The 115,343-nt window shown below is 64.1% G+C and carries 94 protein-coding genes and 1 riboswitch (2 of these 95 cut by a window edge); of the genes, 44 read left to right on the forward strand and 50 right to left on the reverse strand.

Annotation, left to right across the window (positions count from 1 at the left end; translation table 11 throughout):
- From CAY82_RS13560 to CAY82_RS13585, 6 genes are all read left to right on the forward strand, one after another.
- Positions 1 to 137: the final stretch of an Ig-like domain-containing protein gene (locus CAY82_RS13560; RefSeq protein ID WP_087501657.1), read on the forward strand. The gene continues 2,095 nt to the left of window position 1, outside the view; only the last 137 of its 2,232 coding nucleotides appear in the window; its start codon lies beyond the left edge, outside the window; it ends in the stop codon at positions 135 to 137.
- A gap of 15 nt (positions 138 to 152) precedes the next feature.
- A complete protein-coding gene (locus CAY82_RS13565) occupies positions 153 to 626 on the forward strand; it encodes a curlin (protein WP_087501658.1) in 474 nt (157 codons plus the stop codon).
- 16 nt (positions 627 to 642) lie between these two features.
- Complete coding sequence (locus tag CAY82_RS13570; protein WP_087501659.1) at positions 643 to 2,088, forward strand: curlin; 1,446 nt, start codon at positions 643 to 645, stop codon at positions 2,086 to 2,088.
- Between the two features lie 275 nt (positions 2,089 to 2,363).
- Positions 2,364 to 3,011, forward strand: coding sequence for a DNA oxidative demethylase AlkB (gene alkB, locus CAY82_RS13575; protein ID WP_087501849.1), 648 nt, complete (start codon positions 2,364 to 2,366; stop codon positions 3,009 to 3,011).
- 169 nt (positions 3,012 to 3,180) lie between these two features.
- Positions 3,181 to 3,468 carry a hypothetical protein gene (locus CAY82_RS13580; protein WP_063914184.1) on the forward strand — a complete coding sequence of 96 codons (288 nt, stop codon included), beginning with the start codon at positions 3,181 to 3,183 and terminating at the stop codon, positions 3,466 to 3,468.
- Positions 3,469 to 3,554: 86 nt separating this feature from the next.
- On the forward strand, positions 3,555 to 4,169 hold the full coding sequence (locus tag CAY82_RS13585; RefSeq protein WP_087501660.1) for a Yip1 family protein: 615 nt from the start codon (positions 3,555 to 3,557) through the stop codon (positions 4,167 to 4,169).
- Positions 4,170 to 4,188: 19 nt separating this feature from the next.
- On the opposite strand, the gene CAY82_RS13590 is transcribed toward CAY82_RS13585, so the two are convergent.
- From CAY82_RS13590 to CAY82_RS13610, 5 genes are all read right to left on the reverse strand, one after another.
- Positions 4,189 to 4,449, reverse strand: a complete 261-nt coding sequence (locus CAY82_RS13590; protein WP_087501661.1) for a DUF1652 domain-containing protein — start codon at positions 4,447 to 4,449, stop codon at positions 4,189 to 4,191.
- Positions 4,450 to 4,633: 184 nt separating this feature from the next.
- Complete coding sequence (locus tag CAY82_RS13595) at positions 4,634 to 5,563, reverse strand: DNA-3-methyladenine glycosylase (RefSeq protein WP_087501662.1); 930 nt, start codon at positions 5,561 to 5,563, stop codon at positions 4,634 to 4,636.
- 351 nt (positions 5,564 to 5,914) lie between these two features.
- Complete coding sequence (locus CAY82_RS13600; RefSeq protein WP_087501663.1) at positions 5,915 to 6,802, reverse strand: pirin family protein; 888 nt, start codon at positions 6,800 to 6,802, stop codon at positions 5,915 to 5,917.
- Between the two features lie 96 nt (positions 6,803 to 6,898).
- Entirely contained in the window at positions 6,899 to 7,771 is an 873-nt protein-coding gene (locus tag CAY82_RS13605; protein ID WP_087501664.1) for an alpha/beta fold hydrolase, read from the reverse strand.
- Between the two features lie 21 nt (positions 7,772 to 7,792).
- A complete protein-coding gene (locus CAY82_RS13610) occupies positions 7,793 to 8,413 on the reverse strand; it encodes a LysE family translocator (RefSeq protein ID WP_087501665.1) in 621 nt (206 codons plus the stop codon).
- A gap of 134 nt (positions 8,414 to 8,547) precedes the next feature.
- Here CAY82_RS13610 and CAY82_RS13615 point away from each other — a divergent pair, with 134 nt between their 5' ends.
- The 8 genes from CAY82_RS13615 to CAY82_RS13650 all read left to right on the forward strand — a co-directional run bounded on the left by CAY82_RS13615 (position 8,548) and on the right by CAY82_RS13650 (position 16,242).
- Complete coding sequence (locus CAY82_RS13615; protein ID WP_087501666.1) at positions 8,548 to 9,027, forward strand: GNAT family N-acetyltransferase; 480 nt, start codon at positions 8,548 to 8,550, stop codon at positions 9,025 to 9,027.
- Positions 9,028 to 9,437: 410 nt separating this feature from the next.
- A riboswitch (cobalamin riboswitch) is annotated at positions 9,438 to 9,662 on the forward strand.
- A gap of 92 nt (positions 9,663 to 9,754) precedes the next feature.
- A complete protein-coding gene (locus CAY82_RS13620; RefSeq protein ID WP_025339304.1) occupies positions 9,755 to 9,943 on the forward strand; it encodes a CbtB domain-containing protein in 189 nt (62 codons plus the stop codon).
- Between the two features lie 9 nt (positions 9,944 to 9,952).
- Positions 9,953 to 10,639 (forward strand): CbtA family protein, encoded by a 687-nt coding sequence (locus tag CAY82_RS13625; RefSeq protein WP_087501667.1) that lies wholly within the window; start codon positions 9,953 to 9,955, stop codon positions 10,637 to 10,639.
- A complete protein-coding gene (locus tag CAY82_RS13630; protein ID WP_087501668.1) occupies positions 10,639 to 11,025 on the forward strand; it encodes a cobalamin biosynthesis protein in 387 nt (128 codons plus the stop codon). The genes CAY82_RS13625 and CAY82_RS13630 overlap by 1 nt, the downstream gene beginning before the upstream one ends.
- Positions 11,026 to 11,058: 33 nt before the next feature.
- A complete protein-coding gene (gene cobM, locus CAY82_RS13635) occupies positions 11,059 to 11,811 on the forward strand; it encodes a precorrin-4 C(11)-methyltransferase (protein ID WP_087501669.1) in 753 nt (250 codons plus the stop codon).
- Positions 11,812 to 11,877: 66 nt separating this feature from the next.
- Positions 11,878 to 12,120: a DUF1272 domain-containing protein gene (locus CAY82_RS13640; protein ID WP_087501670.1), complete on the forward strand. Its 243-nt coding sequence runs from the start codon at positions 11,878 to 11,880 to the stop codon at positions 12,118 to 12,120.
- A 221-nt stretch (positions 12,121 to 12,341) separates the two neighbouring features.
- The gene (locus tag CAY82_RS13645) at positions 12,342 to 12,956 is read left to right on the forward strand and encodes a response regulator transcription factor (protein WP_087501671.1); all 615 of its coding nucleotides are present in this window, start codon (positions 12,342 to 12,344) and stop codon (positions 12,954 to 12,956) included.
- Positions 12,957 to 12,969: 13 nt separating this feature from the next.
- A complete protein-coding gene (locus tag CAY82_RS13650; protein ID WP_087501672.1) occupies positions 12,970 to 16,242 on the forward strand; it encodes a transporter substrate-binding domain-containing protein in 3,273 nt (1,090 codons plus the stop codon).
- Positions 16,243 to 16,346: 104 nt separating this feature from the next.
- On the opposite strand, the gene CAY82_RS13655 is transcribed toward CAY82_RS13650, so the two are convergent.
- Positions 16,347 to 17,366, reverse strand: coding sequence for a LacI family DNA-binding transcriptional regulator (locus CAY82_RS13655; RefSeq protein WP_025339312.1), 1,020 nt, complete (start codon positions 17,364 to 17,366; stop codon positions 16,347 to 16,349).
- 206 nt (positions 17,367 to 17,572) lie between these two features.
- Here CAY82_RS13655 and CAY82_RS13660 point away from each other — a divergent pair, with 206 nt between their 5' ends.
- From CAY82_RS13660 to CAY82_RS13670, 3 genes are all read left to right on the forward strand, one after another.
- Entirely contained in the window at positions 17,573 to 18,112 is a 540-nt protein-coding gene (locus CAY82_RS13660; protein ID WP_087501673.1) for a gluconokinase, read from the forward strand.
- 113 nt (positions 18,113 to 18,225) lie between these two features.
- Entirely contained in the window at positions 18,226 to 19,578 is a 1,353-nt protein-coding gene (locus CAY82_RS13665) for a GntP family permease (protein WP_087501674.1), read from the forward strand.
- A gap of 84 nt (positions 19,579 to 19,662) precedes the next feature.
- Positions 19,663 to 19,956, forward strand: coding sequence for a hypothetical protein (locus tag CAY82_RS13670; protein WP_087501675.1), 294 nt, complete (start codon positions 19,663 to 19,665; stop codon positions 19,954 to 19,956).
- Positions 19,957 to 20,142: 186 nt separating this feature from the next.
- Here CAY82_RS13670 and CAY82_RS13675 read toward each other — a convergent pair whose 3' ends face one another.
- The 4 genes from CAY82_RS13675 to CAY82_RS13690 form a co-directional block, all read right to left on the reverse strand.
- Positions 20,143 to 21,570: a sigma-54 dependent transcriptional regulator gene (locus tag CAY82_RS13675; protein WP_087501676.1), complete on the reverse strand. Its 1,428-nt coding sequence runs from the start codon at positions 21,568 to 21,570 to the stop codon at positions 20,143 to 20,145.
- Positions 21,539 to 23,032, reverse strand: coding sequence for a HAMP domain-containing sensor histidine kinase (locus CAY82_RS13680; RefSeq protein ID WP_087501677.1), 1,494 nt, complete (start codon positions 23,030 to 23,032; stop codon positions 21,539 to 21,541). The genes CAY82_RS13675 and CAY82_RS13680 overlap by 32 nt, the downstream gene beginning before the upstream one ends.
- A 294-nt stretch (positions 23,033 to 23,326) precedes the next feature.
- Positions 23,327 to 24,787, reverse strand: coding sequence for a HAMP domain-containing sensor histidine kinase (locus tag CAY82_RS13685; protein WP_087501678.1), 1,461 nt, complete (start codon positions 24,785 to 24,787; stop codon positions 23,327 to 23,329).
- Positions 24,788 to 24,957: 170 nt separating this feature from the next.
- Positions 24,958 to 25,542, reverse strand: a complete 585-nt coding sequence (locus CAY82_RS13690) for a lytic transglycosylase domain-containing protein (RefSeq protein WP_087501679.1) — start codon at positions 25,540 to 25,542, stop codon at positions 24,958 to 24,960.
- 184 nt (positions 25,543 to 25,726) lie between these two features.
- Between CAY82_RS13690 and gspG the strand changes: the two genes are divergently transcribed.
- Together gspG and CAY82_RS13700 are read left to right on the forward strand one after the other, a co-directional pair.
- Positions 25,727 to 26,152 (forward strand): type II secretion system major pseudopilin GspG, encoded by a 426-nt coding sequence (gene gspG / locus CAY82_RS13695; protein WP_087501680.1) that lies wholly within the window; start codon positions 25,727 to 25,729, stop codon positions 26,150 to 26,152.
- 11 nt (positions 26,153 to 26,163) lie between these two features.
- On the forward strand, positions 26,164 to 27,354 hold the full coding sequence (locus CAY82_RS13700; RefSeq protein WP_087501681.1) for a type II secretion system F family protein: 1,191 nt from the start codon (positions 26,164 to 26,166) through the stop codon (positions 27,352 to 27,354).
- Between the two features lie 53 nt (positions 27,355 to 27,407).
- Here CAY82_RS13700 and CAY82_RS13705 read toward each other — a convergent pair whose 3' ends face one another.
- A complete protein-coding gene (locus tag CAY82_RS13705) occupies positions 27,408 to 28,784 on the reverse strand; it encodes a PLP-dependent aminotransferase family protein (RefSeq protein WP_256576274.1) in 1,377 nt (458 codons plus the stop codon).
- Between the two features lie 189 nt (positions 28,785 to 28,973).
- Here CAY82_RS13705 and CAY82_RS13710 point away from each other — a divergent pair, with 189 nt between their 5' ends.
- The 7 genes from CAY82_RS13710 to CAY82_RS13740 all read left to right on the forward strand — a co-directional run bounded on the left by CAY82_RS13710 (position 28,974) and on the right by CAY82_RS13740 (position 39,374).
- The gene (locus tag CAY82_RS13710; protein WP_087501683.1) at positions 28,974 to 29,543 is read left to right on the forward strand and encodes a DJ-1/PfpI family protein; all 570 of its coding nucleotides are present in this window, start codon (positions 28,974 to 28,976) and stop codon (positions 29,541 to 29,543) included.
- Between the two features lie 138 nt (positions 29,544 to 29,681).
- A complete protein-coding gene (locus CAY82_RS13715) occupies positions 29,682 to 30,257 on the forward strand; it encodes a DinB family protein (protein ID WP_087501684.1) in 576 nt (191 codons plus the stop codon).
- Between the two features lie 254 nt (positions 30,258 to 30,511).
- Positions 30,512 to 31,753, forward strand: coding sequence for a multidrug efflux RND transporter periplasmic adaptor subunit MexE (gene mexE, locus CAY82_RS13720; RefSeq protein WP_087501685.1), 1,242 nt, complete (start codon positions 30,512 to 30,514; stop codon positions 31,751 to 31,753).
- Between the two features lie 12 nt (positions 31,754 to 31,765).
- Complete coding sequence (locus tag CAY82_RS13725) at positions 31,766 to 34,945, forward strand: efflux RND transporter permease subunit (protein ID WP_087501686.1); 3,180 nt, start codon at positions 31,766 to 31,768, stop codon at positions 34,943 to 34,945.
- Positions 34,942 to 36,357: an efflux transporter outer membrane subunit gene (locus tag CAY82_RS13730; RefSeq protein ID WP_087501687.1), complete on the forward strand. Its 1,416-nt coding sequence runs from the start codon at positions 34,942 to 34,944 to the stop codon at positions 36,355 to 36,357. Before CAY82_RS13725 ends, CAY82_RS13730 begins: the two co-directional genes overlap by 4 nt.
- 264 nt (positions 36,358 to 36,621) lie before the next feature.
- On the forward strand, positions 36,622 to 37,677 hold the full coding sequence (locus CAY82_RS13735) for a tetratricopeptide repeat protein (protein WP_087501688.1): 1,056 nt from the start codon (positions 36,622 to 36,624) through the stop codon (positions 37,675 to 37,677).
- Between the two features lie 80 nt (positions 37,678 to 37,757).
- The gene (locus CAY82_RS13740; protein WP_087501689.1) at positions 37,758 to 39,374 is read left to right on the forward strand and encodes a response regulator; all 1,617 of its coding nucleotides are present in this window, start codon (positions 37,758 to 37,760) and stop codon (positions 39,372 to 39,374) included.
- Between the two features lie 6 nt (positions 39,375 to 39,380).
- On the opposite strand, the gene CAY82_RS13745 is transcribed toward CAY82_RS13740, so the two are convergent.
- The gene (locus CAY82_RS13745; RefSeq protein ID WP_087501690.1) at positions 39,381 to 41,447 is read right to left on the reverse strand and encodes a PAS domain-containing sensor histidine kinase; all 2,067 of its coding nucleotides are present in this window, start codon (positions 41,445 to 41,447) and stop codon (positions 39,381 to 39,383) included.
- A 175-nt stretch (positions 41,448 to 41,622) separates the two neighbouring features.
- Here CAY82_RS13745 and CAY82_RS13750 point away from each other — a divergent pair, with 175 nt between their 5' ends.
- The gene (locus CAY82_RS13750; protein ID WP_087501691.1) at positions 41,623 to 42,309 is read left to right on the forward strand and encodes a type 1 glutamine amidotransferase domain-containing protein; all 687 of its coding nucleotides are present in this window, start codon (positions 41,623 to 41,625) and stop codon (positions 42,307 to 42,309) included.
- 134 nt (positions 42,310 to 42,443) lie between these two features.
- Positions 42,444 to 43,250: a CSS-motif domain-containing protein gene (locus CAY82_RS13755; protein WP_087501692.1), complete on the forward strand. Its 807-nt coding sequence runs from the start codon at positions 42,444 to 42,446 to the stop codon at positions 43,248 to 43,250.
- 23 nt (positions 43,251 to 43,273) lie between these two features.
- Here CAY82_RS13755 and hppD read toward each other — a convergent pair whose 3' ends face one another.
- Complete coding sequence (hppD, locus tag CAY82_RS13760) at positions 43,274 to 44,350, reverse strand: 4-hydroxyphenylpyruvate dioxygenase (RefSeq protein WP_025339331.1); 1,077 nt, start codon at positions 44,348 to 44,350, stop codon at positions 43,274 to 43,276.
- A 299-nt stretch (positions 44,351 to 44,649) separates the two neighbouring features.
- On the opposite strand from hppD, the gene CAY82_RS13765 reads away from it, so the two are divergent.
- Together CAY82_RS13765 and rarD are read left to right on the forward strand one after the other, a co-directional pair.
- Positions 44,650 to 46,236 carry an EAL domain-containing protein gene (locus tag CAY82_RS13765; protein ID WP_087501693.1) on the forward strand — a complete coding sequence of 529 codons (1,587 nt, stop codon included), beginning with the start codon at positions 44,650 to 44,652 and terminating at the stop codon, positions 46,234 to 46,236.
- Between the two features lie 32 nt (positions 46,237 to 46,268).
- Positions 46,269 to 47,156, forward strand: a complete 888-nt coding sequence (gene rarD / locus CAY82_RS13770) for an EamA family transporter RarD (protein ID WP_087501694.1) — start codon at positions 46,269 to 46,271, stop codon at positions 47,154 to 47,156.
- On the opposite strand, the gene CAY82_RS13775 is transcribed toward rarD, so the two are convergent.
- Complete coding sequence (locus tag CAY82_RS13775; RefSeq protein ID WP_087501695.1) at positions 47,119 to 48,690, reverse strand: TerC family protein; 1,572 nt, start codon at positions 48,688 to 48,690, stop codon at positions 47,119 to 47,121. The genes rarD and CAY82_RS13775 overlap by 38 nt on opposite strands.
- 490 nt (positions 48,691 to 49,180) lie before the next feature.
- On the opposite strand from CAY82_RS13775, the gene CAY82_RS13780 reads away from it, so the two are divergent.
- A complete protein-coding gene (locus CAY82_RS13780) occupies positions 49,181 to 49,762 on the forward strand; it encodes a LysE family translocator (protein WP_087501696.1) in 582 nt (193 codons plus the stop codon).
- Positions 49,763 to 49,801: 39 nt separating this feature from the next.
- Here the strand turns inward: CAY82_RS13780 and CAY82_RS13785 are convergent, their stop codons facing one another.
- From CAY82_RS13785 to CAY82_RS13795, 3 genes are all read right to left on the reverse strand, one after another.
- On the reverse strand, positions 49,802 to 50,584 hold the full coding sequence (locus CAY82_RS13785) for an AraC family transcriptional regulator (RefSeq protein ID WP_087501697.1): 783 nt from the start codon (positions 50,582 to 50,584) through the stop codon (positions 49,802 to 49,804).
- 44 nt (positions 50,585 to 50,628) lie between these two features.
- Positions 50,629 to 51,747, reverse strand: a complete 1,119-nt coding sequence (locus CAY82_RS13790; RefSeq protein ID WP_087501698.1) for a glycosyltransferase 61 family protein — start codon at positions 51,745 to 51,747, stop codon at positions 50,629 to 50,631.
- Positions 51,748 to 51,820: 73 nt separating this feature from the next.
- Positions 51,821 to 52,975: a hypothetical protein gene (locus CAY82_RS13795; protein ID WP_087501699.1), complete on the reverse strand. Its 1,155-nt coding sequence runs from the start codon at positions 52,973 to 52,975 to the stop codon at positions 51,821 to 51,823.
- A gap of 340 nt (positions 52,976 to 53,315) precedes the next feature.
- On the opposite strand from CAY82_RS13795, the gene CAY82_RS13800 reads away from it, so the two are divergent.
- The 4 genes from CAY82_RS13800 (at position 53,316) to CAY82_RS13815 (ending at position 60,734) form a co-directional block, all read left to right on the forward strand.
- The gene (locus CAY82_RS13800; RefSeq protein ID WP_087501700.1) at positions 53,316 to 57,143 is read left to right on the forward strand and encodes a DUF6543 domain-containing protein; all 3,828 of its coding nucleotides are present in this window, start codon (positions 53,316 to 53,318) and stop codon (positions 57,141 to 57,143) included.
- Between the two features lie 148 nt (positions 57,144 to 57,291).
- Entirely contained in the window at positions 57,292 to 58,911 is a 1,620-nt protein-coding gene (locus tag CAY82_RS13805) for an NADP-dependent glyceraldehyde-3-phosphate dehydrogenase (RefSeq protein ID WP_087501701.1), read from the forward strand.
- A gap of 110 nt (positions 58,912 to 59,021) precedes the next feature.
- A complete protein-coding gene (locus CAY82_RS13810; RefSeq protein WP_087501702.1) occupies positions 59,022 to 59,489 on the forward strand; it encodes a VOC family protein in 468 nt (155 codons plus the stop codon).
- Positions 59,490 to 59,552: 63 nt separating this feature from the next.
- Positions 59,553 to 60,734 (forward strand): hypothetical protein, encoded by a 1,182-nt coding sequence (locus CAY82_RS13815; protein ID WP_087501703.1) that lies wholly within the window; start codon positions 59,553 to 59,555, stop codon positions 60,732 to 60,734.
- 179 nt (positions 60,735 to 60,913) lie between these two features.
- On the opposite strand, the gene ilvA is transcribed toward CAY82_RS13815, so the two are convergent.
- Positions 60,914 to 62,473 (reverse strand): threonine ammonia-lyase, biosynthetic, encoded by a 1,560-nt coding sequence (gene ilvA / locus CAY82_RS13820; protein ID WP_087501704.1) that lies wholly within the window; start codon positions 62,471 to 62,473, stop codon positions 60,914 to 60,916.
- Between the two features lie 181 nt (positions 62,474 to 62,654).
- Positions 62,655 to 63,086, reverse strand: coding sequence for a PACE efflux transporter (locus CAY82_RS13825; RefSeq protein ID WP_003259966.1), 432 nt, complete (start codon positions 63,084 to 63,086; stop codon positions 62,655 to 62,657).
- Positions 63,087 to 63,279: 193 nt separating this feature from the next.
- Between CAY82_RS13825 and nrfB the strand changes: the two genes are divergently transcribed.
- From nrfB to CAY82_RS13845, 4 genes are all read left to right on the forward strand, one after another.
- Positions 63,280 to 65,454, forward strand: coding sequence for a cyclic di-3',5'-guanylate-activated glycosyltransferase NrfB (gene nrfB, locus CAY82_RS13830; protein ID WP_087501705.1), 2,175 nt, complete (start codon positions 63,280 to 63,282; stop codon positions 65,452 to 65,454).
- Complete coding sequence (locus CAY82_RS13835) at positions 65,451 to 68,456, forward strand: phage receptor (RefSeq protein WP_087501706.1); 3,006 nt, start codon at positions 65,451 to 65,453, stop codon at positions 68,454 to 68,456. Before nrfB ends, CAY82_RS13835 begins: the two co-directional genes overlap by 4 nt.
- Positions 68,456 to 69,295: a DUF4434 family protein gene (locus CAY82_RS13840; protein ID WP_087501707.1), complete on the forward strand. Its 840-nt coding sequence runs from the start codon at positions 68,456 to 68,458 to the stop codon at positions 69,293 to 69,295. Before CAY82_RS13835 ends, CAY82_RS13840 begins: the two co-directional genes overlap by 1 nt.
- Positions 69,296 to 69,436: 141 nt before the next feature.
- Complete coding sequence (locus CAY82_RS13845) at positions 69,437 to 70,528, forward strand: diguanylate cyclase (protein WP_087501708.1); 1,092 nt, start codon at positions 69,437 to 69,439, stop codon at positions 70,526 to 70,528.
- Positions 70,529 to 70,650: 122 nt separating this feature from the next.
- On the opposite strand, the gene CAY82_RS13850 is transcribed toward CAY82_RS13845, so the two are convergent.
- Both CAY82_RS13850 and CAY82_RS13855 read right to left on the reverse strand, forming a co-directional pair.
- Positions 70,651 to 71,949: an ATP-binding protein gene (locus CAY82_RS13850; RefSeq protein ID WP_087501709.1), complete on the reverse strand. Its 1,299-nt coding sequence runs from the start codon at positions 71,947 to 71,949 to the stop codon at positions 70,651 to 70,653.
- A 6-nt stretch (positions 71,950 to 71,955) separates the two neighbouring features.
- On the reverse strand, positions 71,956 to 72,657 hold the full coding sequence (locus CAY82_RS13855; protein WP_087501710.1) for a response regulator transcription factor: 702 nt from the start codon (positions 72,655 to 72,657) through the stop codon (positions 71,956 to 71,958).
- A gap of 272 nt (positions 72,658 to 72,929) precedes the next feature.
- Here CAY82_RS13855 and CAY82_RS13860 point away from each other — a divergent pair, with 272 nt between their 5' ends.
- The 3 genes from CAY82_RS13860 (at position 72,930) to mobA (ending at position 77,882) form a co-directional block, all read left to right on the forward strand.
- Positions 72,930 to 74,105 carry an efflux RND transporter periplasmic adaptor subunit gene (locus tag CAY82_RS13860; protein ID WP_087501711.1) on the forward strand — a complete coding sequence of 392 codons (1,176 nt, stop codon included), beginning with the start codon at positions 72,930 to 72,932 and terminating at the stop codon, positions 74,103 to 74,105.
- Positions 74,106 to 74,116: 11 nt separating this feature from the next.
- A complete protein-coding gene (locus CAY82_RS13865) occupies positions 74,117 to 77,245 on the forward strand; it encodes an efflux RND transporter permease subunit (RefSeq protein WP_087501712.1) in 3,129 nt (1,042 codons plus the stop codon).
- A 61-nt stretch (positions 77,246 to 77,306) separates the two neighbouring features.
- Positions 77,307 to 77,882, forward strand: coding sequence for a molybdenum cofactor guanylyltransferase MobA (mobA, locus tag CAY82_RS13870; RefSeq protein WP_087501713.1), 576 nt, complete (start codon positions 77,307 to 77,309; stop codon positions 77,880 to 77,882).
- 129 nt (positions 77,883 to 78,011) lie between these two features.
- Here mobA and CAY82_RS13875 read toward each other — a convergent pair whose 3' ends face one another.
- The 5 genes from CAY82_RS13875 to peaA all read right to left on the reverse strand — a co-directional run bounded on the left by CAY82_RS13875 (position 78,012) and on the right by peaA (position 84,349).
- Entirely contained in the window at positions 78,012 to 79,685 is a 1,674-nt protein-coding gene (locus tag CAY82_RS13875; RefSeq protein ID WP_087501714.1) for a fatty acid CoA ligase family protein, read from the reverse strand.
- A 139-nt stretch (positions 79,686 to 79,824) separates the two neighbouring features.
- Complete coding sequence (gene peaD, locus CAY82_RS13880; RefSeq protein ID WP_015270567.1) at positions 79,825 to 80,946, reverse strand: quinohemoprotein amine dehydrogenase subunit beta; 1,122 nt, start codon at positions 80,944 to 80,946, stop codon at positions 79,825 to 79,827.
- A 32-nt stretch (positions 80,947 to 80,978) separates the two neighbouring features.
- Positions 80,979 to 81,302 carry a quinohemoprotein amine dehydrogenase subunit gamma gene (gene qhpC / locus CAY82_RS13885; RefSeq protein ID WP_004375838.1) on the reverse strand — a complete coding sequence of 108 codons (324 nt, stop codon included), beginning with the start codon at positions 81,300 to 81,302 and terminating at the stop codon, positions 80,979 to 80,981.
- A 1-nt stretch (position 81,303) separates the two neighbouring features.
- Positions 81,304 to 82,734, reverse strand: a complete 1,431-nt coding sequence (gene peaB, locus CAY82_RS13890; RefSeq protein WP_087501715.1) for a quinohemoprotein amine dehydrogenase maturation protein — start codon at positions 82,732 to 82,734, stop codon at positions 81,304 to 81,306.
- Positions 82,735 to 82,783: 49 nt separating this feature from the next.
- A complete protein-coding gene (peaA, locus tag CAY82_RS13895; RefSeq protein WP_087501716.1) occupies positions 82,784 to 84,349 on the reverse strand; it encodes a quinohemoprotein amine dehydrogenase subunit alpha in 1,566 nt (521 codons plus the stop codon).
- 494 nt (positions 84,350 to 84,843) lie between these two features.
- Between peaA and CAY82_RS13900 the strand changes: the two genes are divergently transcribed.
- Entirely contained in the window at positions 84,844 to 86,337 is a 1,494-nt protein-coding gene (locus tag CAY82_RS13900) for an aldehyde dehydrogenase (protein ID WP_087501717.1), read from the forward strand.
- A 150-nt stretch (positions 86,338 to 86,487) separates the two neighbouring features.
- Positions 86,488 to 87,801, forward strand: a complete 1,314-nt coding sequence (locus CAY82_RS13905) for a hypothetical protein (protein ID WP_087501718.1) — start codon at positions 86,488 to 86,490, stop codon at positions 87,799 to 87,801.
- A 138-nt stretch (positions 87,802 to 87,939) separates the two neighbouring features.
- Here the strand turns inward: CAY82_RS13905 and CAY82_RS13910 are convergent, their stop codons facing one another.
- From CAY82_RS13910 to mnxG, 24 genes are all read right to left on the reverse strand, one after another.
- Entirely contained in the window at positions 87,940 to 89,232 is a 1,293-nt protein-coding gene (locus tag CAY82_RS13910) for an NAD(P)/FAD-dependent oxidoreductase (RefSeq protein ID WP_087501850.1), read from the reverse strand.
- The gene (locus CAY82_RS13915; protein ID WP_087501719.1) at positions 89,225 to 89,902 is read right to left on the reverse strand and encodes a peptidase S8 and S53 subtilisin kexin sedolisin; all 678 of its coding nucleotides are present in this window, start codon (positions 89,900 to 89,902) and stop codon (positions 89,225 to 89,227) included. The genes CAY82_RS13910 and CAY82_RS13915 overlap by 8 nt, the downstream gene beginning before the upstream one ends.
- Entirely contained in the window at positions 89,892 to 91,625 is a 1,734-nt protein-coding gene (locus CAY82_RS13920) for an ABC transporter ATP-binding protein (RefSeq protein ID WP_087501720.1), read from the reverse strand. The genes CAY82_RS13915 and CAY82_RS13920 overlap by 11 nt, the downstream gene beginning before the upstream one ends.
- A gap of 1 nt (position 91,626) precedes the next feature.
- The gene (locus tag CAY82_RS13925; RefSeq protein WP_087501721.1) at positions 91,627 to 93,537 is read right to left on the reverse strand and encodes a sigma-54-dependent Fis family transcriptional regulator; all 1,911 of its coding nucleotides are present in this window, start codon (positions 93,535 to 93,537) and stop codon (positions 91,627 to 91,629) included.
- A gap of 470 nt (positions 93,538 to 94,007) precedes the next feature.
- Positions 94,008 to 94,238, reverse strand: coding sequence for a hypothetical protein (locus CAY82_RS13930; RefSeq protein ID WP_087501722.1), 231 nt, complete (start codon positions 94,236 to 94,238; stop codon positions 94,008 to 94,010).
- 622 nt (positions 94,239 to 94,860) lie between these two features.
- Positions 94,861 to 95,709, reverse strand: coding sequence for a CsgG/HfaB family protein (locus CAY82_RS13935; protein ID WP_087501723.1), 849 nt, complete (start codon positions 95,707 to 95,709; stop codon positions 94,861 to 94,863).
- A gap of 33 nt (positions 95,710 to 95,742) precedes the next feature.
- Positions 95,743 to 96,156: a curli assembly protein CsgF gene (locus CAY82_RS13940; protein ID WP_087501724.1), complete on the reverse strand. Its 414-nt coding sequence runs from the start codon at positions 96,154 to 96,156 to the stop codon at positions 95,743 to 95,745.
- A complete protein-coding gene (csgE, locus tag CAY82_RS13945; RefSeq protein ID WP_087501725.1) occupies positions 96,153 to 96,554 on the reverse strand; it encodes a curli production assembly/transport protein CsgE in 402 nt (133 codons plus the stop codon). Before csgE ends, CAY82_RS13940 begins: the two co-directional genes overlap by 4 nt.
- A complete protein-coding gene (locus tag CAY82_RS13950) occupies positions 96,551 to 97,078 on the reverse strand; it encodes a type II secretion system protein (protein ID WP_087501726.1) in 528 nt (175 codons plus the stop codon). The genes csgE and CAY82_RS13950 overlap by 4 nt, the downstream gene beginning before the upstream one ends.
- A complete protein-coding gene (locus CAY82_RS13955; RefSeq protein WP_087501727.1) occupies positions 97,053 to 97,427 on the reverse strand; it encodes a type II secretion system protein in 375 nt (124 codons plus the stop codon). The genes CAY82_RS13950 and CAY82_RS13955 overlap by 26 nt, the downstream gene beginning before the upstream one ends.
- A 5-nt stretch (positions 97,428 to 97,432) precedes the next feature.
- Entirely contained in the window at positions 97,433 to 97,915 is a 483-nt protein-coding gene (locus CAY82_RS13960; RefSeq protein ID WP_087501728.1) for a type II secretion system protein, read from the reverse strand.
- A complete protein-coding gene (locus CAY82_RS13965; RefSeq protein WP_087501729.1) occupies positions 97,912 to 99,777 on the reverse strand; it encodes a secretin N-terminal domain-containing protein in 1,866 nt (621 codons plus the stop codon). Before CAY82_RS13965 ends, CAY82_RS13960 begins: the two co-directional genes overlap by 4 nt.
- Positions 99,774 to 100,283: a hypothetical protein gene (locus CAY82_RS13970; protein ID WP_087501730.1), complete on the reverse strand. Its 510-nt coding sequence runs from the start codon at positions 100,281 to 100,283 to the stop codon at positions 99,774 to 99,776. The genes CAY82_RS13965 and CAY82_RS13970 overlap by 4 nt, the downstream gene beginning before the upstream one ends.
- A complete protein-coding gene (gene pilO, locus CAY82_RS13975) occupies positions 100,283 to 100,846 on the reverse strand; it encodes a type 4a pilus biogenesis protein PilO (protein ID WP_087501731.1) in 564 nt (187 codons plus the stop codon). Before pilO ends, CAY82_RS13970 begins: the two co-directional genes overlap by 1 nt.
- Positions 100,833 to 101,375 carry a pilus assembly protein gene (locus CAY82_RS13980; RefSeq protein WP_087501732.1) on the reverse strand — a complete coding sequence of 181 codons (543 nt, stop codon included), beginning with the start codon at positions 101,373 to 101,375 and terminating at the stop codon, positions 100,833 to 100,835. The genes pilO and CAY82_RS13980 overlap by 14 nt, the downstream gene beginning before the upstream one ends.
- Position 101,376: 1 nt before the next feature.
- Entirely contained in the window at positions 101,377 to 102,198 is an 822-nt protein-coding gene (locus CAY82_RS13985; RefSeq protein WP_087501733.1) for a hypothetical protein, read from the reverse strand.
- Positions 102,152 to 103,825, reverse strand: a complete 1,674-nt coding sequence (locus CAY82_RS13990; protein WP_087501734.1) for a GspE/PulE family protein — start codon at positions 103,823 to 103,825, stop codon at positions 102,152 to 102,154. The genes CAY82_RS13985 and CAY82_RS13990 overlap by 47 nt, the downstream gene beginning before the upstream one ends.
- Before the next feature lie 183 nt (positions 103,826 to 104,008).
- A complete protein-coding gene (locus tag CAY82_RS13995; RefSeq protein WP_063914269.1) occupies positions 104,009 to 104,542 on the reverse strand; it encodes a response regulator in 534 nt (177 codons plus the stop codon).
- A gap of 248 nt (positions 104,543 to 104,790) precedes the next feature.
- The gene (locus CAY82_RS14000) at positions 104,791 to 105,429 is read right to left on the reverse strand and encodes a SurA N-terminal domain-containing protein (RefSeq protein ID WP_087501735.1); all 639 of its coding nucleotides are present in this window, start codon (positions 105,427 to 105,429) and stop codon (positions 104,791 to 104,793) included.
- A 12-nt stretch (positions 105,430 to 105,441) separates the two neighbouring features.
- Positions 105,442 to 106,932: an ABC transporter substrate-binding protein gene (locus tag CAY82_RS14005; RefSeq protein ID WP_170931077.1), complete on the reverse strand. Its 1,491-nt coding sequence runs from the start codon at positions 106,930 to 106,932 to the stop codon at positions 105,442 to 105,444.
- A gap of 239 nt (positions 106,933 to 107,171) precedes the next feature.
- Positions 107,172 to 107,837 carry an SCO family protein gene (locus CAY82_RS14010; protein ID WP_087501737.1) on the reverse strand — a complete coding sequence of 222 codons (666 nt, stop codon included), beginning with the start codon at positions 107,835 to 107,837 and terminating at the stop codon, positions 107,172 to 107,174.
- Positions 107,834 to 108,490, reverse strand: coding sequence for an SCO family protein (locus tag CAY82_RS14015; protein WP_087501738.1), 657 nt, complete (start codon positions 108,488 to 108,490; stop codon positions 107,834 to 107,836). Before CAY82_RS14015 ends, CAY82_RS14010 begins: the two co-directional genes overlap by 4 nt.
- Positions 108,487 to 110,463: a cytochrome D1 domain-containing protein gene (locus CAY82_RS14020; protein ID WP_087501739.1), complete on the reverse strand. Its 1,977-nt coding sequence runs from the start codon at positions 110,461 to 110,463 to the stop codon at positions 108,487 to 108,489. The genes CAY82_RS14015 and CAY82_RS14020 overlap by 4 nt, the downstream gene beginning before the upstream one ends.
- Before the next feature lie 18 nt (positions 110,464 to 110,481).
- Positions 110,482 to 115,343 carry the 3' portion of a manganese-oxidizing multicopper oxidase MnxG gene (mnxG, locus tag CAY82_RS14025; RefSeq protein ID WP_087501740.1) on the reverse strand. Its footprint extends 985 nt past the window's final position, so the window shows 4,862 of its 5,847 coding nt (coding positions 986–5,847); its start codon lies off the right edge, out of view; it ends in the stop codon at positions 110,482 to 110,484.

Raw genomic sequence — 115,343 nt, forward strand, 5'->3', positions numbered from 1 at the left:
CCGCCACGGTAGCGCTGACCGGCCGCTGGCGCCTGGCCGTGAGCAACAGCACCACAATCATCCCGACCGCAGCACCGACGGCAACGATCACCACCAGCCAGGGCACCACGCGCACTGTCAATGTTGTCGTGCAGTAAAGGCCGGAGGTTGCAATGAAACACCTGTCCCCCCTGCTGCTCAGCCTGGCCCTGGCGGGTCAGGCCAGTTGGGCCGAGGACCTGATGGACAATGCCGACCTCGCGCCCGGCAATGACCTCGGCGAACCGGTGATCATCCGCCTGCTGCCGGCCGGCGCCGGCCAGGCTGCGGTGATCGAGCAGCAAGGCTCGGGTAACCGCGCTGCCCTCGACCAGAATGGCCAGGCCCTGCTGGGCCGCATCGTCCAGGCCGGTGGCGCGCAGGAAGCGTACATCCTGCAGGAAGGCAGCGACCTGATGGCCATCATCAATCAGCAGGGAAACGGCAACAGCGCGTCGATCCGCCAGCGCGGCAGCAGCAACAGCGCGGCCATCGACCAGATTGGCAACGACAACAGCGCCACCATCGTGCAGGCCGGCACTGGCCTCAACAGCTCCGTGACCCAGGCCGGCACTGGCCAGCATGTTCAGATCACCCAATACCGATAGACCTGGAGGCACCACCATGTACAAGCTCGCTCCGTTAAGTGCCGCTATCGTCCTGGCCCTTGCAGGTCAGGCCATGGCTGCTGACAGCACTTCCTCCCAGACCCAGGACGGCAAGGAAAACATCGCCGAAGTCAGCCAGACCCTGGCGCCATTCGCCTCGGCCACCCAGACCCAGACCGGCAAGGGCCACAACCACCTGGCGGTGCAAACCGAGAGCACCAGCGATATCCAGCAGAGCGCCACCGGCCAGTACAACGCCGGCTACGCCGAGCAACTGTTCGAAAACGGCAGCCAGATCACCCAGCACGCCGGCGGCAGCTACAACGATGCCTTCGCCAGCCAGTCGCTGGGCCTGGGCAACGAATCGCTGCAAACCCAGCAAGGTGCCGAAAACACCTCGACCGTGTGGCAGGACAGCCAGGAAGGCAGCAAGGCCACCACCTTGCAATCCGGCCAGCGCAACGAAGCCTTCATCGAACAGACCTTTGGTGGCAGCAACAACCGCAGCAGCATTAACCAGGCCGGCCAGGACAACTATGCCGCCGCCGAGCACTTGAACCACGTCGGTGGCGATATCCAGATCTACCAGGATGGCCAGGGCAACTGGGCGTATGGCGATCAGCGTGACGGCACCGGCGGCACCATCGGCATTGGCCAGTACGGTGGCGGCAACTCGGTGGAAGTGTGGCAGGACACCCAGACCGGCAACCAGGCATCCGTGACCCAGTCAGGCCAGATGAACGAAGGCTATATCGACCAGAGCTTCGGCATGAACAACAAGGTCAGCCTGTCGCAACAGGGTACAGCCAACGCCAGCTGGTCGGACCAGTTCGAGACCAACAACTCGACCACCACCATCACCCAGACCGGTAGCAACAACCTGCATTTCACCTACCAGAACGGTGAAAACCACAACCTGACCATCAACACCAAGGGCAATGGCAACAGCATCACCGCCAGCAACTGGAAAGGCGCCAAGATGGGCGGCCAGTTCGGCACCAACCACAACGCCACCATCAACCAGAACGGCAATGGCAACGGCGTAAACCTGACCCAGAACGGTGACAACCAGCTGGCCACCCTGAGCCAGAAAGGCACCGGCAACCAGATGGAGACCAAGCAGTCCGACATGAACAACGAGCTGTACTTCGAGCAGAACGGCACTGACAACATCCTGATCGCCGACCAGCGTGGCACCGACAACTATGCCTACGGCAACAGCCAGGGCAACGGCAACGTCATCAACCTGGACCAGTCCGGCTACAGCAACCAGAGCTACACCAACCAGCTGTACGGTGGCGGCAACGAAGCCACCATCAAGCAGGCTGACAGCATCAACAGCGCCTACGTGACCCAGGGAGGCCAGGGCAACAAGGCGTACGTTGACCAGAGCGGTGTCGCTCAAACCGCAACCATCAGCCAGCTGGGCAGCGCGAACCTGGCCACTGTGACCCAGCAGTAAATCGCTCCCCCCTTGAACCGCGGTGCTCCTCTCCCTGGTGCCGCGGTTCCTTTTTATTTCTGTCACAACTCCTTTTTTATTGATTTAGCGAGGGCCTTGTAGGAGCAGCCTTGTGCTGCGAAGGGGCCGGCAATGACCATACATATCTGTTGCCTGCACCGGCCTCTTCGCAGCACAAGGCTGCTCCTACAAAGCGGGGTGCCTTGTCCACCCGGGCATAGGTCAGACCTGCCAAGCGCATTACAATGGTCCATCCCAAGCCGATGCCCAATCCCATGATCCAGTCAGACCTCGACCTGTTCGGCCCCCAGCCGCAACGCCTGGCCAGCCACACCGTGCTGCTGCCCGGCTTCGCCCTGGCCGAAATCGAGGCGCTGCTCGACGCCCTGCGCCCGGTGCTGCGTGCCGCGCCGTTCCGGCACATGTACACCCCGGGTGGCCTGCGCATGGCGGTCGGTCTGACCAACTGCGGCACCCTGGGCTGGGTCAGTGATGAACACGGCTACCGCTACAGCCCCTGCGACCCGCTCAGCGGCAAACCATGGCCCGCGCTGCCCCCAGTGTTGCTCGACCTGGCCGCCCGTGCTGCGGCCATGGCCGGGTTCGACGATTTCGTGCCGGATGCCTGCCTGGTCAACCATTACCTGCCGGGTACCCGCCTGAGCCTGCACCAGGATCGCGACGAGCAGGACTTCGGCCAGCCGATCGTGTCGGTGTCACTGGGCTTGCCGGCGGTGTTCCTGTTCGGAGGCTTGCAGCGGGCCGACAAGACCCAGCGCATCCCACTGAACCATGGTGATGTGCTGGTCTGGGGGGGCGCAGACCGCTTGCGTTTTCACGGCGTGCTGCCAATCAAGCCCGGCGTGCATCCGCGCCTGGGTGAACGGCGGATCAACCTGACCTTGCGCAAGGCCGGTGGCTGAATCGGATCTGCGGCCCGTCACCCGGTGCAAACAGGACGAACGCACATGAAACACGTTGAACATCTTGGCCAGGCAAGCTTCAAACGATAAACCACGCCCTCTTCAGCCTGGAGCCTGCCATGCCCTGTCAGCCCTGTTCCCCGATCCTTCGCAGTGGAGCCGCGCACCCATGAAAATGCCCTGCCGCGCGCCCAATGCCTCACTGCAACTCGATTACGTACGCGACACCCTGTTCGGCCCGGTGGCGCAAAGCGTGGAATGCCAATGCCAGCTCGCCGCCCTCAACCTGCAAGGCCGTCCGGGCCTGCGCCTGCACATCTGCCCACCACTGCCCGACAAGGTCGACCGTGCCCACAGCGTGGCCTTTGTCTGGGACGGGCGCAGCTACCATGGTGTGGTCCGCGACCAGGGCAAGTGTGGTGATGGCGGCCTGAACCTGCTGCTGGAACTGCAGTAACACGATCAACGGCTACCAACCCGGCTGAACCCACCAGGCGTGGCGCGTCTCCATAGCAAAAGGACCTACGCCTACCGGAGAACGCCATGAACAGTCCATTGCTCAAGCTCTTCACCCACCCCGCCGACGCCTGGCTGGATATCCGCCGGGCCGAGGAAGACCACCCGCAGCAATATCTGCCACGCCTGCTGGCCTTGGCCTTGATTCCCGCCGTGTGCCTGTTCATCGGCACCACCACCTTCGGCTGGAGCCTGGCAGCCGAGGAACGGGTGCGCCTGAGCATGGGCAGTGCCGCGCAACTGGCGGGCTTGCTCTACACCACCACGGTGGCCGGGGTGATGCTGATGGGCACGATGATCCGCTGGATGTCGCGCGGTTTCGATGCTCAGCCCAGTCTCAACCAGTGCATCGGCTTTGCCGCGTACTGCGCCACGCCATGGTTCTTTGCCGGGGTGGCCGGCCTGCTGCCGATCCGCTGGCTGGCGCTGGTAGCACTGCTGGCAGCCTCGGTGTATGCCAGTGTGTTGCTGTATGGCGGGTTGCAGACCTTCCTGCGACTGAAGAAGGAACAGGCCATGCTGTTCGCGACCTGCGTGTGGGGGGTGGGTTTACTGCTGCTGGTGACCATCCTGGTGGCCATGATCCTGTTCTGGTTCAACGGCCTGATGCCGGAATATGTGCGCCCGGCCAGCCTGGGCTGACCAGGGCGCAGTGGCGCGCTCAGGCAATTGCCTTGAGCGGCGTCGGGTGGCTGTCACGCAGCGCGTGCAGCTGCCCCACCAGGTTGACCAGGTCACGGCAACTGTTGAGGCTTTGCAGCGGGACCCCGCTCAGGGTCACGCCATCATCGAGGCTCTGGCCCTGACCCAGGCGGATGGTCAAGTTGGCGCCGTCCGGGCAGCTGACTTCACAACGGTCGGGCAGACAGGCCTGCTCGATCATCTGCCGCATTTCTAGCATCGAAACTCCTATCAACGACATGGTACGACCCTCTCTGTGGGATGGCCTGTTGTGTGAGTACGCCTTTGTCAGGCGAGGTGCCAATTGATATTGCGCATGCCGCGACAGGCATCCATGCGCCAAGGCAATGATCATGCGGGGAATCCTCTAGCACCTTAGTGGAAGATTGCTTGCACAGGCCGAGTGTTCGAACGCAATGGCAGACTTAACGACGAGCGGTCCCGGCAGGCCCTAGTGATGCCCACAGGTGCTGGGCCGCATAGGCCCGCCACGGTCGCCAGGCCAGGGCTCGTAGCGCCAGTTGAGCGTCCTCGCCTTCGAGCAAGCGCAACGCCTTGACCAGCGCCACGTCGCCCAGCGGCAAGGCATCGGCCGCGCCAGCCTGGCGCAACGCCAGGTAGTGCGCGCTCCAGGGGCCGATACCCTTGAGTTGGCACAGGTTGCGCAGCAGTTCATCCAGCACTTGCCCGCGGCGTAGCAGCCCGGGCTCGGCCAGCAAGGCACTGGCCAGCGTGCCCAGGGTGGCGGCGCGCGCCCGCGGCATGCCCATGCCATCGAACTGCGCAGCCGCCAGAACCGGCAGCGTCGGGAACACGTGGCTCAGGCCCGGAGCAGGCCAACGCAAGGGCACGCCATGGCGGTGCACCAGGCGGCCGGCCAGGGTCATGGCCCCGGCCACACTGACCTGCTGGCCCAGCACGGTGCGCATGGCCTGCTCGCAGGCATCCCAGCCTTGTGGCACGCGCAGGCCTGGGCGTTCCTGTAGCAAACGGGCCATCAGCGGATCGCGGGACAGCTCGGCATTGATGCGCGCTGGGTCGGCATCGAGGTCGAAGACCCGCCTCAACCTGACGATCAGGCCGGGTAATGCATGGGCCGGGACGCCTTCAAGGCGGACCCGCAGGTACTGGCTACCCGAAGGGGTAGCGTGCAAAACGGCGTGGTGGCCGGCAACCACCAAGGTGCGGCGGTAGGTGCCATCGCGGCAGGCCTCGATGCCGGGGATGCAGCGGGCAGCGAGGAAGGACAAGGTCGAGGGCCAGTGGTAAGGGGCACGGTAACGCAGCCACAGGGTGTGGTGGCCTTGGGTGGGCAATGATCGGCGCACGGCGTGCAGGGCGGTGAGCTTGGGCATGGCTGTATCATGCCAGCAAATGTAATACCTGTACTGGCCCTATCGCCGGCAAGCCAGCTCCCACAGGTACAGCGACAATCTCGAGAGCAACGCTGTACCTGTGGGAGATCGCCCAGCCCTTTTGGGCTGCGCTGTCGCGCAGAAAACAAATATCGCTCGTTTGACGCGTCCTTTGTAGGAGCAGCCTTGTGCTGCGAAGAGGCCGGTACAAGCACTAGATAGGCTTCGTCAGTACCGGCCTCTTCGCAGCACAAGGCTGCTCCTACAGAATCTCAAACCAATGAGTTATGTGTTGTTCCATGAGAACTGGCTTGCCGGCGATAGGGCCGGACAAGCTTCAATCAACCAGGATCAATGCGCCGCACCGTCCCGCGCATCCTGCATCTGCCCGAACCGCCCGGCATGGAAGTCATCGAACGACTCGGCAATCTCTGCCTGGCTGTTCATCACGAACGGGCCATAACCCACGATGGGCTCGTCGATCGGCTCACCGCTGAGCAGCAGCAGGCTGGCACCTTCCAGCGCTTCAACAGCAACATCCTCCCCCCCGCGGTCAAGCAGCACCAGGCTGGATGGGCCGGCTTCGCGCTCGCCGTTGATCCGCACATTGCCGCGCAACACCACCAGTGCCGCATTGCGCCCGGCGGCCACCGGCAACAGCAAGGCTGCACCGGCATTCAGGCGCAGATCCCAGACATCCATGGCGGTAAAGGTCCGCGCCGGCCCCGAATGCCCACGGTAGTCACCTGCAATCACTCGCAGGCTGCCGCCCTCGCCATCCAGCGCCACCACCGGGATGTCCTCGGCCAGCAGCGTCTGGTAACCAGCCGCTGCGCGCTTGTCCCGCGCCGGCAGGTTGACCCACAGCTGCACCATCTCCAGCGTTCCGCCAGTGCGGGCGAAGCCTGGGGAATGGAACTCTTCATGGATGATGCCGTTGGCAGCAGTCATCCACTGCACGTCACCGGGGCCGATCAAGCCGCCAGCGCCGGTGGAATCACGGTGCTCCAGTTCGCCCTGGTAAACGATGGTCACGGTCTCGAAGCCCCGGTGCGGATGCTGGCCAACGCCACGCCGCGCACTGGTCGGGGTGAAGTCATGAGGGCCGGCATAATCCAGCAGCAGGAACGGGCTGATCTTGCTGGCCAGGGTGTCGTAGGTGAACAGGCTGCGCACCGGGAAGCCATCACCTACCCAATGGGCGTGAGGGCTGCGGTGAATACCCAGAATCTTTTTCATGAGAAGGCTCCTCTCTTGGTTGAGATAACCTTATCAATGACGCCAATAGGACGGTAGCCGGCTTGCGTGGCATTCATTGTTCCATCAGTGGAACAGTCAGCCTTGCAAGAAACCGAGCACCTGTTCAGCAGCCATGTTCGGGTCTTCCTGCATGAAGCAATGCCCGCCGGCAACCTGCCGCGCGGTCACATTGTGGTTTAGTGCAACCAGGCGGTTCACTGAATGGGGCACGAAGGGATAGGTGTGCTCGCCATACAGCACCCGCGTGGGCGTGCGAATCGCCGCCAGGCTGGCCCACATGCGCTTGGGGAACGAACTGAAGATTTCCATTTCGCGGCTGGGCCGGCACTTGAGTACCACCGCTTCACCACAGTCGCCGATGGCGTGCTCGACATAGGCCCGCAGCGCCGCATCGGTCCACCCCTTGAAGATACCCCGCCCATGCAGCGAAGCCAGGGCTGCCTCGCGGTCGGGCCAGTGGCTGCGACGGCTGGCGGCCTTGCGCGCCAAGGTATGACGCTGGTGCAAGCCGACCAGGGCTGCAACCCCCATTACACTCAGCATGCGCCGGCTGAAAAGTACCGGGTCAAGCAGCACGGCACGCGTGAACAATTGCGGTTCAGTGGCCAGGATCAGGCCGGTGAGCACGCCTCCGAAACTGTGCCCCACGGCAAAGCGCGGCACATCGCCATACTCGCCTCGCCCGGCTGCGAAAGCGTCCACCGCCAGCGCAGCAGTACGGTTCCAGCCACGAAACACGCCGCCATGGTCACTGTCACCATGCCCCTGGACATCGCTGAGCCACAGGTCGAAATGCTCGCCCAGGCGCATCAGCAATGGCTGGTAGGCCAGGCAGCAGAAGCCGTTGCCGTGCAGAAAATGCAGCAGCGGCTTGCCACTGGCCGGGGTTCGCCAGCCACGCAGGGTGAAGCCTTCGGCGCATTCGTGGGACCAGGGAATCAACTGCATCGGCTTGCTGTACTCGCGGGGTCAGGAAAATGCCGATTCTACAAACAGCAGCGGGTACAGTGAAATCACCAGCAACAAGGCCATCAGGACATTGAACAGCACCAACCAGCGCGGGTTCTGCAACAAGTTGCGCAGGGCGCTGCCGAACATCACCCACACCCCCACGCTGGGCAGGTTGACCAGGGCGAACAAGGCGGCAATGACAATGACATTCGTCACATAGCCTTGCGCCGGCGTGTAGGTGGTGATTGCCCCCACTGCCATCACCCAGGCCTTGGGGTTGACCCACTGGAATGCCGCCGCGCCCCAGAAGCCCAGTGGTTTGGGGGCACTGGAAGAGGCTGTGCCGACCGGCCCGGAGGTGGCAATCTTCCAGGCCAGGTACAGCAGGTACGCAGCGCCGGTGTAGCGCAATACCGTGTATAGCGGCGGCCAGGCCTTGAAGACCTCGCCCAGGCCCAGGCCAACGGCCAGCACCATCACCATGAAACCGACGCTGATACCCAGGGCGTGGGGGATCGAGCGACGCACACCGAAGTTCACCCCCGAGGCAAGCAGCATGGTGTTGTTGGGGCCAGGCGTGATGGAAGAAACGAAGGCAAACAGCACGAAGGCGGTCAACAGGTCGGCAGAGGCAAGCATGGCAGGCGTTCCATTTTCTTTATGGGTGCTGCCACACTAACCGAGTCGCCCTTCTCAACGACCGGTACAGTTTTATTCAATTGTGTAGGCACACATCGCTGTACCGCTACCACCAGATCAAGGAAACCGTCACCATGAGCGTCACCATTCGCCCTGCCGTTCGCACCGATGCCGAGCAGATCCTGGCCTTCATCACCGAGCTGGCCGAGTACGAACGCGCCCGCCACGAGGTGATCGCGAGCGTTGCCGATATCGAACACAGCCTGTTTGGCGAGGGCAGCACCGTACACAGCCTGATTTGCGAGCGTGATGGCCAGGCCATCGGCTTTGCCGTGTACTTCTATAGCTACTCGACCTGGCTCGGGCGCAACGGCATTTACCTGGAGGACCTGTACATAACACCCGAACAGCGTGGCGACGGTGCCGGGCGGCAATTGCTGCAGCACATTGCCCGCGAGGCGGTGGCGAATAATTGCGGGCGACTGGAATGGAGCGTGCTGGACTGGAACGAGCCGGCGATCGGCTTTTACCAGAAGCTGGGGGCCGAGGCGCAGGATGAGTGGGTGCGCTACCGGCTGGATGGGGACAAGCTGGCGGCGTTTGCCCGCGGCTGAGTGGGTGGATGCTCACGGCATAGACCACTACAGGCAGAACCAGCTTGCATGAGGGCTTGAGTGCGCATGCCTTGAGCTTTTCAGCGCCTGTGGGATCGAGCGCCGCCCGCGCGGCGCTTCGCGGCACAAGGCCGCTCCCACATCTGTTTCGGCCCAGTTACTCCTGTGAATTCACCTCTGTCCGTCTTGTTTGTTCCATTCGATATCGAGGGGCGCACGACTGCTCCTCACCAATCTTCAGCCAGGCACCAAGGCTGCAACCCACCTGGCACAGGAATAATTGGCCCGAAACAGATGTGGGAGCGGCCTTGTGCCGCGAAGCGCCGCGCGGGCGGCGCTCGATCCCACAGGCGCTGCAAAACCAAAGCCCTACCATCAGGGCAATTGACGCCAGCCCCGCCCCATGGTCTCCTTATGCCTCGCGTTCAGGTGCCCCCGATGGGGGTGAAACGGGAAACCGGTGCGTCACAGGCCCTCCAGCAGGGCCGGACAAGGCCGGTGCTGCCCCCGCAACGGTAAGCGAGCGAAGCGTCTGTACCACTGTGCCTGATCACCCGGCATGGGAAGGTGACGCCTTCCAGGAGCCAGGCTCCTCCTCGCAAGCCCGGAGACCGGCCTGGCGTTCATGAACACCCCGCGGTGGGCGGGCGCTGTTGCATTCCCCTGGGCTGCCACGCTCGGGGCTGCCGCGCTTGCCCGTTGCCCACAAAAAGCAGAGGAACGCGTCATGCCCGTCACCAGCGCCAAGCAACACAGCATCACTACCCCCGTCACCCTCAGCCAGCGTGTCGTCATCGCCGTCGGCGCCAGCCTGCTGGGCCTGTGCCTGGTGTACTTCGCCGGCTTCTCGCACATCGAGGCCGTGCACAACGCCGCCCACGACACCCGCCACAGCGCCGCCTTCCCCTGCCACTGAGTACGCCCGATGATCACACGCATTGCCCGTACCGCGGGCTTCAGCGGGCTACTGGCAGCCTTGCTGCTGACCGTGCTGCAAAGCTTCTGGGTCGCCCCGCTGATTCTCGAGGCAGAAACCTACGAGTCTGCCGCCCCGGCCACCCAGCACGAGCATGCTGGCGAAGTGGCCGCCCATGAACACAGCGCCGAAGCCTGGTCGCCGGAAGACGGCTGGCAGCGGGTGCTGTCCACTACCGGAGGCAACCTGGTGGTCGCGGTCGGCTTCGCCCTGATCCTCACCGCCCTTTACAGCCTGCGCGAACCAAAGCGTGCCGGCACCGGCGCGCTGTGGGGCCTGGCCGGCTTCGCTGTGTTCTGCCTGGCCCCGACCCTGGGCCTGCCGCCGGAACTGCCAGGTACCGCAGCCGCCGACCTAGGGCAACGCCAGACCTGGTGGGTCGGCACCGCCAGCGCCACCGCGCTGGGCCTGGCCTTGCTGGTGTTCGCCCGCCACTGGTTGCTGAAGGCGCTGGGCGCCGTGCTGCTGGTCATTCCCCATGTGATCGGTGCACCGCAACCCGAGGTACACGAGAGCCTGGCCCCCGCAGCATTGGAAACCCAGTTCAAAGTGGCCTCCTGGCTGACCAACGCTGCCTTCTGGCTGGCCCTGGGCCTGCTCAGCGCCTGGCTGTTCCGACGCTCCAGCCAAGCCTGATGCCAGCCTTTTACGCCGGCTTCGGCTGCCGCCGGGGTTGCCCGGCGGATACGCTGGAAACCTTGCTACACCAGGCCCTGGACAGCCAGGGCCTGGCGTTGGCCGACCTGCACGGCATCGCCAGCACCAGCCTGAAGGCCGACGAACCCGGCTTGCAGCAACTGGCCGAACGCCTCGACGTGCCCTTGGTGTTGTACGATACCGCGCAGCTGCAACCCTACGAACTCCAGCTCAGCCACCGCTCCGCCGCCGCCCATGCCCACAGCGGCTGCTGGGGCGTAGCAGAGAGTGCGGCACTGGCCTTGGCCAGCCAACAGCTTGGCACGGCCAGGTTGCTGCTCACGCGCCAGGTAATGGGCCCGGCCACCCTCGCCCTGGCCTGTTGAACGTTCTCCCCCTCTTTCTTGCAAGGATTTTCCATGACGGTCTACTTCATCGGTGCCGGCCCCGGCGACCCGGAACTGATCACGGTCAAGGGCCAACGGCTGATCCGCCAGTGCCCGGTGATCATCTATGCCGGTTCACTGGTGCCGGCCGCCGTGCTCGAGGGCCACCAGGCCGAGACCGTGATCAACAGTGCCGAACTGCATCTGGAACAAATCATTGCCGCCATGCGCAGCGCGCATGAGCGAGGCCAGGATGTGGCCCGCATACACAGTGGCGACCCCAGTCTGTATGGTGCCATCGGGGAGCAGATCCGCCACCTGCAGACGCTGGGCATCGATTATCAGATCATCCCCGGGGTCACTGCCACGGCGGCCAGCGCCGCCCTGCTCGGCTGCGAACTGACCCTGCCACGAGTGGCGCAGACCGTCATCCTCACCCGCTACGGCGACAGCTCGCCAATGCCCCCGGGCGAACAGCTGGGCGACCTGGCGCGCCACGGCAGCACCTTGGCGATTCACCTGGGGGTCAAGCACCTGTCGCGTATCGTCGATGAGCTGCTGCCGCACTACGGTGCGCACTGCCCGGTGGCGGTGGTACATCGCGCCACCTGGCCGGACCAGGACTGGGCGCGCGGCACCCTCGGCGATATCGTCGAACGCGTCGCGGCCAAGGGCTTCCGCCGCACGGCGCTGATCCTGGTGGGCCATGTGCTGGGCGACACACCGTTTGCCGAGTCGGCCTTGTACCGCGCGGGGCACGCCCACCTGTATCGCCCTGGCGACTGAGCATTGCCAGGCTCGCCACGGGCGTAGCAGACTCCAGGTTCCCACCTGTAAACAGGAGTCATGCCCATGCTGGACCTACGCCCCAACTGTGAGTGCTGCAATACCGACCTGCCGGGTGACAGCCCCGACGCGCTGATCTGCTCATTCGAATGCACCTTCTGCCGCACCTGCGCCGAAACCCGGTTCCAGGGCCGCTGCCCGAACTGCACCGGCCAGTTGGTGGCACGCCCGACCCGTATCGGCCAGGCGCTGGTAAACAACCCCGCCTCGACCCAGCGTGTGACCAAAACGCACTCCGCCTGCGCTTGACCGACCTGAAAAAACAGACATTGCCGCTTTGGTAGGGTGATGTCTTTCCCGTTTTTTGTAGGACTTTTCAACAACAAGGGCGAGGACTTTCAACACTTCTATACTCGCCATTACCAAATTTCGGGAATGGTCGTATCGTGCAGCGCTTCTGATTAACCCACTTGCAGACGTATTCCTGAGTGATCCAGGAAACGGGCCACATCCTGACAGGAGTTTTCCTCATGACAACCGTGCTGATCGTCGACGACCACCCCATCGTCCGGCTGTCCTTGCGTCTACTGCTCGAGCGCGAGCGCTTCCATGTAGTCGGCGAGGTCGGCAATGGCAGCGAGGTGGCGCAGGTGGCCCGCGAACTGCGCCCGGACGTGGTCATTCTCGACATCGGACTGCCAGGCCTGGACGGCATGGAAGTAATCAAGCGTCTGCAGTCTCTGGTGCCGGTTCCCAAGATCATGGTGCTGACTGGCCAGGCCACCGACCTGTATGTGCGGCGCTGCCTGGATGCAGGCATCGGCGCTTTCGTCACCAAGGAAGAAGACCACGAGGCATTGCTGTTTGCCCTCAAGGCCCTGGTCAAGGGCTACTCGACCTTCCCGCAGATGTCGGTCAACAGCAACTCGCTGGGAAGCGAGCCGGTGCGCCTGGCCAGCCTGTCCAACCGGGAAATGGAAGTGCTGCGGCGCCTGGCGCGCGGTGAAAACAACAAGAATATCGGCACCTGCATGAACCTCAGTGCCAAGACCATCAGCACCTACCGGGGGCGCATCATGGAAAAGCTCAAGACTGAATCGCTGGTTGAAATGGTCGACCTGGCCAAGCGCAACAGCGTCTACTGAGCGCTTGACGGCAATGAAGCGCCTGCTGGCAAGCGCCCTCCTGGCAATCGGCCTGGCCGGTTCCGGTGCGGTGCTGGCCAATAGCGAACCCCGCCAGTTGCTGGCCCGCTCGGTCAGCGCCGCCGTCCCGCTCGCGCTGTCCAACGAAGAGCGGCAATGGCTACAGCAACGCCAGCATCTGGTGCTAGGCAGTTCGCGGCCCGACTACCCACCGCTCGAAATCAATGTCAGCCAGCGCGACTACGAAGGCCTCAGCGCCGATTACGCAGGCATCATCGCTGAACAGCTAGGCATCACCATCGAAGTGCGACGCTACGACAGCCGCCACGAAGCCATTGCCGCACTACGCGAGGGCAGTATCGACCTGCTGGGCAGCTCAAACGCCTTCGAGGCGGCGGATGCCCAGCTCAGCCTCAGTGCGCCCTATGCCGACGACCTGCCAGTCATCGTTACCCGCGAGGGGCGCAGCTTGAAGAACACGCCCGACCTCGCCGGCCTGCGCCTGGCCATGGTCGATCATTACCTTCCGGCCAGTAGCGTCCGCACCCTGTACCCCAAGGCACAATTGAGCCTGTATCGCTCGACCCTGTCCGGGCTGGCCGCCGTAGAACTGGGAGAGGCCGACGCCTACCTGGGCGATGCCATCAGTACCGACTTCGCGATTGGCAAGAGTTACCAGGGCACGCTGAAGATCGACCATTTCTGCCGGGTTGCCCCCGGGGCGTTTGCCTTTGCCCTGGCCAATGACAACCCACGCCTGCACCGGCTGGTCAACAAGGCGCTGGCGCGCATCAGCGAAAGCGAACGCCTGAACATCCTGCGCCGCTGGAGCAGTGGCAACACCAGCCTGCTGCTGCAGCGCCACCTCACCGCCCTGACCGCCGAAGAAGAAGCCTGGATCGCCGCCAACCCCAGCATCAGCGTACTGGTCAACACATCGCTGGCGCCGCTGACCTTCAACGACGCCCAGCACCGTCCCAGCGGCATTACCCTCGACCTGCTCAAGCAGATCTCGCTGCGCACGGGGCTGCATTTCAAGCCGGTCGAAAGCCCTTCGGCACAGGCAATGGTCGAACGCCTGGCGCGCGGCGATGCGCAGATGATCGGCGCATTGGGCTACAGCACGGACCGTTCGAAGCAACTGCGCTATACCCGCCCCTACCTGGTTAGCCCGCGAGTACTGGTCACCCGCGGCAACAATGCATCACCGGCGCAGGCCAAGACCCTGGATGGCCAGCGCATCGCCCTGGTCCGCGGCTCGCCACAACGGACCGTGCTGCAACAACGCTACCCGCAGGCCAGGATGATCGAAGTGGACAACCCGCTCGGCGTGATGGAAGCCGTGGCCAACGGTGCCGCTGACGTCGCCCTGAGCAGCCATATCAACGCTGCCTACTACATCAGCCATGTATTCAAGGACCGCTTGCGTATCGCCAGTGTGCTCGACGACGACCCAGCCATCGCCGCCTTTGCGGTGGCTGCGGACCATCCCCAGTTGCAGGCAATCCTGGACAAGGCGCTGCTGAGCATTCCCCCCGAAGAACTGGACCAGTTGATCAACCGCTGGCGCACCAGCACCCTGGTCAGTGACAGCCCCTGGCGCGACTACCGTACCCTGGCTCTGCAGGTGCTGGTGCTGTCGGCCTTGCTGTTGGCCGGGGTGGTATTCTGGAACAGCTACCTGCGCAAACTGATCAACCAGCGCACCGAGGCCCAGCATGCCCTGCAAGCACAACTGGCGCTGAGCCGCGGCCTGCTCGAACAGCTGCGCCAGGCCAAGGACGACGCCGAACAGGCTAGCCAGACCAAAAGTACCTTCCTGGCCACCATGAGCCATGAAATCCGTACCCCGATGAATGCCGTGATCGGCCTGCTGGAGTTGGCCCTGGAAGACAGCCGCGGCGGCCGCTGCGACACCCAGACCCTGCAGACCGCCCATGATTCGGCCATCGGCTTGCTTGAGCTAATTGGCGATATTCTCGACATTTCCCGTATCGAGTCCGGGCATATTACCCTGCAGCCGGTGCCCACCAACCTGGTCGAACTGGTACGTGCCACCCTGCGGGTGTTCGAAGGCAATGCACGGACCAAAGGCCTGCGTTTGCATAGCGAACTGCCCGCTACGCCGGTCTGGGTGCTGGCTGATCCGCTGCGGCTCAAGCAGGTCTTGTCCAACCTGATCAGCAACGCCATCAAGTTCACCGACCGCGGCGAAGTGCAGGCCAGCCTGCTGCTACCCTTGCCCTCCGACAACGATCATCTGGCAGTGGAACTGAATGTTCGAGACACCGGCATCGGCATCAGCCCCGCCGACCAGGCCAGGCTGTTCAATGCCTTCGTCCAGGCCGAGGGCCCGCGGGCACGCCAGGGCGCCGGCCTGGGGCTGGTCATCAGCCGTACCTTGGTCGAATTGATGGGCGGCACCTTGAGCCTGCAGAGCGTCGAAGGCGTTGGCACCAAGGTGCAGGTCAACCTGCAATTGCCCGTCTGCGCAGAACCGGTGCAGACCGAACAGTACGCTCCGGCACTGGAAAGCAGCAGTGGCCCGCTGAACATACTGGTGGTCGACGACTACCCCGCCAACCTGCTGCTGCTGGAGCGGCAACTGCATAACCTGGGGCACCGCGTGACCTTGGCGGAAAACGGTGAAATCGCACTGGCACGCTGGCAGGCAGCATACTTCGAGCTGGTGATCACCGATTGCAGCATGCCGGTCATGGACGGCCACGAACTCACCCGTCGCATTCGCAGCCTCGAGGGCGAGCGTGGCCTGGCCCCATGCCGGATTCTCGGCGTGACCGCCAACGCCCAGGCCGAGGAGCGTGCCCGCTGCCTGGCCAGCGGCATGGACGAATGCCTGTTCAAACCGATTGGCCTGGGCACACTCAAGACCCACCTGCCCCAGGCCCGCCACAGGCAACAGCCGCCGGCGCGCCCCGGCAGCGGGTTCAACCTGGGCGAACTGCGCCACCTGACACAAGACGACGAACAACTGACGCGGCATTTGCTGGAACAGCTGTCACAAAGCGTCAGCGAAGACCTGGCGGCCTTGCGCGCAATGGCAGCAGAGGCCCCTGGCGAGGCTGTGCGTGCCCTGGCTCACCGGATCAAGGGCGGGGCGAAGATGCTCAAGGTACGCACGCTGGTCAAGGATTGCGAAGCCATCGAACAGGCTTATGGCCAAGGCCTGCCGACGGCTGATTTGCGCCTGCAATTACAAGCCAGCCTGGAGATCCTGTTGGACGAATTGGGCGATGCGCTCAGTGCGATGGCAGCGTCGAACTGATCTGGTTGTTCCTTTTTGCGCGGTGTCTTGAGCATGGATCACCTGGTGCAAGACTTGATTTTTGTAGGGCCTACAGCGCAAGGCAGACACCTGCCTCCCCCGTTTCAGGAGCTCTCCCGCACCATCAACTCAAAGCCCAGGTCCTGCTGCGCATTCGGCACCCGCTTGCCATCGAGCAACGCCAGCAGCGCCTGCGCCGCACCACGCCCCACGGCAGCCCGAGGCGTACGAATCGAGGTCAGCCGCGGCACCATGTGTGCCGAAGCCGGCAGGTCGTTGAAACCGACCATCGCCACCTGCCGCGGCACCTCCACCCCCTGGCGCAATGCCTGCAACACCGCGCCTTGGGCCAGGTCGTCGTTACAGAAGAAGATACCGTCGACATCCGGCGCCTGTTGCAGCAGTTGACTGAACAGCGCGCTGCCCAAAGCGATGGAGGAAGGCTCCGGCGCCAGCACCTCCAGCTCGGCCGCCTGCAAGCCGGCCTCGGCCAGCGCCTGGCGGAACCCTTCGGCACGCTGCATCACCCGTGGGTCGAGTTGCGCGGCAATGAACGCCAGGCGTTTGCGCCCGCGCTCGATCAGGTGGCGGGCAGCAGCACGCCCGGCCTGCTGCTGCGAGAAGCCGACCGACAATGCCCCGGCCTCGCCATTCAGTTCCATCATGTGCACGCAGGGCACGCCACTGGCCGCAAGCATCTGCCGCGATGCCTCACTGCGCTCGAAGCCAGTCAGCAGCATGCCGCAGGGCTGGTAGGCCAGGTAATTGCGGATCAGGTTCTCTTCTTCGGCAAGATCATAGTGATAGTTGCCGATCAGCACCTCGAGCCCGCGCGGGCGCATGACCTCATGAATGGCCTCCAGGGTGTCGATGAACAGTTGGTTGGACAGCGACGGGATCAACACCACCACCGACTGGCTGCGTGCCGAAGCCAGGGCCCGGGCCGCCGGGTTGGCCACATAACCGAGGCTCGCCGCAGCAGCAACGACCTTTTCGACCAGCTCCGGCGCAACCGTGCTGACCCCACGCAGGGCGCGCGAGGCGGTAATCGGGGAAACCCCGGAAAGCCTGGCTACTTCTGCCAGAGTGGGACGACCTGTGGTGCGGGAGCCAGTGCGGGACATGAGTGTTGTAATTTTACTACTTGCAAGGAAAGGGAACGGCCACTAAGGTAGCGCTGTCTCAGGACGCAGGCAATGTAATCTTTGGTAGCAGCCAACACGCGCTCGCCGCCAAGCGTCCATACTGCGTAAGGACAAGATCAATAACACCGGGGAGGCGACTGTTCGTCGATGACGGGACAGCGCTATCTCACCCGCAGGAGGTACTGATGAATTCTCCCCTGTCCGCCATCGTGGTGATGGGCGTGGCCGGTTGTGGCAAAAGCTGCATCGGCGCTGCCATCGCCGCCCGAAGCGGCGGCCGCCTGATCGAAGGCGATGCTTTCCACCCTGCCGAAAACATCCGCAAGATGAGCGCTGGCATCCCCCTGGACGACAGCGACCGTGCTGGTTGGCTGGTGCGTCTTGGCCAGGAACTGCAATCCACAACCCAGGCTGGGGAGCGACCGATCCTGACCTGTTCGGCTCTCAAGCGCCGCTACCGCGACACCCTGCGCAACGCCATGCCCGGCCTGGTGTTCGTGTTCCTCGAACTGTCGCCCGCCGAGGCCGAAAAACGCGTGCTGGCCCGCCCCGGGCATTTCATGCCGGCGAGCCTCATCGATAGCCAGTTCGCTGCCCTGGAACCGCCACACGGCGAACCCCTGACCCTGGCCCTTGACGCCACCCAGCCCATTGAAGCACTTGCCGAAGCGGTGGACAGCTGGCTAAAGAGCCGCGGTGAGCGGGGCCTGGCACAAACCGCCTGACCGTGGCGGCTTTCCTGGCTCAACAAAGACAGCGCTACCTCGCCCCGTAAGCGCGGGCAAGAAATTCCAAAAAAGCTACGCCAAAACAACGATAAGACCGAGGCCTTCAAACCATGTTCGGACTGGCTACTGATACCTTCCTGCTGCTCGACGCGCTGGTTACCATCGTCGGGCTGATCCTGCTGATCACCCACTTCAAAGTTCACCCCTTCGTCGCCCTGACTATCGCGGCCGGCTTCCTTGGCCTGACCTCCGGCATGCCGGTGGCCAAGGTCATGAAATCGTTCCAGGACGGTTTTGGTGGCGTTCTGGGCTTCGTCGGTATCGTGCTCGCCCTGGGCACCATGCTCGGCAAGCTGATGGCCGACTCCGGTGGTGCCGACCAGATCGCGCAAACCCTCATCCGCGCCTTCGGCAAGAAGAACGTGCACTGGGCCATGATGTTCGCCGCCTTCCTGGTGGGCATCCCGCTGTTCTTCGAGATCGGCTTCGTGCTGCTGATTCCGCTGGTGTTCATCGTCGCCCGGCGCTCCGGCGTATCGCTGATCAAGATCGGCATTCCGCTGCTGGCCGGCCTTTCGGTAGTGCACGGCCTGGTGCCGCCGCACCCGGGCCCACTGCTGGCGATCGGCATCTTCCATGCCGACATCGGCAAGACCATCTTCTATGGCCTGATCGTGGCGCTGCCTACCGCCATCATCGCCGGCCCGCTGTTCGGTAACTTCATTTCGCGCTACATCCCGGGCAACCCGTCCCAGGAACTGATGGACCAGATCGCCAAGGAGTCCGACCAGGGCAACCTGCCGAGCTTCACCGTTACTCTGGTCACCGTGCTGCTGCCGGTGGTGCTGATGCTGCTGAAGACCTTCGCCGACGTGGTGCTGCCCGCCGAACACATCGTGCGCCAGTGGATGGACCTGATCGGCCACCCCATCACCGCCCTGCTCGCTGCCCTGCTGCTGGCCTTCTACACCTTCGGCTCGGCCCGTGGTTTCAACCGCCAGCAGATCATGAAAATGCTCGACCAGAGCCTGGCTCCGACTGCGGCGATCGTGCTGATCGTTGGTGCAGGCGGTGGCTTCAAGCAAATGCTGGTAGACACCGGCGTGGGCAACGTCATCGGGCAGATGGCGGTGCAGGCGGAGATTTCGCCGATCATGCTGGCCTGGCTGGTGGCGGCGGTCATCCGCATCGCCACCGGCTCCGCCACGGTCGCCACCATTACCGGCGCGGGCATCGTCGCGCCGGTCATCGACCTGGTACCGGGGGTCAACCGTGAGCTGCTGGTGCTGGCCACTGGCGCCGGCTCGTTGATTCTGTCTCATGTGAACGACGCGGGCTTCTGGCTGGTGAAGCAGTACTTCAACATGACCGTATCGGAAACCTTCAAGACCTGGAGCATGATGGAGACCATCCTGTCGATCGTCGGCATCATCTTCATCATGTTGCTGTCGCTGGTGGTGTAACCGTTGATCGGGGTAATGGCACCTTGAAGTTTCGGGTAGGGCCGAAAGGAAGTATCAGCCCTACCCGAAGCGAAGGAGCCTGCCATGCCCCGCTCAAGCATTCTGCTGATTGCCCTGCTCACCACGCCGCTGGCCCTTGCTGCCGGCACCGGCCCCACCTACCCCGACGCCCCCCACAACCCGGCGCCCAAGCCGGGCGTAGACAGCACCCTCAACCCGATCGAAAAACCCATGCCACGTGACACCGACCCGCGCATACAGGGCAACGACCCTGACAGCCCGCCGGCGGAGCAGAACGACGACCGGGATTTGCCGGGGCTGGATGGCAGTAGCTCGGAAGGCACCGGGCGCCAGGGAGCAGCCGATAATCAGCGTTGATCAATGATCCTGAATGTTTCGCGGCCCCTGTGGATACAACTGTCTTGCTCAAATTTTAAAAGTTGGCGCGATCCCTGTGGGAGCGGCTTTAGCCGCGAAGAATCCAACACGGTAGGCACCGGCTGCGCCGGTGTTCGCGGCTAAAGCCGCTCCCCCAAGGGCCCCTGTACGGCCCATTATACAAGCTCACCATTGGCGCTTGTCCGGCCTGGTCAGCCCCAGCTTCTCGATCCTGTAACGCAGCATGTCCCGCGACAACCCAAGCATGCGCGCCGACTTGGTCACGTTCCAGTCCGTGCGGTCCAGGGTCTTGCATACCAGGTCGCGCTCCATGTCCGGCAGGCTGGTGCCCGGCTCCGGTTCATGCCGGGGCACTTCGAACACCGCAGGCGCCGCCTGCTGCACCAGCGGCTCGTCGATCAGGGTCATGCACAGGTTCAACTGATGCGCCTGCACTACCTCGTTCGGTGCCAGCAGCACGGTCTGCTCCAGCGTGTTGCGCAGTTCGCGCACATTGCCAGGCCAGCTGTAACCGAGCATCAGGCTTTCCGCCTCGGCGGAAAAGCGCAGGTTCGGCTTGCCATAACGCCGGCCATGATGGGCCAGGAAATGCCGCGCCAGCAGCAACACATCCTGCCCCCGGGCATACAGCCGCGGCACCTTCAGGGCGATGATGCGCAGGCGGAAAAACAGATCGCGGCGGAACTTGCCCTGCTGCACCATCTGCTCCAGGTTGCAATTGGTAGCGCTGATCACCCGCAGGTCGACCTTGCGCTCCTTCACCGCGCCGATCCGGCGGATGCTGCGGTCTTCCAGCAGCTTGAGCAGCTTGGCCTGCAGCACCAGGTCCATCTCGCCAATCTCGTCGAGGAACAAAGTGCCGCCGTCGGCAGCCTCCACCAGGCCTACACGGCGCTCCTTGGCATCGGTAAAGGCGCCCTTCTCGTGACCGAACAGCTCGGCCTCCAGCAGGTTGGCCGGGATCGAGGCGCAGTTGAACTCGATGAACGGCGCCTTGCTGCGCGAACCATCGAAATGCAGGGCGCGGGCCACCAGCTCTTTACCAGTGCCGGTCTCGCCTTCGATCAGCACTGGTGGCAAGTCGTCGCTGGCCATGCGCCGCTCGGCATCCAGCAGCTGGCGCAGGGTGTGCTTGAGGGTGAGCATCGTCGGTGATTCGCCGATCAACGCCTGCAACCCGGACTTCTGCGCCTCGCGCTCCTGGTAGAATGACAACGTGCGCTCCATGCGCTCAGCGGCCAGCGCCTTGTCCAGGGTCAGCTTGAGTTCGGCCAGCACCACCGGCTTGGTCAGGTAATGGAAGGCGCCCTCCTTCATTGCCTGCACGGCATCCTCGACATTGCCATAGCCGGTCATCATGATCACTTTCAGGTCCGGCACCTGCGCCACCAGGGTGCGCAGCAGGTCGTGCCCGCTCATGCCCGGCAGCGAATTGTCGGTCAGCACCGCATCGGGCTGGCCCCGCTTGATTTGCTCCAGCGCAAGTTCCGCGCTGTGGCACACGGTGACCTCGAAACCCTTGAGGCTGAGGTAGGTACGAATGTTGTCGGCGAGAATTTCATCATCCTCGACTACCAGGATGCTGTGCTCCATGGTCCCCTCCCGCTGCGATATTGAATGTGAGGCTGACGCGGGTTCCTTCCTCTTCGCGGCTGCTCAGGCTGACCGAACCGCCAAAACGTTCCATGATGCGTTTGACCAGGACCAGGCCTACGCCTAGACCGCCCTGCTTGTTGGTGTAGAACGGCTTGAACACCATCCGTTCCTGCTGTTGGCTCATGCCCTTGCCCGTATCGCTAAGGACGAACTCGGCACGCTGCCCATCCTGCACATTGACCTGGGCGCACAACATCCCGCCTTCGGGCATGGCCTCCAGGGCATTGGAGAACAGTGTGTTGAGAATTTGCGTGAGCTGGAGCGGCTGGCTAACCACCCATTGTGACCCGGGGCCTTCGTAGCAGAAGCGCACGCCGTTGCGTTCGATCTGCTGGGCGAAGGCCAGGTGGGTGTCTTCGATGACCGTTACCAGGTCCACGGCCTCGGCCTCGTCACTGCTCGGGCGCAGCGACACCAGCAGGTCACGCACCCAGCGCGACATGCGGTCGACCTGGCTGATGATGTCGGTGATGTTCTTCTGTGCTGCGGGGTTGGCGATTTCCTGAGCAAGTTCGGCGCTGGAGCGAATGTTGGCCAGCGGGTTGCGCAAGCTGTGCGCCACCGCCGAGGACATCTCGCCCAGGGCCACATAGGTTTCACTGGCCACCAGCCGGTCCTGCTGCAGGTGGAGCAGTTGCGCCGCGCGGCGCACGATCCAGAACAGGCCGAAGTAGATCAGCGCCCCGCCCACCAGGGTCGAGGCCCAGATCAGCACATAGCCGCGCTGGATACGCCTGACCAGGTCCTGCGGCTCCTTGTAGATTTCCACCATGGCCAGCACCTGCTCGCCCTGGCTGTCGAACAGCGGGATGTAGTTCTCGATGAACAGGTAGCGCGGTTCACGCTGGAACTTTTGCTCTTCGCGGTCATCCTCGGCCTGGTGGTAGCTGGCCGACACCGCCTTGCGCGAGCGGAAGGCGAGGTCAAGGTCACCATCGGCCTCGATGCGCTCGCCGATCAGCTCCGGGTTGGTCGACCAGACGATGGTGCGGTCGCGGGCATAGACGTTGGCCAGCAAGATGTCCGGCAGGTGCTCGACATGATCGAGGAACTCGACCCGGGTCGATTCAGCCAGCGCCGGAGTGAACTGCAAGTGCTGCTGGTCCCGACGCGGGTCAAGCAACTCGCCCATGGTGGTACCCGGCGGCAACTGCGAATGACGCACCTCGGCCTGGGCCATGGCCTGGATGAACTGGGCGGTGAGCATGGCATCGCGCTCGACACTGTCGCGCACCACGAAACGCGTCGATACATAACCCAGCCCTCCCGCTACCGAGGCGATGATCAGCAGGCTGATGACCGAAAACCAGCGCAGCAGATTGAATTCGCGCAATGGCACCGCCACACCGCTGGCGGTAGTACTGGCCTTGTCGGGAACTTCGTTTTCCAGCATCTGCATCGCGTGCTTCCCGCGCCGGGCATCCGTTCAGAAATGCATCAAGGCGACGAACAGTAGCCAATTGATAGCACTCCACCTATGCAGCCGCAGCTGCCATTTGTCGTGTGTTGCGCTCCGCTTACCACGCTGCAAGAATTCAGCCAGTCACCTCATGAAAATTTTAATTGTTAATTTTCAATTACTTACTGAAACCTCTTAAATTAATCCGAAGGAAAAACCCCCACATTTGGGGGTTTTTACCCAAAAACAAAAAATATTTATAATCAACAAGATACAGATGTTTATTAATGTAAATCAGGAAGACTGAATCAACCGAAAACTCAGCGAAACCCGGGTACCATGGCCTTCACTGCTGCTGAGCCGCACGGTGCCGCCGAAGCTTTCCATGATGCGTTTAACCAACACCAGACCCACGCCCAACCCACCCTGCTTGGTGGTGAAGAAGGGCCGGAAGGCCATTCGCTGCTGCTCTTCGTTCATGCCTTTGCCATTGTCGGACAGGCGCAGGGTCAGGCTACGCCGGTCATGACGCACCACCTCGACACGCAACCGCCCACCCTGCTCCATCGACTCCAGGGCATTGGCGATCAGGCTGCTGAAAATCTGTCGCAGTAACGCCGGGTGCCCCAGCACCTGTACTGCCGGTAACGGTTGCAGGTCCAGGCTCACCCCGCCGCGTGCCAGCGGCACCGCGTAGGTCTGCAGGCTTTCCTGCAATGCCAGCGGTAAATCCACCGGCACTGCCTCATCGTCGAGCGGGCGCAATGACTGCAACATCTGGCGAATCCACTGCGACATGCGGTCGACCTGGCTGATGATGTCGTTGACATTGCGCTGCGCCGGGCCATCGTCGAAAGCCTGGGCCAACTCGGCACTGGAACGGATGCTGGCCAGCGGGTTACGCAGGCTATGGGCCACCGCCGAGGACACCTCACCCAGGGCCACGTAGGTTTCGTTGTTGATCAGTCGCTTCTGCTGCACCGCCAGCAGACGCGCGGCGCGGTGCATGATGCCGTACAGGCCGACATAGACCAGACCGGCACCGACGGTGATCGCCAGCCAGATAAGAATCAGGCCATGTTCGATGCGCACGATCAGGTCATGGGGCTCTTTGTAGATCTCGACCATCGCCGTGACCTGCTCACCATCGGCATCGAACAACGGAATGTAGTTCTCGATGAACAACTGCTCGGGTGGCGTGATGAACTTCTGCTCGGCCCGGGCCTGTTCGAAGTTGTGGTAGCTGGCCGAGACTCGCATCTTGTACTCGAAGGCCTGCTCCAGATCGGCGTCGCCTTCGATCAGCTTGCCGACCAGCGCCGGGTTGCTGGACCAGATCACCGTACGGTCCGGGGCATAGATGTTGGCCAGCAGCATGTCGGGCAGATGGGCGATGTGGTCGAGGAACTCGCCACGCGCCCTGCGCCGGGCGTCCGGGTCGACGTCGAGCAAGTTGGCGCGGTCGGTGCGCGGGTCGAGCAGCTCACCCATGGTGCGCACATTGGGGATCGACACATGGCGCACTTCAGCATCAGCGATGGAGGTGATGAACTGCGCGGTGAGCAAGGCATCGCGTTCGATGCTCTCGTCGATGATGAAACGGCTGGAAATCAATCCCAGCCCGACCGCTACCGAGAGGATGATGGCCAAGCTGACCCAGGCGTACCAGCGCAGCAGGTTGAACGGCTTGCGTGGGGTGGCCAGCTCGCTACCGGCAAGCACTTCAATAGCGTCGGAACGAGGGGCGATGTCCATGGCGGACTCCACAACTGGGCACCTTCAGAAGGTTATAGCCCAGAGTTGGGGAAACCATCGGGTTAGCTCGCTGGCATCCGCCGAAGGGTATTGGTTCCTTCTCTTCTGCAAGTGCACCTGCCTGGCAATAAGCCAGGTGCTGGCGCGCTCCCGCAGGGAAGTTGCAAACGCTAATGATCCACCACCCCCTGCAACCGGCGATACTCCCGCAGCACATTGGGTACATAGCGCCGGGTCTCGGCGAACGGCGGTACCGCACCACGGCGCAGCACCGCGTCTGGGCCGGCGTTGTAGGCCGCCACAGCCAGGGTGATGTCATTGTCGAACAAGTTGAGCATGCGCTTGAGGTAGCGGGCCCCGCCCTGCACGTTGTCTTCCGGGTCCAGGCGGTTTTCCACGCCCATCTCGCGGGCGGTATCCGGCATCAGTTGCATCAGCCCCACCGCGCCCGCCGGTGAACGGGCCTTGGGGTTGTAGCCGGACTCGGCCTTTATAACCGCATGCAGCAACGCCGGGGGGACGTCGTGCGTGCGCGCTGCGGCGGCGACCAGCTTGGCGTAGGGGCGACCGGTGATCAGTTGCGCGTTTGCCGGGCCGGCCTGGGCCTTCGCCTCGCTGATCACCGTTTCATAGAGGCGCCCGGGTCGATGGACGTTGGTCAGTATGTAGCTGCCTTTGGCATCGATGGAAATGTACACATCAGCCTGGGCAGCACCTGCCACCAGCCAGATCAAACCGAGAATGAGTCCACGCATGTCGGTCGCCTCTTCGTGATCCCCCAATGTTGGGGGATATGCCCCGGAAAACCCGAGATCGATGACCACGACGCAAGCACTGTGCCGCTTTCCGTGCCGCATGGTGCAAGGCCCTTGAGCAGGCGTGCACGGCTGTTGCATGGAGCCTGCAAAAGCTAGTCCTTACGCAACGGAGGGCTTCACCATGCAGCGCAGAACCAACCCCCAACGTGGTTTCACCCTGCTCGAACTCCTGGTGGTCCTGGTGGTGCTGGGCCTGTTGGCCGGGATCGTCGCGCCCAAGTACTTCAGCCAGCTCGGCCGCTCCGAGGCCAAGGTGGCGCGGGCGCAGATAGAGGGGCTGAGCAAGGCCCTGGACCTGTATCGCCTGGAAGTCGGTCACTACCCCAGCAGTGAGCAAGGCCTGCAGGCCCTGGTGATCGCCCCCAGTGGCGAAGCCCGCTGGACCGGCCCGTACCTGCAGAAGGCCGTGCCACAAGACCCGTGGGGCCGCGCGTACATCTACCGGCAACCCGGCGAAAATGGCGGTGAGTACGACCTGCTGTCGCTGGGCAAGGACGGCCAGCCCGGTGGCGACGGGGAAAACGCCGAAATCACCAGTTGGCAGTAGGGAGAGCGGCCATGCGCTACAGCCTCAAGGCCCTGGGCAGGCAGGGTGTGGTGCAGTTGCAGATCGACGCCGAGGACGCCGACCAGGCCCGCCGCAAGGCCGAGGACCAAGGCCTGCGCGTGCTCAGCCTGCGTGGCCACGGCGGCGCCCTGCGCCAAATGGCCCGGCGCCGCACGGCAAGCTTTGACCTGGTGCTGTTCAGCCAGGAACTTTCGACCCTGCTCAACGCCGGCCTGCCGCTGATCGACGCCCTGGAGAGCCTGGCAGAAAAGGCCCCCGCAGCTGCAACGCGCAAAGTGCTCGCCGAGTTGGTCCGTCAACTGTACGAAGGCCGCTCGCTGTCCCAGGCCCTGGGCCAGCAGCCACGGGTATTCCCGCCGCTGTACGTGGCGCTGGTGCAGTCCAGCGAGCGTACCGGCGCGCTCGGTAATGCCCTCGCCCGCTACATCAGCTACCGCCAGCGCCTGGACCTGGTACGGCAGAAGCTGGTAGGGGCCTCGGTCTACCCATTGCTGCTATTGCTGGTGGGTGGTGGCGTGGTGTTGTTCCTGCTTGGCTACGTGGTGCCGCGTTTCAGCCAAGTGTTCGAGGGCATGGGCACCGAGTTGCCCTGGCTGTCACGGCTGCTGATACAGATCGGCCTGTTCCTGCACGCCCAGCAACTATCGCTGGCGCTGGGTAGCCTTGGCGCGGTCACGGCACTGTGGCTGCTGCGCCGCCAGCCGCGGGTGCGGCGCTGGGCAACCTGTCAGCTACGGCGCCTGCCGGCAGTGCACCAGCGCCTGATGATGTACGAACTGGCGCGCTTCTACCGCTCGTTGGGCATCCTGCTGCAAGGCGGGATCCCCATCCTCACCGCCATGGGCATGGCCCGCGGACTGCTCGGCAGCGCGGCGGCCCAAGGCCTGGAGCAGGCCAGCCAACGCGTCGGCGAAGGGCTGCCATTATCCGACGCGCTGGAGGCCGGGCAACTGGTCACGCCGGTATCACTGCGCCTGCTGCGGGCCGGTGAGCAGTCCGGCAACCTGGGCGAGATGCTGGAGCGCTGCGCCGACTTCCATGATCAGGAAATCGGTCGCTGGGTGGAATGGTTCGTCAAGCTGTTCGAACCGCTGCTGATGACCTTCATCGGCCTGCTGATCGGTATGATCGTGATCCTGATGTACATGCCGATCTTCGAACTGGCCTCGAGTATCCACTGAATCGCCAGACCCTGGCTTTCGCGCCGGGAGCGTTGTCACAGTCTCGCAAGGCTTCATGCAACCGCGTCAGTCTCGTTCTTCAGGAGCCTTGCCAGAAGCGTCAGCCCATGCGTCAGATCTTCGAGCGACGGGCCGCCGAGGCAAAGGCGAATTCCTGTCGCCTGCTCACTACGCTCGACCATGACCGACTCGGGAGCCGTCACTCTGATACCCAGCGAGGCAGCCGCTGTAGCGAAGCGGTTGGCTGCATCGCGTGGCATTGGGAGCCAGACGTGGTAGGCATCTGGATGCGACACAAGCTCGACCGCGCCAAGAAGTGAAGCGGCCAGACTCGATCGCCGACGCGCTTCATTACGTAAGGCCTGCGGGATGGCCGCAATGACGCCAGTGGACAGCCAGTCCTCCACCACCGCACAGGACAATGGCGACGGATCCATGGGAATGTCTTGCAAGGCAGCTTGCGCCCTCGCAACCATTCCCTCCGGCAGCGTGAGCATGCCGATTCTCAATCCCGGCCCGAGGGATTTGGACAGTCCATTGACGTGGAAGACCCTCTCAGGCGCCAATACGGCAAGTGCAGGCGCATCTGGTGGTCCCAGTGTGTAGACGCCGTCCTCGATGATCCAGGCTCCCGACCGCCGGCAGACATCGACAATGGCCTGTCTCCGTGCCACACCCATCGTTGCCGTGGTCGGGTTATGCAGCGTCGGAGTCAGATATACCGCCCTGTTGGCGACCGATGCGACGCTGTCGAGGACATCGGCGAGCGCCCCCGGTAACATCCCTTCTGTGTCCATGTCGACGCCTTTGATCCGATAGCCTTTGCGCCGGGCCAGCGCAATTGCACCGGGATAAGTGAGCCTCTCGGTCAGGATCACTCCCTGCGGGCCACAGGCGAGATCGAAGGCCAACGAAATGGCCTGGCGAGCGTTCCCTGTGAGTGCCAGATTTGACGGTTTGACCGGTACATCGAGTGTTTCAAGCCAACGAGCTAACAAACGTCGATGCTCCAAATGCCCGATAGGTGGCGAGTAGAGATTGAAATGATCCGCATCGATCTTCCGCGCCACCCCGGACAATGTCCGTGACAGAAGACGGGCGCTCATCATTGCCGGAGGCACATTGGATGACATGTCGATCACCCGTTCCTCATGCGCCTGACAGATCGCCACGAATGTTCCCCGGCCCTTTACGCTACGTACCAACCCTCGCCGCTCGAGGGCAGCATAGGCTTTAGTCACCGTCCCAAGTCCGATTTCCAGGCGCCATGCAAGGTCTCGATGGGCGGGCAGGCGGTCGCCCCCTTTCAACCGTCCCTCGACAATATCGTCGACCAGGGCCAATACCAGCCGCTCAGCGACACTCGCTTCGATTTCCGCAAGGCGCGGGGTCCAGGGCGATTGAAGAAGCATTGTTAATGTCCAGATCATGAATAGTGTCACGTGACACTATTTAAATAGACCAAAAGTGTAACGCGCATTAGGATTGTTGGCGACCCAAGCAATACCTTCAGGGGTGGCGTAAGTGCCAGGCGGGTGCAGCCATACAGATGACATAGCGGGTCTTGAGCCTGTTTGTTGCCGTTTTATTCACTTGAAACTCAGGGAGAGTTATGACAGATGGCACGCATAGGTTTAGTACTGACCCCCGGTTTTGCGGACTGGGAATATGCTTTGATTGCAGGAACCGCATCACCATTTTACGGAATCGATGTCAGATTTTTCGCCCCGGTTCCTGGGAAGTTCTTCTCACAGGGCGGTTTAGCCGTGACAGTCGATAGCGGTTTACAACAATGCCTGGACTGGAAGCCAGACGTTGTCGTCATCGTGGGGGGGATGATCTGGGAACAATCCGAAGCTCCGGATATTGGCGACTTTCTTCGCGCTAGCCGACTCGCGGGGGCAACAATCGCTGGAATATGTGGGGGTACTCTAGCAGTTGCGAAGGCCGACCTTCTCAACACGATTCCTCACACCTCGAACAGCGCCGACTTCCTTAAACAGAACGCTGATAATTATACGGGAGAGATTCTTTATCAAGATTGTTCTGGAGCAGTGATCGCAGACCGGATCATAACTGCACCAGGCCCTGCACCTGTGAGTTTCACCTGCGCAGTGCTTGCAGCTGCGGGGCTGCCTCCAGAAAGGATTTTACAGTTCAGGTCAATGTTGGCAGCGGAACATGAATAACCGTTTCGCTGCACTGCCAATCAATCTTTCTCGTCGTGACCAGGGGATATAAGGCCCGCATCCGGACAGGGTACTCCGCCGGGCTCCTGGTAGAAAAGTCATCGAATTATCAATTGTGCTCGCACATGGTTTATATATATGCCTTCGACTCCGCAAAGCGAATCTTCCCCCAATGGGATCACCGTCCCTGCACTTACGCCTGCATCCGCCACGGACACCTTGAAAATGTTGGTGCGCTACACCGCCTGGGCGAACGAGCTGACGTTCGACAGCATGATTAACCTGCCGGATGGCGAGGCGCTTCGTCCGAGGCCGACGCGCTTTGGCAACATGGTTCATACACTGAACCATGTTTACGTGGTGAACGATATTTTCAGGCACCATCTACAAGGTAAACGACATCACTACACTTCCCGGAACACTGAGCATACACCGCCGCTGGCCGATCTGTGGGATGCGGTTCAGCTCATGGATCGGTGGTACATAGATCTCGTTGACAGGTGGTCGCTCGAGGATCTGTCGAAAGTCGTCCATTTCGAATTTGTCGGTGGGGGCAAAGGCGCCATGACACAGGAAGAAATCGTGTTGCATCTGGTCAATCACTCGACCTATCACCGCGGTTTCGTGGGCGACATGATGTACCAGATCCCGTTTACCCCCCCTTCGAACGACCTGCCCGTATTCATCAGGGACCACTATCGCCTGGCTCGGTAGGCCTATTCCCCATGCCTTCGCCGTGGAAATATTTGTAGTCGGCATATGTCTCGGTGTGGGCGGGGTCGCTCAGGGTCCAGTCACGGGCCTTGCCCCCACCCACTCCTCCCGCAAGCCAAGCCCTACCATGCCAGATCGATGAATGATCCACACATATCATTCATCGTGATAATAACCTTCGGCCCGTTCGATTCGTGCCTCACGCGCAAGACACTCACACTCCGCCCACTACTAATACATTGGCGGAGTTCTCCATGGAACAATCACTCAAACCCTTGCGCTTCCCCCTCGCTGCCCTGGCAGTGGTGGTGATCAGCGCTTGTGGCCGAACCCCCGACGCTGTGCAGGCTCCCGCCGCGCCGAAAGTCAGTGTGGCCAAGGTGATCGAGCAACCGATCAACGAATGGGACGAGTTCACCGGCCGCCTCGAAGCCCCGGAAACCGTCGAGGTGCGTCCACGGGTCTCCGGCCAGATCGACCTGGTGGCCTTCACTGAAGGCGCTCAGGTCAAGAAAGGCGACCTGCTGTTCCAGATCGACCCACGCCCGTTCCAGGCAGAGGTCCGCCGCCTCGAAGCCCAACTACAGCAGGCCAAGGCTACCGCCATCCGCAGCGCCAACGAAGCCCGCCGTGGCGAACGCCTGCGTGACAGCAACGCGATTTCCGCAGAACTGGCCGAATCACGGAGCAGCGCCGCCGCCGAAGCCCGTGCCGGGGTCGACGCAATCCAGGCCCAGCTCGACCTGGCACGCCTGAACCTCAGCTTCACCCGTGTCACCGCGCCCATCAGCGGCCGTGTCAGCCGCGCCCAGTTCACCGCCGGCAACATCGTTACCGCCGATGTCACACCGCTGACCAGCGTGGTCTCCACCGACAAGGTCTACGCCTACTTCGACGCCGACGAGCGCGTGTACCTCAAGTACACCCAGCTGGCCCGCGAAGGCCAGCGCGGTCAGAGCACCCCGGTGTACCTGGGCCTGACCAACGAAACCGGCAACCCGCACCTGGGCCAGATGAACTTCGTCGACAACCAGGTCAACCCGCGCACCGGCACCATCCGTGGCCGTGCGGTGTTCGACAATAGCGACGGCCAGTTCACTCCGGGCCTGTACGCACGCCTGAAACTGGTGGGCAGCGCCCAGTACCACGCCGTGCTGATCAATGACGAAGCCGTAGGCACCGACCTTGGCAAGAAGTTCGTGCTGGTCATGGACAAGGACAACAAGGCCGCCTACCGCGCCGTGGAGCTGGGGCCGAAGCTGGAAGGCCTGCGCATCGTGCGCAGCGGCCTGGGCAAGGACGACCGCATCGTGGTCAAGGGCCTGCAACGCGTGCGCCCTGGCTCGCCGGTCACCCCGATCGATACCCAGATGGCCAGCGAACAGACCCTCGCCGCCCTCGCCCAGCAGCGCCAGGCCCTGGAGGCCAGCAACCCGGCGCCGAAGGTGGCGGGCAACAACGTGAAAGTCGCCAGCGCCCAGGCGCCACGCGGTTAAGGGACCACACCGATGAACTTTTCGAAATTCTTCATTACCCGGCCTATCTTCGCCGCGGTGCTGTCGCTGGTGCTGCTGATTGCGGGTGCGATCTCGCTGTTCCAGCTGCCGATCAGCGAATACCCCGAAGTGGTGCCGCCCACCGTGGTGGTACGCGCCAACTTCCCCGGCGCCAACCCCAAGGTCATCGGCGAAACCGTCGCCGCGCCGCTGGAACAAGCGATTACCGGTGTGGAGAACATGCTGTACATGTCCTCCCAGTCCACCGCTGACGGCAAGCTGACGCTGACCATCACCTTCGCCTTGGGCACTGACCTGGACAACGCCCAGGTGCAGGTACAGAACCGCGTCACCCGTACCCAGCCCAAGCTGCCCGAAGAAGTGACCCGCATCGGTATCACCGTCGACAAGGCCTCGCCCGACCTGACCATGGTCGTGCACCTGACGTCGCCGGACAACCGCTACGACATGCTCTACCTGTCCAACTACGCCATCCTCAACATCAAGGACGAGCTGGCGCGCCTGGGCGGCGTGGGCGATGTGCAGCTGTTCGGCATGGGCGACTACTCGCTGCGCGTGTGGCTGGACCCGAACAAGACCGCTTCGCGCAACCTCACCGCCAGTGATGTGGTGGCTGCGATCCGCGAGCAGAACCGCCAGGTGGCCGCCGGCCAGCTTGGCGCCCCGCCCGCCCCGGGTTCAACCAGCTTCCAGCTGTCGATCAACACCCAGGGTCGCCTGGTCAATGAGGAAGAGTTCGAGAACATCATCATCCGCGCCGGTGCCGATGGCGAAATCACCCGCCTGAAGGACATCGCCCGGGTCGAGCTCGGCTCCAGCCAGTATGCCTTGCGTTCGCTGCTGAACAACCAGCCGGCGGTGGCCATCCCGATCTTCCAGCGTCCAGGCTCCAATGCCATCGAGATCTCCGACGAAGTGCGGGCGAAAATGGCGGAGCTGAAGAAGGACTTCCCAGAGGGCATGGACTACAGCATCGTCTATGACCCGACCGTGTTCGTGCGTGGTTCCATCGAAGCCGTGGTGCACACGCTGTTCGAAGCACTGGTGCTGGTCGTGCTGGTGGTGATCCTGTTCCTGCAGACCTGGCGCGCCTCGATCATCCCGCTGATGGCCGTGCCAGTCTCGCTGATCGGTACCTTTGCAGTGATGCACCTGTTCGGCTTTTCGCTCAACGCGTTGTCATTATTCGGTCTGGTCCTGGCAATCGGTATCGTGGTGGACGACGCCATCGTCGTGGTGGAAAACGTCGAGCGCAACATCGGCCTGGGTCTCAAGCCGCTGGAAGCCACGCAGAAGGCCATGGGCGAAGTGACCGGGCCGATCATCGCCACCGCCCTGGTGCTGTGCGCCGTGTTCGTACCTGCCGCGTTCATTTCCGGCCTGACCGGGCAGTTCTACAAGCAGTTCGCCCTGACCATCGCCATTTCCACGGTCATCTCGGCGTTCAACTCGCTGACCCTGTCGCCGGCCCTGGCTGCCGTGCTGCTGAAGGATCACCACGCGCCAAAAGACCGTTTCTCGCGGTTCCTGGAAAAACTGCTGGGTAGCTGGCTGTTCGCCCCGTTCAACCGCTTCTTCGACCGCGCCTCCAACCGCTACGTCGGCGGCGTGCGTAGGGTCATCCGCTCCAGCGGCATCGCCCTGTTCGTGTATGCCGGCCTGATGGGCCTGACCTACCTGGGCTTCTCGTCCACTCCGACCGGTTTCGTGCCGGCCCAGGACAAACAGTACCTGGTGGCGTTCGCGCAACTGCCTGACGCAGCCAGCCTCGACCGCACCGAAGCGGTGATCAAGCGCATGAGCGAAATCGCCCTGAAGCAGCCTGGCGTGGCCGACTCGGTAGCCTTTCCTGGCCTGTCGATCAACGGTTTCACCAACAGCCCGAACAGCGGCATCGTGTTCACCCCGCTCAAGCCGTTCGACGAGCGCAAGGACCCGAGCCAGTCGGCGGCAGCCATCGCTGCGGCGCTAAATGCCCAGTTCGCCGATATCCAGGACGCCTACATCGCGATCTTCCCGCCCCCGCCGGTGCAAGGCCTGGGCACCATCGGCGGCTTCCGCCTGCAGATCGAAGACCGTGGCAACCTGGGCTACGAGGCGCTGTACAAGGAAACCCAGAACATCATCGCCAAGAGCCACAACGTGCCGGAACTGGCGGGCCTGTTCACCAGCTATCAGGTCAACGTGCCCCAGGTCGATGCCGCCATCGACCGGGAAAAAGCCAAGACCCACGGCGTGGCGATCACCGACATCTTCGACACCCTGCAGGTCTACCTGGGCTCGCTGTACACCAACGACTTCAACCGCTTTGGCCGCACCTACCAGGTCAACGTCCAGGCCGAGCAGCAATTCCGCCTCGATGCCGAGCAGATCGGCCAACTGAAGGTGCGCAACAACCTTGGCGAGATGATCCCGCTGGCGACCTTCCTCAAGGTCAGCGACACCTCCGGGCCTGACCGGGTGATGCACTACAACGGTTTCATCACCGCCGAGATCAACGGTGCCGCGGCACCGGGTTACAGCTCTGGCCAGGCGGAAGCTGCAATCGAGAAGCTGCTGAAAGAGGAACTGCCCAACGGCATGACCTTCGAGTGGACCGACCTGACCTACCAGCAGATCCTCTCGGGTAACACCGCGCTGTTCGTGTTCCCGCTGTGCGTGCTGCTGGCCTTCCTGGTGCTGGCCGCCCAGTACGAAAGCTGGAGCCTGCCGCTGGCAGTCATCCTGATCGTGCCGATGACCCTGCTCTCGGCCATCACCGGGGTGATCGTGTCGGGGGGTGACAACAACATTTTCACCCAGATCGGCCTGATCGTACTGGTAGGCCTTGCGTGCAAGAACGCGATCCTGATCGTCGAGTTCGCCAAGGACGAACAGGCCAAGGGGCTCGACCCGCTGGCTGCGGTACTGGAAGCCTGCCGCCTGCGTCTGCGGCCGATCCTGATGACCTCGATCGCCTTCATCATGGGCGTGGTTCCGCTGGTGTTCAGCTCCGGTGCCGGCTCCGAAATGCGCCATGCCATGGGTGTGGCGGTGTTCTCGGGGATGATCGGCGTTACCGTGTTCGGCCTGTTCCTGACCCCGGTGTTCTTCTTCCTGATTCGCCGTTTCGTCGAGCGTCGCCAGGCCCGCAAGGCCGAACACGTTCAAGTGCTGGAGAACCATGCATGAACCTGCTCAAACCCCTGACCCCGAGCCTGCTGGCCCTGACCCTGGCGGCTTGTGCGGTAGGCCCGGACTACCAGGCCCCGGCCACCGAACCTGCGCAACTGAGCAGTGATGTGCAGGCGAAGGCCTACGACCGTAGCCGCTTTGAAAGCCTGTGGTGGAAGCAGTTCGACGACCCGGTGCTGAACCAGTTGGTGCAGGCTTCGCTGGATGGCAACCGCGACTTGCGCGTGGCCTTCGCCCGCCTGAAATCGGCCCGTTCGATCCGTGAAGACGCCGAGAACGACCAGTTTCCGGTGGTCACCGGCCGCGCCAGCAGCGACATCGGCAAGGGCCAGATCCCCGGTCAGACCACGCAACGGGTGAACAGCGAGCGCTACGACCTGGGCCTGGACATGGCCTGGGAGCTTGACCTGTTTGGCCGCATCCAGCGCCAGATCGAAGCCAGCGAAGCCCAGGAAGCGGTGGCTGCGGCCGACCTGCAGCAGTTGCAGGTCAGCCTGATCGCCGAGCTGGTCGATGCCTACGGCCAGCTGCGCGGCGCGCAGTTGCGCGAGAAGATCGCCCTGGCCAACCTCAAGACCCAGCAGGAATCACGGGCCATCACCGAAACCCTGCGCGATGCCGGCGTGGGCAACGACCTTGACGTGGTGCGGGCCGACGCCCGCCTGGCCGGGGTCGAAGCCACCGTACCGCAACTGCAGGCAGAACAGGCACGAGCGCGGCACCGCATCGCCACCCTGCTCGGCCAGCGCCCGGAGGCGCTCAGCGTCGACCTGTCGCCTAAAGCCCTGCCGGCGATTGCCAAGGCGCTGCCGGTGGGTGACCCGGGTGAACTGCTACGCCGCCGCCCGGACATCCGCAGCGCCGAACGCCAGCTGGCGGCCGCCACCGCCAATGTTGGCGTGGCCACCGCCGACCTGTTCCCCCGTGTCAGCCTCAGCGGCTTCCTCGGCTTTACTGCCGCCCGTGGCTCACAGATCGGCTCCTCGGCAGCCAATGCCTGGGCACTGGGCCCGAGCATCACCTGGGCCGCCTTCGACCTGGGCAGCGTGCGCGCCCGCCTGCGCGGTGCCAAGGCCGATGCCGAAGGGGCGCTGGCCAACTACGAACAGCAGGTGTTGCTGGCCCTGGAAGAATCGGCCAACGCCTTCAGCGACTACGACAAGACCCAGCAGCGACTGTTGTCGCTGATGCGCCAGAGCGACGCCAGCCGCAAGGCGGCGGAACTGGCCTCGATTCGTTATCGGGAGGGTACGGTGGACTACCTGGTGCTGCTCGATGCCGAGCGTGAGCGGCTGAGCGCTGAAGATGCGCAAGCCCAAGGTGAGGTCGAGCTGTACCGCGGCATTGTCTCGATCTACAAGGCCCTGGGTGGCGGCTGGCAACCGGAGACCGTAGCCAGCGCGCGCTGATACACCCCGTTTCAACGACTCCTTTGGTTGGCTCCTCCCCCAGCCGTTTGCCCCGCAGACCTTGGTCCGTGGGGCTTTTTTATGTTTTTTTTGGGGGGGTTCGCCACGACATCATCATTGTCGTCGAGATCGAGCGCCGCGCGGGCGGCGCTCGATTTATGCCCCACCGCAAAACCCGAGGCAGGCGCCACGCAACCCTCACTCGGTTGCATTTACCCCCCGGCTAGCCCAAGCTCTGCCCTTCCCGCCGCCACGGATCGTCCGATGCCCAGACGCAACCGCTACCTGATCGCCCTGCTGCTGTTGATCCTGGTATCGGCCCTGTTCGGCTACCTGTGGCGCGACGACCAGCCAGCCCCGCCAACCCTGCCTGCGCACAGTTACGCCAAGGCCCTGCGCCAGGCCCATGAGGGCCAACCCGGCGCCGCGCGGGTGCTGTACCAACAATTGCAACGCACAGACCTGCCGCCCATCCGCCGTGCGGCCTTGTATGCCGAGTTGCCCAACTACCCTTCGCCCCAGGCATTGAAACTCGCCCGCCAGGACCTGGAGCATGCAGACCCGCTGGTACGCCGTGTGGCCATTGCCGGTATCCGTCGCCTGCTGCCGGCGGCGCAGCGCAGCCTGGTACTCGGCCCGTTGCTGGACGACGACGAGCAAAGCGTACGCTTTGCCGCGGTAGATGCCCTGCTCGGCCTTGACCCGGATGACATCGGCCTGTATTTCGGCCCGTTGCAGGCCGCCCTCGAGCAATACCAGCAAGCCCTGGAGCAACGACCCGAAGATGCGGACGCCCAGGTCCACCTGGCGCGCCTGTACCTGCACGAAAACGACTACACCCTGGCCACCACCGCCCTGCAACGAGCCCTGGCGGTAGCGCCAGACAACCTCGACGCATTGGCTACCAAGGTACGGCTGCTGGAACGCCAGGGCCAGCATGACGCCTCGCGTCAGGTGCTGGGCAAAGCCCTGACGCTGAGTCCCGACTCGGCCTTTCTGCAGTACGAACTGGGGCTCTGGCTGAACCGCCACGAGCAGCGCGAATACGCCTTGCTGGCCTTGTCCCGCGCCGTCGAGCTGGATCCAGACAACGCCGACTACCGCTATACACTGGCAGTCACCCTGCATGAACTGGAACAACTCGACGCCGCGCAAAAGCAACTGGAAACCGTGCTTAGCCGCCAGCCGGCCAATCGTCGGGCACGGGTGTTGCTGATCCAGTACTGGAAGGAAACCGGCCAGTTGCAGAACGTGCAGGTGCTGCTGGCCGAACTGGAGCGTCAGAACCCGGACGATCCCCTGCTGCAACAGGGCCTGTAGGCAACACCCGATAATTTGTTGAACCCTGGGACTGCGCCCAGGGTCCAGTGGATATCGGACCACCCTACAGGAGAATCGTTTTGGCCAGTTCGTTGGCGCTGGACGAGCGTGCCTTGATCCTCGCGCCCCTGCCATTAGCCGCGGATACTGCCCACCTGCTCGCCTCTGCTGGCATCGACAGCGTGTGCGCGGGCGACCTGACCGATCTTCAGGCCTGCCTGGCCCAAGGCGCAGGCCTGGCGATCATTGCCGAGCAAGTGTTCAGACAAGGGCCAAGCGCGTTGCTGCAGGCATTCATCGACCAGCAACCGAGCTGGTCGGACCTGCCCATCTTGCTGCTCGTCCAGGGCAGCCAGGCGGCCATGAGCTCGACCAACCACCCGGTGGGCAACCTGGTACTGCTGGTCGCCCCATTCGAAAACGCCCAACTGCTGAACCTGACCCAGTTCGCCCTGCGCAACCGGCGCCGGCAGTACCTGGCGCGCGATCAGTTGCTTGACCTGCAGCAACGCCTGGACGCCCAGGCCTCGCCTTCCGGCGAAGACCAGGAGCGCAGCGAGTTCGCCCGCCACCAGACGCTCAAGATGGAAGCCATCGGCCATTTGGCCGGGGGTGTCGCTCATGACTTCAACAATCTGCTTACCAGCATTGGGGGCAGCTTCGAGCTGATCGACCGGCGCCTGCGCCAGGGCCGCAGCGATGGCCTGGACAGCGTGCTGCGCCTGGGCCGCGAGGCCGTGTCACGCGCCACCCGCCTGACCCACCGCCTGCTGGCCTTCTCCTCCCGGCAATCGCTGCACAGCCAGCAAGTCGACCTGCACGGCCTGCTCCAGGCAAAGCGCCTGAAGGCCTGCCTGAACCCGACCGTAACCCTGCAAGTGCACATCGCCAAGGGCCTGTGGTCCGTCGAAGCCGATGACCAGCAGCTGCAGGAAGCCCTCGACAACGTGTTGCTCAATGCCTGCGAAGCCATGCCCAATGGCGGCCAGCTGCGTATAGAGGCGAGTAACCAGCACATCGGCACCAGGCAATTCGCCGGTGGCGCCCTGTGCGTCGGTGACTATGTGCGCCTGCGCATCATCGATGACGGCCATGGCATGGCGCAAAGCACGCTGGAGCATGCCTTCGAGCCGTTCTTCAGCACCAAGGCGATCGGCCAGGGCATCGGCCTGGGCCTGTCGATGGTGTACGGCTTCAGCAAGCAGTCCCACGGCCATGTCACCCTGCACAGCCAGATCGGCCAAGGTACCCGAGTGGACCTGTACCTGCCGCGCCATGTCAGCCAGCCCCAGACGCCGGGCAAACCCGCGCAGCCCGCGCAAGGTAACCGGGGCCATCACGTGCTGGTGGTCGAGGACGACCCGCATGTCCGCCAATTGCTGGGCCAGGCCCTGCGCGAGGATGGCTTTGCCTGCCATAATGCCGCCAACGCCAGCGAGGGCCTGGAGGTACTGCGCTCGACACAACCGGTGGATTTGCTGATCAGCGATGTCGGCTTGCCCGGCATGAATGGCCGCCAGTTGGCTGAGATTGCGCGCAACCTGCGCCCCCACTTGCCGGTGCTGTTCATTACTGGCTATGCAGAAACAGCCATGGCCCGCGAAGGATTCCTGGAAGCAGGCATGCACCTGATCTGCAAGCCCTTCGAGCTGAAGCAACTGCAGGCGCAGGTGACGCAAATTCTGGGCAAGCCCTGAACCGCATCACTCCTCGAGCATGCGTAGTGCCTCATCCACAAGGTCCGCCAGCGCGAACGGCTTGTTCATCAATGCCATGCCCGGCTGTTCGAGCAACTGCGCATCGATCGACTGATCCGCGTAGCCGGTGATGAACAGTATCTTCTGCAGCGGGAGCTGCATGCGCATGGCCTTGGCCACCTGACGGCCACTGAAACCACCCGGCAAGCCGATGTCGGTGATCACCAGGTCGAACGGACCGTCATGGCGAAAGTGCTCCAGCGCACTATTGGCGTCGCCCACCTCAGTGACTTCGAAACCACGCTCGGTCAGGTACTCGCGCATGACCGCACGCAAACCGATCTCGTCATCGACCAGTAACAACCGCTCGCCCTGGGCCAGTCGGTGCGAACGCTGCAACAGCTTGGGCTCCGCAGGTACCGGCTCATGGCACCTTGGGAACAGCATGCACACCTTGGTCCCCAAGTCTGGTGTCGACTCGATCCACACGTAGCCCCCCGATTGGCCGACAAAGCCATAGACCATCGAAAGGCCAAGCCCGGACCCACGCCCGACAGGTTTTGTGGTAAAGAACGGCTCAAAGGCCCTGGCAATGTCTACCGCCGACATGCCATGCCCATCATCTTCTACATGCAAAGCCACGTAATCGCCTGGCGGCAGGCCGCTCTCGTCTGGAAAACACGCCGTCAGCCGCCTGTTGACGCTGTGGAGTGTGACAGTACCACGCTCCAGGCATGCCTCACGGGCATTGGCACACAGGTTGATCAAGGCATTTTCAAGCTGGGATACGTCCAGGTTCACTGCCCACGGCGTAACATCCAGCTGCCAGTCCAGGCGCATCTCGGCGCCTAACGTCCTCAGCAGCATGGGTTCGATCAACCTCAGTTGACGGTTGAGGTAAAGCGGTTTGGGGGCCAATGGTTGATAGCGGGAAAACGCCAGCAAGCGATGGGTCAGCTCCATGGCGCGCTGTACGGAGTCACGCGCCACCTCGACATACGCCCCTACCCGCTCCAGCCGTCCTTCCTGCAGGCGCCGTTGCAGCAATTCGAGGCTGCCACCGATACCGGACAGCAAGTTGTTCATTTCATGCCCCATGCCACCGGCCAACTGGCCAACCACCTCCAGACGTTCGTTGTTGCGCATCAGGGCTTCGGATTGGCGAGCAGCCTCTTCACGGTCCTCGGTGATATCCCGGCCAACCGCTGTCAACACGCTGCCATCGAAACGCGCGCTCCAGCGGAACCAGTGGTAATGGCCATCGCGGTGACGCAGGCGGGTCTCCAGTTGCTCGGTGTTGCTGTACTGCAGAAACCCGGACACAGCCACCTGAACTTCGGCGCGATCCGCCGGATGCACCAACTCCAGTACCGACACATCCCGCACCTGCTCTTCGGTCCAGCCCAGAATGCGGTGCCAGGCGGGGTTGGCAGCATGCAACTTCAGTTCACGGCTAACGGTCATCATCGCATCGCGTGACAACTGCCAGAACTGCTCGCGCTCGGCCACGTGCTGTTCTATCTGTCGCTCGAAGCCTTCAGCCTGCTCGCGCCAATGGCGGTACCCCTCAACGCTGGCGGTGGTCTCGATCACCGTGTGCAAACAACCCGCCACGCTGCCCAGCTCATCACGAATCGGCGCATAACCGAACGCACACCACAGCGGTTCGGCGCCTTCGCCGCGGGCGATACGCAGCGGTGGGTCTTCGACAAAACTTGAGCGGCCCTCAAGTGCCTTGAACACCCAAGGCCCCATCGCCGGCCATACATCGCTCCACAGCGCATCGAAGGCCATGCCCAGTGCATCCGGGGCAACCGGCAGCAATGCCCGGTAGGCATCGTTGTGGACCACCCTGAGGTCTGGCCCCCAGACCACGGCACACGGGAACGGTGACAAGTGCATCATGTCGACGGCAATGCGCAACGAAGCCGGCCAGCGCGGCAACGGCCCGAGCGATGTGCGCCCCCAGTCGAACCGTGCAATCCGTTCGCCCATCAGGTCGACCGGTGCCGACACAGACGATTGCAGGATGACCTGCGGCGCAGGTTCGCGCGGCGTACCGTTTGCTGCCACTATCGTGACTCCAGCATGATTCAGGAAAAGGTACGGGCGTCCCTTGGATACCGTTTACGTTAGCACAGCACACGCCACGCAATATGACGTACTTGCGCCTGACAGCTATGCTCATTAGGTTTTCCCTCGGGCCAGGGAGCAACGGCCCATTCAGGTTGCCGACGGGAGCGTGGTCATGAGCAAGAAAATGCTGGTGGTGCTGACCAATACAGCCAAGTATCCGACCCTCAAGCGGGCGACCGGATTGTGGCTGGGGGAAGCCGTGCACTTTGTCGAAAAAGTCGAAAAGGCCGGCTACACGGTCGATTATGTCAGCCCGCTGGGCGGCTATGTACCGGTCGACCCTCACAGCCTGCAAATGGCCCCCGACCTGGACTGGCAATGGTATGACGACAAGCGCTTCATGACCCGCCTGGGCAACACCTTGAGCCCCGGCCAGGTGAAGGCCGAAGAATACAGCGTCATCTACTACACCGGTGGGCACGGCGTAATGTATGACTTTGCCGACAACCAGCCGCTGCAAGAGCTGGCACGCCGGGTCTACGAGAACAAAGGCATTGTCGCAGCGGTCTGCCATGGCGTTGTCGGCCTGCTGAACATCAAGCTCAGCGACAACAGCCTGTTGCTGAAGGACCGCCAGGTGACCGGCTTTTCCAATACCGAGGAAAAGCTCGCCGAACTGGACAAGGTGGTCCCCTTCCTGACGGAAAACGAGCTGGGCGCCCGCGGCGGCAACTACAGCAAGCATGATGACCCGTGGCAACCTTACGTGGTTGCCGACGGTCGGCTGATTACCGGGCAGAACCCCGCCTCCACAGGCCCGCTGGCCGAGAAAGTACTCGCAAAACTCAAGGGCCGCTAGCCCGCCTACGCCGGGCTTCTGGATTTCCCATAACGCGCAGTGCACCCGGCCTACAGCCGGGCGGCCATTGAATACATAGGCTCAGGGTTCACCTGTTCACCACGAACAGTTTCGGACCGGAGAGCGATTGGCCTATGTCGAAAATCATGCACGCCGGGCGCAGCTTGCTGGAACTGCTGCTGCTCATCGCCTTGGGCCTGGTGCCCGTGGTTTCCGGGTTGCTGGTGATGATGTTCCAGCTGGAAAAAAAACTCGCTGAAAACGCAAACATTTCGCTCCAGGAGGCAGTTTTCAGTGTTGATCAGGCGCTGGACCGCTTGCACGAGTCCGCACATCAGGCTCTGCCCCTTGCGGGCAAGCCGTGCAATGACGTCATCGGCACGTTGCAGGACCAGGTGGCCAGCCGCTCTGTGGTGCGTTCGTTGTCCCTGATCAAGGACAACCAAGCCTACTGCGGCACCACATCGGATTCACTGGCTGACGTGTCGGCCTTTGCCCGGTCCGGCCGCCAGGTCGAACTGGCCTACGGCTCAGGGGCTGCATCTAACGAATTGCTGGTCAACTTCTACCTGAGTGGCAACGGCAACGGTGTCGTAGTGACCGCTTATGCCATGCAGCTGCGCAACGAACTGGACGCTTTCCAGGACGGCTTGACGCTGTTGCTGGAGTTTGGCGACCGGTATATCTGGAGCCTTGGAGACAGCCGCGACAGACAACGCCCCTCTCAGTCCGAGTTCACTGAAAGTGCGCTTTCGGACAAATATGGATATCAGGTCAAGGGCGGTTACGCGCAAGGCTATACCGCCCGTGAAGCCCGCCAGTCGATGCTGCAGATCCTGCCATCGCTAATGCTGGTGGGGATCGTGACAGGCTCGATCGTCTATCTGACCCTGTTCAGGGCGCGGACCAACCGGCGTGGTACCGCCGCCGGGCATGCATGACGGCGGCGGCTCTCCTGGGTGGATCAGTCAGTGCTCAGCACACCACGGCGCACCTGGTCGCGTTCGATGGATTCGAACAGGGCCTTGAAGTTGCCCTCGCCAAAGCCGTCATCACCCTTGCGCTGGATGAACTCGAAGAACACCGGGCCGAGCAGGGTCTCGGAGAAAATCTGCAACAGCAGGCGCTTGTCGTCAGGCTGCGATGCACCATCGAGCAGGATGCCACGTGCTTTCAGCTGGTCTACCGGCTCGCCGTGGCCTGGCAGGCGCTCTTCGAGCATTTCGTAGTAAGTTTGCGGCGGTGCAGTCATGAAGCGCATGCCGAAGCCCTTGAGGGCGTCCCAGGTCTTGAGCAGGTCATCGGTCAGGAAGGCCACGTGCTGGATGCCTTCGCCGTTGAACTGCATCAGGAACTCTTCGATCTGCCCGGAGCCCTTGGACGATTCTTCGTTAAGTGGAATGCGGATCATGCCATCCGGTGCGGTCATGGCACGCGAAGTCAGGCCGGTGTACTCACCCTTGATGTCGAAGTAGCGAATTTCGCGGAAGTTGAACAGCTTCTCGTAGAAGCCGGCCCAGTACGACATGCGCCCGCGATAAACGTTGTGGGTGAGGTGGTCGATGATCTTCAGGCCAGCGCCCACCGGGTTGCGGTCCACACCCTCGATGAACTTGAAATCGATATCGTAGATCGAGCTGCCCTCTTCGAAACGGTCGATCAGGTACAGCGGCGCACCGCCGATACCCTTGATCGCCGGCAGGCGCAGCTCCATCGGGCCGGTTTCGATTTCCACCGGCTGGGCGCCCAGTTCCAGGGCACGAGCATAGGCCTCATGGGCATTGCGCACGCGGAACGCCATACCGCATACCGACGGGCCGTGTTCGGCAGCGAAGTACGAGGCGATGCTCTTGGGTTCGTTGTTCAGGATCAGGTTGATGTCACCCTGACGATACAGGTGCACATCCTTCGAGCGGTGGGTAGCCACCTTGGTGAAACCCAGCATCTGGAATACCGGCTCGAGTACGCCAGGGGTCGGCGAAGCCAGTTCGATGAATTCAAAGCCCATCAGGCCCATTGGGTTGTCGAAGATATCAGCCATGTTCGTGTCCTCATCTGCAGCGAAAAATTATTGATTGCGTGGGATGTGGAACGGAAACGGCGGTGAGCACGGGATACCCCGCACGCTGCGGGCGAGGAAATCACCTATTATCAGCTTGAACCCATGGTATGTCATATGGACCCATTCTCGGCGGGCTTGATCCTTCGGCATCGAAGGACCTTATTGTTGTATTCGTAAATCGATTCTACATTGCGTAAAATGGTTTGTCGCGCTTTAGTTGCTCACAGGTTCCGACAAGCGGCTATCCTCTCGTAATCCTTCCTACAGATCAGGTCAGCATGCCCCTTTCCGTCAAACGCCGCGCCGGCCTCGGCTGGCGCACCCTGTTGCCCTGGGTCGTCGGCGTGCTGCCGGTGGCGTGCGGCCTGGCCGTGATGAACTGGCAGATCGAGCGCGAAATGCAGGCCAGCAGCCAGGCCACCACCCGCCAGGTGGTGGAGCATGTCGAACGCATTCTCGACAACCTGTCCAGCGCTGCCAATGCCCTGCTGCCGCTTGCCGGCAGCCCGTGCGACGAGGCCCAGCTCATGCTGCGCGCCCAGGTCACGCGCAACGCCTTCGTGCGCTCGACCAACCTGTTCCGGCACAACGCCCTTTATTGTACCTCGCTGTTCGGCGCATTCGACGAGCCGGTCAACCCCGTCGACTACACCGACGGCAAGCTGTGGCTGATGGACGGCAACTCGGTCACCCCCGGCCACCCGCTGCTGGTGTACAGGGCCAGCGACGGTGACCGCGGCGCGATCAGCACCGTGGATGGCGACCACCTCTTGACGGCACTGCGCCTGATCGGCCCCGATGAAGACCTGCAGATCCGCGTGGGTGACGCCTGGATGGGCAAGGATGGCATCGTGCACAAGGGTGTGCCACCCGCAGCGGCCAGCGCGAATGTGCTGCTGGGTTCGACGCGTTACCCGTTCAGCGTGCATGGCGGCTATGGCAGCGACCAGCAGGGGCTGCTGTGGCGTACCCACTACCCCGCCCTGTTCGGCTTGCTGCTGATACTGGGCACGGTGGCCGCCCTGGTGTGCCGCTGGCAGGTTCGTCGCGCCACCTCGCCGCGCGCCGAACTGCAACGGGCCCTGGAGGCCGACGAGTTCCTGCCGTATTTCCAGCCTGTGGTGCGCAAGGGCGATTACCGCTGGGCCGGCGCCGAAGTGCTGATGCGCTGGAACCACCCGCGCGAGGGCCTGGTACGGCCCGACCTGTTCATCCCCTATGCCGAGCACAGCGGGCAGATCGTCGCCATGACCCGCGCACTGATGATGCACACCGCGCAGAACCTGGCGCCATATGCCGGGCTGCTGGAGGACGGCTTCCATATCGGCGTCAATATCACCGCCGACCACTGCCGCGACTTCAGCCTGCTGGACGACTGCCGCACTTTCCTCCAGCACTTCCCGCCAGGCCGGGTGGTGCTGACCCTGGAGTTGACCGAGCGCAAGCTGATCGAGGCCACGCCGGTAGCCCTGGAACTTTTCGAGAAGCTGAATGCCATGGGCGTGAAGATCGCCCTCGACGACTTCGGCACCGGCCAGTCAAGCCTCAACTACCTGCGCCAGTTCAAGGTCGACTACCTGAAGATCGACCAAAGCTTCGTCGCCATGATCGGTGGCGACGCGTTGTCGGTGCATATCCTCGAGACCATCATCGAGCTGTCCGCCAAGCTGGGACTGGGCATCGTTGCCGAGGGCGTGGAAACCGAGGCCCAGCGCGACTATCTGGCCCGCCACGAGGTGGATTTCCAGCAAGGCTACCTGTTCGCCAGGCCCATGCCGGCCGCCCAGTTCCTCGAGGCATTGGCCGCACGCCCGGCTGCGTCGCGGTTGCCGCAAGCCGCGCCCCCTGAGATCATGCGCGGCTGATCCACCCGCTCAATTCCCTATTCGAGGCATTCGTGTCAAAAGGCATTCTTTCGTCGGTCATGGCATCCTGTCTGTTCGCCGTGATGTACTTCTATACCTCTCTGCTCACGCCACTCGATGGCGAAGAGATCTTTGGCTGGCGCACCCTGTTGACACTGCCCTGTCTGACCCTGTTCATGCTTGTCTCGAAAGACTGGAAACGGGTGGGCGAGCTGCTCGCCCGGGTAAGACGCACACCGCTGCTGTTGCTGGGCATGGTCGGCACATCGTGGCTGATGGGCGTGCAGCTGTGGCTGTTTCTCTGGGCCCCCTTGCACGGGCGTAGCCTGGAAGTGTCGATGGGTTACTTCCTGCTGCCGCTGGCCATGGTCCTGACCGGGCGGCTGGTGTATGGCGAGCGCCTGTCACGCCTGCAGAAGGTGGCCGTGGCCTGCGCCGCGCTGGGCGTGGGCCACGAGCTGTACCAGCATGGCAGTTTCGCCTGGGAAACCCTGGTGGTGACGATCGGCTACCCGATCTACTTCGTGTTGCGCAAGCGCTGCCGCACCGACCACCTGGGTGGCCTGTGGTGCGACATGTGCCTGCTGTTGCCGTGGGCGTTGTACTTCGTGATCCAGGGCCCGCTTTCCCCAGCCGATCTGCAGGCACACCCGGGGCTGTATGCGTTGATCCCCATTCTCGGGGCGATCAGCGCCTCGGCCCTGATCGCCTACGTGCTGGCTAGCCGCCTGCTGCCGTTCAGCCTGTTCGGCCTGCTCAGCTATGTAGAACCGGTGCTGCTGGTGGGCGTGGCGCTGCTGCTGGGTGAAACCATCGGCCCGGATCAGTGGCTGACCTACCTGCCGATCTGGGCCGCGGTACTGGTGCTGGTGATCGAGGGCTTCAAGCACCTGCTGCGTCAACGTCGCCGGTCGGTGTAAGCCGAACCTGACGCACCCGCCGCTCCTCGACCGCCTCCACGGTCAGCGTCCAGCCATTCCAGGCCAGGCGGTCGCCGACCATGGGCAAGCGGTCGAGCAGGCTCATCACCAGGCCCGCGAGGGTCTGGTAGTCCTCGGTGGCGCGGGCGCTGAAGCCGGTACGCGCCTGCACCTGGCTCAGGTTCACCGCACCGCTGACCACAAAACCTTCGCCTTCCTGGACGATGCCCGGGCCTTCGACTTCGCTGGCATCCGGCAGCTCTCCGGCAATCGACTCGAGAATATCGGTCATGGTCAGCAGGCCGGTGAAGTCACCAAATTCGTTGACTACGAAGGCGATGTGCGTCGACTGATCACGCATCTGCTCCAGGGCGTTGAGGATACTGAAACTCTCCAGCAGGTTCAGCGGCACCCGGGCCATACCCTCCAGATCGGGCTGGCTGCCCGACAACAGTTCCTTGAGCAGCTCCTTCTTGTGCACGAAACCCAGTGGCTCGTCCACGCGGCCATCGCGGATCAACGGCAGGCGCGAGTACGGCGAATTGGCCAGGGCCTGTGCAATGACGTCGGCCGGCTGCGCCAGGTCGATCACGTCGACTTCGGTGCGGGTGGTCATCACCGTTCGGATCGGTCGCTCGGCCAGGTTCAGCACGCCACTGATCATCACCCGTTCGCGGCGGTCGAACAGCACCTGCTCTTCACCGCCTTCTACCAGGTCGGCGATCTCCTCGCCCACCTCATCAGCCTCGACCCGGCGGCCACCCAGCAGGCGCAGCACGGCATGCGCGGTACGCTCACGCAGCGGTCGGTGCTGCTGCAGGCTGCGCTTGCGGCGTGCACGGGCCAGCTGGTTGAACAGCTCGATCAGGATCGAGAAGCCGATGGCCGCGTACAGGTAACCTTTCGGGATATGGAAGCCCAGGCCTTCGGCAGTCAGGCTGAAGCCGATCATCATCAGGAAGCCCAGGCACAGCATGATCACCGTGGGGTGGGCATTGACGAAGCGGGTCAGCGGCTTGCTGGCAACGATCATGATGCCGATCGAGAAGATCACCGCGATCATCATCACCGACAATTGCTCTACCATGCCCACCGCAGTGATCACCGCGTCCAGCGAGAACACCGCATCGAGCACCACGATCTGCGCGACGATCGGCCAGAACGCTGCATGGCGCACCACACCGCTGGCCTGGGTCACATGGCCTTCCAGGCGTTCATGCAACTCCATGGTGGCCTTGAACAGCAGGAACACGCCACCAAACAGCATGATCAGGTCACGGCCCGAGAAACTCTTGTCGAACACCTCGAACAACGGCGCAGTCAGGGTGACCATCCACGAGATACTGGCCAACAGGCCCAGGCGCATGATCAACGCCAGGCTCAGGCCAATGACCCGCGCGCGGTCACGCTGATGTGGCGGTAGCTTGTCGGCCAGAATGGCGATGAACACCAGGTTGTCGATACCCAGCACCAGCTCGAGGACGATAAGCGTCAACAGGCCCAGCCAGGCCGTTGGGTCGGCTAGCCATTCCATTAGCAGGTACTCACGAGGGCAGCGTCACGAGGACAGAAGAAGGAAGGCCTTAAAGGCCGGGGACTGGGGGGCTCCGCGAAGGTGCTCATATAGACCTTGATAGCAAATAGGAAGAATGATCCTACAAGCGCTGCGGCATTCTCTGATAGCGCAAAACTATTACAAAACCTGTAACAACGCCTCCAGAGCCACGCTCTCATAGAACTGCACATAACTCATTGAATTAGCAGGGACCCTGTGGGAGCGGCTTTAGCCGCGAACACCGGCGCAGCCGGTGCCATGCACCGCGTTGGATTCTTCGCGGCTAAAGCCGCTCCCACAGAGTACGAGGATCGCTTGCGAATTCAGTTATCTGTGCGACAGCGCAGCCCGAAGGGCTGGGCAATCTCCCACAGGGAAATGCATTAGTCCGGAGTGGGTACTTTTCTTCAATACCGCAGGCTGTCGATGACCGAGCATGGGGCCACCCTCAACCAAAAGGAATGCCCTCATGAGCCTATCCCTGTCCATGGCCGCTTTCGCACTGGCCGCATCGATCTCCCCCGGCCCGGTCAACATCGTTGCGCTGGGCAGCGGTGCCCGCCATGGCCTGCGTGCCAGCCTGGCGCATGTGGCTGGCGCCACGCTGGGCTTCTGCCTGCTGCTGGTGCTGGTCGGGCTGGGCCTGCATCAGCTGTTGCTGCGCTGGCCTTTGCTGGGCCTGCTGTTGCACTGGGGCGGCGTTGCGTTCCTGTTGTACATGGCATGGAAGCTGGCCAGCGACGACGGCCAGTTGGGCAGTGCACATCCCACCCAGGCCCCTTCGGCCTGGCACGGCGCGGCGATGCAATGGCTTAACCCCAAGGCATGGCTGGCAGCGGTGGCCGGGGTTGGTGCCTATACCGGCGGTGAGCAGCAATTGCTGTGGCTGTTTGCCTGGATCTACGGGCCGATCTGTTTCATTTCGGTGGCCAGTTGGGCGTGGGCCGGGAGCGTGATCCGCCAATACCTGGGCAACCCACGGCACATGCGCCTGCTGAATCGGGGCTTGGCGGTGCTGCTCGTGGGCAGCGCGGTTTATCTGGTCATTTGAGGCTAGCTGCACCGGCCCCATCGCCGCCAACATGGCAATTCAGCCGAATGCATTGCGGTAGTGTCCCGGGGTCGCCGCCAAGTGCTGCTTGAAGGCCCGCTGCAGGTGCGCCTGGTCGGCAAACCCGGCGTCCTGCGCAACCTCGGCAATTGGCCGGCCCTGGCGCAGTTGCGCCCTGGCCAGTTGCACGCGCTGGTCGAGCAGGTAGCCATGCGGCGTCAGGCCGAAGCGTTGGCGGAATGCACGTATCAGGTACGAGCGCGACAGGCCACAGGCCGCGCAGATGTCGTCCAGGCCCAGCGGGTCACCACGATGGGCGCGTATGAACGCTGCCGCCGCGTCCAGTCGCGGGTTGCCCTCGTCGTTCACACTGGCATTACCGCCAAGCAGACCCGGCAGCGCGCCAAACAGCGCCACCAAGCGGCCTTCCCGATCCGGCACGCTGGCGTCGAACAGGTCGGCAAAGGCCTGCAACAGACGCTGGTACAACGCCGGCGAGCTACTCCAGACCTGGGCCGGCAAGGCAAACCCCAGCGCCTGCAACCAGGGCATATCGACAAACAACATCAGGTATGACCATGCCTCCCCGGCGATGGGGTTGCAGGCATGCACCACTCCAGGGTTCATCAGCACCGTGGTACCAGCCTCCACCTCGATGCACTGGTCACCGTTCCGGTAGGTGCTACGCCCACCAGTGATCACCCCGATGGAAAAGCTCTCATGGGAATGCGCGGCATAGCACACCTGGCGCCCGTCACCTACCCGTCGGGCTTCGACGAAGGGCAACGCCGGGTCGCGCCAGAACCGTGATACCTCGATCATCCCTCACCCCACTCGCAGCTGCCATGCGCCTGGATACTACACGCTTATCGCGGAAACAGGTCCAGCGTCCGCTCCACTTCGCCGATATCGACAGTGAAACCATCGCCTTCGGGTACCCCGACCACAAAGCCGAAATGCTGGTGGTCACGGTCCGTCAGGTACTTGTAGTAGCTGACAAACCGGTTTGGCGGCTGCAAGGTCAGCAGGCAACCGCCGGCCTGCAATACATTCACCCCATGCACCAGCTGGCTACCCTCTACACCAATGACCACCCGTGCCCCGGCGCAGGCCGCGACGATACTTGGCACATCGGACTTCAGCGGGTTGACGATGCGAAAGCCGCGGGTGGCGCGCAAGTGCTCGGCCAACGCCAGCTCATTGCGCAACAGGCGCAGGTCACCATCGCCACCACGCAGCAGAAATACCCCAGGGTGTGGGGCATGCTGCACATGCGACAGCAACTTGTCGCCCATGGCCCGGTAGCGGGAATGCCGGCTGCGGTTGTTGGCCAGGTCATCGAACAACACCAGCTCACGGAAAAACGCACTGCGCAGGCGCAGCGGGTTCATCTCCAGCCAGTCTTCATAGGCCGGCGCCTGGGTAAACAGCGGGAATCTGGCCGAGGGCGCGGTGGTTACCGGTATGCCTTCGTTACAGGCCAGCGCATAGGTCGGACAATCCTCCATCAGCCAGGTACCGAACCACGTATTGCCATTTTGCGTGCAATAGATGGCCGCACGGTCGATTTCATTGTCCACGATGATGGTCGGCAGGAGGCCCGGCTTCAGTGACAGCCAGTGGCTGGCGTTGCCCTTGTACAACGCCCCGTCGACCAGCCACACCTCCTTGATCAGGTAGCCGCGGGTTGGCCCTTGCAGCGTGCTGATACCGCCCTCCATGGTGCGTGCAGGGTGCACGTAGGGATAGAAACGCTTGCCTTCCCAGCCCGTCACCCGCTCCAGTTGGCCTGGCAGGTAAAAGGCCGGGGGCGAGACCGTGACTTCACCAGGGGCAATGTCCCAGCTCTTGGCCGCGATGCTCTTGAGGTCGATGGTGCTGTTCCCACCCAGCCGTTTGCGCGCCATATAGCGGTAGGCAGCCAAGGTCCAGGTGTGCTGCCTGTCTGCGGGCGATGGACTGAACTGCGAGATGTCGCTTCCCATGAAGCGTCCTCCCTTGGTGACAAGGTCAAAAGCCTGGCGCAAGGCGCCAGATCAACGCCTCCCTGGCATCCGCTCAGCTGCACATGACCCTTTCCATGGTGGGCGGTGACTGCAGGTTGGCGTAACGGCGGCGCAAGCTTTCCACGAACGCTTCACCCGCACCGTTGCCACCATAGAAATAAATCTTGTGCAGGCCGCCAAACACCATTTCCTGGTAGCGGCGGGCAACTTCGTCGTCACTCGGGCCCTCGGGCAACCCCAGATGCAGTGTGAGTTTATCGCCCTCAATCGCGAACATCGGTGTGTCCCAGAGGAACTTCGCCGTGCCGGTTCTGGGCAAGCGGACAAACAGGCAGGCATGGTTGCCCAGCGAATCGATATCGCCACCGCGGCGGCGCTTCCACTTCAACAAACCGTCATCTGGCCGCGCCAGACAAAGGCCGATGTCGTAATAGTCAAAACCCTGTTCCAGTGCCCATTCCAGGGCCATGAAGGTGGTGATCGAATTCACCTCGCGCAACTTCCGCGGATCGGTAAACACCGCCTCGCAGTAGCCGAAACGCAATGTGCTCCAATAACGCTTGCCAGCGCGCACCACTTCACAGCCCAAGTGGCAGCCGATCACTTCATCGCCCAAGGTGATCAAGTCGAGCCGACCGACACTCCTGGCAATGCGAAACACTTCTTCAGTGGGAAACTGCGCGGCATGGATACCCTGCCTGGCGCTGGCGTAGGGGCGCAGCAGGTCGCGGTCGGCCATGGCGATCTCATCGTCCGAACGGGCCTGACGCATCTGGTACAGCGGGCGGTTCTTGCGGATGCTGCGCCGCAACTCGCTGTCGTAGCGCGCCGTGATGTCTTCCAGCGATCGCCCCAGCGGCACCACGGCGCTCAGGTAATGCGGCACCGACAATGCCCCCGAAGTCGGCACTTCGCTGACCACCACCACGTGGTTGGCGGCCATCGTCGCGCTTGCACTGTCAATAACCGCAGCGTTGTCCTGGCCCTTGCCGGCAATCAGCAGCTTGGCCATTTCCCGTTGCTGCTTCCTGCCGATATAAATAAATTCGTAGGGGCTTTCCTGCTGCAACCGAAACCTGGCAACTTCCCAGCGCCAGAAACAGGCACGCGCCATCACTTCAAGTACCTTGTTGGCGAAGTGCCTCATTTCGTAGCGTATGGAGGGCGAGATGAGTTTTCGCGCCACCGCCGTCAAGGTCGCTTTCATTTCTTCTTCGAGGCCCTTCGATGTGCACTATGGTCTATCGCAAAAGGACAACAATTCAGCAAAAAGCACTTATCCTATTGATATTCAGGAATTATCCAGAAAACCCCCATATCAATTAACAATTTAAGGTGCGCACAAACACTTTAGCAAGTGGCATTTTGATTGCATTTCATGAACGCGCCTGAAAGTTCTGCAAAGTTTCATGGCGTCAAATTTCCTGCATGAACGGGGCACCCAACAAGTACTTTTCTATCGATATAACCCATCCGCGTTATCCCATTACCACTTGGCTATACAGAAATGACGTTTGATGCCTTCTTTGCATAAAAGGAGCATCGAGATGCCATTCAATAACCCCCATCAACCTTTGCTCGAGGCACAACTGCCGCACTGGGCACGCCAGGCAACGCCCAACCAGTGGGCCGCGTTGAAGCAAACCCAGGTCGCCCCGTGGCAGGCGCAGGACTGGTTCGCCAATGCAGCCCCCGACCTGCGCCAGGCAGTGCACGCCAGTCAGGCGCGGCTGATGCACGCGCAAGCAGCCTTGGCCTGCTCACTTAAAGGCCTGAAACAGATCCCTGAATTTGCCGAGCCATTGCTGCAGGAACGCCTTGCTGAACAAGGTTTTCAAGCATCACTGCGCAATACCCAACTGCTGCGGGTCGAACGCAGCTGGCACTGGACCGTCCTGCGCTATCTCTACCGCCATCGTCGTGACAATCTGCTACAGGCCGCCCTGCAGAATTTCGCCGACGACGAGGCGTTCACCCCCGAAAGTGCCATTGCCCTGAGCGACAACATTCAGGTCACGCCGATGCTGGTACACGGCGCCTTCCCCCTCGGCATGCAAGTACCCGTGGCGCGCGTTGGGCTGAAGTCTGAGCAGTATCAGGTGGAGCGGCTGCCCCTCGCGCCTGCCGCTTTCGCCACACTGTGCCGTGACCTGGATCTGGGTAACGCCTACCAGGCCCACCTGGAAGAACACTTCGCCCGCCCCGCTACCCGGGCCTTGGCCATCAGGGTGCAAAAAGACCGCCTGCGCCTGGCGGCCGACCTTGCCTATCTGCGGCACCTGCTTGACGGTAGCACGCGCGATCAGGTCGAACAGCTGTTGCAGGGTGGCGCGGTGAAGTGCTGGCAACTGGCGCTGTTCGGCACGGCCTTGCACGAAGTCATGCTGATCGATGCCGGCAGTGCGGGGCTGGTGCTGTATTTGCCCGGCCATGACCCCGCCCTGCGTCAATGCAACAACCTGGATGCGGTACACGATACGCTAGCGACCTTGCTGCTGGAACCCGATGCCCGCCAAGCCTTCACGGCCTACATCAGGCAGGACGAGCGCACACACTTTCTCGACCTGCTGCAACAAAACCTCGACGCCACGGGCAGCACTGCCTACGACCGCCCTTGGCAGCGCGCGGCGCATGTGGACCTGCGCCCCACCCGTGTGGCCATCACGGCCGAGCCTTTCGGCCACTACCAGGACCTGCACCTGGCCCGCCTCAAGCACGAAGCCAGCCTGCTGGCGGTCCCGACAGCGACGGCCGATGCCAACGCGCGGGCCAGGCGCCAGGAGGAATGGGAAAGCCTTGGCCTGGATGCGCTCAATATCGCCGCTTTCTTCATTCCAGGTGCAGGCACCCTGATGCTGGCCGTCACTGCCTGCCAGCTGCTCGGCGAGGCCTTCGAGGGCTACGAGGCCTGGCATGAAGGCGACCGCCACCTGGCGCTGCGCCACCTGGAGGCGGTCGGCCTGAACCTAGCCGTGATCGGCGGCTTCGTGGCCGCGGGTAAGGTAATACCCAAGCTGTTCAACAGCCCGTTGATGGAAAACCTGCAGCAAATACGCAGCAACGACGGGCGTTACCGACTATGGAATGAAGACCTCACCCCCTACCGCAGTACCGTGACACTGCCGGAAAACCTGCAGCCCAATGCACTTGGCCAGTACCTGTACGAGGGCCGGCACTTCATCCGCTTGGACGGCCAACTGTTCGAGCAACGCTTCGACAACCACCTGCAGCAATGGCGGGCCATTCACCCCGAGAAGCCCGATGCCTGGCAGCCACCGCTGGCGCACAATGCCCAAGGCGCCTGGCGCGGCCAGCATGAACAGCCCGGCCAGTGGCCCTTCGCGAAGCTGGTGCGCCGTCTTGGCGAGACATATGCCGCATACACGCCAGAACAGCTGGCGCAGGCCGGCCGCCTCTGTGGCATCGACGCCGCGCGCTTGCGCCGGGTGCACCTGGAAGGCCAGCCAACGCCCCCGCTGTTGCTCGATGCCCTGCAACGCATGGCGGCACAGGCCGAGGTAGAGGCATTGGCCGAAAAGGCCCCGCCGGGCCTGTTCGAGCGGCTCTACAACGCCAGCGTGCCCAGCACCCCGTCAACGCAGAAACTGCTCGATGCCTATCCGCGGCTTTCCCCGGCCCTGGCCAGGCGTTTGCTGGCACCGCTGGGCGAGGCCGAATCGCTCGCCTGGCAACAGCACGGTCAGTTGCCCACGCTGGTTCGCCAGTCGCTGGAACAGGTACACAGCGAGCTGCCCCTGGTACGCGCACTGGAAGGCCTGCTGCAGCCAGCCCGGGCCAGTAGCGACAGCGAACGCCTGCTGTTCAGCGCCCTGGACGCCATGCCCGAATGGCCTGGGGACTTGCGTCTGGAGCTGCACGGCGCCAGCCCCGATGGCCCTCGGCTGGAGCATGTCGGCAGCGACCAGGCCACCACCCTGCGCCGGGTGATCAAATCGGCCGAAGGCTATGAGGTCGACCGCGGCGAGCGCCCTGCACCTGCGCTGCGTGATCCGGACCTCTGCCGCGCCGTAGAACAGGCACTGTCACGCTCGCAACGCGACAGACTGGGGATCCTGACGGCCGATGGCAGCTCGCTACGCCAGCGTGTACTAGGTTGGGTCGACAAGCACAGGGAGACATTGGCCCAGCGGCTCTGGGGGCACCGGGCGCTGCTGCGCAAGCCCATGGGCCGCTTGCACGGCGGTCGGCCGCTCGCCCCCGAACCGCCGCAGCCGCGCCTGGCAGGCTCGCTGGCCGGGGCCTATCGCCGCTTGTTCCCGGACGCCACCGACCAGGAGTTCGAAAACTGGCTCGGCAACGATGAGGACAACCCGTACGTCGATGACATTCGCTCCCCCACACAGCGCCTGCGCGACCTGCAGCAGCGTCTGGATACCCTGCGCCGCGACCTGCAGGAATGGGCCCGGCCCGATCCGCAACGCCCTCACCAACGGCACCTGGCCATCCGCCCCATCCTCAACGCCTGGCGGCGGCTGTCGACCGTAGCGCTTGAAGGGGGTGGCCGCCTGCACAGCCTGGACCTGTCCGGCATGGAACTGGACAACCAGGCCCTGACCAGCCTGGCCTTGCCAGACGACTTCAGCCATGTGCAGCACCTGTCTCTCAGTTACAACCGTTCGCTCAGCCACTTGCCGGCTGAGTTCTACGAGCGTTTCCCCAACCTCAATCGCCTGCTGCTGAGCGACTGCCGGTTCGACACCGTGCCCCGCCTGGGCAGGCCTGAGCACCTCACCTGGCTAGACATGGAAGGCAACCGCATTACCTGGGATGCCCAGGCCCAGCACGCGCTGAACCGCTACGCCGGGCTTGCAGTCCTGGACCTGTCGGGCAACCCGCTGCTGCAGGCCCCGGACCTGCGCGGGCTGGCCTACCTGAAGACGCTGTTCCTGACCGACTGTGCGCTCAGCGAATTGCCGCAAGGCCTGGACCAGATGATCGACCCCATCATCATGGACATTGGCGACAACCAGCTGCTGCGGCTGCCTGACGGTTTCAACGTACCACGGCCAGTCGCAAACGCCCTGCGCCTGGAAAGCGACTGGCTGGGCACACCAGTGCTTGCGCAGATCGAGGCCTACAACGCCGTGCACCAGGTAGACCTGCTGGTGTGCGAAGGCGACTACCTGGAATTCTTCGAACAGACCGGCCCGGCCGAAATGGCCCTGTGGCAACGATTACCGCTGCAGTACCGCCGCGACCTCAGGCCATTGCTTGAACTTGAACCGTTCCTGTCCCACCCGCGGTATGCCCGTACAGAGTTCTGGCGGCGCCTGGCCCTGATCGACGCAGACCCCGCCCTGCGCCAGCAATGGTTGACGCACCCACCCTACGACCTGTTCAACCTACCGCTTTGACATTGACCTGAATGCCTGCCTGTAAGACAGGCAGGCACTTGCGGCCATGTTAAGCCAGACTGGTGTTTTTCCGGCCACCGGTGCATGCTCGCAGCTGAAGCGATTCACCTGGCTTGAAACCCGCCCAGCAATGTGAGGTGCAGTACCCATGGACCGTCTGCTCGATTCACTCTTCCCCAGCGCCGAGAACATCCCGGAAACCTGGCGCCTGGAAGCCCCCCTGGAACAACGCGACTACCTGGTGAACGGTGAGCTAAGGCGCTGGGACGGCCCCCTGGCCACAGTGCGCAGCCCGGTCTGGCTCAAGGAAGGCGACAATGAGCACCAAGTGGTGCTGGGCAGCGCCCCGCTGCTCGATGCCGACACCGCGCTCACCGCCCTGGATGCCGCCGTGCAGGCCTACGACAAAGGCCGTGGCGCCTGGCCGAACATGCGCGTGGCCGAGCGCATCCAGCATGTCGAGACCTTCCTTGCGCGCATGCGCGAGCAGCGCCAGGCCGTGGTCAAGCTACTGATGTGGGAGATCGGCAAGAACCTCAAGGATTCGGAAAAAGAATTCGACCGCACCTGCGACTACATCGTCGATACCATCAACGCCCTCAAGGACCTCGACCGCCGCTCCAGCCGCTTCGAGCTGGAACAGGGCACGCTGGGCCAGATCCGCCGTGCGCCGCTGGGCGTGGCCCTGTGCATGGGGCCATACAACTACCCGCTGAACGAAACCTTCACCACGCTGATCCCGGCGCTGATCATGGGCAATACCGTGGTGTTCAAGCCGGCCAAGTTCGGCGTGCTGCTGATTCGGCCGTTGCTCGAAGCCTTCCGTGACAGCTTCCCGCCGGGGGTGATCAACGTCATCTACGGCCGTGGCCGGGAAACGGTGAGCGCGCTGATGGCCAGCGGCAAGGTCGATGTGTTTGCCTTCATCGGCACGCACAAGGCCGCCAGCGACCTGAAGAAACTGCACCCGCGCCCGCACCGCCTGCGCGCCGCGCTGGGGCTGGATGCCAAGAACCCGGGCATCGTGCTGCCCAAGGTGGACCTCGACAACGCCGTCGAAGAGGCCGTCACCGGTGCGCTGTCGTTCAATGGCCAGCGCTGCACGGCGCTGAAAATCCTGTTTGTCCATGAAGACGTAGTCGATGCCTTCCTCGACAAGTTCCAGCGCAAGCTGGCCGCCCTCAAGCCCGGCATGCCGTGGGAGCCTGGCGTAGCACTGACACCGCTGCCAGAGCACGGCAAGGTCGACTACCTCGACGGCCTGGTCGCCGATGCCACCGCCAAGGGCGCACGCGTGCTCAACGAAGGTGGTGGGCACAGCCGTGGCTCGTTCTTCTACCCGGCCGTGCTGTACCCGGTAAAGCCCGACATGCGCGTCTACCACGAAGAGCAGTTCGGCCCACTGGTGCCGGTGGTGCCTTACCGCGACCTGCAGACGGTGATCGACTATGTACTGGACTCCGACTACGGCCAGCAGCTGAGCCTGTTCGGCAATGACCCGGCGACCATCGGCAGCCTGGTCGACATCTTTGCCAACCAGGTCGGGCGCATCAACATCAACGCGCAATGCCAGCGCGGCCCCGACACCTACCCGTTCAACGGCCGCAAGAACAGCGCCGAAGGCACCCTGTCGGTACACGACGCCCTGCGTGTGTTCTCGATCCGCACGTTGGTCGCAACGCGCTTCCAGGAGGCCAACAAGGAACTGATCAGCGAGATCATTCGCAACCGGCAGTCGAGCTTCCTGACCACCGACTACATTTTCTGACGGCCGCGCTTATAGAGAATCGATCTATCCCCGTTGTCGATTTTTCATCCGCGCAAACGACTCTAAGGAACAGGGCGCCCACCAGCGCCCACTTCCAAGGAGAGTCGCACATGGCAGCCAAACCCATTCCCGAAGGCCAGCGCAGCATCACCCCCTACCTGGCCATCAACGACGCCGCCAAGGCCATCGAGTTCTACAAGAAGGCCTTCGCTGCCGTCGAAATGTTCCGCCTCGACGCCCCAGGCGGCCGCGTCGGCCATGCCGAGCTGAAGATCGGTGACTCATCGCTGATGCTTGGCGACCCCTGCGATATGGAAGGCGGCCTCACCGCCAGCCAGAAACTCAGCGGCGCAGGCGTAGGCCTGCACCTGTATGTCGAGGACTGTGACAAGGTCTACGCCCAGGCCCTGGCGGCCGGAGCCACCCAACTGAGTGCGGTGACGGACCAGTTCTACGGCGACCGCAGCGGCACCCTGAAAGACCCGTTCGGCAACATCTGGTTCGTTTCCACTCACAAGGAGGACCTGACCCCAGACGAAATTCGCGCCCGCGCGGCGAAGATGTTCGGTGGCAACTGAGCGGCAAGTTGAAAGCGGCGCGACTTTGCTTGAAGCTTGGGGCTCGTAGCTGGGAGCTGCTTCATGCGAATCATCGACAAAACCGCCGCACAGGTCCGTAGCCTGACCCCCGCAGAAGAGGAACTGCTGGTCGGCTTTGCCACCGGCAGCCTCGTCGGCCCACGCCTGCTGCAAGCCAACCAGTTTTTGATGAAGGTGCGCAACGCCAATCAGTGGCTGGCCTGCGACTGCCGCAACGATGCCTTGCCGGTGCTCAATGTCACCCTCAACGGCAGCACCGGTACGCTTTTTCTCAAGAACAACCCGGGTACCGCCGAGCACGCGCCCGGCTGCCCGTTCACCAAGGACGAGCGCGAAGCGGCCGAACGCGAAAGCGACCCCACGCCACCCGCTGCCTGGCTTCCGCCCGACACACCGTTGCGCCTGATCGGCGACTTTCGCAGCGGCACCGCCAGTGGCGGTGGCGATGGCAACGAGCGGCGCGAACAACAGCGCCTGCTGTCACTGCTGCTGACCTGGATAGAAACCAGCGGCCTCAACCTGTATGCCACCCATCTGAAGAAGGACCTGACCGGGCAATTTGCCGAATTGCGCAGCGTGGCCAGCCGCTACCCGCTGCTGGAACGGGTCCCCGCCAGCAACTACCTGGAAACCCGCCTGGACATGAAGCACATGATGATGCTCAAGTCTCGCCTGCGCGAAGCCACGGTATTCGGCAACCACCGCCGCCACGGCCTGCTGCTGGACTGCGTGGACCAGATCAAAGGGCGCAAGTTGTTCAACAACCGCAGTGAAGACGGCTTCGACTTCCAGGGCCACCATCTGTACTGGGGCGGCAACCGCACCGCCGGGCCGTTGCTGGCCTTGGCGCTGTACTCGCCGACCAGTGCCGGCAGCCATTTCTACGAGTTGATCCATGTAGCCAGTGTGCCGGTCCTGTCCCGTGCCCACCTGTTCCCGGTATATCGCGACGAGGAGCGCGAGCCGCTCAAGGCCCTGGTATCGCTGGTCGACTGGATGGCCAGCAAGGGTGTGAAAGTGCAAATGCGCCGCCCGGTGATCGGTGGCCAGGTGATGGATGAACTGGTGATGACCTCGGACCAGGACCGGGTATTGTCGGTGTCGTTGCTGGAGCAACCCATCGGGCCCGAGCCGGATACCGAGAATTTCAAGCGCTACGCCGACTTCAAGAGCCTGGAAACCTTCCGCAAATTCGTCGCCGGTTTCTTCATGCGTGAGCGCTGAGCACCATTTACCGGCACACACAAAACCTTGTGGGAGCGGCTTTAGCCGCGAAGAAGCCAACGCGGTGCATGGCACCGGCTGCGCCGGTGTTCGCGGCTAAAGCCGCTCCCACAGGGTCCCTGCTAATTCAATGAGTTTGTGCAGTTCTACGAGAGCGGCCTAATCATGAAGTTTGCGTATCAGCCCAGGAACAGCTTGTACGCCGGGTTGTCGGTCTCATCCCAATACCGGTACCCCATCTCATCCAGCGCCAACGGCAACCCCGCCAACTCATCCCCCGGCACTTCCAGCGCTGCAAAAACCCGGGCCTCTGCCGCACCATGGTTGCGGTAATGGAACAGGCTGATGTTCCAACGTTTGCCAAGCCGCTCCAGGAAGCCCAGCAAGGCCCCAGGGCGCTCGGGGAATTCGAAGCGCAGCACCCGCTCGTCAGCCCCGGGCGCTGCATGGCCACCCACGGTATGCCGTACATGCAGTTTGGCCAGTTCGTTATCAGTCAGGTCCAATACGCTATAGCCCTGCTCGCGCAGGCTGGTCAGCAATTGCTCGCGAGGGTCGTGCACAGGATGGGTCTGCACGCCCACGAACAGGCGCGCCTCCTTGCCAGGGTAGTAGCGATAGTTGAACTCGGTGATCTGCCTTCTGCCCAGGGCCTGGCAGAAGGCACGGAAGCTGCCAGGCTGCTCCGGGATGGTGACAGCGATGATCGCCTCGCGCTGCTCGCCCAGTTCGGCACGCTCGGCCACATGGCGCAGGCGGTCGAAATTGACGTTGGCCCCGGAGTCGATCGCCACCAGGGTCTGCCCCTGCACGCCGTCGCGCGCCACGTACTTCTTGATCCCGGCCACGGCCAGCGCGCCAGACGGCTCGGTGATCGAGCGGGTATCGTCATAGATGTCCTTGATCGCCGCGCATAGCTCGTCGCTGCTCACGGTCACCACTTCGTCAACAAAGTGCCGGCACAGCTCGAAGCAATGGGCGCCGATCTGCGCCACTGCCACACCATCGGCGAAGGTGCCGACCTGCGGCAGTATCACCCGCTCACCGGCCGCCATGGCAGCCTGCAGGCAGTTGGAGTCCTCCGGCTCGACGCCGATCACCTTCACCTCAGGGCGCAGGTACTTCACATAGGCGGCAATACCAGCGATCAGCCCCCCGCCGCCCACCGGCACGAAGATGGCGTCCAGCGCACCCGGGCGCTGGCGCAGGATCTCCATGGCCACAGTGCCCTGCCCGGCGATCACATCCGGGTCGTCGAACGGTGGCACGAAGGTGGCGCCTTCGCTGTCGGCCAGTTTCAGCGCATGCGCCAAGGCATGGGGGAAGCTTTCGCCGTGTAGCACTACATGGCCACCGCGCGAGCGTACCCCTTCCACCTTCAGCGATGGCGTGGTGGTAGGCATGACGATGGTGGCCTTCATGCCCAGGTGCGATGCGGCCAGGGCCACGCCCTGGGCATGGTTGCCCGCGGAGGCAGTGATCACCCCGTGCTCACGCTGCACGGTACTCAGGCGTGACAAGCGGGTGTAGGCCCCGCGGATCTTGAACGAGAAGGTAGGCTGCAGGTCTTCCCGCTTGAGCAACACCTGGTTGCCCAGGCTGGCAGACAACGCGGGCGCAGCTTGCAGGGGTGTTTCGATGGCCAGATCGTACACCGGGGCGGCAAGAATGCGCCGCACCTGCTCCGACAGCAGTTGCTGGGGGGTGACGGCAGAACGAGGGCTGACGAAGCTGGTCATCGATGACTCCTTGGCTGTGTTCACGTTGCCCAGGAGTCAGAGAGAAGAAACCCGCCTCCAGGGCGGGTTCGGTGCACGTACGCGCTAGCCCGCCAAGCTGATAATGGCGGTAATAATAATGGCGTTGACGTGCGGGAAAGTATTCATGGGGTAGGAACTTAGCCGGTAGTGCGGCACAAAGTCAACACTTGGCCTGCTGCGCCGAAAGCGGCACATCGAATACCTTGTCGAAGCCCCACTGGAAGACAAACGCGTAAACGAAGAAGAACACGAACAACGCCAGGTTGGTCAGCAACGCCGCCCACAGGCTGACATCCAGCCAGTACGCCACCAGCGGCAGCAGGATCAGCACCAGCCCACCCTCGAAGCCCAGCGCATGCAGCAGGCGCCGCAGGAAAGTGCGCTCACGCCGGTGCTGGCGCGCTTCCCAGCGCTCGAACACCCAGTTGTAGGCCATGTTCCAGCTCATCGCGATGCCCGACATCAGCACCGACAGCACGGTCGACTGGGCCATGCCGGCACCGAACGCCAGCTCCAGCGCGGGCGCCACGCAGGCGACGGCGATGGCTTCGTAAAGAATGGCCTGGACGATCTTGCGTGCCTTGCCTTGCATGTTCAGCTCCCTGGATAAACGACCTGTAAAACTACAAGAAGTGGCCCACAAGAAAAAGCCTGAAATTTGGACAACCCCGCGTTCGGCTGCTTGTATCTATCCAGTACAAACGGCGACAAGTCGTACAACTTCGTCCAGGGAATCGAACGAGGATAAAGACGATGGCCCACCCCTTCCTGCCGGTGACCGGCACATGAGCCTGGTATTCATCGATTTTCTCACCTATGTGCTGTTCGGCCTGAAGATACTCGCGGTCGTCCTGGCCTCGCTGATGTTCCTGCTGGGCCTGGATGACCTGTTCATCGACCTGTGCTACTGGGGCCGCAAGCTGATCCGGCGCTTTCGCATCTACGACAAATACGAAAAAGCCGATGAAAAACGCCTGTTCGAGGTACCGGAGAAACCCCTGGCCATCATGGTCCCGGCCTGGAACGAAGTGGGCGTAGTGGGTGAAATGGCGCGCCTGGCAGCCTCGACCATCGACTACGAGAACTACCAGATCTTCGTCGGCACCTACCCCAACGACCCGCAAACCCAGGCCGACGTCGACGCGGTATGCCTGCACTACCCCAACGTGCACAAGGTGGTCTGCGCCCGCCCCGGCCCCACCAGCAAAGCCGATTGCCTGAACAACATCATCGATGCGCTGCTGCGCTTCCAGCAGGACGCAGGCATCGAGTTCGCCGGCTTCATCCTGCACGACGCCGAAGACGTGATCTCGCCCATGGAGCTGCGCCTGTTCAACTATCTGCTGCCGAACAAGGACATGATCCAGATCCCGGTGTACCCCTACGCACCGGAATGGAAAGGCTTCACCGCCGGCCACTATGTCGATGAGTTCGCCGAAAATCACGGCAAGGACGTGATCGTGCGTGAGGCCCTGACCGGCCAGGTGCCCAGCGCCGGGGTCGGCACCTGCTTCAGCCGCCGCGCCATCAGTGCGCTGCTTGAGGACGGCGACGGCATCGCCTTCGACGTGCAGAGCCTCACCGAAGACTACGACATCGGCTTCCGCCTGAAGCAGAAGGGCATGAAGTGCATTTTCGCCCGCTACTCCATCACCGACCCGACGCTGACCCTGAAGCAGGAATGGCGCCCGGGCATGAGCCGCGAATTCTCCCAGGTGATCTGCGTGCGCGAGCACTTCCCACGCGACTGGCAGCATGCCATCCGGCAGAAGTCGCGGTGGATCGTCGGCATCGTGTTCCAGGGCACCAGCAACCTCGGCTGGAGCCGCAAGGGTGCGCTCAACTACTTCCTCTGGCGTGACCGCCGCGGCCTGTTCGCCTACCTGCTGAGCTTCCTCGTCAACCTGTTGCTACTGGTGTTGCTGGCCATGTGGCTGGTCACGGTGATTGCGCCGGAGTCGTGGCGCTTCATGTCGATCCTGAGCGACAGCTGGCTACTGACCACCTTGCTGTGGCTGAACGGGCTGATGCTGGTTAACCGCCTGTTCCAGCGCGCCTGGTTCGTCACCCGCTTCTATGGCATCGGCGAGGGCCTGCTGTCGGCGCCACGGATGATGTGGAGCAACTTCGTCAACTTCTTCGCCAACCTGCGTGCCCTGCGCCAGGTGATGGAAATGGGTGACTCGCGGCGCGTGGCCTGGGACAAGACCACCCATGAATTCCCCGCCATCGCCGCCCCCGCCCGCACGCCGCTGGGCCAGCGCCTGGTGGCCAAGGGCCTGATCAGCGACGAACAGCTGCAACAGGCGATCACCAGCCCGGTACGCCGGCGCCTGGGCCGCGAGCTGCTGCTGCGCGGCTGGCTGAACAGCGAACAGCTGGTCGCCACCCTGGCCGAGCAAATGGACCTGCCCTGGGCACCGCTGAACCCGTTCAAGCTCGACCCGCAGCTGATCGCCAAACTGCCGCGCAAGCTGGCGACGCACTATGGCGTGCTGCCGGTGGCCGAAGACGGCGACACGCTGGTGCTGGCCAGCGAAAGCCCGGTGAGCCAGGTGTCGCTGGGGGTGATCAGCCGCCAGCTGAAACGTCCGGTCAGCGCCCGCCTGGCGCCACAGGGCCGGGTGACCTTGGGCCTGCGCTACCACTACCCAAGCCCTTGGCAGAAGCCGGAAACCCGCGACATGCTGGCCATCCTCGAACGCCACCAGGACGACGAAGTGCTGCTGGAACGGGTCAGCCACCACCAGGTAATGCTCGGCGCGCTGCTGCAGGTGCGCGGCATGGTCCCGGTCACCCTGTTCAACCAGGCGCTGATCGACTTCGACCCCGAACACCAGAGCCTGGGCGAGCACCTGATCGCCCGCGGCATCATCACCGAGCAGGTGCTGCAGCAGGCCCTGATCGAACAGGCCAGCGAACAGCAGGCCGCCTTTGACCTGACCCGGGAGGTGGCATGAAGCCGCGCTTTTCCCTCACCTTCACTGGCTTGTTGCTGTGCTCCGCCGCCCTGCCCGCCACTGCTTCGGCGCCGATGACCGACTTTCAGCGGTTCACCAGCTACCCGTTCATGGAGCGCAGCTACCGCGAAGCGAAGAAGGACAATTGGCCCGAGGTCGAACGCCTGACCCGCCACGTGCTGGGCCGGGTACCGAACAACGACGAAGCCCGCGCGCTGCTGGTGGAGGCTCTCGCTCACCAGCGCCGCTACAAGGAGGCCGAAGCCCTGGCCGAACAGTTGGATGGCAGCCCCGAATACGCCAACGCCCTGCTTGAACTGCGCCTGACCTGGATCGAACAAGACCCGCCTCCTGCCAGCCAGGTGGAACAATGGCTGGCCAGCAGCGACGGCGCTCAACGGGTGCGCCTGTGGCAGGCCTATAGCTTGAGCCTGGCCAGATTCGGTGGTGCCGCCAGGGCGCTGGACTGGCTCAACCAGCTGCCGCCACAGGGGGACAGCCAAGTGCTGCGCCTGACCCGGGCCAACTTCGCCGAACAACTGCGCAACTGGAAGGAGACCATCGAACAGCTGCAGCCGCTGGCTAACCAAGGCCAGTTGCCTGCGCAAGACTGGCAGCGCCTGGCTAATGCCTACATCCAGCAAGTGGATGAAAAAGGGCTGAATGCGCTGCTGCCCAACGCCCCCTCCCCCGAAGCAGCCAACCAGGCCCGCCTGGCCATGGCCAACCGCGCCATAGCCGTCGGCCAGAACCAGCAGGCACAGCGTTGGCTGCAAGCACTGCCGGCCGCGCAGCTGAACCAGCCCGAGCAGCGCCAGCAACTATGGGAACTGGCCCGCGAAGGCGACGACGCGCCACTGCTACAGCGCCTGAGCAACGAACTGCAACGCCCCTGCCTGGAGACCGTCGACTGGCTGTCGCGCCGCGACCCGGAGCTGGCGCGCGCGCAGTTCAAGGGCTGCACCGCCAGCAATGACCCCAGGGCCTATGCCGTGCTCAAGCAACGCCTGTACGGCGACCCACCCCAGCCCCCGCAACCACGCACCGCCGCCGAATGGGAGCAACGCTATCGGCAGAGCGGCGATATGGCCGCACTGGAGCAAGCCACCTTCCTGCTGATGCAACAGGGCCATGGCGAACACGCCCGGCAACTGCTGGAGCAGGCCTACGACCGTCACCAGGGCCGCCTCGCACCGTCGCTGCTGCAGCGCCTGGGCAACCTGTATGCACGTAACGACGGGCCGCTGGACAGCCGCCGCATACTCGGCCTGATCCCTCGGGTCGACGCCAGTACCCGGGCCCAGCTGCTCGGCCGCCTGGCCGAGGCTGGCCAGTGCGATGCCGTGCGCCAGGCCGTACCGGCCACCCCGAGCGAGCCTGGCCAGTACCGCGCCCTGGGCCGCTGCGCCATGCCCGACCAGCCCGGCGAAGCGGTGGTCTACTACCAGGCCGCCGAGCGCCTGGGCGACAGCGGGAGCCGCTTGCCCCTGGCCTATGCCCTGGAAGCCGCTGGCGACTCCGAAGCGGCCCTGCCTATCTGGCGCACCCAGCCGGACAGCGCCTGGACCGACAACGCCCGCCTCACCGCCGCCCGTGGCGCGCTGAACGCTGGCGACGCGCAAGCGGCCCGGCGCTATTGGGACGCCGCCGCGCACGATAGCGCCGACGACTGGGCCCTGGGTGCCGCCATCGCCCAGCGCCAGGGCGATTACCAGGCCGCACTGGGCTTCCAGCGCCAGGCCCTGGCGCACAACCCGCGGGCCGACCACTACTACGCCGCCTCCAGCACCGCGCTACTGGCCGGCGACAGTGCCCAGAGCAGCGCCTGGCTGGCCGAAGCCGTGCGCCTGGCCCCCGACCAGCCGCGTTACCGCGCCGACTACGGCATGCGCCTGGCCGGCTCGACCGACAAGGCCCAGCGCCGCCAGTCGATCCCCTATCTGGAACGCGCCACCCACGACTTCCCCGAGGACTACCGCCTTGGCGAGACGCTGGCGTTGCGCTACGACGAAGCCGAAGACAGCGCTTCGGCACGCCGTGAACTGCGCCGCATTCTCGATGTGGAGCAGGACCTGGTCGACGGCGACGACGAATACGGCAGCCTGGAAGCCCGCAAGTACCGCCAACGCCGCGCCCACGAAACCCTGTCGCGGCGCGACACCATCACCCTGGCCAGCACCTGGTCGCCGGCCGGCACCTCGACCAACGACAAGTTCCTCGACAATGGCCAGCGCAGCGGCACTTCGCGCCGCGCGCAATCGCAGAACGTGCAACTGGCCATGTGGGACCACGCCCTGGGCGAAGAGCCCAGCCGCAACGGCAGCACCCTGTCGGTGTATGGCCGGGTACTGTTCGGTGGGCAAAGCCGCACCGACTACGCGCAAAGCATGGGCACTGGCGTCGGCCTGCGCTACAAGCCACTCGGCCAGGCCAACCTCAACCTGTATGCCGAGCTGTACCACCAGCGACAAATCGACGAGGAGCACTACCGCGGCCTGAGCCTGGGCCAGCTGCTGAGCCCGGCCAAGGTCGGCGGCAACTGGGGCGACCTGCGTCACCACGCCGAATCGAGCAACGACCTGCTGTTGCGTGCCACCGCCTCGTTCCTTGACCAGGGCGACTGGCGCAACGACTGGCGGGTCGATGAGGACGACTGGAACGAGCGCTTCCTCTACCTCGACGCCGCCTGGTGGACCCGTGCCGGCGACCACGCCTGGCTGTCGCGCTACCAGCAGGGCCACGCCTGGAAGCTGCCGGGCAGCTCGCCGCAAACCATCATGCCCTATGGCTTTGTCGAGTTTTCCAGCCAGGACCCGAGCAACGACTGGCGCCAGGACGCCCGGGCCGGGGTTGGCGTGCGCTGGCAATGGTGGTTCGACGACGACCGCTACAACGCCTATCGCGGTTCACTGAAAGTGCGTGCCGAGTACCAGCAATCGCTGGGCGGCAATCTATACGAGCGCGCCAACGGCGTGCTGGTCGGTGCGGAGATGACCTTCTGATGCGTACGTTCCTGGCCCTCTGCCTGCTTGCCCTGTGCCTGCCCGCCAGCGCCGACCAGCGCCTGTTCTACCAACCCCTCAACCGCGACGCCAATGTCACCCCCACCCAGTGGCAGCAACTGTGGCACGCCACCGTGGCCCAGGGCGGCAAGACCCTGATCGTGCAATGGAGTGCCTATGGCGACAGCGATTTCGGTGGTGCCCAGGGCTGGCTGGCCGACAGCCTGCGCAGCGCGCGTGCCCAGGGCTTGCAACTGGTGCTGGGGTTGTACATGGACCCGGCCTACTACCAGCGCCTGGACGAGCTCGATGGTGAAGGCCTGAGCAGTTACTGGAAAGCGCAGCTGGGGCGCTCGCTCAGCCAGTACCAGCAACTGCGCCAGGCGTGGCAGTTGCCGGTGGACGGCTGGTACCTGCCCATGGAGCTGGACGACCATCATTTTCGCGAGGCCGAGCGCCGGGATGCCCTGCACAGCCAGTTGCAGGCCTTCAACCGGCAACTGGACAAGCCTTTGCACATCAGCGCCTTCAGCGTCGGCAAACTGTCGCCGAGGGTCAATGCCGCATGGCTGGATCAGCTGGCCGGGTTGGGCTTGACTGTGTGGTGGCAGGATGGTGCCGGGACCAGGCGCCTGCCCGTGCTGGTAAGTCAGGGTTACGAACAGGCCTTGCCGTGCCGGGTGGGCGTGGTACGCGAGGCGTTCCGCCAGGTGAGCGCACCAGGGCAGGTGTTTCGCGCTGAGCCTTCCCAACCGAAGCTGACCGGCGGGTGCCATGCCGAGGCGGTGTTCGACCTGCGTTACCGGCCATGGGCCCGGGGTGTTCTGCCCACCAATTGAATCTCCAGGCCCGGCCTCTTCGCGGGTAAACCCGCTCCCACAGGGACCGCACAGATTTCCAGTGCTGTGGGAGGCCTGTGGGAGCGGGTTTACCCGCGAAAGGGCCAGGCCTGGTAAAGCAGTACTCTCAGGAGCCCAGCGATGTTCAAGACCATCGAAGCCCACGTGCGCAAACAGGTCGCCCCCGCCGCCCTGCGCGCCGAGTTCCGCCAGCACGAATTCGAGGCCATGCGCCCGTTCTGCCTGCTGGTATTCAGCGTCAGCATCCTGATCTGGCTGGTCTTCGACCTGATCGTCAGCTTCCTCGGCGGCCAGGGTTTCACCTGGCTGTCCTATCTGTTCATCACCCTGCTCATCAGCCTCACCGTGGTGCTGCGTTTTACCCGTCGCAGCCATCACTTCGACGTGCTCAACCTGCTGTTCATCGCCACCATCACTGTGGGCATGCGCCTGGTGATCGATGGCATCCCGGTGCCCCTGCGCCCGGTGTGGCTGGTGCTCGGGGTGTCCACCGTGCTGTATGCCGTGTCGGTGCTACCGGTGCGGCGCTGGTCGTTCTTCTGCGCCATGGCCATCACCTGGGTGGTGCTCAACCCGTTCTACCACACCCGTATCGAAGCGGACGCGCTCGAAGGCGCCATGCTGTTCAGCTACGCGGTGTTCCTCAGCGGCCTGGTCATCTACAGCTACCTGCAGATGCGCAAGGCCAAGCTGCACAACTTCTATCTGTCCAAGGTGCTGCTGGAGCAGGCCTATGTCGACGCCCTGACCGAAATTCCCAACCGCCGCTCGTTCATGACCCAGGCCGACCACCAATTGCGCCTGGCCGAGGGTGGGCAATATCTGGCGATGATCGACATCGACAACTTCAAGCGGGTTAATGACCGCTTTGGTCATGACGTGGGCGATGAAGTGCTCAAACGCGTGGCCACGCATATCAAGGTGAGCATGGCCGGTTACGAGTTTGCCCGACTGGGCGGTGAGGAATTCGCGATCTTTTTCCACGGGCTGGACCAGCAAGGGGTCGAGCAACGGGTGGCGGCGTTATGCCAACGGGTGCGAGAGGACGTTGACGAACACCCGGTGACCGTCAGCATCGGCCTGGCCCGGGTGGACCAGGGCGACAGCCTGACCACGGCGCTGGTGCGTGCAGACCAGGCGCTGTACGAGGCCAAGCACAGCGGCAAGGACCGCTTTGTGCTGTGGTCCAGCCAGCTGGCAGAGCAGGGTTAGCAGGCCCGTCCCTTTCGCGGGTAAACCCGCTCCCACAAGTGCGCCACAGTGTTTGAAATCTAAATCTGTGCGGTCCTTGTGGGAGCGGGTTCACCCGCGAAAGGGCCGGCACAGGCAACCCATCACCCGGCAGGCAAGCGAATCCGGAACTGTGCCCCACCCAGCGCCGACTGCGCCACGGTCAAGGTGCCGCCTTGCCCCTCGATCGCCCGCCGGCTGATCGCCAACCCCAAACCAAACCCGCCGGTATTGCGGTCACGGCTACGGTCCAGGCGGTAGAACGGCTGGAAGATCCGCTCGCGCTCCTCCACCGGAATTCCAATCCCGTCATCCTCCACCGTCACCAGGCAGGCACCATCCTCTTCCAGGCGCAAGCGCAGCAACAGGCTCTCGTCACAGTACCGCATGGCATTGCGCACCAGGTTCTGCACCGCGCGTGCCGTCAGCCTTGGGTCCAGCACAAAACGCGGCAAATCACCCTCGGCTCGTACCTCCCACTCGATACCCCGGCCATCGAGCTCTTCGGCAAAGCCACCCAGCACGCTGTCGACCAGCTCCAGCAGCGACACCTCGACCCGCTCGCGGGCCTGGTCGGCGTTGTACAGCCGGCTGTAGGACAACAGCTCCAGCACCAGCTCATCCAGCTCCCGCACATGCCCCACCAGCCCCAGCAGGCGCTTGCGGCTGGCCGGCGGCACTTCGTCGAACAGCAGCACCAGGCCGAAATCCAGCCGGGTCAGCGGCGTGCGCAGCTCGTGCGACACCGCATTGAGTAGCTCGCGCTGCTGGTTGACGTGGCGTTCCAGGTCACTGGCCATGGTGTCGAATACCCTGGCCAGCTCACCGATGTTGGAGTGCGGCGAGATGTGCGTACGCTCAGCCATCTGCCCCTGGCCCAGGCGCCGGGCGGTTTCCTTGAGGCGCTCCAGGTCGCGCCAGTGCGGCCATACCCACAGCAGCAGGCAGCCGAGCATGGCCGCACCGATCAGTACAGTCACGCCCCACGACAGCACGTTGATATCCAGTGGATCTGGCGGTGAGTGCAGGCGCACCAGCCATTCCTTGTCCAGCGGCGCCAGCACTGTCTCGTAGTAGCCCCATTCGGCGATGCGCACGGCGTACAGGCCATGCTCCAGGCGCGCCTGCTCGTCCTCGCTCAGGTCGGCCTGATCCATGCGCAGCAGCTGCAGCTCCAGCGGCGCGAAATCACTGGCCAGCTCTTGCTCCACCGCTGGCCACTGCTCGCGCGGGGCCTGGCGGAACTGGCGCACGATCAGCGACTGCACGCCCTTGGCCTGGTCCAGGTTGTAGGCCATGAAGCGGTCCTGGAACAGGCCGACGATCGTGTCAGGGATGAACAACAGCGCACCGGCATAGGCAACGATGATCACCAGGTACAGCCGCACCAGAATCTTCAGCATGGGCGGTCAGCACTCCCACTCGACGCGGCTGAACAGATAGCCCTTGCCCCACACGGTCTTGATCTTGCGCGCTTCACCGGCGTTATCGTCGAACTTGCGCCGCAGCTTGGAGATGGCTACATCCACCGAGCGGTCAGTGCCGTTGAACTCGATACCACGCAGCTGCTGCAGGATGCGGTCGCGGTTCAGCACTTCGCCAGCATTGCGCGCCAGTACCACCAGCAGGTTGTACTCGCCGCTGGACAGCTCCACCTCTTCACCGCGCCAGCTGACGCTGCGCTCGGCCAGGTCGATGCGCAGGCCACCGATCAGGATCAGGTCGTTGTCCAGACGCGGCTCGTTGACGCTACTGCGGCGCAGCAGGGTGCGCACGCGGGCCAGCAGCACACGCGGCTCGCAGGGCTTGGTCACGTAGTCGTCAGCGCCCATTTCCAGGCCCAGGACCTGGTCATGGCTGTCGTCGCGGGCGGTCAGCATCAGGATCGGCAGGCCCTGCGACTCCTGGCGCAGCAGGCGGCACAGCTGCAGGCCATCGATGCCCGGCAGCATCAGGTCGAGGATGACCAGGTCAGGCTTTTGCCGACGGTACTCGTCCAGCACATGATCGCCACGGGCGATCACCTGGACATGGAAGTCGTTACGTTGCAGGTAGCTGGCGATCAGCTCGGACAGGGCGCTGTCGTCTTCGACCAGGAAAATATTCGGCATAGGCGCTTGGGAATCCGGGTTGTGGTAGGCCTTGCCGGTCTCTTCGCGGGTAAACCCGCTCCCACAGGGACTGCACAGGTTCCAGATGCTGTGCGGTCCCTGTGGGAGCGGGTTTACTCGCGAAGAGGCCGGTACAGGTAAACGCAGAATATAGAACCCTACAGGTCGAGAGGATTGTTCTTCACACTTTTTCACACTCGTCCTACAGGTATTAACAGCCACCCAAGGAACGCCTGCCGTAGCATACAGGCGGTCATCATCGGAAGATCCGTATGTCTACTACCCTCCCCTCACGCCTGCGCCCATTGGTGCTTCTGGCGTTTCTGAGCCTGTCCCTGGCCGGTTGCGACGACAGCGCCGAACAGGATGAGCAAGCCCCCACCCCGCAAGTGCGGGTGGAAACCCTGCAACTGCAACCACTGGCCATCAGCAGTGAGCTCAGCGGCCGCATCCTCGCACCACGCACCGCCGAAGTGCGCGCGCGGGTCGCGGGCGTGGTGCTCAAGCGGGTGTACCGCGAAGGCAGCGACGTCAAGCAGGGCGATGTGCTGTTCCTGATCGACCCGGCGCCGTTCAAGGCCGACCATGACAGTGCCCGCGCCACCCTGGCCAAGGCCGAGGCCACCCTGTACCAGGCGCGCCTGCAAGAGCAGCGCTACCGCGAGCTGGTCGACGACAAGGCCGTCAGCCGCCAGGAATACGACAACGCCAAGGCCAGCTACCTGCAGGCCGATGCCGCAGTGGCCGAGGCCAAGGCCGCTCTGGAGCGCGCCCGCCTCAACCTCGGCTACGCCACCGTGACCGCGCCGATTTCCGGCCGTATCGGCCGCGCCCAGGTCACCGAAGGTGCGCTGGTCGGGCAGAACGAGACCACGCCGCTGGCGACCATCCAGCAACTGGACCCGATCCACGCCGATGTCACCCAGTCGACTCGCGAACTCAACGCCCTGCGCCGCGCCTTGCGTGCAGGCGAGCTGCAGCAGGTCGGTGACGGCCAGGCCCGTGCCACGCTGATCCAGGACGACGGCAGCACCTACCCGCTGCCGGGCAAGCTGCTGTTCTCCGACATCAGCGTCGACCCCAGCACCAACCAGATCACCCTGCGCAGCGAGTTCCCCAACCCGGACCTCGACCTGCTGCCCGGCAGCTACGTGCGCGTGCGCCTGGAGCAGGCTGTTCAGCCCAAGGGCCTGAGCGTGCCGCAGCGCGCCATCCTGCGCGACAGCGCCGGCGTGCCCAAGGTGCTGGTGGTCGACCCGCAGGCCCGGGTCAGCGACCGCCAGGTCGTACTGGGCAGCGCCCAGGGCGACCGCTGGATCGTCAGCGAAGGCCTGGCCCCCGGCGAGCAGGTAGTGGTCGAGGGCCTGCAACACGTCAAGGCCGGTGACCAGGTGCAGGTCGACAACGCATCAGGGGCACCGCCCATCGCACAGCACACTGGCCAGTGAGGGCCTGACTCATGCCGCAATTCTTCATCGACCGCCCGGTATTCGCCTGGGTGGTCGCCCTGTTCATCCTGCTGGCCGGTGCCCTGGCCATCCCGCAGTTGCCGGTGGCCCAGTACCCCAACGTGGCTCCGCCGCAGGTGGAAATCTACGCCGTATACCCAGGCGCTTCGGCGGCGACCATGGACGAGAGCGTGGTCAGCCTGATCGAGCAGGAGCTCAACGGCGCCGACAACCTGCTGTACTTCGAGTCGCAGAGCAGCCTGGGCAGCGCCACCATCACCGCCACCTTTGCCCCGGGCACTAACCCGGACCTGGCCCAGGTTGACGTGCAGAACCGCCTGAAGGTGGTCGAGTCGCGCCTGCCACGCCCGGTGACCCAGCAGGGCCTGCAGGTGGAAAAGGTCTCCACCGGCTTCCTGCTGCTGGCCACCCTCACCTCCGAAGACGGCAAGCTCGACGAAACCGCCCTGTCGGATATCCTCGCGCGCAACGTGATGGACGAGATCCGCCGCCTCAAGGGCGTCGGCAAGGCCCAGCTGTACGGTTCGGAACGTGCCATGCGCATCTGGATCGACCCGCGCAAGCTGATCGGCTTCAACCTTACGCCCAACGACGTGGCCGAGGCCATCGCCGCGCAGAACGCCCAGGTGGCCCCCGGCAGCATTGGTGACCTGCCCAGCCGTAGCACCCAGGAAATCACCGCCAACGTGGTGGTCAAGGGCCAGCTGAGCAGCCCCGAGGAGTTCGCTGCGATTGTCCTGCGCGCCAACCCGGACGGTTCCACGGTGACCATCGGCGATGTCGCCCGGGTCGAGATCGGTGCCCAGGAATACCAGTACGGCACGCGCCTGAACGGCAAGCCGGCCACCGCCTTCAGCGTGCAGCTGTCGCCGGGCGCCAACGCCATGGAAACCGCCACCCTGGTGCGGGCGAAGATGCAGGACCTGGCGCGCTACTTCCCGGAAGGCGTCAAGTACGACATTCCCTACGACACCTCGCCATTCGTCAAAGTGTCGATCGAGCAGGTCATCAACACCTTGTTCGAAGCCATGCTGCTGGTGTTCGCGGTGATGTTCCTGTTCCTGCAGAACCTGCGCTACACCCTGATCCCGACGCTGGTGGTGCCGGTGGCGCTGATGGGGACCTTCGCCGTGATGCTCGCCATGGGCTTCTCGGTCAACGTGCTGACCCTGTTCGGCATGGTGCTGGCCATCGGCATCCTGGTCGACGATGCAATCGTGGTGGTGGAAAACGTCGAGCGGATCATGGCCGAGGAAGGCCTGCCGCCCAAGCAGGCCACGCGCAAGGCCATGGGCCAGATCAGCGGCGCGATCGTCGGTATTACCCTGGTGCTGGTGGCGGTGTTCCTGCCCATGGCCTTCATGCAAGGCTCGGTGGGGGTGATCTACCAGCAGTTCTCGCTGTCAATGGCCGTGTCGATCCTGTTCTCTGCGTTCCTGGCGCTCAGCCTGACCCCGGCGCTATGCGCCACCCTGCTCAAACCCGTGGCCAAGGGCGAGCACCATGAACGCAAGGGCTTCTTCGGCTGGTTCAACCGCCGCTTCGAAGGCATGAGCAACGGCTACCAGCGCTGGGTGATGCAGGCGCTCAAGCGCAGCGGCCGCTACCTGCTGGTATACGCGCTGCTGCTGGCGGTGCTGGGCTATGGCTTCAGCCAGCTGCCCACGGCGTTCCTGCCCACCGAAGACCAGGGCTACACCATCACCGACATCCAGCTGCCGCCAGGTGCCAGCCGCATGCGCACCGAACAGGTGGCGGCACAGATCGAGGCGCACAACGCCGAGGAACCGGGCGTGGGCAACACCACCTTGATCCTGGGTTTCAGCTTCTCCGGTAGCGGGCAGAATGCGGCACTGGCCTTCACCACGCTCAAGGACTGGTCCGAACGCGGTGCCGACGACAGCGCCCAGTCGATCGCCGACCGCGCAACCATGGCCTTCACCCAGCTCAAGGACGCCGTGGCCTACGCTGTGCTGCCGCCGCCGATCGATGGCCTTGGCGAGTCGACCGGCTTCGAGTTCCGCCTGCAGGACCGCGGCGGCATGGGCCATGCCGAGCTGATGGCCGCCCGCGACGAGCTGCTGGCCAATGCCACCAAGAGCAAGGTGCTGACCAACGTGCGCGAAGCCTCGCTGGCGGAAAGCCCGCAGGTGCAGCTGGAAATCGACCGCCGCCAGGCCAATGCCCTGGGCGTGTCGTTTGCCGATATCGGCACGGTGCTGGACGTGGCCGTAGGTTCCAGCTACGTCAACGACTTCCCCAACCAGGGCCGTATGCAGCGGGTGGTGGTGCAGGCCGAAGGCGACCAGCGCAGTCAGGTCGAAGACCTGCTGAAGATTCACGTGCGCAACGACAGCGGCAAGATGGTGCCACTGGGCGCATTCGTCCAGGCCAGGTGGGTCAGCGGCCCGGTACAGCTGACCCGCTACAACGGCTACCCGGCGGTGTCGATTTCCGGCGAGCCGGCAGCCGGCTACAGTTCGGGCGAAGCCATGGCCGAAATCGAGCGCCTGGTGGCCCAGCTACCGGCCGGCGCCGGCCTGGAATGGACTGGCCTGTCGCTGCAGGAACGGCTGTCCGGCAGCCAGGCACCGATGCTGATGGCGCTGTCGTTGCTGGTGGTGTTCCTGTGCCTGGCAGCGCTGTACGAAAGCTGGTCGATTCCAACAGCAGTACTGCTGGTAGTGCCGCTCGGCGTGCTCGGTGCGGTGCTGGCGGTGACCCTGCGCGGCATGCCCAACGATGTGTTCTTCAAGGTCGGCCTGATCACCCTGATCGGCCTCTCGGCGAAGAACGCCATCCTGATCATCGAGTTCGCCAAGAGCCTGGTCGACCAGGGTGTCGATGCCGTTGACGCCGCCGTGCAGGCCGCGCGCCTGCGCCTGAGGCCGATCGTGATGACCTCGCTGGCATTCATCCTCGGCGTGGTGCCACTGGCCATCGCCAGCGGCGCCAGCTCGGCCAGCCAGCAGGCAATCGGCACCGGGGTGATCGGCGGCATGCTCAGTTCCACCCTGGCGGTGGTATTCGTGCCGGTGTTTTTCGTGGTGGTGATGCGCCTGGCCGGGCGACGCCAGGCGCGTAATGCCAACTCGCAAACCGCGACCAGCGAAAGCTGACTGGACAAGCCCCGCGTGAAATGGGAGGGTTCCCGGCAATGACTGCCCGGAACCCTTTTTCATGCCTGATGCCCTGCCCCCCTGCTCCATCCTCATTCTCGCCGGTGGCCGCGGCCAGCGCATGGGCGGCCGTGACAAAGGCCTGATCGACTGGCAGGGTGAACCGCTGGTGGCGCATGTGCAGCGCGTGGTACGGCCACTCAGCGATGATCTGGTGATTTCCTGCAACCGTAACCAGGAGGCCTACCGGGCCTATGCCGACCAGTTGGTGGGCGATGCCGAGGCGGACTACCCCGGGCCGTTGGCGGGGGTAATTGCCGGGCTCAAGGTGGCGCAGCATGAATGGGTGGTGCTGCTGGCCTGTGATGCGCCGCTGGTTGACCGGGCGTTGATCGAGGACCTGCTGCGGTTGGCGGTGGCGGGTGACAGTGCGGCGATGGTGCGCCAGGGTGGGTACTGGCAGCCAATGTTCAGTGTGCTGCCACGCCGGGTGTTGCCGGTGCTGGAGCAGGCCTGGGCGGCGGGCGAGCGGAGTTTGCAGAAGGCCTTGCTGCGTGAAGCTGTGCAAGGGCTGGAATGTAGTGACGATGATCGCAGGTTGAGCAACTTCAACAGCCCGGAGCTGTTGCAAGGCTGAGATCATCTACTGCCCGTGCCGGCCTCTTCGCGGGTAAACCCGCTCCCACAGGTTCTCCACTGCCCTTGAGGCCTGTGCAATACCTGTGGGAGCGGGTTTACCCGCGAAGAGGCCAGTACAGGCAACACATCACCCGGCAGACAGCTCCTCGACACTGATCTCGCGCATGCGGAACTTCTGCACCTTGCCGGTCACCGTCATCGGGAACTCATCGACAAAGCGGAAGTACCGGGGCACCTTGAAGTGCGCGATCCGCGCCTTCGCCCACTCGCGCAGTTCCTCCGCGCTGGCCGTATGCCCCGGGTGCAGCCGTACCCAGGCCACGATCTCTTCACCGTACTTGCTGCACGGCACGCCAATCACCTGCACATCAGCCACCGCCGGGTGGGTGAAGAAGAACTCCTCCAGCTCGCGTGGGTAGATGTTCTCGCCGCCGCGAATGATCATGTCCTTGCTGCGCCCGACAATACGCACATAGCCCTGCTCGTCCATCACCGCCAGGTCGCCGGTGTGCATCCAGCCTGCTTCATCGATGCTTTCGGCCGTGGCCTTGGGGTTGTTCCAGTAGCCCAGCATCACGCTGTAACCCCGCGTGCACAGCTCGCCAATCTCGCCACGCGGCACGGTGTTGCCGTCGGCATCGATCACCTTGTTCTCCAACCGCGGCTGGGTGCGCCCGACGCTGGTCACGCGGCGCTCCAGGTCGTCGCTGGCGCCGGTCTGCAGCGACACCGGGCTGGTCTCGGTCATGCCGTAGGCAATCTGCACCTCGGCCATGTGCATCTCGCCGATAACCCGACGCATCACTTCGATCGGGCAGGTGGCACCGGCCATGATCCCGGTGCGCAGGCTCGACAGGTCGAACTCGCCACGCTGCGGGTGGTCCAGCTCGGCAATGAACATGGTCGGCACGCCATACAACGCAGTAGCCCTTTCCTCCGCCACTGCACGCAGGGTGGCCAACGGGTCGAAGGCGTCGTTGGGGTAGATCAGGGTGCTGCCGTGGGTCATGCAACCGAGGTTGGCCATGACCATGCCGAAGCAGTGGTACAGCGGCACCGGCACCACCAGCCGGTCATGCTCGGTCAGCCCCAGGCTTTCACCGACCATGTAACCGTTGTTGAGGATGTTGCTGTGGCTGAGGGTGGCGCCTTTCGGGAAACCGGTGGTACCCGAGGTGTACTGGATATTGATCGGGTCGTCGCAGCGCAGCTGTGCCTGGCGCTCGGCAAGGGCTTCGCGGCTGACGGCCGCGGCACGGGCTTGCAGGTCGTGCCAGGCGAGAAAGCCCGGCGGTGGCGCGACGGCCAGGCTGACCACACCGCGCAGCTCGGGGAAGCGTTCGCAGATCAGGGCGCCCGGCTGCCCGCCAGCCAGGCCCGGGACCAGGCCCAGCAGCATGGCGTGGTAGTCGGAGGACTTGAACGCGTCGGCACAGATCACCCAGCGGCAGCCGGACTGGCCGAGGGCGTAGTCCAGTTCGCTGGAGCGGTAGGCCGGGTTGATGTTGACCAGGATCGCACCTACCTTGGCACTGGCAAACTGGGTGATGCACCATTCTGCGCAGTTGGGTGCCCAGATGCCGAGGCGGTCACCGGGCTGCACGCCCAGGGCCATCAGCGCACGGGCGTGCTGGTCGACGGCTTCGGCCAGTTGCTGCCAGGTGTAGCGCAGGGCCTGGTGGCGGACTATCAGGGCGTCACGGTCAGGGAAGCGGGCGACGGTGGTGTCGAAGGCGTCGCCGATGCACTGGGTAAGCAGGGGTTTGTCCTGGTTGCCCTGGGAGTAGCTTGGCTGGGGCATGGGCGGTCTCTTGTTGTTCTTGTGTTGATTGAGCGGGCCTCTTCGCGGGTAAACCCGCTCCCACAGGGACCGCACCACATTCAGCCCCTGTGGAGCTCCTTGTGGGAGCGGGTTTACCCGCGAAGAAAGCAACACCGGTTTAACGGATGAACACCTGCGGCGTAGTGGTGGACATGTCGCCACCCGGCAACTTGATGTTCTTCACCTTCTCCAGCGTATCCGGGTTGAACACCGCCAGGTCGTTGAAGGTGCCCCCCAGGTACAACTTGTCGCCCTTCTTGTCGAAGGCCACGCAGTAATAAGTGTGGTCCAGATTCGCTGCCTTGATCAGCTTGCGCTGTTTGAGGTCGTACTTGGCCAGGCGGTTGAGCACGCCGTAGATCTGGTTCGGGTCTTTCGGTGAACGCAGCCCGGTGAAGTACAGCTCGGTCAGGTCGGCGAACTCCTGGGTGTGGGTCTTGCCGGTCTTCAGATCGACGCTCAGGTAGCCATACAGCAGATCGGCGGTGGCCGGGTCCTGCTTGTCATCCTTGAACCTGGCAATGGTGTACAACATCGAGAATTCGTGGCGCGGGCTCTGGTGCGGCCAGAAGTACAGCACGTCCGGGGCGCTGTAGCCTTTACGGTTCCAGTTGCGCAGCGGCAAGGCCACCGTGTACTTGCCGGTTTTCACGTCCATCTTGTAGATGTCCGGCCCGGCGACGTACAGGCTGCCATCGTCCGCCGCACGCATCAGGTATACCTGGCGCGGCATCGGGAAGGTGCGCACTGGCTTGGCCTCAAGGCCATCGGCGGTGCTGAACACCTCCAGTCGTGGTGGCTTGACCACGTAGTGGTCGTTCAGGCGCTGGGTCGGGTTGACCGTGGCGTACACTTCCTTGCCGTCCGGGCTGATGGCGAACGAGTACATCGACCGGCCCACCTCACCCGGCACGCTGGACAGGTTGGCGTGGAAGGTATTCTTGCAGGTGTCCAGGTCGATGCCGTAGATGTCGCCGTAGTGGTTGTTGAGCACGTAGGCGGTGCGGTTGTCCGGCGCCATCATCGCGGTGCCGGGGCCGAACTTGTCGGGCATGACGCAACTCTTGTACACCGTGTCACTGGCCACATCGACCACGTGCAGGTTATTCGGGTAGTTGGTCACGATCATGTATTCGTGGCCAGCCTTCAGCGCCGGCCCGGTGTCGGCGGCCTGTACCAGCCCGGCGCAGGCCGTGGCAGCGATGGTGAGCGCGAGTGACGCGCAGCGTCCAGCTTTCATGCGGTTTCCCCTTGTCATTCTTGTTGGGCCGGTCACTTGTCTTTCGGGAACACGGTGCCGAGGTTGCGCCAGTCTTCGGCGGAGTTGCTCGCCTGGGCGTTCCAGTCCTGGTAGGTGCTCATCATGTCCGGCACCTGGGCCGGCCACCAGCAAGGGTCGGAGCAGCCATACAGGTCGGCCTCCATCGGCTGGCACAGCGAACTCACGCCACCAAAGGCGTCCACTTCCCAGCCCGGGTCGGTGGTGGCGGTGCAGCCCGCCACTGCGCTCATGGCCATGACTTCTTCGACACGGTCTTCGGCGGCGGCCTGCTCGAGGATGCGCGCCTTGTTGTTCAGGGGCTTCAAGTGCTTCATGTCAGTGCGCCTTCCGCGGGGTGATGTAGCGATCGATGAAGGCCGGGTTGGCGGCCATGATGCGGCTATAGACTTCAATGCCGAAGTCGACCCAGTCGCGCATCAGTTCGCAATAGTGGTAGGTCGGGTGCTGCGGGTCGCCATAGCGGGCATAGCTTTCGTGGTAACAACCACCGGAGCACAGGTTGCGGATGCGGCAGCTGTCGCAGCCGGTGTTGCTGCGGTCCAGGCGCTGCGACAGGAAGTCGTTGAGCTGGGCCTGCTTCACGCCCTGGTGCACGTTGCCGAAGGTCGGCAGGCTGGAGCCGGTGAAGCGGTGGCACAGGTTCAGCTCGCCCTCGTGGTCCACTGCCAGCATCTTCAGCCCGGCGCCGCACGGCAGGGCCTTCTTGTGGCCTTCGTGGATGTCGGTGATCAGCTGGTGCAGGTTGGAGAAGCCGATGTTGCGGTGCTCCAGCGCAGCCTCCAGGTAACGCCGGCCCAGCGCCTTCATGTTGGCGAACACCTGCACCAGTTCTTCGCCGGTGAGGTTGAAGTTGGCCATGTCGCCGGAGGTGACCGGGGCAAAGCCGACTTCCGCGAAGCCCAGTTCGTTGAACAGGTGGTTCCAGATGGTCTCGACGTCGGTGATGCCACGGGTCAGCGTGACCCGCGCACCCACCGGGCGGCTGTGGTAGCGCGACAGCAGCATGTCGACCTTGCGCCGCACCACGTCATAGGTGCCCTGCCCGCCCACGGTAATGCGGTTGCGGTCGTGCACGGTCTTGGGGCCGTCGATGCTGATCGACAGGCCAAAGCGGTGAGCATTGAGCCAGTCGATGATCTCTTCGGTGAGCAGCGTGGCATTGGTGGTCATGATGAACTCCACCTGCTTGCCCGCCTCGGCGAAGCGTCGCTCGCAGTAGGCGACCATGTGCTCGATCAGCGGCCGGTTGGACAGCGGCTCACCGCCGAAGAACACCACACTGTAGCGCTGCTCGTCGGGCGACTCCTTGAGCAGCATCTCCACCGAGGCTTCAGCGGTGGCAGTGCTCATCTTCCTGCCCGCGGACGGCTTGTCCAGGTCTTCCTTGTAGCAGTACGTGCAGCTGAGGTTACAGCCGGTGTTGACGTTGAGCACCACGGTGTTCAGCGCCGTGCGCTCGACCTGCTTGAGGGCGATTTCCGGGGTCAGCGGCGAGCCGTCGCTGACCAGTTCCAGCGCGATCAGTTCGCGCAGGGTGTCCTGGATATCGTCACCGGCAAACTGCTGGCCAAGGCGCTGCATCAGCTCCTCGGCCGAGCAGCCTTGCTGGCGCAGGGTGTCGATGATGCCGCCGGTCACCGCATCGGCGGTGAACAGCGAACTGCTGGGGATATGGAACAGCATGCGGTCGGCATCGACCTGCACTTCATGCAGGTTGCGTTCGACCAGGTTCAGTAGTGCGCCCATGGCGACCTCCCGATAATCGATCCGTTGGAAAACCGTAAGCCCCCTGCCGTTACGGCAGCGGCGGGTTGTTCCAGCGCTGTACGGTGACGATCATGTGCCCTTCGCCAGTCTGGCCACCGTCGGCCAGGGTGGCGATGACCTTCAGGTTGCCGGCGTTGTTGGTCATCATCTTGCGCTCTGGGTTGGGGCCAGCGCCGCCTGGCACGAACACGCCATCGACCTGCATCGTCCCGGCGAACTTGACGTCTTCGTCCTCGACCGCACGCTCGTTGAACGGCTCGACCTTCCAGCTGGCCGGCAGGTAGCCGATGCGCAGCGGCTGGCCATTGGCGTCCTTGCCCCAGGCTTCGGCCTCGAAACGGCCCTGCACCTTGGGCACCGAGGCGCCGTTTTCGCCGATGCGAGCGATGGAGAATGCCGGTACCACCTTCACTTCCTCGACCTTGTCGTAGACCGCCAGGTTGACGCCCTTGAGCGCACCTACGGCGACTTCGCGCTGGCCAGGCTTGGCATCGGCTGCGGCGCGGGCCTTCACCCGTATCAGGGTCGGGGTCTGCTGCAGTACTTCAGTCACCTCCACACCAGCGCCCAGGTCCGGTTTGCCGGCCAGGCCGCTGCCGACCAGGGTGATTTCGCTTTCGCCACCGACCTTGATGAATGCCGGTTGTACTGCCAGCAGGCGCGCCTTGCCCTCCTTCACTGCAGTGAAGTCCAGGCCACGCTCATCGTGGTCGGCCTCGAACATGCGGCCCTTCATTTCGCCATCCAGCGCGGCGAACACCTGGCGCAGGTTGGCGTCGCCGACCTTGACGTTGCCACGCCATTCATAGCCGTTGTAGAGGATCGCCGAGCCACTGCCATTGAACGGTGTGCCGTCGGCATACGCACCCTTGACCTCGACCTTGAAGGTGTCGCCCTGGTCAGGCGTGACACTCATCACCCCGCGCACATCGCCCTTGGCCAGCATGTGGCCGCTGAATGCCCACTGGCCCGGCAGCGTATCGGCCTTGGGCCTGGCCTTCTGCCATTCGGCCCACGCCGCGCTTTCCAGCGGGTAGCGCTTGGCCAGGTCGGGCACCACTTGCTGCAGGGCGATCGGCAGCCAGTCGCGGTCACGCGCCTGGGCCTGGTATTCGAGGGAAGGCCACTGGCCGAGATGGAAGTTGACCAGGTGCTCCCACTCCTTGGCCGGGCGCCGCTGCAAGGCGACACGGGCACCGGAGTGGCAACGGCCACAGGTTTCGCTGAGCCGGGTGTCGAACTGCTCGACGGTGTTCAGCCGGCGCTCCATGGCATAACGCACGCCATCGGTTTCGCTGGGCGCCAGGCCCTGCTTGTCGGCCAGGTACTTGACCAGGGTGCGGCGGTCGTCGTCGCTGATCTGCAGGCCGTGCATCACCTGCATGCGGGCGATGCTCATCAGCCAGCCTTCCGGGGTCTTGCGCTGGTGGCTGATACGGCTGTAGGTGTCGTTGCCTTCGGGGATATGGCACCCCATGCACTTGTTCTGCAACAGGCTCGGGCCCTGCTCGGCCGCCATGGCCTGGGTGCTCAGCAGCGCGGCGGCGACCAGCGCCAGTTTGCCCGCATGCCGCCGGAGTCGAGTCGTCTTCAAGGTCAGACCTCCACGGTTGTTGTTCTTATCGTTGTCGCACGCTTTGGTACAGCAGGTGTGCATGTGACAGTTGCGATACAGGAACTGTGCCAGGTGCTGTAAAAATGTTTCCTTTCAAGCTTTTAGCTGGTTTTCCGGGCTTTGCTGCCAGCAGAGATGGCCAATTGCAGCGTGCCATTTCGCGACAGGGTGTTTCATCGTGAGACAGGGGCGTGCTGCGCAGGCCTTCGCGGGCATGCCCGCTCCTACAGGTATCGCATCGGCCCTAGGCATTGCGTATTCCCTGTGGGAGCGGGCGTGCCCGCGAAGAGGCCGGAACAGCCACTGTTTCACCACCGTCTCACAGCGTCTCAATGTGCAACAGCGCAACCCTGCAATCCCGACCTTGCACCAGGACAAAACCCAACCCGTTCAACGGCTTGCGGCCATCTGCCGACCTTGGCACGCCCATTGCGCCTGTGCCCGTCACATCCAATGACAAGAGGCATCGCCCCATGCTTTCCGAACTGCCCATCCTGCCCGCCACCCGCGCCTTTCTCGAACGCAAGCTGAAGATGCGCATCGGCGCCGACTGGCAGGACGCCGCCAGCGGTCGCACCCTGTCGTTCCGTAATCCGGCCACTGGCGAAGTGCTGGGTGAAGTGCCCGCCGCCGAGGCCGAAGATGTCGACCGCGCGGTACGTGCCGCGCGCCAGGCCTTCGATGATTCACCATGGAGCCGCCTGCGCCCGCGCGAGCGGCAGAACCTGTTGTGGCGCCTGGCCGACCTGATGGAACGCGACGCCCGCCAGCTGGCCGAACTGGAATGCCTGAACAACGGCAAGAGCGCCACCGTGGCCCAGGTGATGGACGTGCAACTGGCCATCGACTTCCTGCGCTACATGGCCGGCTGGGCCACCAAGATCGAAGGTAGCACCGTTGAAGCTTCGATGCCGTTGATGCCCAACGACCAGTTCCACGGCTTCGTCCGCCGCGAGGCAGTGGGCGTGGTCGGTGCCATCGTCGCCTGGAACTTCCCGTTGCTGCTGGCCTGCTGGAAGCTCGGCCCGGCCCTGGCTACCGGCTGCACCGTGGTGCTCAAGCCTGCTGACGAAACACCGCTGAGCGTGCTCAAGCTGGCTGAGCTGGTGGACGAAGCCGGCTACCCGGCCGGTGTGTTCAACGTCATCACCGGCACCGGCCTGAACGCCGGCGCCGCGCTCAGCCGCCACCCTGGCGTGGACAAACTGACCTTCACCGGCTCCACCGAGGTCGGCAAGCTGATCGGCAAGGCAGCCATGGACAACATGACCCGCGTCACCCTGGAGCTCGGCGGCAAGTCGCCGACCATCGTCATGCCCGACGCCAACCTGCAGGAGGCCGCCGTCGGCGCGGCCACGGCGATTTTCTTCAACCAGGGCCAGGTGTGCTGCGCAGGCTCCCGGCTGTATGTACACCGCAAGCATTTCGACAACGTGGTGGCCGACATTGCCGGCATCGCCAATGGCATGAAGCTGGGCAGCGGCCTGGACCCTGCGGTGCAGATGGGCCCGCTGATCTCGGCCAAGCAGCAGGACCGCGTCACCGGCTACATCGAGCTTGGCCGTGAGCTGGGCGCGACCATCGCCTGCGGTGGCGAGGGCTTCGGGCCGGGCTACTTCGTCAAGCCGACGGTGATCGTCGATGTCGACCAGCGCCACCGCCTGGTGCAGGAAGAGATCTTCGGGCCGGTACTGGTAGCGATGCCGTTCGATGACATCGACGAAGTGATCGGCATGGCCAACGACAACCCCTACGGCCTGGGTGCGAGCATCTGGTCCAACGACCTGGCCGCCGTGCACCGGATGATCCCGCGCATCAAGTCGGGCTCTGTGTGGGTCAACTGCCACAGCGCCCTCGACCCTGCCTTGCCGTTTGGCGGCTACAAGATGTCCGGCGTCGGCCGCGAGATGGGGGCCGCTGCCATCGAGCACTACACCGAGCTGAAGTCGGTGTTGATCAAGCTCTGATCTTCAGCCTGTACCGGCCCTTTCGCGGGTAAACCCGCTCCCACAGGATCACCACAAGCCTGAACACTATGAGATCCCTGTGGGAGCGGGTTCACCCGCGAAGAGGCCGGTACAGGCCACCCCAAAAACAACAAAAACATGGAGCACACCATGAGGCACACACTCGCCTGCACATTGGCCCTGCTGTTCGCCGCGCCTGTCACCCAGGCCTACGAGCTGTACAACCACGACGGCACCACCCTCAACGCCGACCTCGAAGCCCTGTTCGGCGCCTTCCACAGCGACGAAAGCTTCAACCTGGCCGGCAACCGCAAGCCCGGCAGCACCGCCTGGCAGGAGGGCTACATCAAATATGGCCTCAGCGGCAGCCAGGCCCTGGCCGACAGCGGCGCGCTCTACGGCGCCTTCAACCTGCTCAGCTCCGCCACCTGGGGCGATGGCGACGCCGCCGGCCTGACCCTGGGTGACGAGCACCGCACTGCCGTCGAAGACCTGTACCTGGGCTGGCGCTCGGCCAACCTGTTCCCGGCTCTGGGCGAAGACGGCGTGGACATTTCCGGCGGCCGCCAGGTGGTGACCCTGGGCGACGGTTTCCTGATCCAGGGCGACCCGGTAAACCTGGGCAAGGTCGACCTGGGCGCCAACTTCGACCGCGGCGGCGCCTACTACCTGGCCGCACGCAAGGCCTTCGACCGCACGGCCGTGCTGCGCCTGGGCGGCAAGCAAGGCTGGCGCAGCGACCTGATGTGGCTGAAGTCCGACAACCACTACCAGGCCGACACATCGCTGGCGGTGGCCAACCTGGAACACGTCGCCGATGCCGGCACCGTGGGCCTGAGCTGGATCCGAGGCCTCGACGTGGACCAGCGCTACGCGCAGATCATGGGCCTGGAACACCGCGACGGCATGGACACCGCCAGCCTGCGCGGGCGCGGCAACCTGGGGGTGAAAGACCTGGAGCTGGCCGCCGAGTACGTGACCCAGGACAAAACCGGCGGGCGGGAGAACGCTTGGTACCTGGAGGGCAACTGGACCTTCTCCGAACTGCCCTGGTCACCCACCGCCACCTACCGCTACAGCCGTTTTTCCGAAGATTTCGACCCACTGTTCTATGGCCTGAGCCGTGGCTATGGCACCTGGTTCCAGGGCGAGGTGGCGGCCAACTATGCCGGGCCGTTCAACAGCAACAGCCAGGTGCACCACGTGGCGCTCAAGGGCAAGCCACGGGACAACCTGACCGTGGGCGCACTGTATTTCGACTTCGATACGCTGGACACCGACCAAGGCAACCTGGGCGGGCGGGAGCTGGACCTGTATGTGGAATGGATGGTCAACGACCATCTGCTGATCAGCCCGCTGGTAGGGTTCTACAAGCCGGAACGCAGCGCGGCCAATGGCGGCACGCAGCTGGGTGGGCGGGATGCCGGGACCTACATGCAGTTGATCGTCGGGACTTTCTTCTGATTCGAGATCCCGGGGCTGCTGCGCAGCCCATCGCGACACAAGGCCGCTCCTACAGGTACCGCGCTGCCTCAAAGTTTGGGCCGGACCTGTAGGAGCGGCCTTGTGTCGCGAAAGGGCCGCAAAGCGGCCCCGGCAATCTCAAGCCAAACCCTGCTCCAACAACCACCGCCGCACCATCATCTGCTGCTCCCCTGGCAGGCCTGACAACACTGCCTCGATAGGTCGGCCGCTAAGCAGCCCCCGCACCACCGGCGCCAGCTCCACGCCCTGCAAATGCCACACCCCCAACGGCTGATCCGCCGTCACCACCACTTCCGCCTCATCCACCAGCCCGTCACGCAACACCGGCCGCCGCTCGACCCTCACCGCACTCCAGTCCGTCGCCACGTGCAATGCCTGCATGTCCGGCCACCCCTGCCGCCGTGCCCAGAACGGCTGCCCCACGCGCCCCTGCTCTTGGCCATAGAAATCCCGCCCGATCCGGGCAAAGCGCAAGAACAGCTGCTCGACCCGCTGCTGGTGAAACTGCCGTGCCAACCCTGCTCGCTCGGGCCTGCGCAGCAAGGTATTGATCACCACCGGCGCCTGCAACGCCGAAGACAGCGACTGGAAGATCCCGTTGCCCGACAACGGGTCGACGGCCATCGCTGCATCGCCCACGCGTATCCAGTCCCGCCCTACGCACTCGCCGGCCAGAATCGCGGTACTGCTGCGCGCATGCACCTGTGCCGGCGCCAACGCCCTGGTATCGAACAGCTCGGCCACCAGTGTGCTTCCGGCTCGGCGCGCCGCGCAGTATTCCGCTAGCTCGGCCTTGCCCGGCAGCCCGGTGGCGTCCAGGGTGACTTGCCAGTAGCAACGGCCATCTTCCAGGCGCGCCATCCACGCCCAGCCATCCGCCAGGCTCTCCACCGCCGATGCAGGCACCCCGGGGGCGGCCTGCCAGACATTGAGCAAGCTGACCGTCTCCGGCCCGCGCAGGCGGTCTGCGGCCAGCGGGGCCTGGCGGCCCCGGGCTTCAACCAGGAAATCGGCCTCAAGTAGCTGCCCATCGTCCAGACGAATACGATGACCGCCCTCATGAACGACCTCACGCACCCGCCCCTCGATCAGGTTCACGCCCGCCCGCTGAAGGTCGTCGCGCAGTGCCCGGTCAAACCTGTGCCGATCCAGCAGAAACTCCTGATTCAGGTGCAACTGCTGGCCGTTCCAGTGAACTTGCCGAGTCGCCGGCATCGCCGCCTGGCTCAACGCCCCGCCAAGGCCGGCATGGTGCAAACCGTCCAACACCCGCTGCGAAACCCCTTCGACCGCCGCGAACCGGCGCCATTCGGACACCACCGTGACCGCATAGCCCAGCCGCCGCAGGCCGATGGCCGTGGCCGCACCCGCAGGGCCTGCCCCCAGCACCACAATGCACGGTTCAGCCATGGCCGGCGCCTCGCCGTTCGGGGCCGGCAAACGCCGCGTGCTGGCGCAACCAGTCATGAACCTGCTGGCGGTCCATGCCCGGCTCATCACGCAGCAATGCGGCAATCCTGCCGCTCAGGGCCGCACACCCCAGGCTCGCACCCGCCCTGTCGCCCGCCCCCACATAACCGCCAAAGTCTGCCTGTCGGGTACCCAGCCAAGACCACTGGCCCGGCGCACACCGGGCATCGCCGGTGACCCGGATCACCCCGGGATAGCTGGCCGGATACACTGGCCCGCCCCGGGCCGGGCTGGAAGCGCACAACAGCACACCCGCGGCCAAAGCCTCGGAGCAGGCCTGATGCAGCACAGGCCGGTCCTGCTGCAGGCCAAGGCTTAGGTTGACCAACACAGCCCCCGCCTCCACCAGCCACAGCAGCGCGGCCGCCACCTGCAAGGCACTGGTGCTGGCCTGAGCGCTGAAAACCTGGGCCAGCAGCACGGGCACCGGTCCGGCCTCCCGCTGCAAGCCGGCGAGCACTGCGCTACCGTGCCCAAGCTGGTCGGGCAAGATTTCTCCTTCGCGCAACTGGCCGTCCTCCAGCCAGAAGCGGCGCGCGCCCAGCAAGGCGCTGGACTGCTCCGGCGAGCAGCCACTGTCGATCATGCCAACACACAAGTCAGTGTCCATGCTTGATCACCTCCTCGGGCAGTACCTGCAACTGGCCAGCGTGCAGTTGCAGGTGCAGGTCGGCATCGGCCAGGGTCGAAGCACGGTGGCTGATGAGGATGCGCGTGCGGCCGGCAAACAGCTGGTCGATGGCCGCGATCACTTCGCGCTCGGTGGCTTCGTCCACCGCCGAGGTGGCCTCGTCCAGCACCAGGATCGCCGGCGCCTGCAGCACCGCGCGGGCGATGGCAATGCGTTGTTTCTGCCCGCCGGACAGCTGTTGGCCACGCTCACCCAGCAGGCCGTCAAGGCCCAGCGGCAGGCTGTCGACCAGGCTGTCCAGCCGCGCCAGGCGCACCACCCGCTCCAGTTCCTCACGGCTGGCCTCGGGCACGCCGTAGGCCAGGTTCTGTGCCAGGGTGCCGCGGAACAGCACGATATCCTGGCTGACCACCGCAATGCGCCGGCGCAGCGCGGCCAGGTCCAGCTCGCGCAGGTCGGTGCCATCCAGCAGGATGCGCCCGGCGTCCGGATCGTAGAAGCGCTGCAACAGGTCGATCAGGGTCGACTTGCCCACCCCCGAGGCACCGCTGATGGCCACCTTCAAGCCACCCGGCACACACACCTGCACATCGTTCAGCACTGTGCCCTGGCGCCCTTCATGGGCAAAGCTCACGCCCTCGAGACGCAATTCGCCCGGGCCATCGGGTATCGGCTGCGGGCGGGTTGCCGGGCGCACGGCCACGGCCTCCTGCTTTAGCTCCATCACCCGCCCCAGGCTCACCGCCATGCGCTGCACCGCCACGTACAGGCCCAACAGGCTCTGCACCGGCCCTACCGCCATGCCCATGTAGGTGGAAAAGGCGATCAGCGCACCCAGCTGCCAGGTGCCCTGGATCACCCACCAGCCACCGATCAGAAATGCGCAGGCGCGGCACCAGGAGGTCAGCGTGCCGGGGATGGCCTGGGTGAAGAATTCGGTCACCTGCACCTTGAGCAACTGGCGCATGTAACCCTGGCCCAGCTGGTCCAGGCGCCCCGCCTCGCGACCTTGCTGGCCGGTCGCCTGGATGAACTTCATCGCCGGCAGGGTTTCGACCAGGAACGACGACACATCTGCCGAGCGTTCGCGCAGGTTACGGACTTCGCGCTCTACCTTGCGCCGCATCCAGCGCAGCCACAGCACTTCGATCGGCACCAGCAACGCCAGCAGCAGTGACAGTTGCCACGACAGCATCAGCATCAACACCACCGCGCCCACCAGCCCGATCACCGCCGACACCGCCGAGAACAGCGAATCCACGGCAAAACGCTGGATTTCCGCCACATCCCCATCCAGTCGCGAAAGGATGTCGCCGATGCGCCGCCGCCCGTAGAACGTCGGCGACAACTGCTGCAGGTGGCGGTAAAGGTCGTCGCGCAGGGCAAACAGGATGCGACCTGAAAGGCGCGTATGCAGGTAGCGGTTGACCCCGGCCAGCACGGTACCCAGCAGCCCGGCACCGATCATGATCGCCGCCATGTGCCAGAGGGTCTGGTAGTCCTTGGCCAGCAGCCCTTCGTCGATCAGCGTCTTGACCAGCCAGGGTTGCGCCAGCGCCAGCAACGAGGCGCCCAGCGACAAACCGAGCAACAGGCCGATGGCGCGCCGATGGGGGCGTACGAAGCCATACAGCCAGGCCAACGCCTGGCGCATGAGTACAGGGTCGCTGGATTCCACCAGCCGGGCGAACAGGCCGCCCACGTCAGCCGCGCAACTGCTTGAGCTTGCGGTATAGCGTCGCCCGGCTGATACCCAGCGCCTCGGCCGCCGCGGACACGTTGCCCTGATGGCGCGTCAAGGCGCCACGGATCAGCTCCAGCTCGTTGTCCTTGAGGCTGCCGGAAGGCGCCGTGCCGCTGGCCAGTTCGTCCAGCAGGCAGTCGGTGAGGTGGTCGAGGGTCAGCACCTGCTCGCCGTCCTCGCGCATCGCCAGCGCCGTGCGCACTACCATTTCCAGCTGGCGGATGTTGCCCGGCCAGTCGAAGCCTTCGAGTAGCGCGGTCAAGGCCGGGTCCAGCGTCACGCCCCGGGCATCGGACTTGTCCAGCAGCCCCTGGATGATCGCCGCCAGGTCATCGCGCTCGCGCAGTGCCGGCAGGCGCAGCGACACACCGTTGACCCGGTAGTAAAGGTCTTCGCGGAAGTGCTGCTCCTGCACCAGGCGCTTGAGGTCGCGGTGCGTGGCACAGATCAATGCCACGTCGATGTCCTGCTCGTCGCCCGCCCCCAGCGGTGCCACTCGCCGTTCCTGCAGTACCCGCAACAAGCGCGCCTGCAGCGCTAGCGGCATGTCGCCGATTTCGTCGAGGAACAGCGTGCCACCATGGGCCTGCATCAGCCGGCCGACCATGCCGCCCCGACGCGAACCGGTGAAAGCACCTTCACGGTAGCCGAACAGTTCGGACTCGATCAGGCCTTCGGGGATGGCTGCGCAGTTGACTGCCACGAACGGTTTGTCGGCGCGCGGGCTGGCCTGGTGCAGGGCCCGGGCGACGACCTCCTTGCCGGTACCGGTCTCGCCCAGCAGCAGCACTGGCAGGCCATTGCCCAGCCCCTGGCGGGCCATACGCAGGTTGCGTGCCAGGCGCGGGTCACCGCCGGCCAGGGCGTCGAGGGCCGGCGACTGCTTGCCCGGCGCCGGTTTGCTCACCGGCGTGCTGCCGTTGACCCGGCCATGGCGCGGCAGCTGCAGGGCGCGGAAGTAGAACTCGCCCTTGGCCGTTTGCACGCTGCTCACCCCGCCCTGCCACAGGCGCGCGATGAAGGCCGGCGAACGTTCACCCAGCAAGTCGCTGCTGCGCCGCCCCAACAGCGCATGGCGCGGCACCTGCAACAGCTGGCAGGCACTGTCGTTGGCAGCCAGCACTTCACCGTCCAGGCTCAGCGCCAGCAGGCCATGCCAGGCGCTGTTGAGGTATTGCGGGCGGCTGTGGAAAGCCAGCACCAATTGCTCCGGGTGGTACAAGCCGAACATGCGGCTTTCGATGTTGCCGGCCGCCAGCATCAGCGTCGACAGGCTGTCCTGTGGTTGCGCCATCACCCCTTCGCGGGTGATGTCGAGCACACCGATTACCTCGCCGCGCGGGTCACGCAGGGGTACCGAGGTGCAGGAGAACGGGCTGAGGCGGTCGAGATAGTGTTCGCCGCAGTTGATCAGCGTCGGCCGGCCTTCCACCACTGCCGTGCCGATGGCGTTGGTACCGCGCAATGACTCGCTCCAGCAACTGCCTGGGTGCAGGTCGCGCAGGCCCTCGCGTTGCAGCACGTGCTTCTGCCCTTCGATGGCCAGCACGTTGGCCTGGGCGTCGCCGAGGATGACGATGCCGGCCTTGCCCTGGCGCGCGACCAGGTAGTCCAGTTCGGGGGTAACGGCGTCGACCAGCAGGCGGTTGCGCTCCAGCAGCATGCGCAGGTCGTGACCTTGCTCCAGTCCCAGGCCGACCTGCTCGCCCTGCAGGCAATCCAGGCCATGGCCCAGGCTGCGGCGCCAGGAAGCGTCGATCTCGTCGCGCAGCATGCCCAGTGGCAGCTCGCCTTCGCTGGCCAGTTTCAGACGGGCCTGGCGGGATTCGTGCAGCGGGTCGTGGGCGTTTGTTATTAGTTGTCGCGCCATTTTCTGCTCCGGCTGCGCCCCGCCAAGGTGGCGGGGAACGGGCTTGGGAATTTTCCGCAGTGTGCGGGAGAAATGGCTGGGCGTCATCTGGTTGATGGTTTCGGGGAGGCACCGGGGTGTACGGCTTGGATTTTGCGCGGGGGCTGAAACCGAGCGCCGCCCGCGCGGCGCTTCGCGGGACAAGCCCGCTCCCACATTTGTTGCAACGTGCCGAACCTGTCAGGCCATGGTTGCCAGCTTGGTGAGGCTGGCTGGATTTCTGAGTTGGCACCAATGCCGCCCCACCTGTCTCAAGCCTTGCACCAAGGCTGACAACGCCTCTCCCACAGGCATGGCCACGTTGCAACAAATGTGGGAGCGGGCTTGTCCCGCGAAGCGCCGCGCGGGCGGCGCTCGATCCCACAGGCGCCAAAACTCTATCGCCAGGCACCTCGAAACTAATCACAGGACCCAGGCCAGCGCGCCTCCAGCTAAGGAGCCTTCCCCCGCCCAACCAGCTGCTGCCTCTCAACCCCATCCAGCAACGCCTCCACCACCGCCTTGGCCGAATCCAGCCCATGATCATTGCTCAACAACAGATCACGACAGGTCCCCTTGGCCAGTTCCAGTGCCTTGAGGTTGGTCGCAAACGCACCTTTCAGCAGCGTGGACAAATGCACCAGCGCATCTTCGTAGTCCACCCCCGAACGCACGGCAAACAACGGCGGATGGCTGCATTCACAGGTGGAGAAACTGGAGGACGCCGTGGTGGCGCGTACGGGAGGATCGGGTAAGCCTTTTGTCATTGTGACGCTCCTTGATTCACTGGAGCCGCCACACAACGTGACCAAACGAATGGGTGGCGACTGTACGCGGGTTGGTCAACCGGGAATCAAGGAAACCGGCGCGCACGGAGGCGCCCCACGCACAGCCGCCATAAAACGAAACAGCCGGGCACAAAAAAGCGCCAACTGTATCGCATAGCGGGCGCTTGTGCGCCTTGATGATTGCGGGTGACCAAACCCGGCTGCTGGACTTACAGCAGCGGGCAGAGACTACCGGTGTCAGGGAAGCGTTTCAAGCGAAGGGAATGTGCAGTAACACTTCCGTTGGCGCCTCTCACTCATCACCGGCTGACGTGATCGTGGGAGCGGCCTGCCGGGGCGCCGGACCGGTCGGATAGGGTCACAAAGCGGCCCCGGGGAATCAGCAGTGATCACTAGGTTGTGTCGCGTGCACCGGCCCATTCGCGGGTAAACCCGCTCCCACAGGGACGGTGTCGCACTTGAGATCACGCGGAACCTGTGGGAGCGGGTTCACCCGCGAAGAGGCCCTGAAGGTCGATCAAGGCTGCTCATTCTGACTCAAATACTTGTCCACCGTAGCCTGCCCCTCCCCCGCATCCCCCGCCACCTGCCACAGCCGCCGTTCGATCCCCTGTGCCAACAGATGCCCCACCGCCGCCTCGATCGCCGACAGCACGCACAGTTGCGCCGGTTCGTTGGTGGTGTACCCCACCTCGGCCTCCAGCAGTTTCTTGAACTCGATGAACTTGAACACCCCGGCACTGCGGCCGACCGAGTAGATGGTCTTGCTGGTCATCACGTTGGCCAGCACCTGCCCGGTGCGCACATCCACCGCACGCAGGTTCACGGTCACCTGGTCGACGCGGTACTCGCGGGAGATATCTATGCCCAGGTAGCGGGCGCCTTCGCCGCCGCTGCGCACGTTGGTGTCGTAGGCGATGATGCCGCCCTCCAGCATCAGGTTGGCGGCCTGCAGCGGTGGCAGCTCGCCCATGATGTTTTCCGGTACATCAGGCTTTTTCTGCGAAGCACGGATGATCTTGCGCTCGGTCAGCAGGTTCTGCAGGCCTTCACGCTCCAGCACCACGAACCAGCCACTGGCATTCAGGGCATCCATCAGCATGCTGGCCGCGCCCTGGGTGACGCTGGTGGAGAACGAGCTGGCCGGGGTTGGCTTGTACTGCCCGGTCTGGTCGCGGAAGCCATACACCACCGCCATCAACCGTCCCTTGGGCCGTGGCATGTTGATCAGGTCGTAGTAAGTCGAGGCCCGCGGAGTCAGGGTCGGGGTTTCCGAGTCCTGTTCGGCGGGCATCGGCTCGCGCAGGCCACAACCGTGCAGACCCAGGGCGGTGAGGACCAGCAGCGTGCTCAGCAGACGTTTCATGGTGTTCTCTCCCCAACAAAAAGCCTTTTCCCCTCAAGGGTTCAGGCCGCTGACCTCAATGATCGAAATTTCTCCTGTGGCGCGATCGGTGACCTTGATACTCAAGGCCCCGGAATCGTCGATGACGTCGATAAGAAACGCATCGGTCGCCATGCTGCCGGTGTTGCCGTTACTGATGTTGTCCAGCAACTGCGACAACATCCGCGACTCCAGTTGATTACTGAAGCGCTCCAGGGCCGTGGTGCCGGTAAAGGCCGAGGCACGGTCCTTGAGGTCGGGGTCGTCGTAGTCGTTCTGCGCCTGGGCGTTGTTCAGCAGCCAGGTGCCATTGAGCGGGTTGCCGCCAAAGGCCGGGTTGATCGGGGTGTACACCAGCTCGGTGGCCTGGGCGGCACATGCACTGGCCAACAGGCAGGCGGCGATGCAACGGGGTATGTGGTGCTTCATAGCTCGTCCCTCTCCAGATCGGTGGTGTCCTGCAGCAGGCGTTGCAACTTGCGTTGAATGATTTGCTGCTTGACCAGGTCGGCTGCTGCAACGGCCTCGTCCTTGAGCTCGGTGGTGTTCGGTGGCAAGAAGCGCCGGTACACCACTTCGCGCTCGAATTCCACGGTGACCAGGCTGCCCCAGCGGGCATCCGGGCGTTCGCGCACCACCAGGTTGAAGTCCAGGCGGCTGGTGGCGCGCAGGCGGTCGGCGAAGTAGTAGTAGAAGTCGTGGCCGATGTGCGAGATGGTGTTGTCGACGATGAAGCCCTGCATCTCGTCCTCGTCCCCGGCCCTGACCGAGGTGGCCTGCACCGCCACCAACAGCAGGCCCAGGTACAGTGCGAGCAGGCGGCTCATGGTGTGTCGCCCGGGCCGGCATGGGTCTGCACTTCACCGGCACTTTCGGTAAAGGCCTGCTCGGCGACGAACTGCCAGTCGCTGTAATGCTCCAGCCCCTCGAAACCGCTCCATTCGGCGCTGAAGCCACTGCGCTTGAACGGGGTAGCGTCCGAGCGGCTGTGCACACCGGTGATACGGCCGTCGATCGAGCGCAGCAGGCCCCATACGTCACTGTTGGTGATGGGGTCTGGGTATAGCCGGCGAATGTGCCGCCTGGCCTGCGGGAAGCGGTTGTCCTGCAGCAGGTCGGCAAGCTCCTGCGGATACTGTGCCAGCCCCGGTGAGGCGCGGTAGTAGCTGCGCAGGGCCTGGGCGTACTGGCTGCCCACCCACAACAGCTGGCGTTCGCGATCGCGCTGGGCTGCACTGGACCAGAGCGTGCCGGTAGCGGCCAGCGCCACGCTGCTGACGGCGATCAGCAGCAGCACGCCCAGGTAGGTGAAGCCAGCGCTGGCCTTACCATTCCGCGAACAGGCTGCCATCGCGCGCCCTCCCTGTGGCACCACTCTTGATATCGGCCACACCGCCGGCCACGCCTTCGGGCGGCGGCACCAGCTGCCAGGCATCGCTGCGTTCGGTGATCGGGTCGATCGGGGTGTTGCGCAGGTAACGCTGCTCCACCAACTGCTCCAGCGAATCCGGGTAGTGGCCGGTGTCGCCGTAGTAGTGGTCCAGCGCCTCGCGCAGCACCGCCAGGCTCTGGCGCAGGGTGGCCTCGCGGGAGCTTTCCAGGCTGTTGAAATAGCGCGGCATGGCGATGGTCATCAGCGTGGCGATGATCGCCATCACCACCATCAGCTCGATCAGGGTGAAGCCTTTGCTGCGTTTCATGGCTGTCACCACTGCCCGTAGGGGATGTTATTGAGGCCTTTGCCGCGAGCCTTGGAATACACGTCAAACACGTCTTCGCCTTCACGCGGGTTGTCTGGGCTGCTGTCGTAGGCGCGCAACCCCCAACCGCCTTCGTCCTCACCCTTGTTGGCGGCCACCAGCGGGTCGTGAGGGATGCGCCGCAGGAAGTAGAACTTGGCGCCCTTGGCACTGCGCACATCACGCACGCCATCGACCAGCACCTGCAGGTTCGGTGGGTAGCCACTGGCGTCCAGGCGCTTCTCGATGTAGCCGGCATCGAACGCTCGCTTGTAGGCGTCGATGGCGTCGCGAATCTGGTAAAGCGCCTCGCGCAGTTGCTGCTCCTTGCCGCGGCGCACCACGGTTTCGGTCAGCGGCGCGGCCATGCTGGCGAGCAGCCCGAGCAGTGCCAGGGTCAGCACCACCTCGATCAGGCTGAAGCCCTGCATGCGGCGCTGCACGATCATGGCCGTGGGCTCCCTTTGGCCGGGGCGACCGCCATCTGGCTGTCTGCCACCGGGGTATCGGTGGCCGGAGCATTGCCAGGTACATCTGCCGGCGGCAGCGGCGCCATTTGCCGCACCTGCATGGCCGACTCGGTGCCGGTGGCGAACTCCATGTCCGACGGGCTCTGGTACGGCAGGTTGCGCACGATGCGCGGGGTGATCGCCAGCACCAGCTCCGACTTGCTCATGTCGTCCTTGTTGCTGCCGAACAACCGGCCCAGGCCGGGGATGTCGCCAAGGCCCGGGATCTTGTTGCCGCTGGCGTTGTGGTCGTTGCGCACCAGGCCGGCCAGCACCTGGGTTTCGCCATCGTGCAAGCGCAGGGTGGTCTGGGCGTTGCGGGTGTCGACCTGGACCGGAATGGTGCCCTGGCGCGTGGCTTCCAGCGGGGTGGCGTTGCTCACCTCCAGGGCTACCTTGATCGCCACTTCGTTGTTCAGGTGCACGGTGGGCTGCACTTCAAGCTTCAGGCCCACGTCCAGGTAGGTGACGCTTTCTGTGATCACCGGGCCCTGGGTGGACGGCACCGAGGTGGCACTGATGATCGGTACCCGCTGGCCGATGTGGATGCGGGCCTGCTCGCGGTTGCTGACGCGGATCACCGGGCTGGCCAAGGTGTTGATGTCTTTGTCCTGGGCATTGATCTTGGCCTGCGGCGCCGGGGCGATGCTGATGCGGCTGGAGTCGATGCCCTTGAGCTGGTCGAGCACGCTCACCGGCTGGCCATCGGAGCTCAGCACACCGAAGGTGTTGGGCCATTGCAGGCCGAGGTCGAGGATGCGCGAGGTGGCCACTTCCATCACCTCCACTTCCAGCACCACCTCGGGGTTGGACTGGTCCTGCGACTGCAGCAGCTTCTCGGCCATGCGCACGGCATCGGGGGTGTCGCGCATGGTCAGGGTGTTGAGGCGTTCGTCGACGAACACGTCGCGGGTCTTGAGCATGGTCTTGACCATGTTCAGCGCGGTGTTGGCGTCGATGCTGGTCAGGTAGAAAGTGCGCATGACCAGTTCCTGGTAGTCCTTGGTCTTCTGCGGCGAGTCGGGGTAGATCATCAGGGTGTTTTCATTGACGATCTTCTGCCGCAGCTGGTTCTGCTCCAGCAGCAGCGCCACGGCGTCCTCGATGCGCAAGTCACGCACGAAGATGGTGGCCTTCATGTCCGGGCGCATGTCCTTGTCGAAGATGAAGTTGATGCCGGCGACCTGGGACAGCACTTCGAAGATGGTCTTCAGGTTGGCATCGCGAAACTCCAGGGTCACCGGCCGTTCCAGCTTGCTGCGCAGCTGCGGGAACGGTTGCGCGGTACGCGCCTGGACATTCTCGATGTCGCTGCGCAGGGCCACGCCCTTCTGGTTCTGCGGGTCCAGGCGCAGGACTTCGCGCATGTAGCGCTCGGCACCGAACAGGTCGCCCTGGCGCAGCGCTGCCTGGCCCAACGCCACGCGCTCATCGAGGGTGCGGATCAGCTCCAGTTGGCGGATGCCTTCCTGGGCGCGGCGGTTGTTCGGCTCCAGGGTCAGCACCCGCCCATAGCCCATGCGGGCGCCGGTGAAGTCGTGGCGGATGCGGTCGGCGTCGGCCTGGGCAAGCAGCGCCTCGACAGCGGCCTGGCGGCTATGGGCCAAGGCGATGTTCAGCTCGGTGTCACGCGGGTCCTCGCGCAGGGCTTCTTCCAGGCGGGCGATGCCGGCTTCGTACTGGCCCTCCTTCATCAACTGGTCGCTGTCCTTGCGTACCGCATTGGAGCCGCAACCGGCAATGGCCACGCACAGCGCCACAAGCAGGAACGGAGCCGGTTTGCACAGCTTTGACGACTTCATGGTGCGCTCCCTACAGACAAAGTCTGCAACTGATGCAAAGGCAGGTAGACCAGGTGCAGCTCGCTGGCCGAGACCCGATCGAGGCGGTAGGTGTCTTCGATCACGTCGCCCTGTCGCACGACGTAGAGTTTTTCGCCGCTCTGCAGGAAGATCTGCAGGTCGTCGCGGTCGCCGATGCGGCCAATGAACTGGAATGGCAGGTCCGGGGCGGTCGGGGCTGCGGCTACGGCGGGCGCGGTGACCACGGGTTGTTCGGTGACGGTGGCCAGGGCTTGGGGTTTGGTCCATTGCTGGGTTGGGAAGAGATCCCTGGAGGCCTGTTCCGGCCTATTCGCGGGTAAACCCGCTCCCACAGGGACCGTGGATACCGCCGGTTCTGTGGGAGCGGGTTTACCCGCGAAGGCCGTGACGCCGTCGTCCCGGCCAAACCAGTGCCCTGGGGCCCAGGCCAGCGCCGCGCTCATGCCGAGGAAGCCAACCCAGATGACAGCACGTTGTGTGTTCATCACGACCTCGACAGGTAAAGGGTCATGCGCAGGCGGGCGTTGAGCTCGCTGTCGCCAATGCGTTTGCGTTGCAGCTCGAGGTCTTCCAGCACCAGGGTCGGCAACTGCCTGAGCAGGCCCTTGAGGAAGCCGCGGATCTGCGGGTAGCTGCCGCGCACCGGCAGCACGATCTGGTAGCGCGCCAGTTGCGTCTTGGGGTCGACTCCCAGGGCGTATTCGCCACGCGCCAGGCTGATATGCTCGGCGCTGGCCAGGTGGTACAGGCGCTCGATCAGCTCGCTGGCCTGGGGCTGCCCCGGCAGTTGCTGGCGCAGGCTGTCGAGGGCCTGCTGCTCGGGTTTGATGGCGATCTTCAGCTCACCACGCCTGACCCGCTCGACCTGCACGCTGGCGTGCGCTTCGCTGGCGCGCAGTTCGCGCAGGTTTTGCCATTGCGGCAACACTCCGGCGCACAGCACGCCCACGGCCAGCAGGCCCACCGCAACCGCAGCCAGGCCGACCGGGCCGACGCGACGCAGGCGCTCCTGGAGGATCAGGCTGTTCAGCGATTCACGGGCGCGCATGGCCGGTCTCCCAGGTGGCGGTGAGGGTGAAGCGCACCGGGTGTTCGGGCTGCGCGGCCAGCACCTCGTGGTTGAGCAGCGACACATCGCTGAGCTCGGCACTGGCGTCCAGGCGCTGGTGGTACTGCAGCATCGCTTCCAGGTTGCGTGCCTCGGCGGTGATACGCAGTTGGCCTTTGCGCGCGTCGGGGGCCAGGCTGAGCAGCGCCACGTCGTCCTGCGGCTGCGCTTCGAGCATGGCGAACAGTTGTTGCCAAGGCCGTTGCAGCTGCTGCGAGACGCTTTGCATCTGCGCCAGGCGCTCGGCCTGTTCGCGGCTGGCGGCGCTGCTCAGCGTTGCGACAGTGGCCGGGCGACGGCCCAGTTGCTGCTCCAGGCTGTACACGCTGGCTTCCAGTTCGACCTGCTCGGCCTGCAAATTTTGTTGCAGCAGCACCAGGCCGACGACCATGGCACTCCCCATGGCGAGCAGCGACCAGGCCAACGGGCTGCTGCGCCGGGGCTGGAATTCCAGGTCGAGGCGGCGCATGTCAGGCCACCGCCCGCCACATGGCGCACAGCGGGTCGGCGTCGCTGGCCGGCTGGCACAGCTGCACCGCCGCCAGTTGCGGCACATCGCTGCGGCCCGGAGCATGCAGGTAGACCCGTGGCAGATGCTCGCCGTACAGTTCGCAGGTGCGCTCAATCAGCGCTCGCAGGGCCTGGTCGCTATCGGCGCAGCCTTGCGCCAGTACTTGCTGCCAGGCCCCCCCGGCGGCCAGCAGCAGCACGCTGCGGCGCGGTTCGGCCAGGACGAACAGAAAGTCACCCTGCGCCAGCTGTGCCGAGCAGCGGTTGTAGGCGGCCATCAGGTACGGCTGCACCGAGCGCAGGCTCAGGTGGCTTTCTCGGCCCAGCGCCTGCAGCCGCTGCAGCAAGGCTTCGGGCAGCGCCGTAGCGATGCGCGCGGCACCGGCCGGCTCGGGTGACAGCACGATGCGCCAGTCGTCCAGCGGCTGCCCGTAAAGGTTTTCGAAGCAGGCCCGGGCGTAGGCGTCCAGCTCGCGCGGGTTTCCAATAGCATCGCTCCAGGGCACCAGGCAGAAACGGCTGTAGCGGGCCGACAGCAGCACCCGCAACTGGGCACCGCGCACGGCATGCTCGGCCAGCAGCGTGGCCAGGGCGTCGACCGCGGCGTCCCAGGCCGGTTGGCCAGCATCACAGGCGAAGTCGCGGCTACCCAGCCACTGGTGCTGGTTGGCATGCCAGCTACCCAGGCCTACACCTTCGGCGCCGAGTACCGCGCTGTATCTGTAAGAGCCATGATCAGATGAACGTGACACGGTTGATCTCCTCGAGGGTGGTACGGCCATCACGGACCAGGTCCAGGGCCGAAGCCCGCAGCAGGCGCAGGCCGCGCTGGCAGGCGAGGGTCTTGATTTGCGACAGTGGCCGGCGCTCTACGATCATCTGCCGCAGGTCGTCGTCCAGGTGCAGCAGTTCGGCGATGGCGCTGCGGCCGCGGTAGCCACTGCCGCGGCACTGGCCGCAGCCCTGGGCGCGGACGAATTTCCAGCCGGCCACGCCTTCACGGGTCAGGCCAGCGCCATACAGGGTGTCGTCGTCGACTTCGCACGGGGTGGCGCAGTGCGGGCAGGCCAGGCGGATCAGGCGCTGGGCCAGCACCGCATTGAGCGCGGAAACGAAGCTGTAGGGGTCGACCTGCATCTGGCTGAAGCGGCCGATAACATCAAATACGTTGTTGGCGTGGATAGTGGTGAACACCAAGTGGCCGGTGAGCGCCGACTGCACGGCGATTTGCGCGGTGTCCGGGTCGCGGATTTCACCGACCAGGATCTTGTCCGGGTCATGCCGCAAGATCGAGCGCAGGCCGCGGGCGAAAGTCAGGCCCTTCTTCTCGTTTACCGGGATCTGCAGCACGCCGGGCAGCTGGTATTCGACCGGGTCCTCGATGGTGATGATCTTGTCCACGCCATGGTTGATCTCGCTGATCATGGCGTACAGGGTGGTGGTTTTACCGCTGCCGGTGGGGCCGGTGACCAGGATCATGCCGTAGGGTTCGGCGGCCAGCCGGCGCAGGGCGCGCAGGGTTTCGTCGGCAAAGCCCAGGGCCTGCAGCTGCACACCGTTGACCCGGTCGGACAGGTCCTGCTTGTCGAGCACCCGCAGTACCGCGTCTTCGCCAAAGATGCTGGGCATGATCGATACCCGAAAGTCGATTTGCCGGTCGCCCACGGCAACCTTGAAACGGCCGTCCTGTGGCACACGCTTTTCGCCGATGTCCAGCTCGGCCATTACCTTGATGCGTGAAATCACCTGATCGGCGAAAGCGCTGCCGCTGGCCTTGCCAGCGCCGTTGAGCACGCCGTCGATGCGGTACTTGATGGTCAGGCCCTGGCCGGTCATGCCCAGGTGTATGTCACTGGCGTGCAGCTTGAGGGCGTCGTACAAGGTTGAGTTGACCAGCTTGACCACGCGGCTCTGATCTTCGCTGATGCTGGCCAGCGACAGACGTTGCAACGGGTCGCTTTCGCTGCTGGCTTCGGCGTCATGGTCAAGGGCGTCCACGGCGTGGAAGCTTTCTTCGTGGCGGGCCAGGAAGGTGGCCAGGTCTGCGGCGTGGGCCAGGTACAGCGGTGCGCCTTGCAGCACATCGTCGATCCAGGCCAGGCGGGCGTGGTCGAAAGGGTCGGCGAACACACCCAGCAGTTGGCCGCCCTGCTCGATCAGCACGAATTCCCGCTTCAGGCACGTCGCCAGGCTGACCTTGTCAAAGCGTGGGGTGCTGGCCAGCAGCGATTGGCTGTCCAGCACCGGATAATGCAGGGTCAGACCCAGGCGCTGGGTGAAGGTATCGGGGGTGTCGCAGGCCAGCTGTTCCAGGCGGGTGAGCAGGCGTTCGTCGCTGGTTTGCAGGCGGGCCTGGGCCAGCAGGTCGCGGGGGTAGGCCGAGAATGGTGCTGGATTCTTCGCGGGCATGCCCGCTCCCACAGGTTCACTGCGAACCTGAAGAACACGCAAATCCTGTGGGAGCGGGTTTACCCGCGAAGAGGCCGGTGCAGGCGGTAGAGCTTCCTGAGTTGCATCGAATGCTTCTGGCATGGCCGGCGACTCCGCTCAGGGGCGCGTCGCAGGCTGGCTCGGCCAGGGGTGCGGGCGCCGCTATTCCCCTGTGAGCAGTTGATCGTCGTCAGGCCCTGGCGGCTTGGCGCCATTACGGCGGCGGTCGGCCAGGACCCAGCTTCCATCGTACAACTGCAGGGGGAACGATTCGTTCCTGTTCTGGCGTCGTTCGACGAACCCTTCAGCCGGGTTGTCCGTGGCCCTGCGCCGGCGCTCGATGCCCATCAGGTCGAAGATCGCACGGGCCAGTTCCACCAACGGGAACGGCTTGAACAGGACATGGCTCACACCCAGCTCGGCGGCCCGCTCACGCACTTCGACGGTGGGATGGGCGGTAATCAGCACGAAGTGGCACTGCCTGTTCTTGCGTACGGTCTCCAGAACCTGAAAACCCTCCATGTCGGGCAAGCGGTAATCCAGCACGATCACTTGCGGTGCCAGGCTTGCAGCCTGTTCGATACCACTGGCACCGTCGTGGGCAACATGAACTTCCAGGCCTTGCGCCTGCAGGTACGCTTGCAGGTTCTGCGCAAGTGTCTGTTCGTCATCGACTACCAATACTCTGTTCACCAAGGTCGACTCCCAAGAACTGCCCGGTAACCCGGTCTGCGAAGTGCGCCCCTGTGAAGGCTTGAGCAGGCTTCGTGCCAGGCGTGAATAGTCATGCTGCACCACTGTAAGTCATTGATTTGAAAAAAGTACCAATCAACACCTGCAACACGGCGGGCAGGCGCACCGGTCCGGTTCCCCACATGCGGGGAAACTGATGGCACAATGCCAGATCTTTATTCCCCAGCATTGGGGAAACGCCATCAGGGACCTCAGTCGGCGATCTCCACGGTAGCGGACGCACGCAAACGTTGGCGCACGGCCTGGCGCGCCTGCGCCTCCCGCTGGCCGATGAGCGTAGTCCTGGCCAGGACCAGGCCCTGTTCGTGTATGACCGAAGGCTTGTCACTTTGTTGCGCTCCTTGCAAGGTTTCCCGGTTGGCATCATAGAATGCCTCCACTTCGGCCTGGCTGGGCGCGGCGACCGCACTGAGCTGGGCATACACCTGCTGCGCGGCCAGCTCGCGCCGGGTGTACTCATTGTACTGTGCCCTATCGAAGCCCGCTTCCGCCAGCCGCCGTTCAAAGATTGCCGGGCTGCCAAGCGCGGCCTCGACCTCGCCCACATGCGCCGACACCTGCTCGTCGCTGATGGCTATGCCGCGGCGCTGGGCCTCCTGCCACAACAGCTCCTTGTCGATCAGCTCATCCAGGGCCTGGTCGCGCAGGCGCTTGTACAGGGTCGGGTTGCGGATGCTGGTCACCGCGCGGCCCTGGGCCTCCAGGTATTCGCTGAAATAGCGCTCCAGACGCATCATTTCGATCTCCACACCATTGACCCGCGCCGCCGCCACATCGGCCCAGCTTGCCTTGGCCAACACCTGCAACAGGCACAACAACAGAACACGCATGGCAACCTCCGCTCAAGGGCTGTCCGGCAGTGGCCGGTACGGGGCGACTGCGGTGAAGCGCGGCCCGGGCAGGGCCACCGCCACCACATGGGCACCGGCCATGCCCTGGCGGCGACCGGGGCCAAAGCCCAAGGCCGGGGTCAGGCCGGTAGATACATCATGCAGACCTTCCAGCGCGGCAATCAGCTGCTCGCGGCTGGTGTCACGGCCACTACGCTTCAATGCCTCGCTCAACAGGCGCAGGGCGCACAGGGTGTTGACCTGCAACGACGCCTGGCGTGGGTCGAGGCCCTGGCGCTGCTGCAGGCCGGCCAGAGTCGCCAGGCCTTGATCGGTCCAGTCCTCGGGCACGTAGGGATAGGCCAGGAACACCCGTTGCGACCACGACTCGGGCAAGCGCGCCACTGCGCCGGTCACCTGGCTGGAGGCAGCAAACAGGTATGGCTGGCGGCCAGCGGCCTGCAGCACCGAGGCCAATTCGGCAAAGGCCTGGGCGCGGCCGAGGAAGACGATGCCCTGCCCGTCCACCGCCTGGCCAGCAAAGGCCTGGACAGCGGGTGGTGCCCAGCCCAGCTGGAACAGGCGTTCGCGCACTTGCTCGGCCAACGCCGCTTGTTCATTGCCGGCATACACCACGCGCAGGTCGCCCGCTGCCAGGCCTAGTGCCGAACGGGCGTGGCCTGCCAGGCTCAGCAATTGCGCGGGCAAGCCGGGCAACGGATCGAAAATCTGTATGCTGCCGCCGCTGCGTGGGGTGCTGCCAATCAGGGGTACATTCTGTGGTGCGAGCAAGGTTGCCAGGCGTTGGTCGAGCATAGGCACCAATGGCGCGATCAGGGCAAATACCCGCTCCTGCTCCAGCAACTGCTTCAGCGCCCGTTCGGCGCTGGCCGGGTCGAAGCCCGGGTCGAGCACTACCAGTTCCAGGCGTCGCCCGTGGATGCCACCCTGCTGGTTGAGCTGCGCCAGGCCGTCTTCCAGCACCGCACGCACCACCTGCCCGGCCTCGGCCAGCGGGCCAGACGCCGGCAGCAAGGTACCCAGGCGCAGCACACCCTCCTCCACGCCAGGGTCGCGGTCCTGGGCCAGACGCTTGAGGTAGGCCGTGAGGTTGCGCTGGTCGGCCAGGGTCAGTTCGAAGCGTGGCATGGCCGGGTCCAGGCGATTGCCGGCCGGGTCGACGCCTTGCTGAATGGCCCGGGCCAGGCTGCTGTCGGTGTATGCCGGGTAGCGGCGACCGTTGCTTTCGCGTTCGCCTCGGCCTTGCGCCAGGCGCTGCCAGTCGAGGCTGGGTGGGCGCACACCACCTTCGGCACGACCGCGGCCATCGTTGCCGTGGCAGCTGGCGCAGGGCAGCACGCTGGCGGGGACCGTCATGTCGCTGGCGCCGACCCGGGCTTGCAGCTGTGTGTCGCTGCTGGAGACGCCCTCGCGGTAGAGACGTTTGCCGGCTTGTTCATGTTCGGTCAGCTCCAGGGCAAAGGCAGAAAAAAAGGGTGCCATGCCGAGCACGAACGCCAACCAGATCGCAAGCCCTGTGGGAGCGGTCTTCGTGGGAGCGGCCTTGCGTCGCGAAAGGGCTGTGCAGCAGCCCCAGCGATAGTTGCACCAGCCCAGAAAACGGGGAGCGCTGCGCGCTCCTTTCGCGACGCAAGGCCGCTCCCACAAAGACCGCATCCACAAAGGGAGTTCCCAGAGTGGCAGATGCCACAGAGGCCAATGCCGCAGGGATCGCATGATACTCACCGATCTGCCAAAGGCAGGGCCAGCAACTGCATGCGCTGGGCAATCACTGCCGGCGGTGCATCCGGGCGGATCTTGTTCCAGCGCTTGCCGGCCACATCGCCGGCAATCAGTTGTGTCGAATGCTGCTCGGGGCTGGGCAGGAACTGGCCGATACGGCCAAGCACCAGGTCGACGTTGGCCTTGTTACCGGTCAGGAACAACCAGTTGGGCCCATCCACGCCCTGTTTCTCGGCAAACGCCTTGAGCACCTGCGGGGTGTCATTGAGCGGGTCGCTGCTGATCGACACGAAGGTCACCTGGCTGGCCAGCTCTGGCCCCATGGCCTCGCGCACTTCGCGCAACTTGCGGGTAATCAGCGGGCAGGCGTCGGTGCAGTGGGTGAAGATCACGTTGAGCATCACCACCTTGTCCTTGAGCACATCGCTATAGAAGCGCAGCTCGCGGCCGTTCTGGTCCTTGACCACAGTGTCGGTGAACCAGGTCCGCGCATCGCGGGTGCCACCGCCACTTGTCATCGCCTGTGGTGCCGGTTGCGGTTCGGGCGGCTGCGGCGCATGGCCTTCGTGGGCGAACGCCACCGAGGCGAGGATCCACAGGCAGCCACCCAGCACCAGCCAGTCAAAACCGCGCATGCCGACGCGGCGTGAGCTTACCTGGCTCATGGTCGCACCTCGTGATGATCGGCAATGGCCGTGCTCTTGGCATGCACCCGGCGAGCGCCGAGGCGGTTGATTTCGTCAATCAGTACCGCCGGGTCAGTGAACCCGTAGTAGCGCGTCCAGTGCCCACTGCGCCCGTCACCCACCAGGATCAGCGGCGGGTGCTGGCTGAGGTCGGCGCTGAAGCTGCCCAGCCCCTTAAGGGTTTCGCTGATGGCGTACGGCGTGCCGGTCAGCCAGCTCCAGCCCGGCCCCTTCTGGAAGGCCTTGGCGTAGTCCTGCAGGCGCTTGGCGTCGTCACGTTGCGGGTCGACGCTGATCGACACAAGATGAATCTCTTGCCCTACCCGGCCACCCAGTTGCTGCTGGACCTTGCCCATGATCGACGACACCACAGGGCACACTGTGGTGCAGTTGGTGTAGATAAAGCCCATGACCACCAGGTGGTCGCCCACCAGGTCCTTTTCCAGGCGTACCGGCATGCCATCCTGGTTCAGCAGCGATACATCGGCAAAGCGCACGCTGGCCTTTTCCTGGCGCGCCGCTGGCGGCTGTTCGGCGTGGCCGTTGTGGTCGTGGCTGTCATGGGCCAGAACCAGATGACTGGCAAAAGCCAGGCTCAAGGCCAACAGTGTGCAAACATGCTTGGCGTTCATCGCAGATTCCTCACGTCAGTCTCGGAAGCGTTGGACGTTGCGGCCGGCAGGACGCGCAGGCTGGTGTAGTTTTCTTCGGCGAACTTGCGCCCAAGCGACGGCGACTGCACATGCAGGTACCAGGCGCCGGCTTCGGGCAGGGTCAGGGCTGCTTGATAGATGCCCTCGCCCACCTCCTCCAGCTGCAGGTTGCGCGGCATCGACGAAGGCGCCAGGAAGTAGCGCAGGCTCAGGTCGCTCAGGCCCAGGCGCGGCTGGCCGTCGTCGCCGACGATGCGCACCCGGGCGGTAATGGCGCTGTGCTGCGACAGCGGCCGGTCCAGGCCGATGAACTCGGCGTGCGCGCCCTTGCGCCTGCCGGCATTCGGCGCTTCGGCCACGCTGGCGCTGAAGCAGTGGATGATTTGCGGCTGGTTGAGCAGGAAGGCCACGTCGAACTTGCCGGCGGCGGGCATCTTCACCGTCGAGCCATACACGCCAGGCGCCAGCTCGCGCAGGCTACGGTCGACGACGATGACGGCGCGAGCCTGGTGGCCACGGTTGTTGTAGCCGGACATCGGTGCGTTCATGCCTTCGGCATAGAAGTAGGTGGTGTTGTCCACCGGGTTGACCACGAACACCGAATTGTCGTCGCGCGACACCGACAGCCCCTGGGCCAGCGGCAGGTCACCGGCCTGGCGTGGCGCTGCCGGGCCCGCCTCGAAGCCCTGGACGATGGGCGAGCGCCCTTCGCCCAGGCTGGCCAGGTTGATCATGCTCACCTTCGGTGAAGCCAGGCCGCGCACGTAGGCATAACCCTTGGTGAAGGTCAGCTGGTACGGTTCGGCCGCCACGGGGATATGGTGGATCAGCTTGTCGGTACTGGCGTCGATCACCAGGGCCTGGTTCTCCAGGGTATTGAGCACGATGCCGTAGCGGCCATCGCTGCTGAAGCGCATCGGCCCCAGGCCCTGTTCGGCCTGGACGGTGTGGCGCAGCTGGTGGTTGCGGGCATCGAACACCCGCACGCTGCCCTCTTCGCCATCGACCACGTACACCGCCTGGGACAGCGCCGAATAGCTGACTGACAGCGGGTGCGGGCCAACCTTGATGGTTTTGACCAGGCGCATTTCCGGGATGTCGATGACGCTCAGGGTGCCACTGTCGCGGTTACTGACATAGGCATAGTGCGAGTCGGCGCTGAAGGCGATTTCGTGGTGCCCGCTGCCGGTGTTGAAGGTTTTCAGGGTGTTGCGCCCCGGCACATCGATCACGGTTACCCCGCCTTTGGCCGGATCACTGCTGTTGTTGCCCACCCACAACCGGTGCTGGTCCGGCTGCAGGGCCACGCGCAGCGGCTGGTCGCCAGCGTCCAGGTCAGCCACACGGGTGAAAGTTTCGGTGTCGATCACCGAGACCTTGCCGCGCTCGGGAATGGACACGAACACCTGCTTGTCGTCACTGGTGGCGACCCAATCCGCAGGCCGCCCAGGCAGGTCGATGCGGGCCATGGTGCTGGTAACGCCGCCCACCGATACGGTCGGGTCGATCACCGTCAGGCTGGCGTCCTTGTTCATCATCAACAGGAAGTAACTGTTCAGGTCGAGCAATGGCCGGGCGCCGATGCTGCTTTTGAGGAACAGCGCGACACGGGCCTTGCAGCTCTGGTCGCGGTCGCCCTCCGGGGCCGACTGCGTCGGGTCGATCCACGCCCCCGGGGCCATGCCTGACAGCGGCTGGCCACTGACCTGGTCGCTGACCTTGAAACGGATATTGGCGAAGCTGCCTTCCTGCAGCTCGCCCCCGGCCAGCGGCCGGGCCTCGAACTCCACGGTCACGCCGTCCCGGCTGAGCCGGTGCGGGGCCTGCGGATCGGCAGACTCCTGCAACAGCTCGCGCGGATCGCACCAGAGGCTTTCATACGCCACGCCCAGGCCGATCAGCGCTACCCCCAGTACTACCCCCACGTAAGCAAGGCGAGTCTTCTTGTGCATGCTCGCGTTCCCCTTCCTTCACTGCGCCGGGGCCGTTGTTGGCGGCGCTTCATTGGTCACCCGCAAGATCCCCCACAGCCCCGAGAGGTTGCCGTAGGCGGCGTAGTCGCGGAACAGGTAGTCACCCGTCACCGCGTTGGCGCCCCCGGCACTCGGCAGCATGAAGCTGAAGTGCGCCGCCGGCAGCACGCTTTCCTGGGCACCGATGTACATGGCCATCGGGTTGTAGCCGAAGCGCACCGAGCCGATGCCGGGCAGGCTCAGCGGGTAGCCATCAACGTCATTCTTCTCGGCCTGGTAGTTGTGCAGTGGCCACACGTGGCCGTCCAGCTGGTAGACCATGCCGCGGCTCCCACCACTGGGCATCACGATGTGGTTGCGCACGGGCTGCCCAGGCTTGGCGTACAGCACCGGGGTTTGCGGGTCGCCACCGACCAGGGCGTTGGCATAGGCCATGTGGGCGTTGGGCACATCGCCAAAGCCCAGGCCAGCGGCGCGGCCGAATGGCGAGTCGGGGGCCATGCCGAAGCGCAGCCACAGGGGCTCGGTCTTGTAGTTGACCGCCATGTTGCCGTTGTCCTGCGGGTCACCAGCGGCGCCGTTGCCTTCGGCGTTGATGCCCTCTACCGGGCGGCCGTCAGCCCAGCGCATGTTCAGTGCACGCTGCCAGACCGTGACGAAATCGCGGTAGTCCGGCTGGCCGGCGACCTTGACCGTGGCCTGGGCACGGCTAGCGGTGTCCTCGGTCCAGGTGGCGGTCTGCGGCAGGACGCTCATGGCGCCCACCAGGCCTTTCTGCGGCTGCTTGATGAAGTCCGACGGAGTCAGGTTGAGGCCGCCGAACTCGATGGCCGTGGTGTTGATGTTGTCCACCGTGCGGCCCAGTTGCGACACCGGCTTGCCTTCGCGCTCCAGGTGGCCCGCATAGTACTGGTAGGTGCGGGTCGGCCAGGCGCCGCTGGTGCCGGCGCGCGGGGCTACGGTCTGCACCGGGTTCAGGCCGACGTTGGCGCCGTCGGACTTGGTGATGTCGTAGGCCAGCAATTGCGCATGCAGGCCCACGTGGCTGGACGGCCGCATCAGGTTGTTGGCGAAGGCGGTGGCGCCCTCGCTGTCGAAGCGGTCACGCTTGACCACGTTGTGCATCACCGCAGTACTGGGCAGGTCCGGCATTACCAGTGGCAGGCGGTTTTCCAGGGTGATGCTGATGCAGTCGCCGGCATTGGCACGCAGCACCAGCGGCTCCACGGGCACACCCGCCTTGAGCTTGCCGGTGGTCACGTCCAGGTCGGCCTTGCGCACGTACAGGATTGCGGTCGGGTCGTGCAGCGGCGCACTGTGGCCACCGATGGTGAAGGGTTCCCCATCTTCGGGGTCTACCCCACTGGCCAGCGGGATGGCGGTCTTGCGGCTGTTGAACACCAGGGTGCCGCCGCTGGCCTTGAGCGGGCCGCCGACATGCTGGCCGACACCGGCCGGATCGTTGATGCTGACCCCGTTGCGGTTCTCGAGGATGTCGTTGGCCAGTGCCGCGACGATCTCGTAACTGCGCTTGACCGTGGGGCGGCTGCCGATGCCATTGGGGTTGGCCGTGGTTTTCGGGCAGATGCCATCGAAGTTCACGGTGTTGCGCATGGCCACCGGCTGCGGGTTGTTGGGCAGCGGGAACAGGTCGGCACGCTGCGCGGTGTAGTTGCGCATGATGCCCCAGATGCCGTTCCAGTAGCCTTCCAGGGCCGCATCCAGCGAATACAGGTAGTCACCGTTGGCGGCAGCCGAGCTGGAGATCATCGACACAGGTGCCATGAAGCCCAGTTGTTCGGAAATGCCAATCATCTGCGATGACTTCCAGCCCGAGTTGGAGCTGTTGCCGTAGCCGGTACCGTTCTGCAGCCACTTAACGCCATGCAAGGTGACGTTGTGCTCCTCTTCATGGCCGCCGGCGTGCATGCGCAGGCGCACGTTATCACCGGAGTATGTGCGCAGCATCGGGGTAAACGGGTCGCCCGGTTCGCTGCCGGCCTTGTTGATGTGCGGCGGGAACAGCGTGGTACCGCCGGTGGGGCCGACCGCCGAAGTGATCGCCGATGGCGCCAGGTTCAGCGCCGGGATGGCGCGGTCGGTACGGGATTGCAGGGCGTAGCTGAGGTCGCCGGCCAGGCCGTCGGCCTGCATGCCACGCTTGCCGTCCGGGCCTACCTTGTTCGGGTCGAACACACGCAGGGCCAAGGGCTCGTTGCGGTAGTTGACGACAAACATGCCTGGGTCATCCACTGAAATCGCCTGCGGGCAGGGCCGGCTTGGGCAGCCCGGCTTGATGCTGCCGCGTTCCTCGACGATGGCCTCCAGCAGGTTCGACGCCTTGCCGCGCACTGGCGGGTTGATGGCATAGCGGAAGCTGTCGGCGGTGGCCGGGTACGACTGGGCATCGGGGATGCCGTTCGGCCCGGCGCCGACGTAAACACCGGCCTCGTAGGCGTGCTGGAAGTCGCTGTACTCCAGGAAGAACTCGCGGTAGCTGTCGTTCTTGCCGTCGCCATCGTGGTCACCGGTCTGGATCACCGCCTGCCACGAAGTCGGGCCACCGTCCTGGCGCGTGGCCGGGTTGTACAGCTTCTCGCCGGTTTCGGCGTGGTACCAGGTGGAGTTGGCCGGTTCGGCCAGCACGGTGGCGTACAGCCCAAGCTGCTGATGGGTCGACGGGCCAAGGTGGTCGTGGGTGAAGATGGTGCCCAGGCCGCGATCGACGTTGTACACGTTCACCAGCGGATCGGCGAACCAGCGCTGCATGGCCGTGCGTGCGCCCAGCCAGTCGGCCCGGCCGAAGCGGCCGAAATAAGGGTGCTGCCGGGCCTGCGGGCAGGCTGCGGTGCCATCGCGGCTGTCGCCCTGGGTGCAGCCATTGTAGGCACGAATGGCCTGCACCCGCTCGACCACGCTGCCGGGCGAGAGGACGCCGTCTTCGTAGTTCCAGCCGTTGGCCGAGCCGTCGGCGGCGGTCAGGTCCCACTTGGGCAGGTGAATGTGCTGGCCGATCACGTCGGTCGGGGTGCGCACCTGATAGTCGTCCATCTCATAGATGTTCGGGATCAGGTTGGTGTGCTGGTACATGGTGCAGTCGAAGGTGTTCATGCGCATCACCAGCGGCTCTGGCGGGCGCTGCTTGGTGATCACCGGCCAGGCGTCTTCCCACAGGGCGATGATACGGGCTTGCGGGAAGTGGTAGCCGACCTTGTTGTACACCGCGTCGAACTGGATGTTGGCGCCCTTGTAGATGCGCGGGCGGTCGGCGGTGAAAGCCGAGGAACCACGGAAGTTCAGGCCCGACAGGCTCTCGCCGCTGAAGTACTCGCCTACCCCGGAGGACTGGGTCAGGCGTTTGCCCCGGTCATCCATGCACGGTTCGTAGAACGGCGCACCGGCAGTCGGCAAGGCGCCATTGGTGCGGAACGCCTTGGCCACCGGCTCACTGCCGGGGATCAGGGCAAAGCTTGGGTGTTCGGCCAGGGCGTGGAACTGCATGGCCGCCTGCTCGACATCGGTGCCCTCTTCCGGCAGGTAGATCGGCTTGGCCTTGTGTACCACCTTGGTGAAATCGAGTCTGGTGGTGGTGGTTTCGGCTTCACCGCCGGCGGATACGCCGTCCAGCGCGTGGCGCCCCAGGCCACCGTCCCAGCCATCGACCTGGTTCGGGTCGAGATTGGCCCACAGTGCCTTGCCGCTTTCCTTGAGCTGGCGAGCCATTGCCGGGTCGAGCATGTCCAGTGGCGGGGTTGGTGGGCGGTTGCCCACGCTGCTTTCCATGCCGCCGATCCAGAACGGATAGCCAGGATTCTTCAAGGTGCCGTCGGCGTTGCGGTTGGCGTCGCTGCGGTCGACCAGCGCCAGCGAGCCGATGGCCTTGCGAACCGGCGCCTGGTTGGCTGGCTCGTCATCCTCTTCTTCGGGCTCGTCGTCATCATCATTGGCGGCAACCAGCGCTTCGGACAGCTTCGGTACAACTACCACCTTGCCTGGCATCGGCGCCATGGCCTTGCCGGGCAGTGGCACGATGGCCGGGATCGGCGTGCCGGCAACGATCTCGCCATCGGGCAGGGCCCGCGCGCCAACCGCCGGCTTGCCGCTGCGCAGGGCGAAAGGGGTGCTGTGGAAGCCATTCTCGCCCTGCCCGCTCACCTCCAGGCGGGTGCCTTCCTCGAACACGTCGTGCACCCGCCACATGGCCCACATGCCCTGGGCGAAGTGCGGGTAGAAGTGGCAATGGTAAATGGCATCGCCCGCCACCCGGTTGCGGTTGCCCGAACCGCCGTTAGCGATTTCGTAGGTGTAGCCGACCCCCGCGCCGATGCCCTGGGCATCGATGTAGTCGGAATTGTCGTCATTGGGGTTGAACAGCCACTGGTGGCCATGCAGATGGAAGATGTGCTGTTCATGGCCGTTGTGGGTGTTGCGGAACTTGGTGAAGTCACCGATGTAGCTGTGGTGCACGTTGGCCGGTTCCGCCGGAAACAGGGCCATGCTGGCCTTGACCCCGACGGCGCTGGCCGGTGGCACTTCACCAGGACGGATGTGCTCCAGGCCGACGTTGGCCGGCACGTCCACCAGGGTACCGACGTCACCGACCGTGTGCGCACTGAGGAAGAACTCCTCATAGGCGCACGACAGGCAGTCGTGCATCGGCCCCACACCCAGGCGGTTGGCCACCACTTCGGCGCCCATACCACCAGAGCCGTAGTTGATCATGAACGAATCACGGGTGGGTTCCAGTACATGGCCCATCACCGGGTCGGCCCAGTAGCCAGGGAACGCCTGGGTACCGGCGACCTCGTCGGCGAACTGCGAGGCGAAATCACGAAACGCCTCCAGGCGGTTGGGCAGCG

It is taken from the genome of Pseudomonas sp. SID14000, assembly GCF_002165135.1.
Taxonomy (GTDB): Bacteria; Pseudomonadota; Gammaproteobacteria; order Pseudomonadales; family Pseudomonadaceae; genus Aquipseudomonas.

Bases quoted from the DNA above. Each gene is read 5' to 3' on its own strand.
- CAY82_RS13750 (WP_087501691.1), top strand. From the start codon at position 41,623: ATGAGCAAGAAAATGCTGGTGGTGCTGACCAATACAGCCAAGTATCCG.
- qhpC (WP_004375838.1), bottom strand. From the start codon at position 81,302: ATGAAGCACTTGAAGCCCCTGAACAACAAGGCGCGCATCCTCGAGCAG.
- CAY82_RS13875 (WP_087501714.1), bottom strand. From the start codon at position 79,685: ATGCCCCAGCCAAGCTACTCCCAGGGCAACCAGGACAAACCCCTGCTT.
- cobM (WP_087501669.1), top strand. From the start codon at position 11,059: ATGACGGTCTACTTCATCGGTGCCGGCCCCGGCGACCCGGAACTGATC.
- mobA (WP_087501713.1), top strand. From the start codon at position 77,307: ATGCCTGATGCCCTGCCCCCCTGCTCCATCCTCATTCTCGCCGGTGGC.
- CAY82_RS13580 (WP_063914184.1), top strand. From the start codon at position 3,181: ATGAAAATGCCCTGCCGCGCGCCCAATGCCTCACTGCAACTCGATTAC.
- CAY82_RS13670 (WP_087501675.1), top strand. From the start codon at position 19,663: ATGCCCCGCTCAAGCATTCTGCTGATTGCCCTGCTCACCACGCCGCTG.
- CAY82_RS13650 (WP_087501672.1), top strand. From the start codon at position 12,970: ATGAAGCGCCTGCTGGCAAGCGCCCTCCTGGCAATCGGCCTGGCCGGT.
- CAY82_RS13900 (WP_087501717.1), top strand. From the start codon at position 84,844: ATGCTTTCCGAACTGCCCATCCTGCCCGCCACCCGCGCCTTTCTCGAA.
- CAY82_RS13815 (WP_087501703.1), top strand. From the start codon at position 59,553: ATGCGAATCATCGACAAAACCGCCGCACAGGTCCGTAGCCTGACCCCC.
- CAY82_RS13665 (WP_087501674.1), top strand. From the start codon at position 18,226: ATGTTCGGACTGGCTACTGATACCTTCCTGCTGCTCGACGCGCTGGTT.
- CAY82_RS13675 (WP_087501676.1), bottom strand. From the start codon at position 21,570: ATGGAGCACAGCATCCTGGTAGTCGAGGATGATGAAATTCTCGCCGAC.
- CAY82_RS13630 (WP_087501668.1), top strand. From the start codon at position 10,639: ATGCCAGCCTTTTACGCCGGCTTCGGCTGCCGCCGGGGTTGCCCGGCG.
- CAY82_RS13565 (WP_087501658.1), top strand. From the start codon at position 153: ATGAAACACCTGTCCCCCCTGCTGCTCAGCCTGGCCCTGGCGGGTCAG.
- mexE (WP_087501685.1), top strand. From the start codon at position 30,512: ATGGAACAATCACTCAAACCCTTGCGCTTCCCCCTCGCTGCCCTGGCA.
- CAY82_RS13645 (WP_087501671.1), top strand. From the start codon at position 12,342: ATGACAACCGTGCTGATCGTCGACGACCACCCCATCGTCCGGCTGTCC.
- CAY82_RS13705 (WP_256576274.1), bottom strand. From the start codon at position 28,784: ATGATCTGGACATTAACAATGCTTCTTCAATCGCCCTGGACCCCGCGC.
- CAY82_RS13680 (WP_087501677.1), bottom strand. From the start codon at position 23,032: ATGCAGATGCTGGAAAACGAAGTTCCCGACAAGGCCAGTACTACCGCC.
- alkB (WP_087501849.1), top strand. From the start codon at position 2,364: ATGATCCAGTCAGACCTCGACCTGTTCGGCCCCCAGCCGCAACGCCTG.
- CAY82_RS13925 (WP_087501721.1), bottom strand. From the start codon at position 93,537: ATGGCGCGACAACTAATAACAAACGCCCACGACCCGCTGCACGAATCC.
- CAY82_RS13910 (WP_087501850.1), bottom strand. From the start codon at position 89,232: ATGGCTGAACCGTGCATTGTGGTGCTGGGGGCAGGCCCTGCGGGTGCG.
- peaD (WP_015270567.1), bottom strand. From the start codon at position 80,946: ATGAAAGCTGGACGCTGCGCGTCACTCGCGCTCACCATCGCTGCCACG.
- CAY82_RS13765 (WP_087501693.1), top strand. From the start codon at position 44,650: ATGCCCCTTTCCGTCAAACGCCGCGCCGGCCTCGGCTGGCGCACCCTG.
- CAY82_RS13795 (WP_087501699.1), bottom strand. From the start codon at position 52,975: ATGAAAGCGACCTTGACGGCGGTGGCGCGAAAACTCATCTCGCCCTCC.
- CAY82_RS13965 (WP_087501729.1), bottom strand. From the start codon at position 99,777: ATGAAGTCGTCAAAGCTGTGCAAACCGGCTCCGTTCCTGCTTGTGGCG.
- CAY82_RS13605 (WP_087501664.1), bottom strand. From the start codon at position 7,771: ATGCAGTTGATTCCCTGGTCCCACGAATGCGCCGAAGGCTTCACCCTG.
- CAY82_RS13735 (WP_087501688.1), top strand. From the start codon at position 36,622: ATGCCCAGACGCAACCGCTACCTGATCGCCCTGCTGCTGTTGATCCTG.
- CAY82_RS13620 (WP_025339304.1), top strand. From the start codon at position 9,755: ATGCCCGTCACCAGCGCCAAGCAACACAGCATCACTACCCCCGTCACC.
- CAY82_RS13800 (WP_087501700.1), top strand. From the start codon at position 53,316: ATGCCATTCAATAACCCCCATCAACCTTTGCTCGAGGCACAACTGCCG.
- CAY82_RS13935 (WP_087501723.1), bottom strand. From the start codon at position 95,709: ATGAAACGTCTGCTGAGCACGCTGCTGGTCCTCACCGCCCTGGGTCTG.
- CAY82_RS13960 (WP_087501728.1), bottom strand. From the start codon at position 97,915: ATGATCGTGCAGCGCCGCATGCAGGGCTTCAGCCTGATCGAGGTGGTG.
- CAY82_RS13585 (WP_087501660.1), top strand. From the start codon at position 3,555: ATGAACAGTCCATTGCTCAAGCTCTTCACCCACCCCGCCGACGCCTGG.
- hppD (WP_025339331.1), bottom strand. From the start codon at position 44,350: ATGGCTGATATCTTCGACAACCCAATGGGCCTGATGGGCTTTGAATTC.
- CAY82_RS13940 (WP_087501724.1), bottom strand. From the start codon at position 96,156: ATGAAGCACCACATACCCCGTTGCATCGCCGCCTGCCTGTTGGCCAGT.
- CAY82_RS13845 (WP_087501708.1), top strand. From the start codon at position 69,437: ATGTTCAAGACCATCGAAGCCCACGTGCGCAAACAGGTCGCCCCCGCC.
- CAY82_RS13790 (WP_087501698.1), bottom strand. From the start codon at position 51,747: ATGGGAAGCGACATCTCGCAGTTCAGTCCATCGCCCGCAGACAGGCAG.
- CAY82_RS14015 (WP_087501738.1), bottom strand. From the start codon at position 108,490: ATGAACGCCAAGCATGTTTGCACACTGTTGGCCTTGAGCCTGGCTTTT.
- CAY82_RS13970 (WP_087501730.1), bottom strand. From the start codon at position 100,283: ATGAACACACAACGTGCTGTCATCTGGGTTGGCTTCCTCGGCATGAGC.
- CAY82_RS13725 (WP_087501686.1), top strand. From the start codon at position 31,766: ATGAACTTTTCGAAATTCTTCATTACCCGGCCTATCTTCGCCGCGGTG.
- CAY82_RS13810 (WP_087501702.1), top strand. From the start codon at position 59,022: ATGGCAGCCAAACCCATTCCCGAAGGCCAGCGCAGCATCACCCCCTAC.
- ilvA (WP_087501704.1), bottom strand. From the start codon at position 62,473: ATGACCAGCTTCGTCAGCCCTCGTTCTGCCGTCACCCCCCAGCAACTG.
- CAY82_RS13955 (WP_087501727.1), bottom strand. From the start codon at position 97,427: ATGAAACGCAGCAAAGGCTTCACCCTGATCGAGCTGATGGTGGTGATG.
- CAY82_RS13660 (WP_087501673.1), top strand. From the start codon at position 17,573: ATGAATTCTCCCCTGTCCGCCATCGTGGTGATGGGCGTGGCCGGTTGT.
- CAY82_RS13825 (WP_003259966.1), bottom strand. From the start codon at position 63,086: ATGCAAGGCAAGGCACGCAAGATCGTCCAGGCCATTCTTTACGAAGCC.
- csgE (WP_087501725.1), bottom strand. From the start codon at position 96,554: ATGAGCCGCCTGCTCGCACTGTACCTGGGCCTGCTGTTGGTGGCGGTG.
- CAY82_RS13840 (WP_087501707.1), top strand. From the start codon at position 68,456: ATGCGTACGTTCCTGGCCCTCTGCCTGCTTGCCCTGTGCCTGCCCGCC.
- CAY82_RS13600 (WP_087501663.1), bottom strand. From the start codon at position 6,802: ATGAAAAAGATTCTGGGTATTCACCGCAGCCCTCACGCCCATTGGGTA.
- CAY82_RS13850 (WP_087501709.1), bottom strand. From the start codon at position 71,949: ATGCTGAAGATTCTGGTGCGGCTGTACCTGGTGATCATCGTTGCCTAT.
- CAY82_RS13615 (WP_087501666.1), top strand. From the start codon at position 8,548: ATGAGCGTCACCATTCGCCCTGCCGTTCGCACCGATGCCGAGCAGATC.
- CAY82_RS13835 (WP_087501706.1), top strand. From the start codon at position 65,451: ATGAAGCCGCGCTTTTCCCTCACCTTCACTGGCTTGTTGCTGTGCTCC.
- CAY82_RS13780 (WP_087501696.1), top strand. From the start codon at position 49,181: ATGAGCCTATCCCTGTCCATGGCCGCTTTCGCACTGGCCGCATCGATC.
- CAY82_RS13950 (WP_087501726.1), bottom strand. From the start codon at position 97,078: ATGGCAGCCTGTTCGCGGAATGGTAAGGCCAGCGCTGGCTTCACCTAC.
- CAY82_RS14020 (WP_087501739.1), bottom strand. From the start codon at position 110,463: ATGCACAAGAAGACTCGCCTTGCTTACGTGGGGGTAGTACTGGGGGTA.
- CAY82_RS13915 (WP_087501719.1), bottom strand. From the start codon at position 89,902: ATGGACACTGACTTGTGTGTTGGCATGATCGACAGTGGCTGCTCGCCG.
- CAY82_RS13730 (WP_087501687.1), top strand. From the start codon at position 34,942: ATGAACCTGCTCAAACCCCTGACCCCGAGCCTGCTGGCCCTGACCCTG.
- CAY82_RS13775 (WP_087501695.1), bottom strand. From the start codon at position 48,690: ATGGAATGGCTAGCCGACCCAACGGCCTGGCTGGGCCTGTTGACGCTT.
- CAY82_RS13980 (WP_087501732.1), bottom strand. From the start codon at position 101,375: ATGCGCCGCCTCGACCTGGAATTCCAGCCCCGGCGCAGCAGCCCGTTG.
- CAY82_RS13860 (WP_087501711.1), top strand. From the start codon at position 72,930: ATGTCTACTACCCTCCCCTCACGCCTGCGCCCATTGGTGCTTCTGGCG.
- nrfB (WP_087501705.1), top strand. From the start codon at position 63,280: ATGAGCCTGGTATTCATCGATTTTCTCACCTATGTGCTGTTCGGCCTG.
- pilO (WP_087501731.1), bottom strand. From the start codon at position 100,846: ATGCGCGCCCGTGAATCGCTGAACAGCCTGATCCTCCAGGAGCGCCTG.
- CAY82_RS13625 (WP_087501667.1), top strand. From the start codon at position 9,953: ATGATCACACGCATTGCCCGTACCGCGGGCTTCAGCGGGCTACTGGCA.
- gspG (WP_087501680.1), top strand. From the start codon at position 25,727: ATGCAGCGCAGAACCAACCCCCAACGTGGTTTCACCCTGCTCGAACTC.
- CAY82_RS13700 (WP_087501681.1), top strand. From the start codon at position 26,164: ATGCGCTACAGCCTCAAGGCCCTGGGCAGGCAGGGTGTGGTGCAGTTG.
- CAY82_RS13985 (WP_087501733.1), bottom strand. From the start codon at position 102,198: ATGGCCGTACCACCCTCGAGGAGATCAACCGTGTCACGTTCATCTGAT.
- CAY82_RS13805 (WP_087501701.1), top strand. From the start codon at position 57,292: ATGGACCGTCTGCTCGATTCACTCTTCCCCAGCGCCGAGAACATCCCG.
- CAY82_RS13990 (WP_087501734.1), bottom strand. From the start codon at position 103,825: ATGCCCGCGAAGAATCCAGCACCATTCTCGGCCTACCCCCGCGACCTG.
- CAY82_RS13905 (WP_087501718.1), top strand. From the start codon at position 86,488: ATGAGGCACACACTCGCCTGCACATTGGCCCTGCTGTTCGCCGCGCCT.
- CAY82_RS13855 (WP_087501710.1), bottom strand. From the start codon at position 72,657: ATGCCGAATATTTTCCTGGTCGAAGACGACAGCGCCCTGTCCGAGCTG.
- CAY82_RS13570 (WP_087501659.1), top strand. From the start codon at position 643: ATGTACAAGCTCGCTCCGTTAAGTGCCGCTATCGTCCTGGCCCTTGCA.
- CAY82_RS13785 (WP_087501697.1), bottom strand. From the start codon at position 50,584: ATGATCGAGGTATCACGGTTCTGGCGCGACCCGGCGTTGCCCTTCGTC.
- CAY82_RS13640 (WP_087501670.1), top strand. From the start codon at position 11,878: ATGCTGGACCTACGCCCCAACTGTGAGTGCTGCAATACCGACCTGCCG.
- CAY82_RS13865 (WP_087501712.1), top strand. From the start codon at position 74,117: ATGCCGCAATTCTTCATCGACCGCCCGGTATTCGCCTGGGTGGTCGCC.
- CAY82_RS13710 (WP_087501683.1), top strand. From the start codon at position 28,974: ATGGCACGCATAGGTTTAGTACTGACCCCCGGTTTTGCGGACTGGGAA.
- CAY82_RS13595 (WP_087501662.1), bottom strand. From the start codon at position 5,563: ATGCCCAAGCTCACCGCCCTGCACGCCGTGCGCCGATCATTGCCCACC.
- CAY82_RS13690 (WP_087501679.1), bottom strand. From the start codon at position 25,542: ATGCGTGGACTCATTCTCGGTTTGATCTGGCTGGTGGCAGGTGCTGCC.
- CAY82_RS14010 (WP_087501737.1), bottom strand. From the start codon at position 107,837: ATGAGCCAGGTAAGCTCACGCCGCGTCGGCATGCGCGGTTTTGACTGG.
- CAY82_RS13715 (WP_087501684.1), top strand. From the start codon at position 29,682: ATGCCTTCGACTCCGCAAAGCGAATCTTCCCCCAATGGGATCACCGTC.
- peaB (WP_087501715.1), bottom strand. From the start codon at position 82,734: ATGGGCGCACTACTGAACCTGGTCGAACGCAACCTGCATGAAGTGCAG.
- CAY82_RS14000 (WP_087501735.1), bottom strand. From the start codon at position 105,429: ATGCGTGTTCTGTTGTTGTGCCTGTTGCAGGTGTTGGCCAAGGCAAGC.
- CAY82_RS13685 (WP_087501678.1), bottom strand. From the start codon at position 24,787: ATGGACATCGCCCCTCGTTCCGACGCTATTGAAGTGCTTGCCGGTAGC.
- CAY82_RS13610 (WP_087501665.1), bottom strand. From the start codon at position 8,413: ATGCTTGCCTCTGCCGACCTGTTGACCGCCTTCGTGCTGTTTGCCTTC.
- CAY82_RS13755 (WP_087501692.1), top strand. From the start codon at position 42,444: ATGTCGAAAATCATGCACGCCGGGCGCAGCTTGCTGGAACTGCTGCTG.
- CAY82_RS13655 (WP_025339312.1), bottom strand. From the start codon at position 17,366: ATGTCCCGCACTGGCTCCCGCACCACAGGTCGTCCCACTCTGGCAGAA.
- CAY82_RS13590 (WP_087501661.1), bottom strand. From the start codon at position 4,449: ATGTCGTTGATAGGAGTTTCGATGCTAGAAATGCGGCAGATGATCGAG.
- CAY82_RS14005 (WP_170931077.1), bottom strand. From the start codon at position 106,932: ATGGCACCCTTTTTTTCTGCCTTTGCCCTGGAGCTGACCGAACATGAA.